Origin of the sequence: Hyphomonas sp. KY3, from assembly GCF_017309975.1 — a bacterium.
GTDB lineage: Bacteria > Pseudomonadota > Alphaproteobacteria > Caulobacterales > Hyphomonadaceae > Hyphomonas.
Genome location: NZ_CP022271.1, coordinates 3,292,477 through 3,405,080, shown reverse-complemented (window position 1 = coordinate 3,405,080; position 112,604 = coordinate 3,292,477). Strand labels below are relative to the sequence as shown.

Sequence of the window (112,604 nt, the reverse complement as noted above, 5' to 3'; positions counted from 1 at the left end):
GCCAGGGCCATACGGGTACCGACGCTGCCGGCAACGTCATCGAAGGCTTCGCCATGTTCATCATGGGCGGAAACCTGTTTGTGGGTCTGGTTGTGTTCGCGGTGCTGGTCATTGTGAACTTCATGGTCATCACCAAAGGCGCCGGCCGAATGGCGGAGGTTGGTGCGCGGTTCGCTTTGGACGCGATGCCGGGCAAACAGATGGCCATTGATGCCGATTTGGCTGTCGGCGCTATCAGTCATGAAGAGGCGCGCAACCGTCGTCAGAAGGAGCAGGAAGAAGCTTCCTTCCTGGGTTCACTGGACGGTGCGTCAAAATTCGTGAAGGGCGATGCGATCGCTGGCTTGCTCATCACCGCCTTGAACCTCGTTGCGGGCGTCGGCTTTGGCCTTGCCGCACACGGGCTCAGCTTCACTCAGGCGCTGAACAATTACTCCATTCTGACGGTAGGGGATGGTCTCGTCTCCCAAATCCCTTCCGTTATCGTATCAGTTTCGGCGGCAATGCTTCTGGCGAAAGGCCGTGAGGACGGTGCAATCGATCTGGCGCTCGGCGCGCAACTGGGCGCGAATGCCACATCCCTGATGATCGTGTCGGGGATTCTCGCAATTTTCGCGCTGTTTCCGGGTCTGCCGTTTCTTCCTTTCATGCTGGCTGCAGCGGCGTTCGCGGCGGCATCTTTCTATATTCGCCGGCGGGAGCGCGACCTAGCCGCGAAACCGGAAGCTGGCGAAATTGAAGAGCCGAAAACCAGCCTCGTCATTGGTGACTCTATCCACTCCGACGAGATCCACCTGGAGGTTGCCCCAGATCTGGTGGGCATGGTGCTGCAGGGGGCAGGTGGCTTTGAAAGTCGAATCGACAAGATTCGAAGGTATATTGCAGAAGAATATGGCTTCGTTCTGCCGTCCATCAGGATGACGGACAACCCAACGCTCGGGAAGAACGAATACCGCATTCGAATTCAAGGTGTGCGGGTAGATACAGGTCTTGTGCGCCCGGGCTCGCTGTTGGCGTTGATGGAAGATGGGCAACTGCCACACCTACAGGGTGAGAAGGTCAAAGAACCCGTTTACAAGGCAGCCGCCCGCTGGTTGCCAAGTACAAAGAAGCAAGAGCTGTCTGCTGCTGGTATCCCAGCGGTCGAGCCGACGGAAGTTCTCGCGACTCACATGCTTGAAGTCATTCAGGCAAACTTCACACTCGTCTTTACACGCATGGTTATGCTGGACACGCTGGATGCCTTGACTCATATCAGCGACAGCGAACGTGCTGCGTCCAACAGGCGGTTCCTTGATGAATACATTCCCGGGAAGGTTAGTCCTGAACTTCTGCTATCAGTGCTGCGCCTGCTGCTCGAGGAGCGCGTGTCGATTCGTAATCTGTTCCTGATTGTTGAAACAATTGCCGAGGTCAAAGCCCAGTCAAGCGCGCCGTCGCGCATTGTGGAACTCGTTCGCCAGCGGCTCGGATTCCAGATTGTCGATCGCCTTCAGGACGGTCAAGGCCGCCTTCCGCTGCTCCAGCTCTCCACCAATTGGGAACAAAAGTTCAACGAGCACGAAATCTCCCGCGAGGATGGCGGATCGGATATTGCCCTGCCTCCAGAAATGTTTGGAGAACTGACGACAGCGGTGCAGGCCAAGTTGAACGAAATGGCTCAGAAAGGTGTCGTTGCCTCCGTGGCAACCTCGTCCCGACGAAGGCGTTTCCTGCAAACTGTTCTGGCGAGCAAGGGCGTGCGCAACTCGGTTCTGGCGTATGAGGAAATCGGTTCCAAGAGCAAGCCGTACATCGTCGGCGTCGTCTGATGCTGGAAGGACTTCCAATCGGGCCACAACTTTCGGCCTGGATTATCCTTTTCATGCTGATCGTCGCCAGGTTGACCTTTGTCGTATTCCTGATGCCGGGGATTGGCGACCAGACCGTGCCGATGCGTGTGCGCATGTCGCTGTTACTGGGCGTGGCCACCCTGTTTGCCATGTCCGGCATCGTCACGGCACCTGTTGATATCTCAATTGCGAACTTTGTCGGTCTCCTGGGGGCGGAAACCATAATCGGGCTGGGCCTGGGTGTATTGCTGCGCACATCCATCTGGATTCTGAACATGGCCGGATCACTGATCGCCCAAACGATCGGGCTTTCGCAAATGCTCGGCATTGCGCTGGATGCTGAGGCGCAGACGGTGGTCTCGAACATGTTGGCCATGGCGGGTGCCGTCCTACTCTTGTCGGCAGACTACCATGTCAGCGTATTTGTTAGACTCGCTGAAATATACATCGAAATTCCGGTTGGGGGGCTCACGCAGTTCGATCAGTCCTTTGTCATTGAGGGCATGTTCAACGCCATAAAGTTTGCCGTGCTGATCGCTTGGCCCTTCGTGGCGATCAACCTGCTCTACAACATCTCGCTCGGCTTTATTAATAAGGCGCTGCCATCGCTGATGGTGGCATTTGTGGGCGCCCCCTTTATGATCGGAGCGGGGTTTGTGCTTCTGGCCATTTCGGTGTCAACTATTCTGATAGTCTGGATGGATCGGGTCTCCGGTTCGATCGGCTGGTGGTGAGGTAGGCAATGGCCGAGGATCAATCAGGTGGTGGCGAGAAGGAGTTCGAGGCCACCGAACAGAAGCGACGTGAGGCGCGTCGCGAAGGGAATGTCGCCCAGTCCAAGGAAGCCAATACGTTTGCCTTGTTCGCTGGCGTTATCATCGCTGCCATCATGTTCAGTGCCGTTGTGGCGGGGGCCATGTTCAGCGAATTTTCCGCATTGATGTATCACGCTGACAGCTATGCGGCGGACGTTTTCAACGACGGTGGCGGAGCAACGAAAGCTTGGCTGGCGCGCACATTGGTCAAGGTGATACCCTTGTTTGCGATCATGGCGGCCCTTGTACTCGCCACGCTGGTTATCCAGCAATCGATTGCCTTCTCGGCGAAGAAGATCAAACCCGAGTTCAACAAGATTTCGCCAACCGAAAACCTGAAGAAGAAGTACGGCACAAAGGGCCTGCTGGACTTCCTGAAGGATATGGCAAAAATGTTCTTTGCTGGCGGGCTAGCGGCTGTGTTCCTGTATGGGTTTGCACAGCATTACTATGCGAGTAGTGCGGTGGAGCTCAGCGATTTCTTCAATTTCACCTTTGGCCAGGTGCTGACTCTGTTCCTTATCTTCGGTGTGTTTCAGTTCGTCCTCGCTGCGATTGACCTGCCGCTGCAGCGGCAGCTGCATTCCAACAAGCTCAAGATGAGCAGAGAGGACATTAAAAAGGAGCAGAAGCAAAGCGAAGGCGATCCTCAGCTCAAGCAGAAGCGGCGCGAGAAGGCGTCCAGCATGAGTCGGAACCAGATGATGCAGAATGTCAAAACAGCGACCGTCGTCATGGTCAACCCGGAACACTATGCCGTGGCCTTGAAATGGGATCCGGAGGGGGGCCGTGCACCCGTCTGTGTCGCCAAGGGTGTCGACCATCTGGCTGCCAAGATTCGCGAAACTGCCACGGCCAATGATATCCCAATCTACCGGGATCCACCGTCAACTCGGTCCATCTACCGGTTGGTAGATATTGATGAGGAAATCCATCCTGACCATTTCGCAGCCGTTGCAGCTGCAATCAGTTTCGTCGATCGCATTCGCAAGCAGACCGGGGGCGCCCAATGACAGGTTCTCGCCCGAAATTGCTCAAGCTCGTCGCGCTGAAGCGACAGAAAGCGGAGCAATCCCTTGCAATTGTACAAACCGAGCTGCGCGATCTTGGGAAGCAACTGGATGCATTGCAGGAGGAGTTCGCCAGTGCTGACCAGGCGGGCGGAGATGTGCACGCGATGATGCTTTCAAGCCGATACGGTCATTCCAGACGGGTTCTGCATGATATGGATCGCAAGCGGTCGGAAATTGCGGACGCGCAACAAAGGTTCAACGCTGCGCGAGAGGAGCTCAAACGGATACTGAATTCCGAAGACCAGCTTATTCAGATGGGTGCGGGATCATGAAGTCGATCATGCTGGCGTGCAAATCAAGCAGCGTTGGAGGCCAGATCGTCTGACTGAACACGATTACGGCCATTGCTCTTGGCCAGGTACAATCGCTGGTCAGCCTGCTCAATCAGGCCGCTAACGGTCAAACCCGGCTGGTGCTGGGCAATGCCGAACGAGGCCGTGATGGCGCCGATGGGTGTCTTGGTTCCCTTCAGGACGAGCTTCCTTTCAGACATCTGTTCACGGATGCGATCAATCAACCGGGTGGCCTGTTGCAGGCCTGTTGCAGGTAAGATAATTGCGAACTCTTCGCCCCCATAGCGCGCTACGAGATCCTTGCCCTTGATGTTGTTGGTGACGATTGAAGCAAAAATCTTCAGAATTTCGTCTCCTACCCGGTGACCGAAATTGTCGTTCACGCGTTTGAAATGATCAAGGTCTGCCATTGCCAGACAGAGGCTCGAACCCTGTTTGTTTGCCGCCTCAACTTCAGCGGCGAGGCGTAGGTCGAAGGCGCGTCGATTGTAGATGGAGGTGAGCGGGTCGCGCATGCTTTCATTGCGAACCGCCTCGAGCTCATGTTGCAGGCGTTCGATCTGCTTCATTGAGGCCATTAGACCATCGCTGAGGCGACGACTCTGATCGGTCATCCGACGACTTTCCGACATCAGGCGCGCAACGGCAGAGGAGAGAGCAGCTGACGAGCTTGAATCAGACAGGCCGCGTTCAATCTGCGTCAACGCAACTTCGAACTGGTCGCTGTTTTCCATACTGGTACCCACAAGGTCCAGGATGCTTGAGAGTTGCTGTTCAACTTCCCGTCCGATGTTCTCGCGTTTGGCGTGATCGTCGGTAGGGCGCAAATGCATGTTGTAGACTTCGTCGATTTCATATTGGCAAAGCGCGCCCCGCTCCAGCATTTCGTCGACCGCAACCACAACCTTGTTGTCGGACTTTGCTGCATACGCATACATCAGCGCGAATGTGTTGGGGAATGGCGGCGTGCCATGTTCTGCAATCAACTGGCTGGCAGTATCAGCATGCTCATACACCTTGGCAAAGGCTTGCTGGTCCTCAGGACACACAAATACTGGCGTCTTGGATTCGCTCATCTGAACCCGTCCCCATCGGCAATTCATTTAACGTCGAAGTTTACCTTGCGTATGCGACCTTCAAATATCGTTAAATGTGAACTTTTATTTCGCGGTTTTGCGCGAACTATGAACCAGATTTATCTCCAGCTTTCGGCTGTTGTGTTGAGATTGCAGTAGAAGTCGGATGCTTGTTCACTTGGACGCATGCTGGCATTGTTGCGACGGACTTCACCATCTTCTGAAGTGGTGCTGTGCGATGTTTCCGCTCACATATGAAACTCCGTCTGGCGATCCCGGCGCGATTCGAACGCGCGACCTACAGATTAGGAAAACCGCTCAGCCCTTGTCACGCGTCGTCATGCGATGTCACTGAGCACACCTAACATCCTGTAATACATAGAAAAATATTGACTTCGTTGACTCTGAGACTTATCTAGAAGTCACTGGAAGTCACGCTTTTTTGCTTCCTATATGCTTCCAAATTTTCGTAGGCAGGTCATGGGTAAGCTGACGAAAAAGACGATTGATGCCGCGCGCGCAGAGAGCAAGGAGCACTTCTTGTGGGATTCAGAGCTGCGCGGCTTCGGCCTCCGCATCTCCCCAAAGGGCAAAAAGACCTTCATCGTTCAATACCGCAAAGGTGGCCGAACTTGCCGGATGAGCCTCGGCCCATACGGAACGCTCACGCCGGATGAAGGCCGCCGTCTCGCCAAACACACGCTTGGGAATGTCGCGATGGGCGATGACCCGGCTCTGGAACGCCGGATCGAGCGCAAGGCGCCAAATATGGCTGCCCTATGCGATCGCTATGTCCAGGATCATGTCATGGTCCGGTGCAGGCCCTCCACGCAGTATGAACACAAGCGCGTCTGCGAATTCTACATCAAACCCCGCCTCGGCACATTCAAAGTCCAGGATGTGTCCCGCGCCGACATCGCGGAGCTCCACCAATCTCTCTACAAGATCCCCTATCAGGCCAACCGCGTCGTGATGATCCTGTCGAAGATGTTCAATCTGGCCGAACTTTGGGGATTGCGGGCCGATGGGTCAAATCCATGTCGGCACGTCAAGAAGTATGCCGAACGCAAACGCGAACGGTTCCTCTCTCCAGAAGAGATCGAAACGCTATGGGCCGTCCTGGATCGTCGCGTCTTAGAAGGTCTTGAAACAGCGCATGTGGCATCGGCTTTTAGGCTACTCCTTTTAACAGGATGCCGCCTCCGCGAAATTCAGCATTTGAGATGGACCTATATTGTCGGAGATGCCGCGTTTCTGCCTGACACGAAAACCGGACCGCGACGCTTATTGCTGAGCAAAGCTGCCTTGGAAGAGCTGCGCCGGATCGAACGAATTGACGGCAACCCCTATGTGATCGTCGGCAAAGTTCCAGGTCAGGCCATCACCGATTTGCAACGCCCATGGCGCCGCATTCGCGAAGAAGCAGGCCTCAGCGATGTGCGCATCCATGACTTGCGACACACTTATGCGTCGATCGCGGCTATGGCCGGTCATTCTCTGACCATGATCGGCAAGCTCCTGGGCCATACACAAGCCCAAACGACGGCACGGTATGCACACCTGGCAGATCAGACCACGCGGCGGGCGCTCGAAGATGTCGACGGAATGATTTGCCGGTTTACGGGATCTTCGCCCGAGCCGGATACGCTATCCGCGAACAGATCCATGCTTAAGGCGGCCAATGATGGCGGATGATGCACGCGCTATTCCTTACGAAGAGTGGGTAAAGCAAACCCCTCCCACCTTCTACAATGATGTAGTTGAGGCGGCTTATCGTCGTGACGTTGTCGCGCGCATCGCACACAAGCATGACATTTTTGATTTTGAACACATAAAAACGTTGTGGGCACAGTTACGGCACGCCGGCCAGAAATTCCTACCGATGTCAGCCGCAGAGACTGAACGTCAGACACTGAAAGCTATCCGGTCCTCTCTCCTCAATATCGAAGCGCTCACAAATGAACTAAGCACTGAGCTTTCGAAAGCCTTAGAACCGTCTGAAGCCGAAATGAGTTTGGCTGGCTTGATCAGACAAGCGGAGATTAAAATTCGTGCGGACATCGAGCGCCAGCGACCGAAAGAGCAAATACCTTCGAGCTCGACCAGTAGGTTAGAGAAGACATTGAGCTAACAAATCCCAGACAGAATTCCCGCAGACGAAATTGAGGAATGGGCGAACCAGATCGCGGCATTGGACCTGGGACGATTCATTAAAGTAAGCGACTCCTTCTGGAAGGACGCTCCGTTTGAATTTCTGAGAGATGAGTATGAGCGCGGGCTAGCTTACTCAGAACCGGCTTACATTCGGACATTCTCCAGCATTCGATATCTGGAAGTGCTCACGTCCAAAGCCCAGGCCATACTGGCGGACCTCAAAGAAAAACAAGACACTCTCAAAAACAAAGACCGTATGCGTGCATTTCGAACCGGCGCCCCCACCAAGGAAGCTGCGATGTTCTGGGCCAGCCTTATGGTTTCCTATTGGACCGACGTATTGGGGCGGGAGTATTTGGCATCAAAGGATCTCTACTCCGCGACACAGATGCAATATTTTCTTTTTGAGACATATAAACCCCTTGCAATGGCGACAGACCCAAATGGGCAAGATCCATACTATTCAAGCGAGTGGGCTTCGATCTGGAACGCGATCGAGAAATGCCGACCGGGGAAGAAGAGTTAGAATTCGTACCGCTTCTCCCCCGACGAGGCTGGTGCAAAGTGCCGCTATAGAGGCTAAGTAGGCTGTCGACTGATAAAACAGGAGGTCGACAGATGACGGAAGAGATATTTTACCCAGCCCGCCGCACCGATTATCTCGAGCAACTGCTCGATGAAAAGCAGGCAGCTAAGCACCTTGGCGTTTCCGCCCGCACATTAAGGAACTGGCGCGTTCGCGGAGGTGGTCCGAAATTCGTCCGCGTGTCTGCCCGGTGTATTCGCTATAAGCGCGGCGACCTCCAGGACTGGATCGATCGCAGAATCGCATCTCACACGTCCCAATATTCTCCGAAACAACTTTGAATTCGGTTTTTGCCCGTGTTTGAGCTGACCGCGCGCCACGGGAATTTTGAGAGCGATGCTCTTTGAAAATGGGGGTCGGTCTTCCTACCGACCCCACCTTTCAATTTTGTCCGCTCTCAAAAACGAATGCGGTCTCTGCGCGAAGCGCAACTCTAGCAACTAAACCTGCAGCAACTAAACGAAAGCAGTAGTTATGACCCAGATTGGAAAATTTCGCTCAACATATAGCACTGATGTTCTCAGCGAACTTGTTGGCACAATCCGTACGATTAATTTCAGCGGTAAGCTGAGCATCATAAAGGACGGGAATTCTACCAACCCGAATGCACCCACGCACCGAGTATATTTTATTCCCGATGACACAGCTAAAGTAGAGGTGGGTGCCGCGTGGACCCAGCGCATTAAGCGCGGCCCACGTGAAGGCGAAGAATTTCTGTCCGTAACGATCGATGATCCGTCATGGCAGAACTCACTTAGCTTTTCATTGTTCCAAGACGACGAAACGACATGGCTCGCAACATGGCGCCGCCGTCAGTCCGCCGCATGACACTCAATCTAACTAGGAGGGGTCTTTGTAACACCCCTCCTAGAAATACATAGGTGATGTTTTGAACTATGAAATCGTACATGCCGGCTTTGACGGCTTAGATCTGTCTTATCGGACGCTCTTACCAAGCGAGGCGTTGGAACGTTTTAAGTCCGCTAAAGCTGAAGCAATCGCCTCGAACAGCTCAGTCGCACTCTGTGTATCAGACCAGGAGTTTACGATATCCGGGTCCGGTGCATCCGGGGGTTATCAGTTTACAGTGGACACTGGACCTCTCGGCGCCATCTGGTTTTTTAAAGACGGCGTTCGATCGGACCCTTGGGGATGTCGCGTCTCGATTAAGTCTCTCCCCCTCGCCTTATTTGGCGCTGCGGAGATGAAGCAACGTTGCGATGAATTCTTACGCAGACTCGGCTGTCAGCTCAACACGACCGCTTGCCGAGTGAGCAGAGTTGATTACGCATTTGATATCATCATTCCAGACTTTGAACTCAATCCAGACCTTATTGTATGCCATTCAAAGAGCACCAAAACCGATTATCGTGAAATGGAGACTAATCGGGCAGGCGAAACCATCACTGGCGTTCGTGTCGGAAGAATGCCGGGCATCCAATTGGGAATCTACGACAAACGCCGCGACGCGATCGCGAAGAAAAAGTCTTATTGGTGGGATATCTGGAGCCAAAATACCGGATACAAAATTGGGACCGATACCGTGATCTGGCGCTTTGAGGTGCGTGCCGGTAGAAAGGCGATCGACAGTTATTTCAACAACACTACCTGGGAAATGATTGGCAACGCATTGGGCAATCTTCTAGCTAATGTTTGCAATCGAATCCGCATGGTGTCACCCGGAAGCGATACGAACCGATCGCGCTGGCCTGATAATCCAATTTGGTCGGATATTAGAAACAGATTGCGGACTATGCCGATGGATGGATCTTGCGCTTTGGACCAAGCAGAAATTCTGAATAAGTTAGCAAAGGAACGGCGAGAGCAGCTTTTTAATCAGCTTCTTGGACTGGAGATGTCGGTCGCTGCATCGATGGGACATACAGAGAAAACCTACGACTCTTTTCTGGCGTACTTAGCAATGTTGCGATCTCAACGGATTAAGAGTTGCAGAGAAGAGTTCTTGGCAAAACTCGAAGCCAAGAGAGCTCTATGGCTGGCTCGATTCTCCTGATACCTGCTGATCGCACGACTCTCACAAGAGCAGATCAGCACCCATTCAATATTGTTCAGAGAGGGATCAAAAGTAGCGCTAAATATCCCGAATGAATTCACGAATAAGGTCGTAATGCCCAGTATCGATGCCTTTCTTACTACTCAGCTCCCGCCTCAATGATTTCAAATATTTTACACCAGCACTCTTGTAGCTGATTGCCTTTAGAAGGGCTAACATGTCTTGCGGAGAGCTTGTAATATCAGCAAGCTGATCAATTTTAACTTGATGTTTGCAGATCAATTCCGCTGTGTTCCGAACGAAGGGTCGCTCTCGAGACCACTCCCACATCGAGGTTCGAGAATTCCTGCCCACAACCCTTCGCCATTGCGAAGTTGTTAGTTCGTCTTGCCGAATGCCTCTAAGTATTAAATCGAATGAAGCTTTGATCAGATCAGGAACGCAGGCGTCAGAAGAAAAATGGGCACGCAAATAAAACCATATCGAGAAGTCTAATTCTTCTCGGCGAGCAAGATCACCTCGTGAAATCGTATAGGCACGCAACAAGGCGTCTTCGCTACGGTTATTTCCGTTACCGATTTTTCTAACATCAGAACAACGCCGAGCCAAAACATGTAGAGCCCTTTTGGAAACTGGACCCACCCACTCCTCAAGGACTGAATTCAGCAGTCGATCGCTCGATCCGATATGCCTTAGCGCCCCTTCTAATGTAGAGAGAACTATTCTTGATGAAACGTCAGAACTTAGCTGAAGCGCGGCCTTCGCCACTATGCCGGGCTCTACCCTGAGCGACAACTGTTCTGCGAGCTCTGGTCGTTGCGCTTTCACCAGTGCATATAAAACGCCTTTCATAGCTTCGGCATCGTGTACGCTTGCCACTGCGTCGATTGCAGCGCTTCCTACTGCGCCATCCCACACTCGCTGGTCTTCCAATATAGTTGGCTTGCTGAGCAACACTTTTGGCAACAAACCAGGTGCTGCGATTAGACCGTCTATTACTGCCTTACCGGGCAGAGTCTCAAGCATTCTATCGAAATATCGCAACAACGGAATTTCTTCGTCAGTATCAAAGTAACTAGGATCGATAGCCCAAACTTTCGTCGCCACCTGTAAGCCAACCAAGTCTAGTTCGGTGATCGCGAGCTCACCCAATCCATCCGCCAGCGCCAGAACTCTTTTTGAGTCCAACTCATCAATATGCTTGGACGCCAACAGCATTGTTTGAGATCTTAGAAATCTACCTTCCTGAGGGGTTAACTCACCAAGAACAAAGTCCAAAGCAGGCACCAACTCGTAAGATACTGTGCGGTCGTACAGGACAGAATACAAACGGCATAACTCTGAAAACCTCTGCCTGCCGTTGCTGATATCACTAGCTGCTCGTTTCAAAAATTGCCGAAACCCCGTGACCTGCCCGACTAAGTCAGAGATAGCCAGATCAAGCCACGACCCCGAGTCTTCATTTAAAATTTCGCTTCCGTGTTGGCCGGAAGAGCGCCACTTTGCGTCCGTCACGATCAAATCGAACTGCATATTTGGCAGAGTGCGATTGCGTTCAGTAAATGTACAAAACCGTAATGATCTTCTTAGTCTTGGCCACTGTTGGCTCCACACCGCCATCAAGGTCGCCTCTAGATGTGGATCGCGCGCATCATCCAAAACTACAGTTTCGGAATACTCGGTATAAAGAATTTCAATTATCTTTCGAGCGAGCGTAGTGGAAATAGCCAGATGCGGATCTAAATTTTGTTCAGAGAAATGAACGGGTTTAGAGTAGTCAAGCCATCCGTCGCCAAGTTGTGCACGCCTGTGATAAGCCAGCAATACCCCAAGCTCTTCCATCTGACCTAAATCTGAAAAATCAACCAACAAACTGTGCGTCCAAACGCTGCCAGGTCGGCTAACTTCAATTGCGGGCCAGGTTCGAGCTAATACATAGGCTCCAGCTTCGACCAAGGGGTATCCCGTAATATACCCCCGCTGCGGTATGGTTCCAGAATCTGCGGCCCGATCGCTCATATATGCCATAAGCCGCATATCCGCGGGCGCTAGCGGAATTGAACTCGCAAGCATTCGATGGCCGTCATTATAGCCATGAAACGCTTGATTCAATGTGAACCGCAGAGCCTCCCTCACGACAACAGCCACTCCAGCGGACTGGAGAGATCCTTCATATCATCCTTTCCGAGAATTAGTCTTACTCGCTCGGATGGCTTCGGAAGCTTCATAAGCTCTTCGAGTTGCGGAGATAGCGGGTCCTCAGAATCATGAGACCTGTATTTTCCACCCTGCGCGCTCAATCCATATACTTGATAATCCCACCCCGATTCGCCTCCTCCGAGATACTCACTCAAAAGTGGCATATTCTGTGTCAAGAACTGTTCTGGCGACACACCTTGGTCTGAAACCAGATCCCACGCTGAAAGAAAAATGGCGACTTTTTGAATCGGAGCGCTGATTGGCGCCGATGAGATACACTGTAAGATATCAGTAATCATGACTTGATGTGGAGAATTGCTGGGTGACCACACCTCCTGATTGTGCGCCACGTTTTGGCCCGACTCTGGAAGGGCCTCAGAATTGCCCTGCAATTCCTCTAGCGATCGAGCTTGCTCAATAAGGCGTGCCAATTTTATGGGCTTTCTAAAATTGTTCACATTGACAAAAGCAATCAACCCCGAACAAGTTTGAAGGGTATCAAGAAGTGTCTGATCACATTCACGGTCCGCCCAAATTGAGGAAAACACCTCACCGGAGTGATCAGGGAAATTCAATGCGATGTTTTCTCCTTCTCGCCCAATGAGATCCAGCTTCACGTTGTTAGGGCTACCTTGAGCCGTTCGAACTTGTTCACGCCCTTCAAGCCAAACATTCCGGAGCGAATTGATGTAACCGTATTCAGAGCGGTAAGCGCCTCGCTTGAACTGAGTGTCAATTTCCCCGGATTCAATTTGATGCCAAAGGGCAGCTAGATAAGTAGTTTTTCCAGAGCCAGGCAGTCCGCATACGGCCACTGTGGAGCCTTCTTCAATCATCCAGCCGCTCCCTAGAAATCCGCCCCATGGATCGGGCAGAATGTGCTTTGTTAGACAGCGTTACCATTGGATTTCCGGTCATACCGGAAATCCAATCCTCTACAAGACCTCGCACTCCCTCGCCGTCTTCAGCGTCCGAAGATTCTGGGATAGCCGCAATTTTGTGAATTCGAATTTCGTTAAATCCATTGCGATATCTCCTCGTCGACGCTTCGACAATTGAATTGAGTGCGCCGTCAATTTCGGCCTCCACTCCAACCGACCGAACTCGGTCCAACTTCGTTAATACAATGTTGAGTCTAGTATTCTCCGAAATGTCTCGCGTCTCACATAATACATCAAGCATCTGACGGACTGAGGCTAACGTGCTAGCTCGAGTAGCAATTTCCGATAGCCGCTTTCCGTCCACAAGCAAATTCAAGATCGCGGCTCGATTCAGCTCAACGTAACTTCCAGCGCTCCCAGGGGTATCAATTAGGTTCTGATACAACTCGCCAGCCCGGTCGGCCAAAAGCAATGTACAAGGTAACGCCCGTGTCCCGTCATTTAGTGCGAGATGATAAAAGAATGGCTCCGCCGCAACCGGCGTGCGGCTTATATATGGCTTCTCCGCGTGGGAGGCTGCTCGTAGTCCAAAGCAGATTTCCTCAAATGCCACCAAAGTGCTAGAGGAGGCAAACCGAGGCCCACCCTCTTTTGCATATTGAAGATCATCATAGACGCGAGCAATAAGACTTGTTTTTCCCGAATCTGGTGGACCAACCAATCCTATTATTGTCGTTTGAGATTGACGCAAAATCGAATTGGCTCGTGCGGGGAGAAGTGGCCGCCCGTCGTTCAGCTTTACAGCGCCATGCACGGCATCATTCTCTGGACGGTGACCCACCAGAGATGATTCGATTTGCGGCACCTCATTTTTTTGTTGGTAATGCGGACATTGATCTAACGGCAGATCATTTACGCACTTTCCTGTTTCGGAAACTTTGCAATCAGAATCTGAGCAACTCCTATCGACCGTTTGGGCTTCCGTCACTCGTCACCCCCATATAGCCCTAAGGCCATGCGCTCAGAATAGAACTGGGATGCAATTTCGACTTCTGTATACTGACGGTCCGAATCTAGCGAGCATATGCCAGCCCAAGACGGCACCCAATCGATTCCTTCACCCACCTCCATACACCTTGCTATCGCAAAATTGATTGGGGTTAGTCGGCTAGCCTCCCCGGACACCAACTTGCCCAACCAAGATCGGTCGCAAGCGGCTAGCGCCTCTGGAATGGTAAGTTTCTTTGACGTCGATTTCTCACAAACTTTTTGAATGATCCCGCGAACCCCAACCGGTCCAGGGTTAAACCTGGTCATTTTCGCCAATTCCGCACCCACAACCATGGCGCGAAAGCCAAGCTTGAGGCGACCAATCTGCTTATCTAAAGAATGGCTTACGCCATCAGTAAGCCACCACAAAATGTCAAGTTCTTCGTCTTTCTGGTCGATATGCTTATTCACTTTGGCGGCATAGTTGGTAATACGTCGATCAACTGACGATATCGACCCATTAACCTTCTTAACTAACCCTTCGAACATTGCCTTTAGCTGATCTAGCCCGGCATCTGTCATGCTTTCTAATTCTTTGGACAAGTCTACAGACGTTATTGCCCTCGGTGGAATCAGGAGCCCACGACTACGTACGCTTTCTCCCAATTGCTCCACATAGCCGCCTATCTGCTCAGGAAGCCCCGTCACAAAGCGTGGCGGCACATTGCGGGGAAAGAGGGCCGCCAGAGTTTTTGGGGCAACTATATTTTTCCCGGCGTAATCTCCACCTGGGTCACACATCAAACACAATGCGACCTCGGCAAGGATCGCCATCTCGCGATCATTGTTTGAAGCATTAAAGAACTTGTCAGCGTCCGTAAACGGGATACGTAGGGCACTATCGGCTGGGGCGGTCTCAAATCCAAGCACGATTTCTAATAGCGTTTCAGCAAGCCCCTCAGGTGGACTTTCCAACAGATCGCAGATGCCCTCCCAACGCGAAACAAGTCGATCACTATCCTTTTCCAACTCAACTTCGCTGTACCATTTCGCGAAATCCGGGTGTATTTTCGTTTTATCCATTAAACCCTATCCTTCTTGGCGATTGCTGCGCCTAATTCAGCCAACAAGTCTTTGGCAATAGCTTCCCGAAAGCACGTATCAACCCAAGCATCTTCGTTCTCTGTGGGTATGTCTTGTCCAAGCCCCAGATTGGACAATATCTCCTTTCGATCAGCGTAGTCTAACCGCCAGATCTGGAAGAGCATCGAACGAATGTCCGGTCGTTGGGTGGGACTATCACTCATAGTTATCTTGGACGCGTCATTGTTGGATGTTCGGCTGCGCACCAAATCAGCTTGTTCCTGTTCCGAATCTGACTCAACTAAATTGGTTCCCGACACAGGGAGTAAGTAGTCTTTGAAGTCGCTTTCAGTGTTCCCATTTCGATACTTCTTTGCAACAAAGCCAGCTGGTGAACGTTGCCAGGCAAATTGCCGAACTCGAATTTTTGCCTTTCTGTCCGGCTCTGTTCCTTCCATAGAAATATGGATCCAACCATATGCGGGTTGCCAGCCATTTTCTCTTCTGTCTGGGTTAGCCGACCCAGCTCGAATCAGGATGCAATCTGATTCACCTTGGGAAACGCTGGGACGATGCTCATGGCCGAACAACGCAATGTTAGGTCCGGCTAGCAACCGGTCCTCCAGTTCGAAGCGATCCGCCATCCATTCCGGCGGATGATGCGCCAGGACGAGATTTATCGTTCCATACGACGGCACTGTTCCGCTTTGTACTGGGCCTAGGTATAGCTGATTTTGTTCTTCGTTCGGCTTCCACCCACACAGCAAGGCAGAGTGAAGGCCCCGTATATTGAGTACTGTTTCACCATCGATACGGACGGGATTCTCCCAACTGAGTCTCGGCGAAGTCACCTGACACTGGTAGGCACGCGCAAACTCGTTGTACGCAGCAATCGGCCTGAGGATTGCTGCACTTGTCTCTGGATCTTCCAGCTGCCGCCGCAAAGCGTTTTCGCGATCTGATCCAGCTTTCGACCAGACGGCCTCAATGGCATTGGAAACCGCCGCGTTTTTCGCAACCACCGAGCGGTCGACATCGTGATTTCCAGGCACGACATAAACGTTGCTTGGGCTACAACCACAAGCTGCCGCGAGTGAATCTAGCCAGTTCGAAGCAGCTTCGTATTCATGTTTTTTGCCGGCAAATGCGATGTCGCCAGTTACCAATATCCCGTCAACTTTCCCCAGAATTCCTGTGCGAAGAGCCACATCGTGAAGTATATGCTCTTGGTACATCTTTTCCGGATCGGTTTCTGTGCCCGCTGCTTTTCCCTTAAAATGAATATCAGACACGTGAAGCAACTGCATCATCACCCTCCCCCTGTTTGATCTTTGCCCATGTCCCCACTCTAGGGCGCAGGCTAACGAAGCGATTTACGCTAACTCGCCAAATTCTTGAATAAATTGAATTCATCTTCCAATCCACCCCTCTTCTAATTGCAGCGGCTGTGCACGCGGAGCGACCACCGACCGCGGGTTTGCGCAGCAATTGAAGACCTTCGCTGTCTCCAAATGCCGTTTGCCTGGTTGTGTTTGTTATCGAGCGCACTGCTTCCAATATGCTTCCAACTGCTACGTCGGACTTGGAAATAGATTTTTACAAATACTCAGCTCGTTGTTATTATTCGATAAAATGGCGATCCCGGCGCGATTCGAACGCGCGACCTACAGATTAGGAATCTGTTGCTCTATCCTGCTGAGCTACGGGACCGCTTGAGTAGGGTCGGCTATACGGGAATAACCGAAAGGATTGAAGTCGCCAATTGGCGGCTCTACGCTGCGACGCTGAGGATGGGCGAGTGGTATGGCGCGATTGAAGGTGGGGTTGGTGGTCTGCATGACCCTTGTTGCGTGCGGTGCGCCGGGTCCGCTGGACAGTCTGGAGCCGGGAGAGCGCGGCCGGGTTGTGCGCGTTGTTGATGGTGACACGATCGTTCTCGATACCGGGCAAAGCGTGCGGCTAGTCGGGATCGAGGCGCCTTCGGGAGGTTACCGGGATCGCGCACCACAACCTTATCATACCGAGTCCAAGCGCATGATGGAAGACATGGTGCTCGGCCGGGAAGTCCAGCTCCACTATGGGGGCCTGACGCGTGACCGCTACGACCGGGCACTGGCTCATGCCCAGACTGTTGACGCGCTTGGGCCGACGCTCTGGCTTAACGCCGAGATGGTGAAGAGGGGCGGGGCCCGCGTGCGTGTTTACCCGGACACTGCGGCGGCAAATGCGCCCTTGCTGAAGTTTGAGCGTGATGCGCGTCGCGAGGAGATCGGCCTGTGGCGTGCTGTGGAATACCGCATTCCCTATGCCAGCGATTTACCGAAGGCTTATGAAGGCTTCCAGCTCGTGCGCGGACAGGTATCCGGCATGCGGGGAGCTGAAGGGTTTGGTGCAGTCTGTGACTTGTCGCTGCAGAACTCGGCACTCCGGCTGCAGATCCAGACGGCCGCGGCATCTTTGTGCCAGGAGACGCTGGGGCTGGGTGTATTGGCGCGCGGTTATGTGCGAGGGGACGAGATGGAAATATCCCACCCGCTCAATTTTGAATTGGTGGAAGCTCCAACCAATTAGGTGCCGGGCAGCAGGCCGGATTCGTCCGGGTCTCCCATAATACGTTCGAGCGCGCGACGCAGTTTGCCAAGTGCCTGATGTTCGATCTGCCGTACACGTTCTTTGGAGATTCCAAGTTCGTGGCCTAGCGTTTCCAGCGTGACGGAGTCTTCGCACAGGCGTCGCTGCATGATGATGTGCGTCTCGCGGGGGTTAAGTGCTTTCAGCGCATTGGCGATCCACTCCTTCCGGCGTGTCGAGTCGCGCGATTCCATCACCTGTTGCTCCGGAATCGGCGCGGCATCAGGCAGCAAGTCTTGCCATTCACCGTCGCCATCAACGGCCATGGGTGCGTTCAGGGATCGGTCAGACGCAGATAGGCGCGACGCCATGTTTTCGACATCCCGTTCCGGCACGCCGAGATGTTCGGCGATCCAGGTTCGGTTTTCCTTGGTCATCACACCGTCGCCAGTATCATCGATTCGGGCGCGCAGGCGACGCAAGTTGAAGAAGAGAGATTTCTGTGAAGAGGTCGTACCTGTTCGTACGATAGACCAGTTGCGAAGCACAAAATCCTGAATGGAAGAACGAATCCACCAGCTCGCATAGGTTGAGAAGCGCACCTTGCGATCGGGCTCAAAGCGGGCCGCGGCCATCATCAGGCCGACATTCCCTTCGGAGACGAGGTCCGGCATGGGAAGGCCGTAATGGCGGAATTTCGAGGCCATTGCGATGACAAGGCGGAGATAGGCGCGAGTTAACTCATGAAGTGCGCGTTCATCTTCTTCCTCGCGCCAGCGCCGGGCCAGTTCCAGTTCATGCTCGGCTTCCAGCATGGGGGTCTTCATGGCCTTCTTGACGTATGATCGATCCGCCGGGCCATTGGAGCTATAGGCGTTTGCCATGACGGGTCATCTCCTTCTGCGAGGTGGCTTGTTGCCAAACTAACACAGTCTCTACGGGCAAGAGCGCGCGCTGGATCAGATTCGTTCCCGATTTCAATCACTTTATGGAGAGCGCGATCACCGACGCAGCGCGGGCTTGACCTGTAGGTGGCATCGACCTTACGGTTTTCGGAACATTGGGCGAACAAAATTGAAGGACTCATGACGGATCTGGCAGATCTTGGTGTTCCGGACACGCGGGCGGGCGAAATCGTCCGAGGAACCCGGCGCTTGCTCGGCGGGCTCGGTTTTTTTGGCGTGACGGAAATGAGCCTAGCCAACAATCGCCGAGCGGACATCGCGGTGATTGGCCTGTCCGGTGAGATATGGATCGTAGAGGTGAAATCCTCAATTGCTGATTTCCGCGCGGATTCTAAATGGCCGGAATATTTGCCCTATTGCGACCAACTCTATTTCGCGGTCGCCAACGATTTTCCGCACGATCTGATCCCGGATGAAACCGGCTTGATCGTGGCCGACGCATTTGGCGGGGCGGTAGTTCGGGCGGCGCCAGAAGACAAATTGTCGGCAGCTCGGCGCAAGGCCGTCACCCTGCGACTGGCACGTCTGGCGGCCATGCGATTGACCCAGTCGGCAGATACTGGCTGGACGGCGGCACCGGGCTTGCTTACCTGACCCTCATGAGTCATGCCTTTCCCATTGCGACACGTGTAGAAGACGCCCTGAAGCCGGGCGTGAAGGTGGCGCGTACACGCGCAGAGGCCGAAGCCTTGGTGCCAGAGCACAAGATCGACTCGCTCGCGACCGATTGGATAGATGTCACCGAAGAAGAGGCCGAGGCCTACTTGTCATCGCATGCAGGTGAAAATGGCCCACACGGGCATCTCCAAAAATACGAAGACAATGAGGGCAACCCTGTCCTGGCTGTGACCTGGTGGAAGCTGGACGATCAGGCGGGGATCATGCCTTTGCCAAAGGCATCCAAGAAAAAACCGGCGGCTGAACAGCCGCCGGTGGAAGATCATACCGATGATCTCTATTTCCGGTCTGGCCGGACCAAACCACGCCGTAAACGCTACATTGATCCTCGCCAGATGGACCTATTCAAGACCAGTTAGATCAGATTCTTTACTGCCTCGGCCACCTTGTCTGCGGTGATGCCGAAGTGTTCATACAGTTTCTGGTAAGGCGCGCTCGCTCCAAAACCGTCCATGCCGACAAAGGCACCTTTAGGTCCAAGCCAGCGGTCCCAGCCAAAGCGCACGCCGGCTTCAACAGCCACTTTTGGCAGGTCACCCCCGAGTGTGTCGCGCTGGTATTTCTCGTCCTGCTCGGCAAACAATTCCATGCATGGCATCGACACAACGCGGACATGGATCTTCTCTTTGGCAAGGTCGGCCTGGGCCTGAAGGGCGATCTCCACTTCCGAACCGGTCGCGATCAGCACGGCAGATTCGCGCGACTTCACACCTGATGGCGAGATCACATAGCCACCGAGCGCGCTGAGGTTTTCGTCCGTATGCTCCTTGCGCGACGGGGCCAAGCCTTGCCGGGTCAGTGCCATTGTGGCGGGGCCTTCGGCATTGCTGAGCGCCACTTCCCAACACTCGGCCGTTTCAACGCCATCTGCAGGGCGAAAGACCCGCATATTCGGCATGGCGCGGAGCGCGGCGACTTGCTCAACCGGCTGGTGGGTCGGGCCGTCTTCGCCAAGACCAATGGAATCATGGGTCATGACATGTACCACGCGTGCGCCCATCAGGGCGCCGAGGCGGATCGCGGCGCGGCTATAGTCTGCAAAAACCAGGAATGTGCCGGAGTAGGGGATGATGCCGCCATGCAACGCCATACCGTTCATCGCCGCAGCCATACCGTGTTCGCGAACACCATAATGGACATAACGACCGGCCCAGTCAGACGGTGTCATTGCCGTGGTTGAAGAGGTCCGAGTATTGTTGGACCCCGTCAGGTCAGCTGAACCACCAACCGTTTCGGGCACGAGATTGGTGATGACTTCCAGTGCCGCGCCGCTCCATTGACGGGTGGCTTTCTTCTCGCCGCCTTCAACCACAGCCTTCTTGTGTTTGATGATCGCCTTTGAGAGATTTTTCGGCAGGCGACCGGCCATGGCCGCATTGAACTCACCCTTGTGCGGGGAGGCCATCTGACGCTCTTTCCAGGCCTTGCGAGCCTCGACGCCACGCTCGCCGACTTTCTTCCAGGCTTTTTCGATGGCGTCTGGAATTTCGAATGGCGCATGGGGCCAGTCAATGTTCTCGCGAATGCCAGCAATCTCTTCTGGCCCATAGGGGCCGCCATGGGCCTTTCCGGTTCCGGCGATCTTTGGCGCGCCATACCCAATGATGGTCTTGATGGCGAGGAAGACAGGCTGCTTCTGTTTCTGAGCCCACTTCAGGGCGGCCTCGACGTCTTTCTCGTCATGACCATCCACTTTGCGGGTGATCCAGCCCGAGGCTTCAAGCCGTGCGCACTGGTCGGTGGAGTCAGCGACATCGATATTGCCGTCAATGGTGACTGAATTGTCGTCCCAGAGCACGATCAGGCGGTCGAGTTTCATGTGGCCAGCCAGCGTGATGGCTTCTTGGCTGACGCCTTCCATGAGGCAGCCATCGCCGACGATCACATAAGTTTTGTGATCCACAAGATCGTCGCCGAAGCGCGCATTCAGGTGGCGCTCTGCCATGGCCATACCGACAGCGGTGGCAATGCCCTGGCCAAGCGGGCCTGTGGTCGTCTCAACGCCTTTGGTGACGAAGTTTTCCGGGTGGCCCGGCGTATTGGCGCCCAGCTGACGGAAATTGCGGATGTCGTCCCGGCTGACAGATTTGTACCCAGTGAGGTGCAACAGCGAATAGATCAACATCGAGCCGTGGCCCGCCGACAGAATGAACCGGTCTCGGTCCGGCCAGTCAGGCTGGGTAGGGTCAAATTTCAGGAATTTCCGGAACAGTACGGTTGCAGCATCTGCCATGCCGAGCGGCAGGCCAACATGACCTGATTTGGCCGCCTCGACGGCGTCCATGGATAGGGCGCGGACGGCATTAGCCATGTCGCGGTTCGTGACAGCCATTCTGCTGGTCTCCTTTGGTTTGCGGAAGTCGTAGGCCAGACTAAGGCCGTTGCGTCAAGTCGCTTGGCGGATTGGGATAATACCGTTACTTCATTGTGTATATGAGTGAAATCGATCCTGCCATCCGCCAGCTCGACGAGGCGTTGTCACGACTGGAAGGCGCGCTCGACAGTCTGATGGCCCGCGCCGGCAATCCGGACGTGATCAAAGCTGAGCTTGCCGCTCTCGTTTCTGACCGTTCTGACCTTGCCCAGCAGCTTGATGCGTCGCTGGCGCGTGAGCAGCAATTGCAGGCGCTTGCCGACGAGGCGAGCGAAGCACTTGGCTCAGCCATTGAAGAAGTCCGCGCGGCGATCGGCCGGGAAGGGCAGCAGGATGGCTAAAGCGGATATCCAGTTGCGCGGCCGGTCCTATTCCATTGCCTGCGCGCCCGGACAGGAAAGCCGTATCGAGGCCCTGTCGAAACAACTCGACGCGCGAGTTACCCAGATCGCAGGCGCGGTGGGTGATATTGGCGATGAGCGCCTTCTGCTGATCACGGCGCTGGCCTTGCTGGACGAACTGGATTCAGCGCGCCGCTCAGCGCCCGGCAGCGCCACCAGCGAAGCCAGGGCCGCCGAAGCCCTGGTCAAGGCAGCAAGCCGGATTACGTCTCTGGCGGAACGCATGGAAAGCGGCAGCTGATCCCCGCGACGCTTTGCGCGTGGCAAACCGTCTGTCGCGCTCTATGCTCTCACCTTCATGCTGATTGAAAGGCTGCCTCATGCAAACCATTCTGATGACAGGCTTCTACATCGCGCTTGCGGCGCTGGTAATCGTGCTGGGGCTCGGCATCGCCAATCTGGCGCGGACCGATGACAATCAGGCAAGCCGTTCCAACAAGCTTATGCGCCTGCGGGTTCTGGTACAGGCTATCGTGATCGCGCTGCTCGTCGGTCTCGGCATGGTGGTTGGTGCCATCAAGATAGGATTCTGAGGGCAGCAACATGGTCAAGCTCGACAAGATATACACGCGCTCCGGAGACAAGGGAAAGACACGCCTTTCGACGGGTGAGCCTGTTGATAAATGGCACCCGCGTGTTGTGGCCTATGGCACGGTGGACGAGACCAATGCCGCCCTCGGTGTGGCCGCGCTCAAGGCCGAGGGTGATATGCTTGCCGCCATCCGCCGTATCCAGAATGACCTCTTTGATCTCGGCGCCGACCTTGCCACGCCAGAGCGGGGCAAGCCGCTGGAATGGACTCCGTTGCGCATCATTGAAAGTCAGGTGCAACGGCTTGAAACCGAAATCGACGCGATGAACGAGCATCTCGCCCCATTGGACAGCTTCATCCTGCCGGGCGGCAGTGATCTCGCCGCGCACTTCCATGTCGCGCGGACGCTGTGCCGCAGGGCCGAGCGGGAAGTGGCGGAAGTATTTGCGATGGAAGACGAAATCGTCAGCCCTGAGGCGCTTGCCTATATCAATCGCTTGTCAGACTGGATTTTCGTCGCAGGCCGTGTCGCAAACAATAATGGCGCAGATGATGTGAAATGGGTGCCGGGCGCCAACCGCTAGGCGCGCTGTGTCTCTTGCACTTCAGCCATCAGGCCGAACAATTCGATCACGGGTGTAACCACGCCGTCCCCGCGATACTCCCGGTAGAGCGTATCGACATTGACGGCGATGCGTTCGGCGTCGCCCCAGCTTGAATAGTCCCCGAGGGCAATATCCAGCGCAGCGTCGCGCGCACTTAGACCAGCTTCAAATCGCTTGCGCGCTTCTGTGTCGACGAATTTCAGATATTCGGCAACGCGTCGCACACCCGCCTTGTCCGTCACCGGACCATGCCCAGGAACGATAACATCGACATCCATCTCGCAAATTCGGTTGCAAGCGCCGATCCAGTTGGAGACCGGGCCAGCCCACATCAGCGGAGTGCCTTCAATGAACAGGATGTCGCCGGTGAAGACCGTCTTGTCATCCGGCACATGCACCAGCACATCGCCAGCTGTATGAGCCGGGCCGACTTCGATCAACTCAATCGCCTTATCACCGACTTTCATGTCCATTTGGCCTGTAAATGTCTGAGTCGGCGCGCGCTCTTCCACACTATCGAAATCGAACGGCGCAAAGATGTCGGCAAAATAGCTGCCGGCAGGCCCGAGCTGTCCGCCGAGCTTTTTGAACTGGGCCAGCATGGCAGGCGGGACTTCGATCATTTCCCTGGCGCTGGCCTCTGACGTAATTATCTCCGCCTGCGGACAGCAGCCATTGCCATGGCAATGATCGCCATTTGCGTGCGTATTGACGATGACACCAATGTCCTCTGCCGCAAGACCGGTCGCATCCTGCATCGCACCCAGCATGGTGCGGGTAAGCGGCATGTCGAACAGCGTGTCCACGAGCAGAGACTGGTCACCGTCCCGGATCAGGCCAGCATTGGACCAACCCCATCCGCCATCCGGCTGCAGCCAGGCATAGAGCCCGTTTCCCAGATCCTTCAGGCCATGTGTGTAGGTCCAGCGTTCAGCCATCATGTTCTCCCGTCCTCGCCCGCATCAAGGCAGGGAATGGACGGGAGGGCAAGGTCAGAACCGGTCGAGCAGGCGGCGAAGGTATTCGCGCTCTTCCTCATCATCGGATTCATTGTAGCGTTGGCGCAATTCTTCCAGGATGTCCTTGGCGCGCTGGCGTTCGGTGGCGTCCGGAATATTGACCTCTTCACCGCTGTTTCCCGGCCCGCCCGATGGGCGCCCAAATGGGTCGCTTTGCTGGGCGTCCTGTCCGTTGCGTTCTCGCTCCAGCGTGTCGAGCCGTTCGGCAAGGTCACGCGAAATTTCAGACAAGGCATTTGTTGCCATTTCCTGATTACGTGCCGCCCTGCGCTCATTGCCACGCTCAAGCGCATCTTCAGCCTGTCTCTGGGCGCGCCGAATATCTTCCAACGCGTCCGGATCGACCCGGCCTTCCAGGGCGTTCTCGCCCTCGATTCCGGCGCCCAGACCCTGTTCGCGGGCGAACTCCTCAACCAGCCGTCCCAGCCGGGCTTGTCGCTCGGCAAGTGACTCCGATTGTCCCGGCCCTGTACCTTCGCCCTCATTGCCTTCGGCAAATTCGCCGCCGCCGCTACCGGGGCGTTCGCCGTTCTCCTCGCCGCCGCCTTGTGGGGCTTCAGTCTGACCGCTACCGGCTTCTCCGCCACCGGGTTGACCGGAATCCTGTCCCTGCTGCGTGCCAGACTGTTGCCCGGACTGCTGGCCTGGCTGTTGGCCGCCCTGTTCCTGTCCAGACTGGCCGGGACGCTCGCCACGTTCCTGGGCCAGCGTGTCATCATTCAGCTGGCGCTGTTCCCGCAGGATTTCCGACAGACGCCGCATGGCATCGGTCAGTTCCTGTTCTTCGGGCGGCAGGTCTTCCTGTTCGCCATCGGCTTGCTGACCGGGCATGCCCGGCATGCCACCCGAGCCGGACTGACCCTGCTGGAATTCGAGATTCTGCAGCATGTTCGTGATGTCGGAAAGCAGCTGCCGGGCCTGATCCGTTGCGCCGGTCTCCGTGAGGTCCTGCAGCGCATTCAGCATGTCTTCGAAATCCTGTCCGCCGAGATCGGGCCCACCGGACATCGCTTCCTGATCCATCTGCATTTGCGGCTGCTCGCCGCCATTCGCGATAGCCTCGGCCATCTTGGCAGCGAGGTATTCATTGGCCGCATCACGGAAGGCTTCCATCCGCTGCTTGATCTCGTCTTCAGAGGCCCCGTCCCGCAAGGCCTGCTCCAGTGCACGCCGCGCCGCTTCCAGCCGTCTCAGGGCATCTGCGGCGCTGCCATACTCCGCGCGCAGAGCTAGTGCCCAGAGCAGGGGATCAACCTGTTCGGCCTCATCCTTCGTGGCCGCTGCATCCAGAATGCCCTTGGCTGTCCGGAAAGTGAGGTACACGCCCTGATCGCGAATGTAACGCTCGCCTTTATAGGTCATGGCATCGAGCATCAGGGCGGCCTTCTGGATATCAGGCGGCGCGGTCCCGAGGCGGTTTGACGCCGTGACATTCAGTGCATCCTGGCGCAATGCGTCTTCATTCTTTGCCAGCTCTGCATAGTCGCGAGGTTCGCGCAGCACAGTCACACGCACTTCCTGAGCAACGCGCGCGATCGGATCGAGAAACAGTTTTTCCGGGAGCTTGAAGTCGACCGGTTCGCTCAGGCCGGTCTGTCCCGCCCCATCTGTGGCGACCAGGCGCAGTGTCACCGGCATACCAGCCCAGCGATGACGGGTCAGGTCCAGTTGGGTTATGTCCTCGGCCGATGTCGGCGCCGCACCAGATAACGGCACGGCGACATGGTCTGCGTCATCTGGCGCGGCTGGATTTGGGGTTTGCAGAGTGATCCGCAATTCCAGGGCCGAGACGCCATAATCATCAGAAATCGACCAGGAAATTTCGGTCCGGTCTTGTCGGCCCATTTCAGGCGCTTTCACGAAGCGGGCCTCAGGGGCCTCATCAGGCGAGGTCAGTAGGCGCCAGCTTGCGCGCTCGCCCCACCAGTTTACCGACAGGCGCGTGTCTTCCATGATCCGGGCGCGGGCTTCAAAGGCGCCATCGGGGGTCGGTTCGAATTTCTGCTTACGTGTCGCTTCGCCCTTCAGAACCAATTTCGGCGCGCTATGCGCTTCGGTGCGCAAGGTGACTTCCGAGCCCTCCGGTACGCGGACATTTTGCAATTCCGGAGTGAGGAAAATGGGTGCGCGGCCCGTGTGTTCGGGGGGCGTGATCCACGCTTCGACCACCATGCCGTCTGCACCAACCAGGGCGCCATAATCTGGAAACAGGGCGCGATGCAGGCGCGCGCTCGCATCCGTACCCGCAAAAACGCCCATCAGGACCAGAAGCGCCGGAAGGACCGCGCGCATCCAGTATGGATCAAGGCGGCTCCACTCGCGCGACAGGGACGGCAGTTTCAGGCGTTGGGCTTCTTTCAAAAGGCGCAGGCGATGCTTCTGCCACAGCTTCTGGGATCCTCGGCTCGCGCTCGCCGGGCGGTCGGTTAGCGACGAGACAGGCCGCAGGTCTGACTGTCGATCGAGCAGGCGAGTTGCATCCTCGTGGCTGACAGGCGTATAGCGCCGTCCGCCTTGCAAGATGAAGAGGATAGACCCGCCGAGAAACAGGATCGTCGCCACAGCGGCCATGGCCGAGCCCATGCGATCAATGACGCCCGCCAAGGCGATGGCGAGAAAGATCGCAACAAAGGTCAGGAAGGGCCAGAACGCCTTGAAAAAGGCGTAGACCGTCAGCTTCCGCCGCGTGGCGGAAACCTTGGCGTTGAGCGCCTTCATGCCGTCTTTGTGAGCCAATCAGGAACCTTTTCGAGGGCGATCATTTCTTCAAAGTCCGGGCGGCGACGGATGATGTCAAATGACGACCCGTTTACCAGCACTTCCGGAACCAGCGGTCTTGCATTGTAAGAGGATGACAGCACAGCGCCATAGGCACCTGCAGACATGAACGCGATCCGCTGACCGGGGCGGACAGCAGTCATTTCGCGGCCCTTGGCAAACTTGTCGGTCGACTCGCAGATCGGGCCAACCACATCGTAGGTCTTGCGCTCTGCGCCTGCACCAGCCTGATTGAGCGGCAGAATGTCGTGGTGCGCATCATAAAGCGCCGGACGCATGAGGTCGTTCATGCCTGCATCAATGATCAGGAAATCCGTCTCCGGCGCGGCTTTTTCATAAAGAACCGTGCTGAGCATGACGCCTGCATTACCCGTGATCACGCGGCCGGGCTCTAGAATGACCTGAACGCCGAGATCCTGTGTTACCTCAGCGATCATCGCCGCGTAATCAGATGGCGGGGCTGGCGCGTCGCTGTCCTTGTAGGGGATGCCCAACCCACCGCCGAGATCGATCCGGCCGATATCATGACCGGCCTCGCGCAGGCGTTTGGTGAGGCCCACGACCTTTTCGAACGCGGCGCGCATCGGGACAAGATCGCCGATTTGGCTGCCGATATGTACATCAACGCCCACAATCCGGATGCCGGGCAGGGTGGCGGCTTCAGCATAGAGGTCTTCCGCATCGCTCCACGGCACGCCGAACTTGTCGCCTTTCTTGCCGGTAGAGATATTCGGATGACCGCCGGCCGCGACATCCGGATTGACCCGGATGGCCACAGGCGCTTCTGCGCCGGTCATGTTGGCAACCTCTGACAAGCGCCGAAGCTCTGCGGCACTTTCGACATTGAACTGGTGAATGCCTGCACGCAGGGCCAGCTGCATTTCCTCGGCGGTCTTGCCGACACCTGAGAACACTATCCGCTCGGCCGGGATGCCTGCCCTGAGGGCGCGCTGCAACTCGCCGCCGCTGACCACGTCTGCGCCGCAGCCTTCGCGGGCAAGTGTCGACAGGACGCCAATATTGCCATTCGACTTTACCGAAAAGGCGATCAGGCAATCCTGCCCCTCAAACGCCGCCGCGATGACGCGGGCATGTCGCACCAGGGTTGCGGACGAATACACATAACAGGGTGTGCCGACCTCATCTGCAATCTTGTTGAGATTCACGCCCTCGCAATGAAGGCTGCCATCCTGATAAGTAAAGTGGTGCATGAACTACTCGATTTCGCCGAGCGCGCCATTGTCTATGGGCGTCGTCGGTTTGGCGTCTGGGATGACGCCGCCCCATTGATTGGTGATCGGGCCGTCTGGTTCGGTTGTGTCGAGTTCCGTTGCCACCGCGACCGGTTCAACCGTTTCGACGGGTGCAACGGCTTCGACGACCAGAGTCGTAGGCTGGCTCTGGCATGCGGCGGCGAGGCACAAGGCCGTAATGCCGGCGATCCATCGCGCGGCGGAGATTGGCTTGGGTAATTTCATGGAATGCTTCCTACGCGCCGCCGAGCAATTCATCATCGGCTCCGGTATCGCTGCCTTCGTCTTCACGGTCCGGTAGGCTTGGCAGATTGTTCTGATTCTGGTCAGGCAATTCAGCGGGTTCCAGACCATCGGTTCGCTCACCCCAAAGTGGGTCTGGGCGTTTCAAATCCCCGGTCAGGCCACACGCGGCCAGATTGGCAGATGCGAGCAGCGCCGCAGCGAGAAGAAGAGGGCGTTTCATCAATGACTACTCCAGTCGAAGTCTCTGTTTCCACTGTGCCACTTGTTCGGCAACGCGAACAGGGCTTGTAGCGCCATAAGATGTCCGAGATGAGGCAGACGCCTCAACTGTCAGCACATCGAATACCGCATCGGTAATTTCGGCGTTCACGCTCTGCATGTCGGCCAATGTCAGATCTGACAGATCGCAGGCTTTCTCCTCAGCCTTCGCGACCAATTGGCCCGTGACATGGTGGGCATCCCGGAACGGAAGACCCAACTCACGGACCAGCCAATCAGCAAGGTCGGTGGCGGTCGAAAATCCCTTCGCGGCTGCCGCGCGCATATTATCGGGTTTGAAACGGATCGTCTCGATCATGCCGGTCATGGCGCGAACACAAAGATTATAGGTGTCGAAGGCTTCAAAGGTCAGGCGCTTGTCGTCCTGAAGGTCCTTGGCATAGGCCAACGGTAGCGCTTTGACCGCGCCCTGCAGGGAGCTGTAGAGGCCGGTAATCAGGCTCGCCTTGGCACGGATCAGTTCGGCAGCATCCGGATTGCGCTTTTGCGGCATGATGGACGAACCGGTCGACCAGGCGTCGGTGAGCTGCGCAAATCCAAACTGTGCACTGGTCCAGAGCACGATCTCTTCGGCAAGGCGGGACAAATGCGTCGCAGCGATGGACAGGGCCGCCAGGGCTTCCAGTGCAAAATCGCGCGCCGACACCGCATCCAGCGAATTGGCCATGGGGCGGGCAAAGCCCAACGCTTCCGCGGTCATGTCTCGGTCGATGGGGAATCCGGTGCCAGCCAGCGCCGCAGAGCCCAGCGGGCACTCGTTCAAACGCTCGGCACAATCGAGCAGGCGCGAGCGGTCGCGTTCCAGCATTTCGGCATAGGCCAGCAAATGATGGCCCAGTGTGACGGGCTGTGCGGTCTGGAGGTGCGTGAAGCCCGGCATCACGGTTTCTGTATTCTCGCCGGCGCGACTGACCAGAGCGCTCTGCAGGCCAGCGACCAATTGCATGGCCTCGTCGAGTGCGCCGCGGGTCCAGAGGCGGAAATCGGTGACGACCTGGTCATTGCGCGATCGCGCCGTGTGCAGTCGGCCTGCGGGTTCGCCAATCAGCTCCTTCAGGCGCGCTTCGACATTCATATGAATGTCTTCGAGCTCCCGGCGGAAAGGGAACGATCCGTTCCTTAATTCCTCGGCAACCGTATCAAGGCCGCCCTGAATGGCTTCATTGTCGGCCTCGGAGATGATGCCCATTTCAGCCAACATGTCGGCATGGGCGCGGCTGCCGGCGATATCTTCAGCGGCCATCCGGCGGTCAATGTCGAGGGATGCGTTGATTTCTTCCATGATGTCGGTCGGGGTCGCGGCAAAGCGTCCGCCCCACATTGTCTGGCCTTTGCCTGTCGTCACTGCCATATCCCTTCAAACTCGTATTGGAGACCGCGCCCCATGACCCGTCTGGCCTATATCGCCCTCTTCTTGATCGGCCTGATCGCAATTGTCTATGCGCTGATGAGCGCAGGGGGTGGAAAACCTTCAGAAAACAGGTTGGAAGCCTATGCGAGAGGCGAAATCGAGAAACTTGATTTCTCTCAGGCTGGAACATCCGCCTCAAACGCGCCCTTCTATCTGGAAGACGGCTCAGCCGTTTCGCTGGATGCGTTCATGGGGAAAGTTGTTCTGGTGAATTTCTGGGCCACATGGTGTGCGCCCTGCGAAAAGGAAATGCCGTCGCTCGGAGCGCTTCAGACCGCGCGGGGCGGGGACCGGTTTGAAGTGGTTGCGATCAGCGTTGATGCCCAAGAAGACCTTTCCTATGCCGCGCAGCGCCTCGGTGAACTGGGTGCGAGCAACATCACGTTCCACAGCGCAACGCCGGAACAGTATGAGATCGTTTACGATAGTGGGGTTCAGGGCTTTCCCACGACGATCCTGTACGATGCGAGCGGCGTGGAGATCGCGCGTCTGGCCGGGGATGCCGACTGGAGTTCTATCGAAGCGGTCGGATTCATCGACGCGCTGCTAAAGAATTGAGGCTGCCAGTCGGGCCCGGGCGATCTGGGTTCCCATGGCCGGTTCAGGCGCAACCGCATCGACCATGACCGGACCGTCGCCGGGCCACATGCGGACCAGCAATTCCAGTTCCAGCACCAGGTCATCCGCGCCTTCCATATTTCGGGCCACGTCGCGCGCGGTCGCCGCATAGCCATATGCCGCTTGATAGGCCGGGGCGCGGTCAATCGCGGCATCAATAACGCCGACCCCATATTCGTCGCCGCAAAGTTCTAGCAGGAAGAGAACAAGATCCAGCTGTTCGAGGCCTGTTGCCTCCAGCGTCTCTGCAAGGTTGGCCTTGGCGGCGATGAGCGCGTCTTCAACGTCCTCTGCGGGTGTTCCGGCTGTTGCGGCGGCGTGGACAGTCTCATAGACGCTGGTGTCGAAGCCAAATGCGCCAAATCCGTCGCGTTCCGACTGGGTTTCAAGCGACACCGCGTGATTGAGTTGCGCCGCTGCGAGGTCTGGCGCGCCCGCGCGGTAGAGTGCCAAGCCCGCCTCGATATGACCGGCGAGTACAGCGACGCGCTTGTCTGCCGTCAGGATGCGTACGCCGACCGACGTGCTGACTTCATTGCCTGTCAGGGCGCGGTCCGTTTCGATTTGCAGTGAATTTTCTGGTGGTGCAGTTTCCGGTGCCGCCGTGCGGGCCGGGGCCGGGTCATTGCAAGCGGACAGGGCCGCGTTACCAAGCAGGACAGATGCGGCAGCGGCCGTCTTCCGGGAAATCATTTTTGGCGTGGCTCCTGTCGTACGTTCTCAGCAGAACCTAGAGACAGGAACGCTACGGGGCAATGCAGCGGCCTGGTTTGCAGAACTACGGGCTGACTTGGCCCGATGTTGTCGATCTACGGTGCGGGCTGCACCAGTCTGGCTTTGGAGCACCGCCATCATAGTCCCAGACTTGGTGGCTGCCTTCGGCCACAAGGCGCGTGGCGAGATCTTCACCATCGATGCTGATATCAACGACGAGCCGCTTGTATCGGTCGAGACCATAATCGCGTGTCACAGCTATTTCCTTGCCACGAGTCAGTTCGATCACCCTTTCCTTGGCGATATAACCTTGTTCGCGTTCGGCTTCGCAGTCGGCCCCGCCAAGCTGTTTCAGACTGCGCGTCTCAGGCGCGTCGACACCATGCAGGCGGAATTTGGTGCCGTCTGGCAGGCGCCCGGAATCGCCGTCGGACCAATAGACGAGGCCGTCCTGTTCGATAGCGGCTTGAGCTGCCAGCGCGGCTGCGCCGCCGAGGCCGGCAAGGATCGCCACGGAATACAGGACAGATCTGACTTGAATGCCGCGCAACATGTTCGTGCCTCCTGAAAGTGTGAGGCGCACGCTGGCGCTGGCGGGTTAAGCGAGGGTTAACCGGTCAGATGTGGGGTCAGTTTTGGAAATAGGGACCAAACGGAAAAACCCCGGCCAAAAGGCCGGGGCTTTCCACTATACGCATCATGCGAAGCGAAGAACGCTTACATGAAGCCTTTGAACTTGTCTTTGAAGCGCGAGACGCGGCCGCCACGGTCGAGCATCTTGCCGTCGCCGCCGGTCCAGGCCGGGTGCGATTTGGAATCGATGTCCAGAACAAGGCGGTCGCCTTCGCTGCCATAGGTGGAGCGCGTCTGATATTCGGTTCCGTCTGTCATCACTACGGTGACGAAGTGATAGTCGGGATGACCTTCTTTTTTCATGGCCTTCGCCTCTCTTGAACTCTAAGGACAACCGCGCTGCCATCGCTTGGGTGCGCGGGCTTGTCTCAGCCTGTTTTCGAAGTGGCGCGTGTAACTGAAAGACGCGACCTCTGCAAGAGGCTGCTGGCAGGGAATCTGAAAGGACTTATAGACGGGCATGACCGATACAGACAGCTCCTTCACAGAAGACCGCCGTGCAACAGAACCAGCAGGCGGCGAAGCGATCAACCGGCCCAAGGCAAAGTCGTTGAAACCACTGGCCTTGCTGATGCCCTATGTCGCCCGTCATTGGGTGACCGTGTCCATCGCACTCGTATTCCTGGTGGCGGCGGCGGCCGTTAGTCTCGCGATACCTTTGCTGCTCGGCAGCGCCGCGGATGCGGGCCAGGCCGCGCAGGGCAGCGCCGAGGAATTGTTGGCGCTGGTCGACCGCGCATTTCTCTGGGTTGCGCTGGCGGCCATTCTGTCAGGCGTGCTTGGCGCGATCCGGTTCTATTTCGTGTCGCGCTTTGGCGAACGGATTGCGGCCGACCTGCGCAAGGATCTTTATGCGCACCTGCTGAAACTGTCGCCCCGCTATCATTCGCAGATGCGGTCTGGCGAGGCGGTGTCGCGCCTGACAGCAGACATCACGCTGATCGAAACCTTTCTTGGCTCGTCGGCGTCATTGGCCGCACGGACGCTGCTGACCACCACGGGCGCGCTGACCATGATGCTGGTCGTGAACTGGAAGCTCGGCCTCACCTTGCTGGCCATGTTGCCGGTGGCCGTTCTGCCCGTCATGGCGATTGGCCGGGTGATCCGGAAGATGTCGAACCGGGCGCAGTCACGACTGGCGGATGCGGGCGCGGAAGCTGCCGAGGCGCTAGACGCAATCGAACTGGTTCAGGCCTATAATCGGGAACAAAGCCGGCTGGGAGCATTTACCGAGGCGGTCGAGGCGACGTTTGATGCGGCGATGCGCCGGATCGGGGCGCGGTCGCTGATGATCGTTTTGGTCTCTGTGCTGCTGTTTGGCGGCTTTGTGGGTGTGCTCTGGATGGGTGCGCGGGCCGTCGCAACTGGGTCCATGAGCTTTGGCGATCTCGCCTCCATGGTGCTCTACGCGCTTTATGCAGGATCGGGCTTTGGCATGCTGGCGGAAGTCTATGGCGAAGTCATGCGCGCGGCCGGCGCGGCCGACCGTGCCGCTGAAGTGCTGAACGCTGAACCCGAAATCACCGCACCAGAAAACCCTGTTGCCCTGCCGGGCAAGGTGACCGGCGCGCTTGCCTTTGAGGATGTTACTTTCCGCTATGGCGATGAAGCTGTCTCGGCGCTTGATCATTTCTCCCTGTCGGTAAAGCCGGGCGAGTTTGTGGCGCTTGTCGGGCCGAGCGGCGCAGGCAAGACTACGGTCTTTCGCCTGGCCTTGCGCCTATTCGATGTGCCATCAGGCACGGTCACGCTTGACGGCGTATCTGCCATGCAGGCTGATCCGCGTGACTGGCGTCAGCAATTTGCCTATGCGCCACAGGAATCGGCGTTGTTCACAGGCACTGCAGCGCAGAATATCGGCTTTGGTACCGACACGCCTGACGAGGCCCTGCTTGAGCAGGCTGCTCGCATGGCTGAAGCGTTCGACTTCCTGGCTGAAAAAGACGGGCTTGCGACGGATCTTGGCCAGAAGGGGAGGAGTCTGTCAGGCGGCCAGCGTCAGCGTATTGCGCTCGCCAGGGCGCTTGTGCGCGATGCGCCGGTGCTCCTGCTGGATGAAGCAACCTCAGCGCTCGATTCCGAAAGCGAAGCGGCTGTGCGCCGGGCCATTTCCAACGCCGCCGAGGGCCGCACCACACTGGTGATCGCACACAGACTCTCCACGGTGCGCCGGGCTGACCGGATCATCGTGATGGAACATGGGCGCATCGTCGAGGAAGGCAGTCACGAGGAACTCGTGGCCAGGGGCGGCCTGTATGCCCGCCTTGCCGAATTGCAGTTTGCAGAGGGTTGACCCACCTATTTCTTGCGGAGTTTCTTGACCTTGCCATCAATCGTGAACGCGAAGGCAAGTGACAGAACCAGCGGCACCCAGATGGGCAGTTCTCCCAGCCCCGGCGCATCCAGCGCCGCCGCGAGATGATCGTCTACGCACCACCATAACAGCCATAGCCACATATCTTTGTTCCCTTCATCAAGACCCTGTATTTTCAATATAGGGAGCTCGACAAAAGAAATATAGCAAAACGCTATTCTGCGGCTTGCAAGACGGGCGGCTTGCTGGCGGCCTCTTCGGCCTTTGTGAAATCCATCACGCCATCGGCGATTGGCCCGCGGCGCAGGTTCTTGACGTCAGCGCTGTAGTTCTGGTGCAGCTTCCACGGTTTTTCCGTGTGCTGGCGGGGGAACTGGTCCATGACGCGTTGGAAATACCCGGATGAGAAGTCCACGAACGGTTCGGTTTGGTTGGGATATTGTTCAAGTTTCGGCATGGCCGACGTGTAGCCATGCTGGTCCATGTAGTTCAGAAGGCGGCAGACATATTCAGATGTCAGGTCGGCCTTCAGGGTCCATGAGGCGTTGGTGTAGCCGAAAGTGACCGCCAGATTTGGCATGTTGGAGAGCATCACGCCCTTATAGTTCAAGAGCCGTCCAGCATCGGTGCGGGTGCCATCAACGGACACGTCCACGCCATTCATGAACTGCAATTGCAGGCCGGTCGCGGTGACGACGATGTCGGCCTCGATCTCCTTGCCGGATTTCAGCTTTATCCCGTTGTGGGTGAACGTCTCGATGTGATCGGTCTCCACGCTCGCCTTGCCAGACTTCAGCGCATTGAAAAGATCGGAATCCGGCACGAGGCATAACCGCTGTTCCCACGGGTTATAGGACGGATTGAAATGGGTCTCGACTGGATAGTCCGGGCCGAGTTCTTCTTTCACCATGCCGATCAGCCGCTCGCGGGCCTTGTCGGGATTTGAACGGGTCTGTTTGAAGAAAAATTGCTGCAGCAGGACATTCCGCCAGCGGATGAAGGAGTAGGCCCAGCTGTCAGGCAGTATCTTGCGCAGGAAATTGGCGAACTTGTCTACCGCCGGGCGCGAAACAACATAGGTTGGCGAGCGCTGGAGCATGGTGACGTGCGCAGCCTTGTCGGTCATGGCAGGCACCATTGTCATGGCGGTCGCGCCAGATCCGATGATGACGACTTTCTTGCCGGAATAGTCGAGGTCTTCCGGCCAATGCTGCGGATGAATGAATTGGCCCTTGAAGGCGTCTTCGCCCGGGAAGTCCGGCCGATAGCCCTCGTCATAGCGGTAGTAGCCGCCGCACATGAACAGGAAACGACACGTCGTGATTGAACGCGCACCAAATTCATCCTCGTGCGTCACATGCCAGGCTTGGTCGGGCGTGGACCAGTTGGCGGCGACGATGGCCGTGTTGAATTTGATGTGGGGTGTGACGCCATATTCGTTGGCGGTGTCCGCGACATATTTCCGGATCGAAGGCCCATCGGCAATGGCCTTCGCTTCGGTCCACGGTTTGAAGTTGTAACCGAGCGTATGCATGTCGCTGTCAGATCGAATGCCCGGATAGCGAAACAGGTCCCAAGTGCCGCCAATTGCGCCACGCTGCTCGAATATCTGATAGCCGAGGCCTGGACACTTCTTTTCGAGATGAACCGCGGCGCCGATGCCGGAAAGGCCCGCTCCGATGATGAGAACGTCGGTATCGGTATGTATCATGACTGCTTCCTGCCCATTTTTCAGCCTATAAGGCCAAAAAATGACGCGGGTGTCACGATCTTTCTGGTGTCAGGAGGCCTTGCCGCTAGGGAAGGGTTTAGTCCGCTTTCCGCGCGAACGCCGCAGCATGGCGCAGCTGCTGTTCGATCAACGGATGGAGCTCTTCATTGGCAGCCAGAACCGAGCCGGTCTTCATGAAGTCGCCGCCATCGATTTCGGCAACGGTTCCGCCCGCTTCGCGCACCAGCACGATGCCCGCAGCAATGTCCCAGGGTTTCAGGTCGCGCTCCCAGAATCCGTCAAACCGTCCCGCGGCGACGTAAGCGAGATCCAGAGCTGCGGAGCCATAGCGGCGAATGCCAGCGCATGCGGGCGTCATCGCAAGCATTTCGCGGGCAAAATTCGCGTGCATTTCTTCGGCTTTGCCGTGCCAGGGCGTTCCGGTGGCCACCACAGCCTCATTGAGGCGGGTGCGAGCGGCAACACGCAACTTGCGGTTCTCCAGCCATGCGCCGCGTCCGGTCTCAGCCCAGAAGATCTCGTTCTTCGCGACGTCATAGACCACTCCGGTCAACAGCTTGCCTTCGCGCTCGAGCGCAATGGAGACAGCATAGTGCGGCTGGCCGTGCAGGAAGTTCAGCGTACCGTCGAGAGGATCCACGATGAATCTGTTCGACTTGTCTGTGCCTTCGACAATGCCCCGTTCTTCCATGACAAAGCCATAGCCGGGCCGCGCCTTCGCGAGCGCTGAGTAGATGATCTCTTCGGCGCGATGATCGGCGTTGGAGACAAAGTCTGCCGGGCCCTTCTTGGACACTTGCAGATTTTCGACTTCGCCGAAATCACGGGCAAGCGAACGGCCAGCTGCACGTGCAGCGGCGATCATGACGGTGCCAACGGGGGAGGGTTTGGACATGGGAGTTCCTAGTCGGAGCGACGGAGATAAGTGGAATCGGCTGTCTGGACGACAATGCGTTCGCCGGTGCCGACAAAGGGCGGAACCATGACCCGGACGCCGCCGTCACAGATTGCGGGTTTGAAGCTGTTGGCAGCCGTCTGGCCTTTCACAACCGGCTCGGTTTCCTGAACTTCGAGGATCACCTGTTCCGGCAGATCAACACCAATCGGCGTCTCGCCATAAAACTCAATGGAGACGGTCATGCCGTCCTGCAAGAAAGCGCCCTGGTCGCCGATAAAGTCTCGCTGGATCGCGATCTGTTCAAAGCTTTCCTGGTCCATGAAGGTGAAAGCGTCATCGTCCGCAAACAGGAATTGATGGTCTTTCTGCTCCAGACGGACCTTCTCAACGGTCTCGGAAGAACGGAAGCGCACGTTCGATTTCGATCCATTCAGCAGGTTGCGCAGTTCGACCTGATTGAACGCGCCGCCCTTGCCGGGCTTGACCGACGCCGTCTTCAGGGCGCGCCAGACCGTGCCGTCATGCTCGATGACGTTGCCGGGCTTGATTTCATTACCATTGATCTTGACCATTGGGGCGTGTCCTTTTGAAGGTTTGGCGGGGGCGTAAGCCTTTGGCCCGAAACGGTCAAGCGGGCGGAGTGTTAATGCGGGACCGGTTCATGCAGGGTTTTACAGCGAGCTTGCAGCGTCAGGCCTTCGATGCATCGAGCCGGTCAAGAAGCGCATTGAAGTGGGCAATCGCTACCGGCGCGCCTTCAGGATGATCCCAGACCCCGGATGAGACCGCGAGGAAATCAGCGCCAGCTACAGCGAGCGGCTCGGCGTTTTCGACTGTGATGCCACCAATCGCGACACAGGGCACTTCCATGCTTTCCTGCCATATTTCCAGAAGGTCCGGATTCGCCTCGACCGTACCGGTCTTGGTGCGGGTCGGGAAGAACGCACCAAAGGCGACATAATCTGAGCCAGCCTCGCATGCCTGCATGGCAGCATGACGTGAGTTCTTGGCGGTTGCGCCGACAATCATGTCCGGGCCGACGATCTCCCGGGCTTTCTTGACCGGCATGTCATCCATCCCGACATGAACGCCATCTGCACCTATCTCGACGGCAAGTTCGGCGCTGTCATTGACCAGCACGGCAACGCCGTAGGCCTGGGCCATTTCTGTAACGGCTGCGCCAACGGCGCGGGTGGCGTCGACGTCGATCTCGCCGGTATCAGCCTTCAGGCGCAGTTGGAGACAGGCGACATCGCCCGCTGACAATGCCGTTTCCAATAGGGCTGCAAAGCCCTCCACATCTTCGATGCGGGGCGGAGTTATCAGGTAAAGCCGCGTGCGCGGGCGGACATAGTCTTCGGTCTTGCTCATGGCGCGCGCTATAGCGCAGGGCGTGCCTAGCCGGAAGTCTTCAAAACCCGCTGCGTGCTGGCGGGGTAGGCGTCGAGTGGCTTGCCGCGCCGCATCGGCCGGGGCTCGAGGTCGCCGCCGCAGTTCGGGCAGCGACCATCGAGAGGACCGTCCATGCAATCAGAGCAGAACGTGCATTCGAACGAACAAATAAACGCTCCGGCGTCATCCGGCGGCAAATCGGTATCGCAGCGTTCACAGTTCGGACGCATCTCCAACATCACTGCTAGTCCTTTTCAGCTTCCACACTGGGTGCGGACGCCGCGGCGTCGATCAAGTGCTGCTCATACGCTTTAGGCGACCAATCGCGCCCAAGGAAATCATGCACGAGTTCGGCGGCCGGTTTTGATGATCCGGCGCTCAGGACCAGTTCCCGATAGCGTTCAGCGGTGACTTCGTCGCGCAAGCCGTTTGCTTCGAACTGCTTGAACATGTCTGTCGCGATCGCGAGTGACCATTGATAAGTGTAGTAGATCGCAGAATAGCCATCGAGGTGCCCAAAGCTGGCATACCGATGGAGGTCCGGCAGGGTCTCGAATGGGCTGAGGCCAGCTTCCTGTTCAAGCCAGATCTTCTCGAAATCCACCTCAGAGGGTGGGTGATTATAGTAATTCATCGAGACGCCGGCATAGGTCAGCTGACGGAGCGTGCCGAGGCCGGTGCCGAAGTCACGCGCGGCGTTCATCTTCTCGACCAGTTCGACGGGAATGATTTCGCCGTCGGAGTTTACGGCGAACTTTGCCAGCGTATCATAATCCCACACCCAGTTTTCCAGCATCTGTGACGGGGCTTCAATGAAATCCCATTCAAGGCTGCTCATGCTGAGATCGGCGTAGTCTGGTTGGCCAGAGAACATCGCATGGATGAGGTGGCCGAATTCATGGAGGAAGGTTTCGACCTGTCTATGCTCCATCAGACCGGTCGTATGATCGCCCGCAGGGAAGTTGCACATCAGTGAGGCAACTGGCACGCCTTCAGATGTTGGGCCGAACCGAATGGGGAAGGCGGCCGCGTGTTTGAACTTGCCCTCGCGGGGATGCATGTCGAGGAAGAAACGGCCGACCAGTTCGCCATCCTTGTAGATTTCGTGAGCGGTTACGGTTTCCTGCCAAATCGGAGCATCGGTCCAGTCACGTATCTCGACTTCGAACAGGTCCTGTACCAACGAAAATATGCCTGACCGAACGTCATTGTAGGCGAAGTACTGGCGCACTTCCTGGGCGTCGAGCGCATAGTCGGTTTGGCGAATCTGTTCCGAAAGATAGCCGCTGTGCCACTGGCTGACCTGCGTCGCGTCGGGATTACTGTTTTGTTGAAAAGCCAGCAGGCGTTCGTATTCGATTTCAGCGGCGTTTCGGGCGGCGGCTTCGACACCGTCGAGGAAGTCGATGGCAACCTCTGGCGAGCCCGTCATCTTGTCTTCGGTGATATAGGCTGCGTAATTTTCATAGCCCAGCAATTGTGCAAGTTCGTAGCGCTTCTCGAGCAGTTTCCGGAGTGGCTCTACATTCTCCGGATACGCACGGTTGGCCGAGGCAATGAAGAGGGATTTCTTCAAGTCTTCGTTCGGGGAGTAGTTGAAGACAGGCATCAGGTCCGGATAGTTGGTCGTGATGACGATCTTGCCATCCTCATTGGGCGTGTGGGCGTCGATATAATCCTGTGGCAGTCCCTCCAGCGCGTCGACTGAATCGACTTCGACCTGTCCGACAATTTCGCGGAGGTTTTTGCTGAACTCAGTGCTGATCTCCGCCAGTTCGGCGTTCAGTTCCTCTACGCGCGTTCGCGTCGCTTCGTCCTTGTCGACACCGCTGCGCCGATAGTCTCTCAGAATGCGGGACAACATGAGGGCGGAGCGATCATCGAGGGCGTCGGCATCAATCGCGACCATGCGTTCGTAGATGGGGCCGGACAGGGAGAGCGTCGAGATGATGCTGGCTGTGTCTTCCTGACATGCGCTGCCGACTTCCCTCAACGCTTCGTCCGGGTTTGCTTCGGCCACGATAGCCGCTTCTCCATAGCCAACCGAAAAGGCGATATTTGTCAGCAGGTCAAAATCCTGAATGTCCTGAACACCGGGCGGCGTGTCGCGGGTTTCAAGATCGGTGATGAACTTTCCGGCGAGCAGCATCGCATTCTCGCAACGGGATTCGAACACTTCCGCAGAGGCCGGATTGACGACGAGCTCGGCCAGCATCGCGCTGGCTTCGTCCTGCAGGCTAGGCGTGTTTGCCTCTGCCTGTTCCAACACTGTCGGCTCGACGGTTGCCATGCAAGAAGCAGCCGCCAGGAGCGTCAGCGCGGATACCGCGCCTGTTACGGTGTGTTTAATCATGCCTTTAAGTCCCCAATCGATTGGCGAACAAAAAATGCCGCCTCATGTTTAACATGGGCGGCACTTTGCTTTCGCGTCAGGCGCGAGTCTAGGACAAACCCGGCCTATCCGGCGCTGGATGCCGCACAAATGCGATCAATCGTGGCGGCAAGCGTGGAATTGAACTCTTCGTCGCTTTGCTGGGCCGAGAGGCCTTCGGTCAGGGCGCGGGAGAAGCTGGCAATCATGCCGGAGTTATTGGCAAGCTTGGCGCAGGCATCTTCGCGAGAATATCCACCGGAAAGCGCGACAACGCGCATCACGCGCGGATGATCGACCAGCGACTTGTACTGGTTTGCTTTGGTCGGCAGGGACAGTTTCAGCATTACCTGCTTGTCCTCGCCCAGTGCGTCGAGCTGCTTGGTGATCTCGGCCAGGAGAATATCCTCGGCCTCGGCCTTGTCGGCAATCGTGATCGTGACCTCAGGCTCGATGATCGGCATCAGGCCGTGGCCCAGGATCTGGCGGCCAACGTCAAACTGCTGTGCAACGATGGCAGCGATGCCTTCCTGATTGGCGGCATTGATAACCGAGCGCATCTTGGTGCCGAAGATACCCTTGCCGACCGCGCGTTCGAGCAGGTGATCGAGGTCCGGCATCGGCTTCATCATCTGGACGCCATTGGCTTCGTCTGCGAGGCCTTTGTCGACTTTCAGGAAGGGAACGACCTGATGGGCGTTCCAGAGGTATTCGGCGGTTGGCGTGCCATCGACTTCGCCATCCATGGTGCGTTCAAACAGGATCGCGCCAATGACCTTTTCGCCATTGAAGGCTGGTGCCTTGATGATGCGGGCACGCATCTCATGGATCAGGCCGAACATTTCTTCGTCATTGGAATAGGCGTCTTCGTTCACGCCGTAGAGGCGCAGAGCCTTGGGGGTGGAGCCACCCGACTGGTCAAGCGCTGCGATGAAGCCATTCTTGTCGGCAATCTGCCGGGCCATTTGAGGATTGGTCATGATTTTAACGGGGCGTCCCTTGCATGCGTGGAATTTGCAAACTTTGCATTCAAGTACCGTGCCTGTCTTCTGGGTCAACAGGCTGACAAGGATTGATGTGAGCGCGCTCGCACCCGCCCGAATCTCAGGCAGTACGGGCAGTTTCGGGGGAAAGGACTGCCAGAGACGTGTGGGATTCAGGGCCTGAAATCGATTTCATCTGGAACATCAATTTTTTCTGACGCCGCGCAGCAAACCGATGAGAACGTTGTCATTTGCAGCCGCCTGCGCGATTTGCCGCAGGCTGTCTCAAAAGGGATCAGGCTTTGAGAGCTTCCACACCGGGCAGGGGCTTGCCTTCCATCCATTCAAGGAAGGCGCCGCCTGCGGTTGAGACGAAGGTGAACTCGTCGGCGGCCTCGGCATGATTGAGCGCGGCAACGGTATCGCCGCCTCCGGCGACGGCGATCAGCTTGCCGTCACTTGCGCGGATACCCGCAGCTTGGGCTGCTGCAACGGTGGCCTTGTCAAAAGGGGTCAGTTCGAACGCGCCGAGCGGCCCATTCCAGACCAGTGTCTTTGAGTTGCCCATCGCGGCAACCAGCTGTGCGATCGTCCTGACGCCAGCGTCGAGGATCATCTCATCGTCTGCGACCTCATCCGTTGCGCAGGTGCGGTTCTCGGCGTGAGCCTTGAAGTCCTTCGCGACAACAACATCGACCGGGAGCAGGATATTGCAATTGTTTTCTTTAGCGACCTGCATGATCTCGCGGGCGGTCTCAGCGAGATCATGCTCGCAGAGGGACTTGCCGACACTGATCCCCTGCGCGGCCAGGAATGTGTTGGCCATGCCGCCGCCGATCGCCAGCGAGTCGACCTGGGTGACAAGGTTTTTCAGAAGGTCGATCTTGGAAGAGACTTTCGCGCCGCCGACCACAGCCAGCACGGGACGTTCCGGCGTGCCGAGCGCCTTGTCGAGCGCGTCGAGTTCAGCTTCCATGTTCACGCCTGCATAGGCGGGCAGGAGGGTCGCGAGGACAGCCGTAGAGACATGCTTGCGGTGCGCGGCCGAGAAGGCATCATTGACGTAGATGTCGCCGAGCGCGGCGATTTCTTTCGCCAGTTCTGGGTCGCCTTTTTCCTCGCCTGCATAGAAGCGGGTGTTCTCCAGAAGGATCACGCCGGCAGGGTCGAGATCAGCAATGGCCTGCTTCACATGCTCGCCCTTGCAGTCGGCGATAAAGCTGACATTCGAGCCGAGCACTTTGGCGAAGGCGCCTGCAATCGGCGCAAGGCTCATCTCCGCGACGCGCTCGCCCTTCGGGCGGCCGAAATGCGCGAGCAGGGCCACTTTCGCACCTTGCGTGCGCAGCGTCTGGACCGTGTCGACGGCAGCGCGCAGGCGCGTGTCATCGGTGACGAGGCCGTTTTCCATGGGCACGTTGAAGTCGACTCGGACAAGCGCGGTCTTGCCGGTCAGATCGCCGGCATCGGCAAGGCGTTTGAAGCTGGACATGGTATTTCCTCCAGAATGCCCGGCCAACCGGGTGCGATGCGGCATGGAAAAAGAGCGCCTCCCGGTTGGGAAGCGCTCTGGAGAAGGGTTTTAGATGAGTTTGGACATGGCGAGGGCAGTATCGCTCATGCGGGTCGCGAAGCCCCACTCATTGTCGTACCAGGACAGGACCCGAACCATGGTGCCTTCGATGACCTGCGTCTGGTCGAGCGCGAAGGTGGACGAGTGCGGATCGTGGTTGAAGTCTGCCGAGACGAGCGGCTTGTCAGTATAGCCGAGCACGCCTTTCATTGAACCGTCAGCGGCGGCCTTGATGGCCGTGTTCACTTCTTCGACCGTGGTTGGCTTGCCGGCATCGAAGACGAGATCAATCATCGAGACGTTTGGCGTTGGGACGCGGATGGCGGAACCGTCGAGCTTGCCCTTCAGTTCCGGCAGGACCAGGCCAACGGCTTTTGCTGCGCCGGTCGATGTCGGGATCATGGACATCGCAGCCGCGCGGCCACGATAGAGATCCTTGTGCATCCGGTCGAGGGTTGGCTGGTCACCCGTATAGGAGTGGACCGTCGTCATGTAGCCGCGCTTGATACCGACCGTGTCGTTCAGCACTTTGGCGACGGGCGACAGGCAGTTGGTGGTGCAGGATGCGTTGGAGACGACGAGATCATCTTTGGTAAGCGTGTCGTGGTTCACACCGAAGACGATGGTCTTGTCAGCATTTGTCGCCGGAGCAGAGACCAGCACGCGTTTGGCGCCCGCCTTGAGGTGAGCAGACGCTTTTTCCTTGTCGGCGAAGATGCCGGTACATTCCATTGCGATGTCGATATCCAGCTCGGCATGCGGCAGGTCAGCGGGGTCGCGTACGGCGGTGCAGAGGAATTTGCGGTCGCCGACGATGATCGTGTCACCGTCCACTTCGACCGTCTGGTTCAACCGGCCATGAACGGAATCATACTGGAGCAGGTGGGCATTGGTGGCCACCGGACCGAGGTCGTTGATCGAGACGACTTCGATGTCCTTGCGGTCATGCTCGATGATCGAACGAAGGACGAGACGGCCAATGCGGCCAAAACCATTGATTGCAACGCGAACGGCCATGAAAAATCTCCTTTGGAGCGGCAGGCTATAAATCTGCTGGCCCTTTACGACGCCCGCGCAATTTCGTCCACCCGCTGCCCATGCGGCCTCGCGCCGCTTACTGCCTGTTTTCGCTAACAGAGATCAGTCGTGGACTTGGCTTCAGCGGCCTCTTATGGCCTGAAGTCACGAGGAGGCGGTTTCATGCGTCAGGTAGGGATCGGAACGAGCGGACTGCGCGCGGGTGCTTTGGGCTTCGGTTGCTGGCGCTTTTTGGGACATGAATTGTCCCATGCGGAGAATCTTGTTGAGACCGCGCTCGATCTGGGCATGACTCTTATCGACACGGCTGACATCTACGGATTTGGCGGGGATGGATTTGGCGCGGCCGAGGTCTTGCTGGGCAAGGTGTTGAAAGCCGATCCTGCGCGGCGCACGAGAATGGTATTGGCGACCAAGGGCGGAATTATTCCCCCCGCGCCCTACAATTCGAGTCGTAAATACCTGATCGAGGCCTGCGAAGCGTCGCTTGCGCGGCTTGGCGTTGAGCAGATCGACCTTTACCAAATTCACCGGCCGGACCTGTTGACCCCTTGGGAGGAAGTTGCCGATGCGCTGGAAACGCTTCTGGCAGACGGCAAGATCGGGGCAGCAGGAGTCTCCAATTTCTCCGTGGCGCAAACCCGCGCATTGCAGGCACATCTGGGGCCGAAGCTTGTCAGCACGCAGCCGGAATTTTCCGCCCTGCATCTGGCGCCCCTGGAAGACGGCACACTGGACTGGTGCCAGGAAGTCGGTGCGGCGGCGCTGGTTTGGTCGCCGCTGGCGGGCGGTCGGCTGGCCGATGGATATAGACCGCAGCCTGATGATCCTGAAAGGTTGGTGGATGTGCATCAGGCGCTCGACAGGATCGCGGCCGGGCATGGCGTGAGCCGCAGCGAAGTGGCGCTGGCTTTCGTTCTGATGCATCCGGCGCAGCCCATTGTTTTGCTGGGCACGCAGACTCCGGCGCGCCTGAAGGCGGCGACGCGCGCGCTGGAAATCCAGCTCAGCCGTGCGGACTGGTACAGTATGATCGAGGCGTCGCGCGGCGCGGCGATGCCATGAATGGGCCCCAGATTCAAAGTCGCTCTGCCGCTGATTGGGGGCTGTTTGCTCTGTTGACCCTGTTCTGGGCCGGGGCCTATGCGCTGACCCGGGTGGCGGTGGACAAGGGCAATCCGGATATGGGCCTGCCGGTGGCCTGGGTGCTGCCGGGGCGGTTGACGATTGGCGCGGCGGTACTGTGGGTGCTGATGTTGGCACGGGGGCAGAAATTGCCGCCATTGAGAGACCGCAAGCGCTGGGTGGCGATCATCGGGATGGGGCTCGCAGGCTCCGTCTTTCCCTTCTTCCTGATCACGACCGCTCAGGAGACGGTCAATTCCAGCCTTGCCGCACTTTATACCGCCGCTGTACCGATCTTCGTGGTGAGTGGGGCAACCTTTCTGTTTGCGGATGAACGGATGAATCGCGGAACCGCGATTGGCGTGCTGACCGGTTTTGCGGGTGTGGCTGTGTTGTTCGGGCCGGATGCGATGAAGGGGCTTGGCGATGCGAGTGTTGTGGCGCAGCTGCTGCTGATCCTCGCGACGATGAATTACGCCCTTGCAAGCCTGATGGCGCGCGGCGCGCCCCGGATCGAGGCCATTCCGTTCGCGACCGGTTTCGTCACGCTGGCGGCGGTGGTTTCGTGGCCGCTGGCCTTCACGGTGCACCCGTCCGAGGTCAATGCCGACTGGACGCATTGGGCCGCCGTGGTGGGGCTTGGCGTGATCCCGACGGCAATTGCACAGGCGCTGTACATGTACCTGATCGCGCGGACGAGCGCGACATTCTTGTCCCTGACGGGCTATGCGATTCCAGTGGTCAGCGCCGTGCTGGGCTGGGTCTTCTTCCGAGAGACACAGAGCTGGCAGGCGCTGATCGCGTTCGCCCTGATCCTGGGTGGTGTCTGGCTCGCCCGGCGCGGTGGGGGCGTGAAGGAAGGTTAGACCGCCTGTTCCTGCGCATGCGACGCCCGTGAAGGCGCTTGGAAGACAGTTGGGTTTTCATTGGGACACTTCGCGTCAGGTGTCGGGACGCGGCAGGCGGGTGCCGATCGCACAGGGCCGACGTGGCATTGTGACGGCAGGGGCTGACTGAAGCCGCTCGCCCCTTGGCACAGCCAAATCCAACTCCCCCATCGCCAGGCGGAAGCCCTTCGATAGCTCAAAGGCCAGCGGATCAGGTTTGATCGTTTCCGGCCCGTCCCCGACAGCGACAATATCGACCTCTCCGCGGGGTGATATGCGCACCATCATGGCGCGCATATCCCGCTGGATATGGCGCACGTGAAAGGTGAGGATCACGACCTGTAGCCAGATCCAGAACCGGTACGGCCGCAGGTGCGGCGGCAGGTTTCGCAAAGTGGCGAAGGCGTCATCCATGCTCTGATTATACCTCCGCCTGCGGAGGGGGAGGAAAAGTCTTTTTGTTAACCCTGTTTTTATTGCATTTTTGTGACGAAAATAGGGGGTAAACTGTCATAAAACTCATACCGAACGCACTTAAGGGCGGGCATCATGACCCGTGCCGATCCTCGCCCTGATTATCGTTCGATCTTCATCTCCGATGTGCATCTCGGCAGTGCCGGATGCCAGGCCGATGCGCTGTGCGCCTTCATGAAGACGCATACATCCGAGCAGCTCTATCTGGTGGGCGACATCATTGATGGCTGGCGGATGCGCAAGAAATGGTACTGGCCGCAATCACACACGAACGTCATCCGCCGTATCCTGACGGCTGCGAAGCGCGGCACGGACGTGACCTATATCATCGGGAACCATGACGAGTTCCTGCGCGCCTTCCTGCAGTTCCGGCTCGCCTTTGGCGACATCAAGGTGAAGAACCGCGCCGTGCATGAGGGCGAAGATGGCAAGCGCTATCTGGTCGTACATGGCGACATGTTCGACGGCATGATGCGCGCCGACCGCAAATGGATCATGCATCTGGGCGATCATGCCTATAATTTCCTGCTCTGGACCAATACGAAGCTGAACGCGATCCGTCGCTGGTTCGGTATGCCGTACTGGTCGCTGTCACAGGCCCTGAAAAAGCGCACCAAGCGGGCGCTGAACCATATCCATAATTTCGAGGGCCATGTGGCGGATTATTGTCGTCGCAAGGAATTCGACGGCGCGATCTGTGGTCACATCCATGTCGCCGAAATGCGCGACATTGACGGCATCACCTACATGAATGATGGCGACTGGGTAGAGAGCTGCACGGCCCTCGTCGAGCATCATGACGGACGCTGGGAACTGCTCCACTTCCAGCCGCATGTGGTGAACGAAAAAGCGCCGGTCGCAGAGCTGGTCCGCGCCGAGGCGATGGCCTGATCCATCCTATCCCAAAAACGGTTTCAAACTGGCGCTGAGGCGGCGGCGGGCCTGGAATTGGCCGAGGAGCCAGAGCAAGCCGATTGAGACCAGTAGGGCGAGGATCACGGTCAGGGTGACGCGCAACTCGGTCGGGATGTCCGTCAGACCGGTACGGCGCAGCAGAACGCCAGTCAGGTGGCGGACGGGCTCGTGCACACAATAGAGCGGAAACGAGATCAGGCCGAGACGCTCGCAGACCCCGGTAAGCCAGAGGCTGCCCGGCTGGACGCGCGCGCCGATCAGGATGAGCAGCGGGCAGAGCAGGCCGATGGCGATAAACTGATAGGCGCCTTTTGCGTAGACGGGAAACATCAGGATGCCGAGTGTTACCGCGAATACGATCAGCGTGGGCATCAGGCCTGTAAAGCGTGGCAAGTATCGGGCCACCGGGCCGGCAGGATTCTGGACCAGCCGGTAGATGATGATCCCGGCGAGGAAGGCCGAGAAAACGCGCGGAAAGCCGAAGAAGAAAGTCTGATGGCTCCAGCCGACATTGGCGGTCAGGTCATTGCCGGACAGGCGGGCCAGCGCGAGACAGCAAAACAGGTAGAGAGAGAAGGCGGCAAGGCAGGTGCCGACCAGTCGCCATTTCGGCAGGCGCGCAATCCAGATGAAGGCGATGCTGGCGACAAATTCGTAGAAGATCGACCAGAGCGGCGGATTGGACGGGAAGAGTTCCAGCGTGCCGTTCGCAGGGATCTCGTAATCGCTGAGCGCCGGGATGAAAGCGAAATGCCCGATATGGGTCAGGGTGAACTGGAGGGGGTTGAAGGCCCGCCCGGTCTCGGCAAACACGATCAGCATCGCGATGGCGCCGAGTACCACGCCGCCCGCGACAGTCGGGGCGAGCCGGGAAATCCGTTTGTTGGCATAGACGCCCGCAGGCATGCCGTCTCGCAGGGCCTTGGCATAGGCATGATAGATGACAAAGCCGCTGAGGATGAAGAACAGGTCCACGGCAATATAGCTGTTCATGAGCAGCCTGGACTGTCCGCTTCCAATATAGTGGTAGAGCATCACGATGATCGCCGCGATCCCGCGCATGCCGTCGAGGACATAGAACCTCTGGCTCGAAGAGCGAGCCTGATTCATGGCGGTCATTGTCACGCGAAGTCCCCATTGTTTCCGAGGGCTCTAGGGGAGTGCGCAGAGGCGGACAACTTCTAATTGGATCGACAGGCGGGTTTTTTCCGGGCGACAGGATCAAGGGCAGTTTCCTGCCAGATTGACCGGTTCGGGGGCAGGGGGTGTGGGCCGATTGCAGGCTCAACTTGACTTTCAATGGCGGCCCCGCCACGCAACGTCGATGAGTTCCACCCTGAAGGCCATTCTCGGCCCCACCAATACCGGCAAGACCCACTATGCCATCGAGCGGATGACGGGGTTTGGCACCGGCATGATCGGCCTGCCGCTGCGCCTGTTGGCGCGCGAGGTTTATGATCGCGTGGTCGAGCGCAAGGGCGCGGCCCATGTCGCGCTGATTACTGGTGAGGAGCGCATTGTTCCGCGTACGGCGCGATACTGGGTGTGCACAGTGGAATCCATGCCGGTGGATCTGAAAGTGGATTTCGTCGCGATTGACGAGATCCAGCTGGCCGAAGACCAGGATCGGGGCCATGTCTTCACCGACCGTATCCTGAATTTGCGCGGCAATCACGAGACATTGCTGCTGGGCAGCGACACGATGCGCAGTGTGTTGCGCAAATTGGACCTTGGCGCCGAGACCGAGCCTCGCGAGCGGTTTTCAGAGCTGCGCTATACCGGGCATTGCAAGATCACCAAACTGCCGAAGCGTACGGCCATTGTCGCATTCAGCGCGGATGAGGTCTATGCGATTGGCGAATTGCTGCGGCGCCAGAAGGGGGGAGCGGCGATAGTGATGGGCGCGCTGAGCCCGCGCACGCGGAATTCGCAAGTTGAGCTCTACCAGTCCGGCGAAGTCGACTACATTGTTGCAACCGATGCGATCGGCATGGGGCTGAACCTTGATGTCGACCGGGTCGTGTTCGCCTCACGCTCGAAGTTCGATGGGCGGCGCCATCGCCTGCTGACACCAGCAGAATGCGCACAGATCGCGGGCCGGGCCGGGCGGTTCCGTACCGATGGTGAATTTGGGGAGACAGCGACCTGTCCGCCATTCGATGAAGCGACATGGCAGGCCATCGAGGCGCATCGGTTCGATCCGGTGGATCATCTGCAATGGCGCAACTCTGCACTCGACTTCTCCAGCCTGCGCCGCCTGATCCTGAGCCTTGAGACCCCATCCGGGCATCCATCCCTGATCCATAATCCGCATGCACTGGATGAATGGGTGCTGCGCCGAATGGCGGAAGATGCGGCCATCGGGCCGAATGTGGCGGGTACGCGCGAAGTGCGGCGGCTATGGGATCTGGCCCGCCTGCCAGACTTCCGCAAAGCCGGGCCGGAAGGCCATGCGCGGCTCGTGCTGGGCCTTGCTGAAACGCTCGCCAATCCGGATGCGCGCCTTGCCGACAAGGGGCTGGAGCGCCGGCTGGATGATCTTTCATCGACCCAGGGAGATATTGCGAAGCTGCAGCAGCGGCTTGCCAATATACGGACCTGGACCTATGCCGCCCATCGGCCTGACTGGCTGGAAAACCCGGAAAAATGGCAGGATCGAACACGAGAGATTGAAGACTCCCTGTCAGACGCGCTACACGAAGCGCTGACTGCCCGGTTCGTGGACCGGCGAACCACCGCTTTGCTTGCCAGCCTGAAGAAGGAAGACGCCCTCGTGACCGAATTGACCCCGGAAGGTGATGTCCGTGTGGAAGGCCATGTCGTTGGACGCCTGAAAGGCCTGACCTTCGAACCTGTTCTTGATGCCCGTACGCTCGAAGGCAAGGCGGTGCGCAGCGCAGCCCAGGCCGCTGTGCGCCCGCTGATCCTGGAACGCCTGTCGCTGATCGTGGCGGCGCCGGATGATGCGTTCAAACTGAATGATGAAGGCCAGATCGAACACATCAATTCGCCCGTGGCCCATCTGGCCAAGGGATCGAGCTGGATGGCGCCGCGCGTCGAGATTGTCGGCGCATCCGAAGTCGACCCGGCCGAGCGTGAAGCTGCGCGCCAGCGGCTGGAGCAATGGGCCGCGGCCGAGACCGCCAAGATCCTGCCAACTCATACAAAGCTGGCCGTTGAAAAAGCGGGCGATGCGCTGGAAGGTCTCGCGCGCGGGATTGCCTTCCGTCTTCTTGAAACCGGGGCTGCGGTTGATCTTCGCCAGGATGACCCAAGTCTGCGTCTGACCGGCGACCAGCGTGAAGCCCTCAAAGGCATTGGGGTGAGAGCAGGCCGTGTCGCGGCACATGTGCCGGATGCGCAAAAGCCTGCAGGCCAGCGCATGATCGCCATTCTGCGCGCTGTGTTTGAAGGTCAACCTTTCCCACTGGCACCCGAGGGGGCCGGGTCATTTGCGCTTGATGGCACATGGCCGGAAGAGGCGCTTGCCGCCAATGGCTATCTCCGTTTCGGCCGCCGGGCCGTGCGCGCAGACCTTGCCGAACGTCTCGGCTGGGAGATCGCCAAGCGCCGCAAGGAAGCCTCGAAGAACGCATTCCCCATCGAGATCGACCTGGCTTCCGTCGTCTCTTGCCCTGCCGATGACTGGCCCGCCGTGTTGAAAGGCTTTGGCCTTGCGCCTGCGGAAAAGGACAAGGAAACGGATGCCGTTACTTTGTGGCGCTATGCGTCCCGCGCCCGTCCCGAGGGGCGGTCTGAAGGCGGGCGGCCCCAGCGCGGCCGAGATCAGAATGCCGGTGGCAAAGGCCCGAAAGGTCCACGCGGACCAAAACAGCAAGGCGGGGGCGGGCGGTCCAATTCCCGCAGTGCCCCGCAGTCGCGCCAGCCGGACCCGGACAGCCCGTTCGCGGCGCTCGCAGCCCTGCTGCCGGAGCCCAAGCAGGCGGCTAACAAACCAAAGAAAAAGAAACGCAAGCCAAAACCCAAGCCGGATGCCGCCGCTGAAAGCGCAGCTGATACGAGCTTCGAGTACAAGCCCTTTCAATGACGGACACGCCGACGCTGCGCCTTGATGTGTGGCTGTGGCGGACACGGTTTTTCAAGACTCGCGCCCTGTCCGGAACGTATATTCGCAAGCGGGGCGTCCGATTGACCCGCAATGGCCAGACCCGGCGCGTCAATAAGCCGGGCGCCGCTATTTGCGTTGGAGATGTTGTCACGCTGGCGCGAGGCGCGCATATCAGGACCGTCGAAGTGCTGGATCTGGGCACTCGGAGAGGGCCGGCAGAAGAGGCGGCGGCAATGTACACGACGCTGGAGACCGACACATGATGAACACGCTGAAAAATCTGTTCCGGCAGAAAACGCCTGCCGAGAGACCGATGGACCCGCAAGTCGCGGCTGCGGCGCTACTTGTCGAGGCTGCCCTGTCTGATGGGGTCTATGTGAACATTGAAAGCGACATGATCGCTGAAATCCTGTTGGAAGCGTTCAAATTCGATGCAGACAAGGCAGATGCCGTGCTGGCCGAAGGCGAAGCCTTGGCTGAAGAGGCGGTCGGTTCCCACCAGTTTACCAAGCATGTGAAGAAGCTGCCGATTGCGGAGCGGATTTCCATCATTGAAGGCTTGTACCGGGTCGCGCTGGCTGATGGCGAAAAAAGCGATATCGAGGATGCCTATATCCGCCATGTCGCCTCGCTGCTGCATATTGACGATATTTCTCGCGCACAGGCTCGCCAGGCGGCGGAAAAGCGGATCGCCGACGCTTCCTGAAGACTCCTGTCAGAACACCTCATTGACATGAGCGCCTGCGCGCGCCATTTCGCCGGTGCACAAACCCCAGAAGGCCCTCCTGCCCATGACCTATATTGTCGTTGATGCCTGTATCCGCTGCAAATACATGGATTGCGTCGAGGTTTGCCCTGTCGACTGCTTCTATGAAGGCGAGAACATGCTGGTCATCCACCCGGATGAGTGCATTGATTGCGGTGTGTGCGAGCCGGAATGCCCTGTGGAGGCCATCAAGCCCGATACCGAGGATGACCCGGACGCCAAATGGCTGAAGCTGAATACCGAGTATGCGCAGACCTGGCCAAATATCACCCGGATGAAGGAACCGCCGGCAGACCGGGAAGAATTTGCGCAAGAAACCGGTAAGCTGGAGAAATATTTCAGCCCCAAACCGGGTGAAGGCGACGCCTGAATCGGGTCGTCCGAACCCTGATTTTGCTGGGTTTCTCAATAAACGTTAACAAAATCAGCGACCTTGGGAACTTTACTCTTGGTTAGCATCTGGGCGTGTCTGTTGAAAAAGCTGCACATTTATGCTATCGTTCAGACTTGAGTAATAACTGAAAAGATCCGGAAACTTCAACTCAGACCGTCAAATGCGTCGGACTGGGGGGGATTTTGTCGGCTCTAAATGCGTAGAAAAGGGCGATATCCAACATGGCTAAAAAAGCATCTGCGGAACTGGCGTTTGAAGTGGGTCAAAGCGTCGTTTACCCCGCACACGGGGTGGGCAAGATCACAAGCGTTGAGAAGCAGACTGTGGCCGGCATGGACCTGGAGGTCTATGTGGTGTCCTTTGATCAGGACAAAATGATCCTTCGCGTCCCAACCAATCGCGCCGAAGCCTCTGGCATGCGCGCACTGGCGGGTTCCAAGCTGGTCGAAGATGCGCTGAAGACCCTGGGTGGTCGTGCGCGCATCAAGCGGACCATGTGGTCGCGCCGGGCTCAGGAATATGAAGCGAAGATCAATTCCGGTGATCTGATCTCTATTGCGGAAGTCGTTCGCGACCTGCACCGCGGCGAAGATCAGCCGGAACAGTCCTATTCCGAGCGCCAGCTTTATGAGAGCGCCCTGGACCGTATGGCTCGTGAACTCGCCGCCGTCGAGAATATCGAGAAGGGCGACGCCATGGAAAAACTCGCAGAATCTCTCGCAAAGAAGAAAGTGGCTGCTTAAGCCTCCAACTCCTTTCGATCATGCAGAACCCCCGTACGGCCGCCTCGCCGTGCGGGGGTTTTTCATGTCCGAAGTCCTCAAATTGCATCAAAAATGAACAACCGGACCCGGAATATTAAAATAGCCGGGGTTTGGGCAGGTTCCTGTTAACCATACGGCAAAGGAGAGAAGGCACTCTTTGCTTGTCGCCGGAATGCTCTGGTGACGGATGGATGTCTTGGCTGACATGCCCGAAACAGGGTGGCGGCGAAGGCAGGGTGACAGGAGAAACAAGATGCCCTTTTCGGATATTGAAATACAGCCAGGTGGCCTGTTGGGCGCCGACGCGAATGCAGATGAGTTCTATCAGGCCGGCCTCGCTTGTGCCGCTGGTGTCGGATCGGAGATGGATCTGATCTCTGCGCACAAATGGTTCAACCTCGCTGTGTCCAAGGGACATGAAGAGGCCCGCGTGCAGCGTCAGGAAATGGCTGATATGCTGAGCTCGGAAGAAGTCAAAGTGGCGCTGTCTTCAGCCCGCGACTGGTTGAGCCTCGCCAACTAGTCCAATATGATTGATAGCGGACGGCATGGGGGACGCCATGCCATCCGCCTTCTGATCAGCTGATGCGACGCGCCTGGTCCTTCCAGTAAGTTTCGCGCAAATCCTTGCGCAAGACTTTGCCGGACGGATTACGGGGCAGCACCTCAATGAACTCTACCGTCTTTGGGCATTTATAGCCGGCAATGCGTTCGCGCGCCCAGGCGATTATGCTGTCCTGAGTCGGCGCTTCGCCCGGTTTGACGACGATGATGGCCTTGACGGCCTCGCCCCATTTTTCGTCGGGCACGCCAATAACTGCCACGTCCGCCACGCCAGGGTGGCCAAAGATCGCATTCTCGACTTCGGCGGGATAAATGTTCTCGCCTCCGGACACGATCATGTCCTTTACGCGGTCGTGGATATAGAGAAATCCGTCTTCGTCGAAATAGCCCGCGTCTCCTGTCCGGAAGAACCCGGACGCGTCGACCGATTCCTTTGTGGCATCCGGGCGGTTCCAGTATCCTTTCATGACGAAGGCGGACTTGATGGCGATCTCGCCAACTTCGCCGGTGGGGACGGGATTCCCTTCTGCGTCGAGGCATCGCACGATTGTGGCCGGATAGGGCACGCCGCATGAGCGCAGCTTTCCCCAGGCCGGGTCATGGGCTTCAGGCGGCAAATAGGTTCCGCAGCCGCCCGTCTCGGTCAGTCCGTAGAGCTGGGTGAAACGCGCACCCATGATGTCCTGCGCATCAAGCAGCAAACTCTCGGCAATCGGAGAGGCGCCATAGAAAACCTGCTTCAGGCTCGACCAGTTGATGTCGCGCACATTCGGTATCTGGGTCAGCATCAGGATGACTGCGGGGACCCAGAACGCATGGGCGATCTTGTGCTCGGGGATTAGTTTCAAGATTGCTGCCGGATCGATTTCACGCAGCACGACAGCTTTGGCACCTTGTGCGGCCGTCAGGATACCGATGTTTACGCCCGCCACATGGAAGAGGGGCATCGCGTTCATGACCGCGTCGCCGACATCATAGCTCGCCCATTCCAGCATGCCGGCCTGCTCGAAGATGGCGCGGTAGTTGCCATTGGTCAGCTGCACGCCCTTGGGCATGCCGGTAGTGCCGGATGTATAGAGCTGGATGACATCATCGTCGTCGCGCGTCGTGAGGCCCGGTGGATCGGTCAGCTGGCTGTCGCGCCATGCCGAGTAGGCTTTCCAATCCTCCCGATCGCCATCAATCGCGATGATATGTTCAAGGTCTGGCAATTCGGCGCGGATCTGGTCAATCAGGCCGTAGAAATCTTTTCCGACGAACAGGACTTTCACCCGCGCATCCGACAGGATGAATTTCACTTCGGGTGCGGCGAGTCGGGTGTTGACGGCGGTCATCGTTGCGCGGGCCTTGGCGGCGCCGAACAGCATCTCGTAATAGACAGCCATGTTCTTGGCGAGATAGCCGACCCGGTCATCCGGTTTCACGCCCAGGCCGATCAGGCCGTTGGCAATCTGGGTGGAACGTGTCTCCAGTTCGGCGAAGCTGGTTGTCTCGCCTTCGAACCAGAAAGCCTCCTCATCCGGGCGGATGCTGGCCTGGACGCGCGGGATATCGGCTAGATGAGGCATTGCCTCTACATCGATCATGGGTTCCTCCGATGAAATTCTTGTTTCTTTCAAGCTATTCTAGGGCAAAATCCCGAAGAGTCAGCCCGTCCCCACCTGCAATCACTATTGGGATAGCTGAAGTAGGCGACGTTTAGCCGTCTTGCGGTCGGCCCGGCTTTCCGGCACATCCCATGACATGACTGATACGATGATAGCCGACACCGTAGACCTCGCTGAAACCATGCTCGACATGGGCCGCCGCGCCCGTGCCGCGTCTCGCAAGCTGGGCCAGATGACGCCCGCTGACCGAACACGCGGTTTGCAGGCGGTCGCGGCCGCGATTCGTGCGTCTGCCTCCAAAGTCCTGGCGGCCAATGCGCAGGATATGGACGCTGCCGAAGCCAAGGGGCTCGACGCGGCCATGCTGGACCGGCTGGCCCTGGATGCCGCGCGCCTTGAAGGGATTGCCTCCAGTGTGGAAGCCGTGGCCGGCTTGCCCGACCCCATTGGCAAGGAACTCGCCCGGTGGGAGCGGCCGAATGGGCTGGACATTGCGCGCATCGCCGTGCCGCTGGGCGTGATCGGCATCATCTATGAGAGCCGCCCGAATGTCACCGCCGATGCCGGCGCGCTCTGTCTGCGCTCGGGCAATGCGGCGATCCTGCGCTGCGGGTCTGAAAGCACGCACTCGTCCCGCGCAATCATTGACGCCATGCGCGGCGCGCTGAAGGCCGAAGGATTACCGGAAGACGCGGTGCAACTGGTCATGACCACCGACCGCGCCGCAGTAGGCCACATGCTGGCCGGCCTCGAAGGCAATGTGGACGTGATCGTCCCGCGCGGTGGGCGCAGCCTGGTCGAGCGCGTGCAAAAGGATGCGCGCGTTCCCGTGATCGGTCATCTCGAAGGGCTTTGCCATGTCATCGTCGACAAGGCTGCTGATCCCGAGAAGGCAGTTTCCATTGTCGTGAATGCCAAGATGCGCCGGACAGGAATCTGTGGCTCGGCGGAAACACTCCTGGTCGATGCGGCTGTGGCGGACGATCTATTGCCAAAGATCGCGGCCGGCCTGTTGGAAGCGGGCTGTGAATTGCGCGGAGATGACCGCGCCCGCGCCATCGTGCCAAAGATGATCGAAGCCACCGAGGCCGACTGGTCCACCGAATATCTTGCGCCGATCCTGGCCGTTGCGGTTGTCGATGATCTGAGCGCAGCGCTGGCACATATTGGCTCCTGGTCATCCGGACACACAGAATGTATCATCACTGAAGACTCTGATGCAGCAGACCGCTTCTTTGCGACGGTCGACAGCGCGATTTTGCTGCACAATGCCTCTACCCAATTTGCGGATGGCGGCGAGTTCGGCATGGGCGCCGAGATTGGTATCGCCACGGGTCGCATCCATGCGCGCGGACCCGTGGGGGCAGAACAGCTGACGACGTACAAATACATTGTGCGAGGAACCGGGCAGGTTCGTCCTTGAGCCGAGCAATTTTACCGGGACCATCGGCTGGCCTCCGCATCGGCCTGTTCGGCGGCAGTTTCAATCCGGCCCATTCCGGCCATTTCCATGTGGCATCCACAGCCATGAAACGGCTACAGCTAGATTGGGTCTGGTGGATCGTGGCGCGCGGGAATCCCCTGAAGACCGGACACGGAGATTTTTCGGGCCGCTTCCGGTCAGCCAAGGCGGTTGCAGACCATCCACGAATGCGGGTGACAGATATCGAGACGCGGCTCGGCCTGACTTATTCCTATCGTACCTTGTCGACGCTGACAGCGGCAGCGCCCGCTGCGAAATTCGTCTGGTTGATGGGCGCTGACAATATGGTCAATTTCCATCTCTGGGGCGCGTGGCAGGGGATTGCGCAGATGATGCCGATCGCCATCGTGGCGCGTCCGGGGATTGGGCCGGGTGCTCGCAACTCACCGTTCGCCCGTCGCTTTGCCAGTAGTCGTGTCCCGGCTTCAACTGCCGCCTCGCTGCCGGATCGTGATCCGCCTGCATGGGTCTACCTGCCTGCGCCGCTGGACCCGATCTCCTCGACCGCTATCCGCCAGAAGAAAGCAGGACAATGAGCCTCAGCCCGGAAGACCTCGCCCGGCACAAGCGCCACATCATGCTGAAGGAAATAGGCGGACCCGGCGTCCAGAAGCTGCGCGCGGCGTCGATATCCATTGTCGGGGCAGGGGCGCTCGGCGGGCCATGCGCAATGTTCCTGGCGGCTGCAGGCATCGGGCAGATCGAAATCTGGGATGATGATGTCATTGAGCGGTCGAATCTGCAGCGACAAATCCAGTTTGGAGAACGCGACCTCGGCAAGGCCAAGGTGGATATCCTGGCTGAGCGCCTGGCGACGGATCATCCCGGGACAAGGATCAGCACGCGTCGAAAGAAATGGTCGCCTTCCGACCCGCTGTCCGGCAGCATTCTGGTCGATGCGACGGACAATTTCCCGACCCGCTACGCCCTCAACGCAGCGGCCCACCTGAGCGAACGCTTGTTGGTGCACGGCGCAGCCGCAGGGTGGACCGGGCAAGCCAGCGTGTTTGCGTCCGGCTGCCGGGACGGCGCGCCATGCTATCGCTGCTGGGTGCCCGAAACGCCGCCGAATGCGGCGGCTTGCGATGAAGTTGGCGTGGTCGGGCCCGTGACCGGAATGGTTTCAACGCTCATGGCGCTTGAAGTCGTGAAGCTGGTCACAGGCGCCGGAGAACCGATGATTGGAAGCCTTATTCTGATCGATGGTTTGATGGCCGACGTCAGGAAAGTCCGGTTGCGGCGCGATGCAACCTGTAGTGTTTGCGGCACTGAGCGTGCGATTTGACTTGGCGCCGTCAGGGGGGCTTAGTGCCGATCACCTGATTTGAAACTGCGGGAGCCGGGAACAAGATGAAACGATTGCTAGTCGTGCTGGTGACGGTTGCGATCATTCTCACGGCGGGCTGGTTGATGCTGCGCCGTCCGGACATTTCCTACAACACATTGGAGTCGGTCTACTCGAAATCGAACAGCCGGTACCTGAAATCCGGTAGTCAGATCGAGCTGCATTTTACCGATACCGGTCCGCGCGACGCGCCAATACTTGTGCTTGTGCATGGCTATTCTGCCTCTCTGAACACCTGGGACGCATGGGTGCGCAATCTGCGTAAGGATTACCGGGTCATCCGGTTGGACCTGCCGGGCCATGGCCTGTCGCGCTGCGTCGACAATGATGAGATCGGCATCGAGCAATTCATTGCCAGTATCGACCGCGTGACGCATTCACTGGACGTCGACCAGTTCACCCTCGTTGGCAGTTCCATGGGCGGGCACACCGCCTGGGCCTATGCACTCACCCATCCGGACAGGCTGGATGGATTGGTCCTGGTGGATGCGGCCGGTTGGCTCAGTGCGCCGGGCGAGGACGACAAGGACCCGGTGATCTTCAAATTGCTGCGCAATGGGTTTGCCCGCAATGTGATGAAGGATCTCGACATGTCAGCCTTGATCCGGTCGGGGCTGGAAAACAGCTTTGCGGATCCTGAACTGGTGACGGATGAAATGGTGGAGCGGTATTCGGCCATGTCTCGTGCGCCGTGCCATCGCGAGGCGCTGCTCAAGATCATGAGCGGCACGACACTGCGGGTGCCTGCGTCCAAGGAGAGGCTGAGCGCAATCACCGTGCCGACGCTGATCCTGCATGGGGATACTGACAATCTGATTCCCGTGGCACATGCGGAAAAGTTTGCCGATGCCATCCCGGGGTCGAAGCTCATCATCTATCCCGAGACCGGACATATCCCGCAGGAGGAGCAGCCTGTTGCCTCGGTAGAAGACTTCCGTGCGTTTCTTGCCACCATTTATTCCGAAGAAACTGCAGAGCCTGAGGCGGTTGAGCCAAACGGCGAATAAGTCTCCGGGAAACCAGTCAGCAGGTTCACGCGTAGGAGGGGCATAGGAGAAACCCATATGCGCCTTGCCCTTTCCGCCATTGCCGCAGCCCTGCTTGCAGCCTGTACGAGCCAACCTGATTATCGCGCCAGTGATTCAACGCCGCCGACGGTGCCGTCTGTCGATCTCGATCGGTATGCTGGCCTCTGGTACGAAATTGCCCGCTATCCGAATGGGTTTGAACGCAATTGCACAGGTGTGACGGCTGAGTATGGCCTGAACTCCGATGGCACCGTGTCGGTGACCAATACGTGTTTCAAGGGATCGCTCGACGGAGAGAAAACGGTGGCTGAAGGCAAGGCCCGCATCGTGGAGGGGTCAGGCAACAGCAAGCTGAAAGTGAAGTTTGCGCCTGCATGGGTTCCGTTCGCAGAAGGGGACTATTGGGTGCTGGCGCTGGAGCCGGATTATTCAGCCGCCCTCGTCGGCAGTCCGGACGGCAAGTATCTGTGGATCCTCTCGCGCACGGCGCAGCTTGATGGGAAAACCCTGGAGCGTCTGAAGACGCGTGCCGAAGAGCTTGGATACGAAACGGCTCCGCTCGAAATGACCCTGCAATCGGAACAGGGGTGACGATTCTCGCGAGCTTTGGTAGGCGAACCCAATGAGCCTTCCCAATCTTGATGCCAACAATTTCGATGCCGAGCGCCAGCACTGGATCACCGTGCGGGTCTATTATGAAGACACCGACTTCACAGGCATGGTCTATCACGCCAATTATCTCCGCTTCTTCGAGCGGGGTCGATCAGACCATCTGCGCGACGCTGGCGTCTCCCATCAATCCTTGCTGGAGCGGGAAGACCCGGCGGCTTTCACGCTGACGCGAGTTGAAGTGGACTATCGCAAGGCGGCGCGGGTAGACGACCTGCTGCATATCCGGACGCGCTATATTGGTACCGACGGACCCCGCATCCTTTTTTCCCAAACCTGTTTCAGGGGAGAGGAAATCATTGCAGAGGGTGAGATCACAGCTGTCATGATTCACGCCGATGGCCGCCCGCGCCGTCCGATCCGCGAATTGGTGAAGCAACTGGAAGCATATCGCTGGGAGGGCGAGTCTTGAAATTGATGCACTTGGCGCTGTGGGGCGCGTGCCTGAGCTATCCCGCGGTTGCGCAGGCAGAAGCAGACTTTGACGCAGAGCGCGGCTTCTATGTTGCTGTGCGCGGATACGGGTCGATCGGGGATCAGAACAATCTGATTTTCGATGACAGCCGCGAGATCGCCGGGGCCCTGGGCTACCGGGTCAACCACTCAGTTCGTCTGGAGGCCGAATACGGATTCCGCTGGGCCAATATCGCGGGACTGAACGGTGCGAGCACGGCAAGTGGCGATTTCACAAGTCGCTCGATCGGGGTTCATGCCTTCTATGATTTCCGGGAAGGCAAGCGGCTGCGCCCATTCCTGGGCGCGGGCGGCGGGGCAGGGGTGCTCGATTTCAACTTCTCTGGCCCCGCGGACATCAATCCGGATTTCATCGTGGTCGGCAAGGACACCAATTCCAGCGCCTACTGGAATCTGTTTGCGGGCGCGACCTATCATCTGTCAGACAATTTCCGTTTGTCGCTGGGCAGTGAATACGTCTCGTATTCGGATCAGGCTGTCGCGTCGAACCTTGGCGGAATTGATGGCATCAACCGCGCCTACAACTTCTATGTCGGCACGCGATGGTTCCTGCCCGACTTGTCCAATTGATCGTAGGCCCGGTGCCAAATATCGGCCGATTGCCCACGTTTCGTTAAGAAAACTCCCTTAGCCGTTAACTGTGCTGCGGAAACTGGCCATCCTGCCGTGTTTCTGCCGAATTTGGTGTGGATGAAGGGGTGTGCCGGTCCCGTTTGGGATGCGGCTGATCACCCATGACGCGTAGATAGGAGCTTTAGCCCCCATGGAATCAGAAGCGATAGGCACCGCCGCGAGTCATGCCGACTTCTCGCTCTTCAGCCTCATTATGGCGGCTGACCCAATTGTTAAGCTGGTGCTCCTGTTCCTGCTGCTGGCATCTATCTGGTCCTGGATGGTGATTGGCGAAAAGCTTTTCTCGCTGGGCGCTGTACGCAAGAAATCACGCCAGTTCGAAGAAGCCTTCTGGAGCGGACGCACCGAGGATTTCGACATGCGACCCGGTCAGGCAACCAATGACGCTGCCAGCCGCGTGTTTGCAGCGGCTGCGCGCGAATGGTCTGACGCCAAGCGTTTGCAATCTGGTTCCGGCGAGGCGGCGGCCCTTGTCAGCCGCGCCGAGCGATCAATGCGCGCTGCGGTGGATCGCGAGATTGGACGCGCCGGAAACGGTCTCGGCATTCTTGCGACCATCGGATCTGCGTCACCCTTTATTGGCCTGTTCGGGACTGTCTGGGGCATCATGAACGCCTTCCTCAACATCGCTGAACAACAAGATACCAGCCTGGGCACCGTGGCTGGCCCGATCGCCGAGGCGCTGTTCGCGACCGGCATGGGACTCGTTGCGGCCATCCCGGCGGTTATCTTCTATAACAAGTTCACCGGTGACCTGACCAAGCTGGGCGACCAGCTGGACACGTTCTCGCAGGATGTTCTGGTGCGTTTGTCGCGCCGTGCCTCTGAATCCGCGAGGGACTAGGCGATGGGATTGATCCTTGGTTCGGGTGGCAAGGGCGGACGGCGCGGCCGTCGCGCGCTGAATGCCGAGATCAATGTGACGCCTTTTGTGGACGTCATGCTGGTCCTGCTGATCGTGTTCATGATCACTGCGCCGCTATTGGTACGCGGCGAGGAAGTGAATTTGCCGAAGACGAGTTCCGGCCCGATCAAGACCGAACCGAATGACGACCCGCTGGCGATTTCCATCCGCGAGAATGGCGAGGTCTTTATTCAGACCACCCTTGTTGAGGATATCGCCACGCTCGGTCCGCAATTGCAGGCAATTATTGGCGAAGGCTACGAACAGCCGATCTATCTTCGCGGTGACGAGAACACGCCCTATGGCCGGATCATGGAAGTGACGGCCGAAATCCGGGCAGCAGGTTATACACGTGTGTCCTTTGTGACCGAACAAAAGAAGTAGGAGCGACCAGCCCCACATGCTTCGCGGCTTTACCATCTCGACCCTTCTTCATGCCTCCGTGCTTGCCGCGGCGGTGATGACGTGGCCGATGAAGAAGAGCGATTGCGACAAGCAGATCGAACGACTGGAACGTGAGGAGCCGGGCCTTTCACCGGTCGATATCCTGCTGCGCCTGCCGCAATGCGCCAGCACGATTGATGTGCCGATTGACATTGTCGATATTGGTCTGGTTACGGACGTTGCGCCGATCCAGAAAGTGCAGGAGCCTGCCGAAGAGGAGCCTGAAGAGACCGAACCGGAAGAGCAGCCTGACCCTGTCGAGGAAGACGCCGAAATCGTCGAGGATCCGCCGGAAGAACCGGAAGAAGTGAACGAGACGCGCGAAACCGAAACAGCCGAAGAAGAGCCTGTTGTCGAAGACACCAAGGCCGAGCCTGAGGAAAAGCTGAAAGAGCCTGAGCCAAAGAAGGAAGAGCCTCCGAAGAAGGAGCCGAAGCTAATCGAGAAACAGAAGCCGAAATCGGAGTCTGACGAACTCGACTTTCTGAATGATTTCGAGGATATCCTGAAGGACAAGGCCCAGACCCAGCGCAAGGCTGCGCAAGAACAGGCCCCGCCTCCGATCAACAAACCGGTGCTTCAAGACGTCCAGCAGCCCCGCAAGGGGGCAGGAGAGCGGCGCGGCAACACGGCCTCCCTGCAAGCCGCGATGCGTCGACAGATTGGCTATTGCTGGAATGGCGTCGATGATCTGCCCAAGGATGACCAGATCAATGTGGTGATCCGGGTGAGGCTGAACCTGGACGGCTCGCTGGATGGCAATGCCAGCCTGGTGACGCCGCGCTCGATGCCGATTGGCCGCCGCGGCGTTGTGGTGCAGCGGGCCCTGACAGCCGTGCGCCAGTGTGCGAACTATCAATTGCCTGAAGACGATTATGACGAGTGGAAAGATATCGAGGTCACAATCGGGCCGCTAAAGGGGAATTGATGAATTACGCTCCATCCTATCGGTTGTTGACGGCCATGATGGCGATCATGCTCATACCATCAGTGCTGCCGATGCATGCGGACGAAGATGCCGCTCGCTTTGATTTCGGGGCTAAGCTGCGTCGCCAGATCGGATCTTGCTGGAAGGGAGCAGAAAACCTTTCCCAGCCCGAGCGCGTGAGTGTTGTGTTGAGATTCCAACTGACGCCGAGTGGCGAACTGGTTGACGACGTCACGCTTGTATCCCCGGAAGCTGACGAGGTTTCCGCAGTGGCGATTTCCAGGGCTACAGATGCGATCTTGAATTGTGCGCCATACAATCTGCCAAAAGAACACTATCATATTTGGGAAGACGTTGAGGTCACCATAGGTCCTCCCAAGAACAATCTGGTTTCCTGAAGGAGAAAGAGATGATCCGCTTAGCAAAACTCTGGTTGATGGCCGGGCTTCTCGCCTTTGGTCTCGCCATGCCTGCCGCTGCGCAGCTGCAGGTCCGCGTCGACGAGGGTAATTTCCAGCCGACCCCGCTGGCCATTCCGGACTTTGAAGTCCGTGGCGCGAATGCCGAAATGGCCGAAGACATCGCCGATGTCGTCCGGGCCGATCTGGAATCGACTGGCCTGTTCGACATCCAGAACCCGGCGTCCTTCATCCAGAAGGATCTGTCGATCGACGTCCAGCCGCGCTTCCCGGACTGGCGGATCATCCAGACCGAGGGCCTTGTCGTCGGCGCGTATGAAGAATTGCCGGATGGCAAGATCGCCGTCTCGTTCCGCCTGTGGGACGTTTATGGTGGGGAAGTCATGCGGATCAACGGCCAGCCCGGCCGTCGCCTGACCACGACGCCAGACAATTGGCGCCGCATCGCGCACAAGATTGCGGATTCCATCTATAACCGCCTGACCGGTGAAGACCCATATTTCGATACGCGGATCGTCTATATTGCCGAGACCGGCCCAAAGACCGAGCGTGTGAAGCGCCTGGCGATCATGGATGCTGATGGTGCCAATCAACAATATCTGACTGCGGGGACGAACACGGTGCTGACGCCGCGCTTCAGCCCGTCAGCGCAGGAAATCACCTACATGTCGTATGAGGGCGGCCGTCCGCGCGTCTACCTCTTCAATATTGAGACGGGCCGTCAGGAATTGCTGGGCAATTTTCCGGGCATGACCTTCGCGCCGCGCTTCTCGCGGGATGGGGAGAGCGTGTTGATGACCCAGGCCCAGGGCGGCAACTCTGAAATCTACCTCATGAATCTGCAGACACGCCAATCGCGTCGCCTGACAGACCACCCGGCGATTGACACCTCGCCCTCCATGTCACCGGACGGACGCGCCATTGTATTCACGTCTGACCGTGGCGGCAGCCCGCAGCTCTACATCATGAACACCGATGGCAGTCCGCGGACCTGCCCCTCCGGTGGTCGGGATGTTGCTTGCCGCATCACCTTCAACAAGGGCCAGTATTCAACACCGGTCTGGAGCCCACGGGGTGATCTGGTCGCGTTCACCAAGCAACTCGGCGGTCGATTTTACATCGGCGTGATCGGGACAGATGGCAAAGGCGAGCGCCTGCTGACCGAATCATACCTCGATGAGGGCCCGGACTGGTCACCAAACGGGCGCGTGATCGTGTATTTCCGCGAAAGTCGCCCCGGCGCTGGGCCACAGCTCTGGTCGGTAGATCTTTCAGGCCGAAATGAGCGCAGAATGATGACCCAGACGGACGCCTCCGATCCGGCCTGGTCGCCATTGTTGCAATAAATTCATGGCTTTCGCCCCCGGTTTTCGTCCGGGGGCGTTGCTTTTTGGAGACAAAACGTCAAAATAGTATCGAATCTGGGCGTTAGCTCTGCTTCCGCCCGATTGTCGCCCGAATTCTGTCAGAATATGGAGACAGATACCCGCTACACCCGGCACAACGTTGACAAACGCCAGCCGTTAAGGCGTCAATTAGCACTCAGGACATCCAGGGGAGTCTGAATAGCAATGAATACCACTTTTAAACTCGCAGCCGCAGCCGCGGTTGTTCTTTCGATCAGCGCGTGTGCATCCCAACCAGAGCCTGTTGAGCAGGTCGAGGAACAGGCACCAGTTGAAGTCGCTGAGCCAGCACCGGCTCCGGCTCCAGTTGAAGCAGCGCCAGCCGCACCGGTTGGTCCGCTCGCAGGCTCGCTCGAAGACTTCCGCGTCAACGTTGGTGAGCGCGTCTACTTTGACCTCAACGGCTACCGCCTCGATGTCGACGATCAGGAAATCCTGAAGCGTCAGGCTGCTTGGCTGTCGTCCTATCCGGGCGTTCGCATCATCGTTGCAGGTAACTGTGATGAGCGCGGCACCCGCGAGTACAACCTTGCCCTTGGTGAGCGTCGTGCTTCTATCGTGAAGGACTATCTGGTCAGCCTCGGCGTCGACCCGTCCCGCGTTGACACGATCTCCTACGGTAAAGAGCGTCCAATCGCTGCTGGTTCCGACGAGCAGGCATGGGCCCTGAACCGTAACGGCTTCACGCAAATCGTTTCCGGCGCAAACAGCTAGGTTTCTGCCGCGAATAGCTTCACAAGATGCAGCCGGGTGCCTTATTTTGGCCCCGGCTGTTTTTGTATGTTCGCCCACAATCCTCCGGAGGCTTCCCCCATGTTCAAAGCGCCCGCTCTTGTCCTCGCCAGCTTTTGCCTGATTGTTGGTCCTGCCGCCGCTCAGCGCGCTGCACCCATAACGCAAGGGGTCACCAGCTCCGACCTGTCGCAACAGGTGGCGCAGGCCCGCCAGCAAAGCGCGCAGGTTCAGGTCGAGGTCAATGGATTGACCGGAGATGTGATGCAACTGACCGGGCGGGTGGAAACGCTTGAATTCCAGCTCCAGCAACTGCGCGAGCAAAACGAGAACCTGTCACGCGACAATGAAGCCCTCATCGACGAGGCCGATGATTTGCGAACGCAGCTGGAAAATCAGTCTGCAGATATTGCCTCCCTGAAATCCTATCTTTCAGCGGCGGGCATCATGCCCGAGGCCGACCCCATGCCGGGCAATGTCGGCGGAGAGTTCGGGACGATGCCGGAAATGGGCGCAGCGACTGACCAGAGCTTCAATTCTGGCCCACGCCGTCTTGATGCACCCGCCTCCATGGGTGAAACGACTTCAAATACCTCCGGCCCGACCCGCCTGACCATGGGCGGCGCAGCCGCTGCCGGCGAGTCTCTGCCGGAAGGTTCACTGGGCACGATTCCTGCCAGCGCCCTGCCGGGGGAAGCCGGACCGCTCTTCGCCCTTGCGAAATCCAAGCTGATCCAGTTCGACTATGCTGGTGCGGAAGAGGCCTTTCGCGCCTTCCTTGAGCGGTTCGGCGATGACCCGCAGGCTGGTGAGGCACACTACTGGCTGGGAGAGTCGCTCTATCAGCAAAAAGCGTATGCCGACAGCGGCGCAGCCTATACGACGATGATCCGGTCTTATCCCGACAATCCCCGCGCGCCGGATGCGCTGGTCAAGTTGGCGCGGGCCATGCGTCTGATCGGTGACAAGGAAAAGGCCTGTCTGGCCCTTGGTACGCTGCCGAGCCGCTATCCGAACGCTTCGGGTGTGACGCGGGATCTGGCTGCGGTTGAGCGAACCAAGTCCGGCTGTGACAACTAGACGACTTCCTGACACATGATGGATGCGTTTGATCGGCTCTGTGGCACCGCTTCAGGGCCGATTGGCATTGCGGTGTCCGGGGGCAGCGACTCGCTTGCCCTGCTCGTGCTTGCCCATGACTGGGCCGCGCGGGCTGGTCGTGACCTGATGGCGTTTACCGTAGATCATCGCCTGAGGCCTGAGGCCGCCGACGAGGCCCGCCACGTGGCAGGTATCTGCGCCCATCTGGGCATCGGGCACCAAACCCTCACATGGGAAACGCCTGTATCAAAACAGGCGCTGGCCCGGCGAGCGCGGCATGGCCTGATGGCCGCGGCACTTCGGGCGCGCGGAGGGGCGCGCCTGCTGCTAGGCCACACGTCTGACGATCAGTGCGAAACATTCCTGATGCGGGCCCGGCAGGGTTCGACCTGGTATGGCCTTGCTGGCATGCAACCGCGCGCCGTGTCGCCGGTTTGGCCCGAAGGGCAGGGGGTGATGATTGCCCGGCCGGTTCTCTCACATAGCCGCAGCGAATTGCGGACCTGCCTGACTTCGCGTGGAATCCTTTGGGTCGATGACCCATCCAATCGCAACCTGGCCTATGAGCGGGTGCGCGTACGGGCGCAGCTGGACGGCCATGCTGACCTGAAAGCGCGCATCCTTGCCTGTCAGGCGCGTCTGCAGGACGTGCGGCGGCTGGAAGAGCGTCTGATTGGGCGCTGGATGGCCGATTATGTTGCGTGGGATGGAGAAGGTCGCGCACGGCTGAATCTGTCCGGGCTACCGAGAGAGCGTCTGGAGCGCGCCCTCGGCCTGATGCTTCAAATCGTCGGCGGCAAGGAAACACCTCCAAGGCGGGATGCCGTGCAGCAACTGGCGGGTCGACTTTCAGGCAACGAGGCGTTTCAAGGTGCCACGCTGGGCGGCGTCCTGATCTACCGCAAGCAGGGTGATGTAGTCCTGTCGGCAGAGCCTGGAATAGCAGGTACGGCCGCCGATCCCGCACTGGCGCGCGACCGTTTTGACGCAATGCGAGCGCTCTATGTCGGCGATACGTGACAAAACAGCCATTTTAAGAGCTTTTGAGTCGTTTTCATGCGATAAGCCCCCTATCTTACGGGGTGAACACCGGAATTTGGAGCGAGACGAAAAATGAACGTCAGAAACTTGGCTATCTGGGGCGCAATTGCCCTCCTGGTCATCGGCATGGCCGTGGCCATGGGTGGAAACCCTCAGGCAGCACGTGCTGAAAAGGCCAAACTGTCTGTCATTTATGAACTGGTCGAGGATGGAAAAGTCGCGGATGCGACCCTCGGTGACCAGCGCATCATCGTCACCACCACCGACGGCCGGACCATGGTCAGCGAATTGCGGTCACTCGACATGACGACCCAGCAGTTTCTCGAAGAGAACCAGGTTCCCTTCACGGTGGATGCTGACAGCGGCCAGAATACGTTCGCGTCTCTGATCTTTTCCATCCTGCCAATCCTGCTGATCGTTGGCTTTGTCTTCTTCATGATGCGCCAGATGCAGTCTGGTGGAGGTCGTGGCGCGATGAGCTTCGGCAAGAGCCGCGCACGCCTCCTGACAGAAAAGCATGGCCGCGTGACGTTTGACGATGTTGCGGGCGTGGATGAAGCCAAGGAAGAACTGCAAGAGATCGTCGAGTTTTTGCAGGATCCGTCCAAATTCCAACGTCTTGGCGGTAAAATTCCGAAAGGCGCACTGCTGGTAGGCCCTCCGGGTACGGGTAAGACTTTGCTGGCACGGGCCGTGGCAGGCGAAGCAGGCGTGCCGTTCTTCACAATTTCCGGTTCGGACTTTGTCGAAATGTTTGTCGGTGTTGGCGCAAGCCGCGTCCGCGACATGTTCGAGCAGGCCAAGCGCTCGGCGCCTTGCATCATCTTCATTGACGAGATCGACGCGGTCGGCCGTTCACGCGGCGCTGGCCTCGGCGGCGGCAATGATGAGCGCGAGCAGACGCTCAACCAGTTGCTGGTTGAGATGGACGGTTTTGAAGCCAATGAGGGCATTATCCTGATTGCTGCGACCAACCGTCCTGACGTGCTGGATCCGGCATTGCTGCGTCCCGGTCGTTTCGACCGTCAGGTCACTGTCGGCAATCCTGACATCATCGGTCGTGAGAAAATCCTGCGCGTTCATATGCGCAATGTACCCTTGGCCAAGGATGTCGAGGCGCGGACGATTGCGCGCGGCACGCCGGGCTTTTCCGGGGCAGACCTTGCCAACCTCGTGAACGAGGCGGCCCTGCTGGCCGCCCGTCGCGGCAAGCGCGTTGTCGCCATGCAGGAATTCGAGGATGCCAAGGACAAGGTCCTGATGGGACCAGAGCGTCGCTCCATGGTGATGTCCGAAAAGGAAAAAGAACTGACAGCCTGGCACGAAGCTGGTCATGCCGTCGTGGCGCTGAAAGTGCCGGCTGCAGATCCCGTCCACAAAGCCACGATCATTCCGCGTGGTCGTGCGCTGGGTATGGTCATGCAGTTGCCGGAAGACGACAAGCTGTCCATGTCCAAGATCGAGATGACTTCGCGTCTCGCGATCATGATGGGCGGGCGCGTGGCCGAAGAGCTGAAATTCGGCGAAGACAATGTCACCGCTGGTGCAGCCTCTGACATTCAGCAGGCGACACGCCTTGCACGCGCCATGGTCACCCGCTGGGGCTTTGCCGACGCGGTCGGCCCAGTTGATTATGGCGATGACCAGGGCGACGTTTTCCTCGGCCAGCAGCTGATGCAATCCTCGCATGTCTCGGAAGAGACCTCGCGGAAGATTGAGGAAGAAGTACGTACGCTGATCCAGACCGGCATGGATGATGCTCGCCGGATCATGACCGAGTGCCGGAAGGATTGGGAGGCGATTGCAACCGGTCTTCTGGAGTATGAAACCCTGACGGGTGACGAGATTTCGGCTTTGCTCAAAGGCAATCCACCATCGCGTCCTGATTTGGGCGATGATGACACGACGCCGGGCTCGGCGGTGCCGGTGATTGGCAAACGCCGCAAGCCCAAGGGCGATGGCGGCCTTGGCGATCCGGAGCCTAATCCGGCCTGATCGCTGGGGTCCCAGCAAAAAGTTTGAAAAGCGCGGTCAGTTCGGCCGCGCTTTTTTGCTTTTATACAATGGCTTGCCTTTCGCCTGCTGAACACTACCGTTATCCAACGAGTCAGGAACGTTCTTCTTGTCGACGGGTTCTGCCATTGCGCGCGCCTGTTCGCGGGCCTTGCGCGACGAGAAACAAAGCGGAGGTTGGCAGGCTTCATGTGCAATGCGCCCCTTCACGTGTCGCTCGACACTGGACACGACATCCTGTTGAGGCCCGTCGGCCTGGATGACGAGCCACGCTTCCAGCAAATATTCCGATCCATGTCGCCGGAGTCGCGCTATTTGCGCTTTTTCAGCGGTGCCAATCCTGTGCCCGATGCGGTTGTCCACAGTCTCGCAAATGCGGATGGCAAGGCTCATATTGCATGGGGCATTCTCGACACCAGCGAAGACGACACACCACTCATGGCAGCGGCCCATGCCATTCGCGCAGAGCCGGACAGCAAGCGTGCCGAACTCGCGCTTGGTGTACTGGACCAGTACCAGGCGCATGGCCTGTCCCGCCTGTTGATTGCGTCGGTGGCGCTATCCTGCCGCGCGCAGGGCATCACCACGCTGGAGGCTGAAACCCTGCCAGAAAATCGAAAGGCCAACAGCCTCTTCAAGGCGCTCGGGGGCAAGGTAATTCGACCGTTGCCGCCGACGACGGTGTGGGAATTCGAAGTGGATGACCTGATCGACCAACTCAAGCATATGGAAAAGCCGGAGGGCTTGCGAGCCGTGTTCAGCACAAACGGGTAAGTGCTTGCCTCACAGATAGTTCATGGCAAGTTCAAGGGCCCGGCAGACGATGTAGATGACGAGGGCGAAAATCCAACGCCAGGCACCGACTGGTTGGGTCAGGTATTGAAGACTGTCGACACGGTCCCAAAATACATGACCATCTTCGCTCAGCGTTCGGGCGCATATGATATGGGTGATCAGGCTGATCAATGGAATACCGAGCCCCATGCCGGCAAGCATCGCCAGGGCTGAACGCTTCAGGCTGGACCGGAAGGACAGCCGGCTTCCAATAATGTTCCGTATTCTGATGCCCATCAGGGCCTTGCCGGGCGTATTTCCCAATTGGGAAACGCAGAATGCCTCAAGCACAGTGAAGGTCAGTGCGTGAAGCACGAGAAAGACGCCCACGAAGATATAGCCGTCGAAGAAAGCCTCATCCATCGGCCATGCCAGCAGGGTCGCCACAAAGCCGTAGATGAAGATAAGCCCCATCATGATCGCGAAAGAGGGGATCAGGCAGAGGTAGAAATCGATCCATTTGGCCAGGAAGCGAGCCCAGATGCGGGGTTTGTGCTCGGCTGCCAGGTCAATGCGGGGGCGCTCACCCTCCGGCGCCTCGCCAAAGACATCAATGTCAGGTGAAGTCGACATATAAAAAAGCCCCCATCCGGATCAACCCGGGATGGAGGCTAATTTGGATTCGCGGATCAGGAAACCCGTTCGACCATCATGTGCTTGATCTTGGCAATCGCCTTGGCCGGATTCAGGCCTTTCGGGCAGACCTGTGCACAGTTCATGATCGTGTGGCAACGATACAGCTTGAACGGGTCCTCAAGGTCGTCGAGGCGCTCGCCGGTTGCTTCATCGCGGCTGTCGATCAGCCAGCGATAGGCCTGCAACAGGGCCGCTGGCCCCAGATACTTGTCGCCATTCCACCAGTAGGACGGGCAGGAGGTCGTGCAGGAGGCACAGAGGATACATTCGTAAAGGCCGTTCAGTTCTTCACGGTCTTCCTCGGATTGCTTCCATTCCTTTTCGGGGTCTGGCGTAACCGTCTTCAGGTATGGCTGCACATAGGCGTGCTGGGCATAGAAGCTGGTCAGGTCCGGGATCAGGTCTTTTACCACCGGCTGCGAGGGCAGGGGCGCAATCGTGATGACGCCGCCCGGCAGTTCGTCGAAGCCCTTGGTGCAGGCAATCGTGTTCTGGCCGGCAATATTCATGGCGCAGGAGCCGCAGACGCCTTCACGGCAGGAGCGGCGGAATGCCAGCGTCGGGTCGACATTGTTCTTGATGTAGAACAACACGTCCAGGATCATTGTGCCGGCGCGATCCATGTCCACCCAATAAGTGTCCCAGCGTGGATTACCGCCCTCTTCCGGGCTGTAGCGATAAATCCGGAACTGGCGGAGATTGGTCGCGCCTTGCGGCTTCGGCCAGGTCTTGCCCTTTTTGGGCGCGGAGCCTTTGGGGAGAGTAAGTTGAACCATGTCGTGCTCGCCTTGATATCCTAGTAAACCCGGGCCTTGGGCTCGATGTAGCTGATTTCGTTCGAAAGCGTGTAATTGTGCACTTCGCGATAGTCGATCGTGACCTTGCCGGCCTCATCGCACCAGGCGAGCGTGTGTTTCATCCACATTTCGTCATTACGCTCCGAGAAGTCTTCGCGGGCGTGCGCGCCGCGGCTTTCCTGACGGTTGGCCGCAGAGTTCACGGTGACAGCAGCCTGCGCGATCAGATTGTCGAACTCGAGGGCTTCAACAAGATCCGTATTCCAGACCATGCCGCGGTCTTTCACGTCGATCCCGGGCGCTTTCTTGTAGACTTCCTCGATGGCATCGACGCCGTCCTTCAGGACATCGCCGGTGCGGAAGACGGCGCAATTGTTCTGCATGCCCTTTTGCATTTCGAGGCGGAGGGCAGCGACAGGTTGGTCGCCCGTTGCGTTGCGCAGGCGGTCAAGGCGCGCGAGGTGGCTGTCGGTGGCGCCCTTCGGCAATTCCGGCTGGGTTGCGCCCGCTTCCGTGGTGGCGCCACAGCGCTGGCCGGCTGCGCGACCGAAGACGACAAGATCGATCAGCGAGTTGGAGCCGAGACGGTTGGCGCCGTGTACGGAGACACAGGCCGCTTCGCCGACGGCCATCAGACCGGGCACGACCGAATCCGGGTCTCCATTCTTCTTGGTCAGTACTTCGCCATGATAATTGGTCGGGATGCCGCCCATATTGTAGTGAACGGTCGGAAGCACCGGGATCGGCTCTTTCGTGACGTCCACGCCAGCAAAGATTTTCGCCGTCTCGGAGATGCCCGGCAGGCGGGCCGCCAGGACTTCTGCGCCGAGATGCTCGAGATGGAGGTGGATATGATCCTTCTCCGCGCCGACACCGCGGCCCTCGCGGATTTCCATGGTCATGGCACGGGAGACCACGTCGCGAGACGCGAGGTCTTTTGCTGACGGAGCATAGCGCTCCATGAAGCGCTCACCTTCGGAATTGGTCAGGTAACCGCCTTCGCCGCGCGAACCTTCAGTGATCAGGCAGCCGGAGCCGTAGATACCGGTCGGGTGGAACTGGACGAATTCCATGTCCTGCAATGGCAGGCCGGCGCGGAGCACCATGGCATTGCCGTCACCCGTACAGGTGTGAGCCGAGGTACAGGAGAAGAAGGCGCGGCCATACCCGCCGGTCGCAAGCACGACTTTCTGCGCGCGGAAGCGGTGCAGCGTGCCGTCATCGAGTTTCCACGCGGTGACACCGCGGCAAGCGCCTTCCTCATCCATGATGAGGTCGAGCGCGAAATATTCGATGAAGAATTCGGTCTCTTCCTTGACGCACTGACCATACAGTGTGTGCAGCATGGCGTGACCGGTACGGTCAGCCGCAGCACATGTCCGCTGAACAGGGCCCTGACCAAAATCACGTGTCATGCCGCCGAATGCGCGCTGGTAGATCTTGCCTTCCTCTGTTCGCGAGAAGGGCATGCCCCAATGCTCAAGTTCGTAAACCGCCGCAGGCGCTTCACGGCAAAGATATTCGATGGCGTCCTGATCGCCGAGCCAGTCTGACCCTTTGACCGTGTCGTACATATGCCAGCGCCAGTCATCCTCGCCCATATTTCCAAGCGAGGCGGCAATGCCACCTTGTGCAGCCACCGTGTGGGAGCGCGTCGGGAAGACTTTGGAGATACAGGCCGTTTTCAGGCCTGCCTGTGCGGCGCCCAAAGCTGCGCGGAGGCCAGAGCCGCCGGCGCCAACAACCACGACATCATATGTATGGTCGGTCCAGGTATAATTGCTCATCTTATGTTTCTCCCGCGAGGCTAGACGCCCGCGCCAATCCAGATTTTGAGAACCGACAGGGCCACCGTCACGAACAGCGCGATGCACGCAAAGCTGTTCAGGATGAGCAGGGCCGACTTGGTTCCTGTCTTCGCGATATAGTCCTCGATCACCACTTGCATACCAATGCGCATGTGAAAGAACGCCGCGCCGGCAGTCAGGATCAGCAGGATGGCGTTCCAGGGCTTGGCGGCCCATGCCTGAGCGTCAACGATATTGCCGCTCATCGCGTTGATGATGGAGTAGACGAACCACGGTACGAGGAAGATCAGCGCAATCGCGGAGACGCGCTGACGAATATGGGTTTCGGTGCCGGACTTGGCCGAGCCGAGGCCACGAGCCATTTTGGCTGGCGTAATGAAATCGTGTGAAGACATGTCCGTCGCCCCCTAAAGCCAAGTCGTTGCGGCGAAGATGGCCGCAGCGCCAATAACGGCGAAAAGATAGATAAACACCGACACGGTGCTGGCTGTTTTGGGGTCAAATCCGATATGCGGCCCATCCCAGAGCAGGTGACGGATGCCATTCGCGAAATGATAGAGTACCGCGACAGCCCACAGGAACAGGATGACCTGACCATACCAGGCTGAGATGACGCTTTCGATCACACTATACCATTCGGCATTGGTTGCGAGCGCGACGATCCAGGCGGTGATAAGGAAGCTTCCGAAATACAGGGCTGTGCCGGTAATTCGATGGGTGATGGACGCGGCCATCGTAATGTGGAAACGCCAGATCTGGAGATGTGGCGACAATGGGCGAGGATCTGCCCGGGAAGTGCTTGCCATGAGGGATGACCTTGCTTGCCTGCAATGAACGCTTTGGCTTGGGTTCTAGGTTTCTCTATGGTCCTGTCAACGCCACAGGGCTAGGGAGCGACAATATGAAACCTTTTCTTTTTGCACTTGCCGCAGGGGCGCTCACAGCTGTGCTGGCACAGGGAGCTGCTGCAGATCCGCTCGACGCGCTGATTCCAGCCTATGAGTCTTATGTGGACGCCGTCAGTCCTGAAGATGCAGCACGGGAAGAGAATCGCGCGCCAGATCGCTGGGCGGATGTTCGGCCGGCCTCTATTGCGGCCCAAACGGACGCCGCGCGGGCCCTTCTGAAAGATGTGCAAAAAGCTGAAACCGAACATGTCATCGATCAGGCGATCCTGATTCGCCTGTTGAAATCGGACATCAACTGGGCGGAGACTGATTCGGCCCGCATCCCGTTCACGGGTGACTGGGGTTTTCAGGCCGAACCTGTCTTTGCCGCGATGCGGACAGATATCGACAGCGTGGAATCCGCCGAGGCCTGGATTGCACGCCTGAACGACGTGCCACGCTATTTCGCCGAGAATATCGAGAATATGAGGCGCGGGATCGAAACCGGGTGGACCGCCAACCGGGATCCCCTTGAAACCGTGATCGACCAGATCCGGGAACAGATCATGGACGATGCGTCTGAAAGCGGCCTGTACGCGCCGTTCAAGGCTCTGCCGGAAGACATCGACCCCGAAATCGCTGCGCGTCTCAGGGCGGAAGGCCTTCGGGCGACCGCTCGTGCCATTTCCGCCTATCTGGATGTCCTGCGCTTCCTTGAAATCGAGTATCGGCCGTATCTGCGTCAGGGTGCAGGAATCGCAGATCTCGAGAATGGACGCGAGGTTTATGCTGCGGCGGTTGAGCACTACACGGCCGGGGCAGGCTACAGTCCGGAAGAGATCCATCTTCTTGGCCAGTCGGAAGTCGCGCGGATCCGGTCCGAGATGGAACAAATCATCGCAGAAATCGGCTTTGAAGGCAGCTTTGAGGACTTCCTGACCTATCTGAGGACTGATCCGCAATTCTATGCCCAGTCTGCCGATGAGTTGATGGAGGCTGCCGAAGAAATCTCCTCACGCTTGCGCGCCAGTTTGCCGGACTATTTCGGGACGCTTCCGGAGCTGGAATTTGAGGTCCAGCCTGTGCCAGATTCGATCGCGCCGGGCTATACGACCGGCCGTTATGTATCGGGCGATCCGGAGGAGGGTCGCCTCGGTATTTACCTTGTGAATACCTATGCCCTCGACCAAAGACCCCTTTATGAATTGCCCGCCTTGTCTGCGCACGAGGCCGTTCCCGGCCATCATCTTCAGATTGCGCTGGCCCAGGAAATGTCGGACCAGCCGGACTTCCGGAAGAACTATTATGCGACAGCCTTCGGTGAAGGCTGGGGGCTATACGCTGAGCGGATTGCGGGTGAAGCGGGCATTTATCGCACACCTTATGAGCGCTTTGGCGCTCTATCCTATGAGATGTGGCGGGCTTGCCGGCTTGTCGCGGATACGGGCCTGCACTGGTATGGCTGGACACGGTCACAAGCCGAAGCGTGTTTCATTGAGAATTCCGCGCTCGCCCCGCTGAACATCCAGACGGAGGTGACACGCTATATCGGCTGGCCGGGGCAGGCAGTTGCCTACAAGGTGGGCGAGCTCAAATTCCGGGAGCTGCGGGCCAAGGCGGAACTTGAACTGGGTGAGGATTTCGATCTACGCGCATTTCATGATGCGGCGCTTGCAGAAGGCGCTGTACCCCTCGATGTGCTGGATGTGCGCATTGATGACTGGATTGATACCCAACAAATCAGTCCCTCGGCTCCCAACGTCTTGCCAAACTGAGCCTTCATGAAACTCACCATTATCGAGACCGGGCTCGTGCCTGAACCCATTCGGGCGGATTTTGCGGATTATCCGGAGATGTTCCGGAACCTGATATCTGCCGCAGACCCGGATATCGAGTATGAAACCGTGTCCGTCATTCAGGGAGAGCCTTTACCTGATATCGCCGGGCTGGAGGCGATCCTCATCACAGGCTCTCCTGCGGGCGTGTATGATGACTATGACTGGATCGCGCCGCTGATGCAGTTCATCCGGGATGCGGCCTCAGCCAGCGTGCCACAGGTCGGTATCTGTTTCGGTCATCAGGTCATGGCAGAAGCATTGGGCGGAAAGGTCATCAAATCTCCCAAGGGTTGGGGGATCGGTCGGCATTCCTATGATGTGAAAGCATGTCCCGACTGGATGGGGGGCGATTGCCCGGCAACGATTTCCGTGCCGGTCAGCCATCAGGATCAGGTCGTTGAATTGCCGCCGGGTGCCAGCGTGCTGGCGCGGTCAGATTTCACGCCTTTTGCGGCGATAGAGTATGGCAAGACGCCCGCGATATCCTTCCAGTGCCACCCGGAGTTTGATGCTGACTATTCGGCCGCGCTCTACACGATCCGAAAGGGTCGTCCGCTGGCCGCAAACGCTGTCGACATGGCGATCGGGTCGCTGGAACAACCGCTCGACAATCAGCGTTTGGGAAGCTGGATCGCCCGGTTCCTGACTCAGTCCTGAGCGGGGGCAGGGGGAATCCGCCCTTGAAACTCGCAGGTTTCCCCTGTGGCGCGAAACCTGCATACTCTTTGTCGAAGTGACACATTCGTGTTGTAGGGACGCACAAAATCTTCGGAGACGTACGCATATGATGCCCAAACCGCTGGCTGACATTAAGCCAAACACGCTGGAATTCGAGATTCTGCCGCTGGTGAAGCCAACAGGCTTTCGCGAATATGATGCGCGTTGGTGGTTCAACGGAATCGGTAAGGAGAAGGCACCGGAACTGAATTTCACCGGTGTTCAGGCGCTGGGCCTCGGCATGGCAACGCTGTTCCATGAATTGGGGGTCGAGCCCAAAGTGGTGACCGGGCATGATTTCCGCTCGATCAGTCAGCCGATCAAGAACGCGCTCATCCTCGGCATGGTGCAAGGCGGCTGTGAAGTACTGGATGTGGGCCTCGCGCTTTCGCCAATGGTCTATTGGGCACAGTTCGAGCTGGATGCAGCCTGCTGTGCCATGGTGACAGCGAGCCACAACGAAAATGGCTGGACCGGGGTCAAGATGGGGGCCGACAAGCCGCTAACATTCGGACCAGTTGAGATGGGCCGCCTGAAAGAGATCGTCATGGGAGGCGAGTTTCAGCCCCGCGCGGGCGGCGGTCATTTCCGGGTCGATGATTTGCGGGACAAGTATATCAAGGCAGTCGTTGGCGATACGAAGCTTAGTCGTCCGATCAAGGTGATTGCGGCGTGTGGCAATGGCACTGCGGGCGCGTTTGCGCCGGATGCGTTGCGTATGATGGGCGCAGAAGTTGTCGAGATGGACTGCAACCTCGACAACACGTTCCCGAAATATAATCCCAACCCGGAAGATGCAGAAATGCTGCATGAAATGTCGAAGGCCGTGAAAGATCTTGGCGCAGATGTCGCGCTCGGTTTTGATGGTGATGGCGACCGCTGTGGTGTTGTGGACAATACAGGCGAGGAAATCTTCGCGGACAAGATCGGCCTGATGTTGGCGCGCGATTTGTCGAAACTCTACAAGGACGCGACTTTCGTCGTCGATGTGAAGTCAACAGGCCTCTACAAGACCGATCCTGTGCTGAAGGAAAATGGTGCGACGGTCGATTACTACAAGACCGGCCATTCCTACATCAAGCGCCGCACCAATGAGTTGGGCGCGCTGGCAGGTTTTGAAAAGTCCGGTCACTTCTTCTTCCAGCCTCCAATTGGGCTTGGTTATGATGATGGGCTGGTTGCGGCGAAGGCCATTCTCGAAATGCTGGATCGCAATCCGAGCAAGACAATGGCCGATATGAAGGGGGAGCTGGGCGTTGCCTATACTTCACTCACCATGTCACCGCATTGCGATGATGAAACCAAATATGGCGTCGTCGACAAGATGGTCGCAGAATATGAAGGCCTGAATGGCACCGAAATTCTTGGTCGGAAAGTCATTGATGTGAATACTGTCAATGGTGCCCGCGTGACACTGGAAGACGGGTCCTGGGTTCTTATACGTGCGTCCTCCAACAAGCCGGAACTGGTTGTGGTGGTTGAATCCATGACGAGCGCCGATGATATGCGCGATCTCTTCCACAAGGAAATCAAGCCGCGCCTCGGCAAGCACCCGGAAGTCGGAGCATATAATCAGGAAATCTGATCCCTTTCTGCCAAGGGAAACTCTTTAGAACATGATCAGGCCTGTATCGCCCGGAGCGGGCCTGATCCATTTTAACCGGGCAGAATGTCTCGCAGCATCCCGCGTGGGCCGGGTGTGAAGTGCCCTCTGGTGAACTGGCCAGAATGGCACACTCAGCCCCTTGACCAACTGGCATAAAAATCGCACCCCCTGCCGCGAAGACACTAGTATCTTGTGAGGATTTTTCATGCGCGTTGCGATGATTGGAACGGGCTATGTCGGCCTTGTCAGCGGAGCCTGTTTTGCCGATTTTGGGCACGTTGTAACATGCGTCGACAAGGATGCATCCAAGATTGAAAAGCTGGAAGCCGGCATCATGCCGATTTTCGAGCCCGGGCTCGACAGCCTGGTTGAGAAGAACGTCAAGGAAGAGCGCCTGTTCTTCACGACCGAAGCCAAGGATGCGATCCGCGATGCCGACGCCGTCTTCATTGCGGTCGGCACGCCCTCACGGCGCGGCGATGGACATGCGGACCTGTCCTATGTCTACGCGGCGGCTGAAGAGATCGCCGAACTCATGGATGGCTTCACCGTGATCGTCACCAAATCGACTGTTCCGGTCGGCACGGGCGACGAAGTTGAGGAAATCATCCGCAAGAAGCGCCCTGATGGCGAATTTGCTGTCGTCTCCAATCCTGAATTCCTGCGTGAAGGCGCGGCGATCAAGGACTTCAAGATTCCCGACCGTGTGGTTGTTGGAACCGATGATGACCGTGCCCGTGAAGTCATGCAGGAACTCTATCGTCCACTCTTCCTGAATGAGACGCCGATTCTGTTTACGGCCCGGCGTACATCTGAACTGATCAAATACGCCGCCAACGCCTTCCTCGCTGTGAAGATCACCTTCATCAATGAGATGGCGGATCTCTGCGAAAAAGTCGGCGCGAACGTTCAGGAGGTCTCTCGCGGCATTGGCCTGGATGGTCGAATTGGCAAGAAATTCCTGAATGCCGGTCCCGGCTATGGGGGGTCCTGTTTCCCGAAAGACACGCTGGCGCTGACCAAGACGGCCAATGACCATAATTCTCCCGTTCGCATCGTCGATACGGTGGTTGAGGTGAACGCGGCGCGCAAGAAGGCAATGGCTGAAAAGGTCATTGCGGCCATGGGCGGCGACGTGAAAGGCAAGACAATTGGTGTGCTGGGCCTCGCGTTCAAACAAAACACGGATGACATGCGCGACGCGCCAAGCCTGGATATCATTCCGGCTCTGCAAGCGGCCGGCGCCAAGATCCGGGCCTATGATCCGGAAGCTATGGATGAAGCAGCGCATCTGCTGAGCGATATCGAATTCGCAAAGAGCGCGTATGACGCCGTTCAGGATGCCGACGCGATGGTGATTATCACCGAATGGGACCAATTCCGCGCATTGGATTTTGAAAGAATCAAGGAAGCCCTCAGCACAAACATTGTGGTAGACCTCCGGAACATCTATTCACCGGACGACATGGCGGCTCGTGGTTTCAAGTATACATCCATCGGTCGCCCGTCTATCTGAGGCGCTTAGGCAAACAGGATCCTGAACATGAAATTCTTCGTAGATACCGCAGACACTGGCGATATTGCTGAACTGGCGGCGACCGGACTGATTGACGGGGTTACCACCAACCCGTCACTCATCGCGAAGTCGGGCCGCCCATTCGCGGATGTCGTCAAGGAAATCTGCGAGATCGTACCCGGCCCGGTCAGCGCGGAAGTTGTTGCGACCGACTATGACGGGATGATCTCTGAAGGCCGTAAACTGGCGAAGATCGCTGACAACGTTGCCGTAAAGCTTCCGCTGACGCTGGAAGGCCTGAAGGCCTGCCGGACGCTGTCGGATGACGGCACGATGGTCAACGTCACGCTTTGCTTCTCGGCCAATCAGGCGCTGTTGGCGGCCAAAGCCGGCGCAACATTCATCTCGCCTTTCATCGGACGTCTCGACGACATCAATGTCGACGGCATGGAGCTGATCACTGATATTCGCCAGATCTATGACAATTACCTGTTCGATACGGAAATTCTTGCTGCGTCGATCCGGACAGCCAATCACGTCAAACTGTCGGCACTGGCTGGCGCAGATGTGGCGACCATGCCGCCATCTGTTATCAAGGGCCTCGTCAAGCATCCGTTGACCGACAAGGGTCTGGAAACCTTCCTGGCTGACGCAGCGAAGGCCGGCATTAAGGTCTGATCGACATGGCAATGCCAGACGGCCCTCAGGGCCGCGTCCTCATCATCGCCGGATCTGATTCCGGCGGTGGTGCGGGTATTCAGGCTGATATCAAGGCAGTCACCATGCTTGGCGGTTTTGCGATGACCGCCATCACCGCCATCACAGCGCAAGATACGCGCGGCGTACATGGCGTGTGGCCAGTGCCCCTTGAGAGCGTGATCGGGCAGATGCGGGTCACGCTTGCTGACATCGGCGCCGACGCAATCAAGACTGGTATGCTGGGGTCCGCCCCTTTGGTCGAGGCGGTCGCGGAACTGTTGTCGGAGCGTGCTCAATTGGTCCCGCGTGTCATCGACCCTGTCATGGTGGCGACATCGGGTGATCGGTTGGTTGACGCAAAGGCGGTGGAGGCGATCCGGTCCGAACTTGTCCCGAACGCGCGCCTTGTAACGCCCAACGCCCCCGAGGCGGAAGTATTGACCGGGAAGGCGGTGGACTCGGTCAGTGGCCAGCGCCGTGCGGCCGAGGCTCTGCTGGAGCTTGGTGCGAATGGCGCGCTGGTCAAAGGCGGGCATATTGGCGGAGATGTCATCACGGATGTGTTGCAGACGACGACGGGCGAATGGGTGTTTGAAAGCCGCAGGATCGAGACGAGTTCGACCCATGGAACGGGTTGCACACTGGCGTCGGCCATTGCCGCGCTTCTGGCACAAGGAAAAAGTGTTCCGGACTCGGTTGAACAGGCCCGGGAATACTTGCTGAAAGCGATTCGCGCGGCCAAGGGGTTCGGGACCGGCCATGGTCCGGTTCATCATGGTTGGGTACTTGACGAGGAATAGACCGCCTCAACGACCGTTCAGAAATCATCGTTTTTCCAAGTACGCGTCCCGTGGCATTCAGTCGTCCTGATTGGAGACTCTGTCATGCCGACTTTGCCGTTCTACCAAATTGACGCCTTTGCTTCAAAGCCATTCGAAGGCAACCAGGCGTGCATCATGCCGCTGGAGACATTCTTGCCGGATGAAACCCTGCAGGCGATTGCGGCAGAAAACAACGTCGCCGAGACGGCCTATATCGTTCCGGCGGGGGAGGGAGTGTGGACGCTTCGCTGGTTTACGCCGTCGGTTGAGGTTCCCCTTTGCGGTCACGCCACTCTTGGAACTGCACATGTGCTGTACCAGGAGCTTGGGTACACCGGTGAGGCAATTGCGTTCGACACGATGAAGTCCGGCCGCCTGCATGTTCGGCGTTTGAAAGATGGACGATTGGAAATGGACTTTCCATCGGCCCCCATTCAAGAAATTCCGGTAACGGATGAGGTAGCGGATGCGCTTGGCACGCGCCCTGTTCAGGCATGGGGCGGCATGTTCTATGCGGCTCGGTTTGAAACACCGGAGGACGTACGTGCGCTCAAACCGAACCTGAAGGCGCTAAAGGATCTTGGCGCGCCGGGTGAAGGCTGGGATCGTGGGAATTTCGGGTGCTTTGCCGCTGGCGGGGATGGTGTCGCCGTCACCAGCCGCTTCTTCGCGCCGGGAAGCGGAATCGATGAAGACCCTGCAACAGGTAGTTGGCATACGATGCTGGCGCGGGTCATGAGCGAGCGATTTGGTCTGGACGAGATGTCTTGCTACCAAGCCTATCCGGGCCGGGGCGCAAAGATCGATACGCGTCTTGAAGGCGATCGCGCCAAGCTTGTCGGTCGTGCAGTAACAGTGATCGAGGGCAGCTTCCGTCTCTGAATCCTTATTCACTGCCCCAAGGCGCAGGAGGTGGCGCAACGGGTTGTGAAGTATCGAACTCGATTCGGAAAAAGCGTTTCGGGCGCTTCATCTCATAAGCGAACAAATTGTCTGACGGACGCACCTCGATCGCCCAGGTGTTGTCTTTGGACTGAGGAATACCTTCAGAATCGAACAGGGCTTTCGTGGCGTCATCCGCCGGAAAGGCCATTCGGCTGGCGCTGGCTTGGTCATTACCTGCGCCGCCATACCATGTGATTGCATCGGGGCTGCCATCCTCATGCGTGTGCGCATGGTGCAAGGCCAGGTGGGGTCCATCATTGTGGAGTACCCAGACACGGGAGCGGTCATCGCCGACATGAAGCGGAATACGGACTTCCTGTGGAGAACAATCCCGAACATGCATAACAATACGCTCTGTGCGCCACTCATCATCTTCCGAATCGTCACTAACAATCTTGCCTTCAAATGCCTGCCCGCACAGGGTCGTCAATCGAGACATGAATTCTGCGTCCGAATCCTGTTTTGCTGGCTGGCCGCAGGCGGCTGCCAGAGCCAGAACGACAAGGCTTGCGAGTAGGGGACGCTTCATCTTGGACCTTTCTCTAGTGGCGGAAGTGGCGCATGCCAGTAAAGACCATGGCGAGGCCAGCCTCGTCGGCGGCGGCGATGACTTCATCGTCGCGGATCGAACCGCCCGGCTGAATGACGGCTGTTGCGCCCGCTGAAGCGGCCTGAAGCAGCCCGTCTGGGAACGGAAAGAATGCGTCGGATGCGGCAACGCACCCTTTGGTCTTTGGCTCAGGCCAGCCTGCGATGTCTGCGGCGTCCTCTGCTTTGCGCGCGGCAATGCGTGCGGAGTCAATCCGGCTCATCTGTCCTGCGCCAATGCCCACAGTTGCACCGTCTTTGGCGTAGATGATGGTGTTGGACTTCACATGCTTGGCGACGCGCCAGGCGAACAGCATGTCATTCAATTCCTGCTCGGTTGGGACTTTCTTGGTCACGACCTTCAGGTCTGCCTTGCCGATGCGGCCAAAGTCACGATCCTGCATCAGAAAGCCACCGGAGACCGTCTTGACGAACCGGCCAGCCGAAGCGGGGTCCGGCAGGCCTTCCGTAATCAGGAGGCGGAGGTTTTTCTTTTTGGCAAACACTGCTTCAGCGGCTGCATCTGCTCCCGGTGCTATGACGACTTCTGTGAAGACCTGGGAAATTTCCTGAGCGGTTGCTTCGTCCAGCGGGCGGTTCAGTGCGACGATCCCGCCAAAGGCAGAAGTCGAGTCACATGCCAGTGCCGAACGATAGGCTTCGATGATGCTCCGGCCTTGCGCAACGCCGCATGGATTGGCGTGCTTGATTATGGCGACCGCAGGGATCTCATCACCCAGTTCGCCAATCAGTTCATAGGCGGCATCTGTGTCATTGATGTTGTTGTAGGACAGTTCCTTGCCTTGCAGCTGTTTTGCAGTTGCCACGCCGGGACGTTTCTCGCCGGTCACGTAGAAGGCGGCATTCTGGTGCGGGTTTTCGCCATAGCGCAGCGATTGCTGAAGCTTGCCCCCAAGGCTGGCCCAGTCTGGAGCGGTCTCGCCAAGTTGGTCTGCATACCAATTGGAAATTGCGGAATCATAGGCCGCTGTGCGGGCATAAGTTTTCGCGGCCAACTTGCGGCAGAGGCTGACGCTGACATGGCCATCATTTGTCTCCATTTCAGCAAGCACTGCGTCGACATCAAAGCCATCGGTGCAGACGGCGACGAAGGCACCATTTTTTGCCGCCGCACGCAGCATAGCCGGACCACCGATATCGATGTTCTCGATGCAAGTGTCGAAGTCTGCGCCAGAGGCAACCGTCGCCTCAAACGGATAGAGATTTACATAAATCAGGTCGATCGCGCCAATGCCGTGTGTTTCGGCATCTTTCACGTGGGAGGGATTGTCGCGCAGATAGAGCAGACCGCCATGCACCGCCGGGTGAAGCGTCTTGACCCGGCCGTCCATCATTTCCGGAAAGCCTGTCAGGTCGGCAACATCTTTCACATCCAAGCCGGCTTCTTTCAGAAGTTTCGATGTGCCGCCGGTGGAGACCAGTTCGACCCCCTTGGCGGCAAGCTTTTGAGCTTGTTCCACCAGTCCGGTCTTGTCGGACACGGAAAGCAGGGCGCGGCGAATGCGAACGGGAGCTCCGCGGGTGGCGGCATCTGTCATGTTGAGAATTCCTTTGGCGCAGGCTGAATGCTTGTGCCGCGGGGCGTATCATGACCGCGGCGTGGGTCAAGCGCTCCAGCGTCGCGCCTTTTCGGCTCGCTCGCTGGCATATTCCGGAACGAGAACGCCCAACAGGCGGAGGGCTTCAGAGCGTTCGCGCCGGGATGCCGCCTCAATCAACTCCCCGAGCCGCTTTTCAAAAAGCTCGGAAGGCGCATGCAGGTTTTCGACCTGCCAGATGCCGTCCACTTTGGTGGAGACCACGGCTTCATGCTCATAGGTCAGCACCTCATGCATCTTTTCGCCATCGCGCAGGCCGGTCGTGGTGATCTTGATGTCGACCCCTGGAACCAGGCCCTTCATACGGATCATGGTTTCGGCCAATTGCAGGATCGGCATGGGTTCGCCCATATCCAGTACGTATAGGCCGGTTTCTGATGTGCGATCCTGAAGTGCGGCCGATTGAAGGACGAGCGAAGAGGCTTCCTCGACGGTCATGAAGTATCGCGTCACGCCGGGATCAGTCAGAGTGACGGGGCCGCCCGCCGCGATCTGGCGCTCGAACAAGGGAACCACTGATCCTGATGAGCCAAGGACATTTCCGAAGCGAACAATAGAGGCGGCCATGCCGGTTTGCGCTGCAACCCGAGATACGGCCATCTCGGCCAGGCGTTTGGTGGCGCCCATGACATTGTCCGGATCGACCGCTTTGTCCGTGGAGATAAAGACAAAGCTCTTCGCGCCGACAGCCGCCGCGGCTTTGGCCGCGTTCACTGCGCCCGACACATTGGTCAGGATGGCTTCGCAAATGTTACGTTCCATCAAGGGAACATGCTTCAGCGCCGCCGCGTGGATGACGACATCCGGCTTTGCGCGCGTGAACACGTCGCGGACACGGTTCATATCGCGAACATCGCCCAGTCGGGCCGTGTGCCGGTTGGGGGGCAGGATGCCCGCCAATTCCATGTCGATTGAGTAGAGATTGAATTCTGAGGCATCGAACACGGTAATCGACGCGGGTTCGAGCCGAGCAACTTGGCGTGTAAGCTCCGAGCCGATCGTTCCGCCACCACCTGACACCAGGACGTTCGCATTGCTCACAAGAGCGCGGACCGGCTCAATGCAGAGATGGCGTTCCGGGCGCGACAGCAAGTCGGACGGGCGAACGGGCTCCAGCACTTGGGCTGTTTCATCCCGATTCAGCGCCATGATTTCGGCGCCATGGTTAGAAGCGGTCTCAAGTACGCGGATCGTCGTCTCGCGTTTACGCGCAGCGCCCGTCACAGCCACCCATGGCGTTTGTTTGTAGCGCACCGTCAACACTTCAATCAGGTCACCCAATTCGTCGAGAGAGCCAAGAATCGGAATGCCGCGAATGGCGCGGCCGGGCTCGGTCGCCTCCACGTCGACCAGACCGAGCAGACGAATCTTGCTGCTCTGGGCCGATGACTGGATGCGGCGAATGACCTGAACACAGCTCTGCGAATCACCAACGAGAAGAACCGGCTGACCGTTCTTGGCGACCGGGCTGAAGATTTGAAACGGCTCGTGTGTCGTGCGGGAGAGGGCGAACATGCGTCCGGCAAACAGGCCAAGCGTCCACAATATGAGCGCAACGCTCAATGTGGCGAAGGGCGTGGCCAGCAACCCGTTCAACATGAGCATGACCGGCAAGTAGATCAGGGCTGCAAGACAAACCCCCTGGAAAATCCGCACCGCATCCGGCCAGCCCATATGACGCCAGACCTGCTTTTGGATGCCAAGCACGAGGAAAGATAGTGCGACGGCTGCAGCGAAGAAGGCGGTGCTGATGGCGATCGAATTGAAGGGCAAGTCAGCGCGGGGCGCCTCGGACGACCAGACAAGCAATCCGGAAAACGCCATGGCAATGATCGCGATGCTGATGTCGAACCCGAGGGTCAGCGTCATAGCGCGTCGAGCGGCCTGTTTTGGCGTCATGCGGATCTTTCCTTCAGAAATGCCCAGCGAATACAATTCGGCGGCTGTTGTCCGTCCCCGTTAGGATCTGCAAAACCAGCCATAACGATTTGCTCGGGTCTTTCAACCACACCGCGCGCAAGATAAACTGTACGTTCAAGGCGCGCACCTTCATGGCTTGTCTTGAACTTCCAGACCGTACCGTCATCGCACACCAAACGAATGGCATCTCGGCCCATGATGGCTGTGACCGTAGGATGTAGGTGAAAGCGAATTTCAAAGCCAATGAACTTCCGGTCATCCGACGGCGGCTGAGAGACTGGTCTCACAAGGGAGTCCTCGCCCGTCAATCGCTGGCCATCGCCCGACATGAAAAGGCGGCGACGATGCAGCAATCCACACGGTGCCTTGTATCCGCCATGCTGCGCATCGAGCCATATCTCGTCGCCTTCTTCCAAGCGTTTGGCTGAAATACCTTCCGGTCCATGGGCGGAAAGAAGACGTGATTCGTCATTCAATGAGAATGTGGATGAGTCCCGACCAGCCAGGATCAGTGTGGAGTGGGCCCCCGTGCGCCGCACGGCGGCTTGCCAGTCCACATTCACCTCGGCGCTATAACCGCAAGAGGTAACAAGACGGCTTGGTCCGTCCGAAAGCTCGAATCCAAGCGCGCCTGCATGGGCAAAATTGCTGAAGGGGCGCTCGGGCGCTTCGCCACAATCGAGGATCAGCCGAAGACTATTTTTTTCAAGCTTCTGAAAGCCGGATTTGGGCGCGAAAGTGAACCGGCGGGGTGGAGCGGACAAATGGGCGAGCGCCGCCTCGACAACTTCCGGTCTCGCCTCGTCGCTATCATTGAACGGGCTGAGCGCGCCGTCGCCGGCTCGAAAAAAGGCGACCATTGCACCCATGCGCGAAACCCATTTCTCCAAGAATTCCGGTTCCGGGTGGCCAGCGCGTCGGAACAGGTCCCGAAGCGTCAGAAGATGCACAAGAGCGCGGAGGTTTCGCGACGGGCTGCGGCTTACATGCCCACCATCGGGAAGGATTTGCGCCGTGCATTCTGCGTCCAGTCTGGCGAGGGCGGTCTCCAGGCTCATTGCGCGGTCTATGCACAATGCTCCTGCAACGATTGTGACCGCACCGTACCAGCGCGCTTTGGGATCGGTTGCCGCGTCGATTTGTTCAGAAAGATAGCGGATTTGCCGAACCAGGCATTCCGAGCGGGTTCGTTGGGCATCTGCGGAGCCTGATTCGAAAAGAGCCGCGCCGCACAACATCCAGTTCCAACACCTCACGCTGGTAGGCGCCAGCCTCCAGGAGAACCCATTGAAGCTTCCATGGGATTCGATCCAGTCGTCGACAAAGCGTCTGGCACGTTCTGCCCCAAGGTCGCCCTGATCAAACAGATCAGGCAGCCATGAAAACCGATGCAGCCGATCCGCGAAGTGTTTGGAGGGAAGGGGAGTCGACCATGGCGGTTGGCCCGGCGCGAGGGTCAGACGCTCCATGCCGATGCGCCATATGTCCTGCATCAGGGCTTCGCCGCGCCGGTCATCCGTCGGCACAATTGGGGTCAGATGATGGGAAAAAGCATCAGGAATTGGCCCAGACAGCTTCAGCCGCTGCAGGACACCGACTTTGGCATCATCGCCACAAGCTCCACGAAACCTGCGCCAGAGAGCGGCGTCATCTGCGCCGGTTCTCGTGCGGTCAGCAAGGATTTCGCTATCTCCGCCTCCCACGTCCACCGTCCATTCCGTCAAGAACTATACTTTTAGATTTGGTCTGAGCGACCTGATGTTGTCAGCATAGGCCGACCCGCCGCCCTTGAAAACGGCTGACCCGGCAACAATTGCACTAACTCCCGCGGCGATGGCTTTTGGAGCAGTCTCCGGATTCAGGCCGCCATCGATTTCCAGGATGATATCTCTGCCGGTTGAGTCGATCATCCGTCGCAACTGTTCGACCTTGCGTAACTGGCTGTCGATAAAGGTCTGACCGCCGAAACCGGGATTGACTGACATCACCAGGATCAGGTCGATATCGTCCAGTATGGGCTCCACGATACTGGCGGGTGTGCCCGGATTTAAGGCAATTCCTGGCTTCATACCGGCAGCGCGAATCGCCTGAATCGTACGATGGATATGTGGTCCGGCTTCCGGATGAACCGTGAGGATGTTTGCGCCAGCCTTCGCAAAGGCAGCTATGAACGGGTCCACGGGGGCGATCATCAGGTGCACATCGAACGGCTTGTCCGTGCATTTGCGGAGCTTTTCGATCACCGGAGGGCCAAAGGTCAGGTTTGGCACGAAATGCCCATCCATGACGTCGATATGGATCATGTCTGCGCCAGCATGGTCTATTGCGGCAATCTCTTCACCGAGGCGAGAGAAATCTGCAGAGAGAATCGAGGGAGAAATCAACACGTCGCGCATGCGCAATCCCTAAGCTGGAACAGCCGGCCACACAAGGTGGCCGGCTGTCCGAAAGTGTAGAGATTGGGCCTAGTAGCCGCCGGCCGGAACCAGTTTCCAACCATCAGCCCCGGCAATGATATCGACCGGTGTACCTGGCGCGATATAGACATCCGCGCCCTGAATGATTTCCTTCACGTCACCCGTCGAGAAACGGACAATGTAGGCATAACCCTGTTGCTTGCCGACAGCCTTGCCAGCTGCGTTACCGGCGATGCCGCCGATGACGGCGCCACCAATGGCTCCCGCAGTCTGGGCCTTGTCGCCGCCACCAAGCTCGGAGCCTGCCAGACCACCCAACACGGCGCCTGTTGCGGTACCAATCAGGGACCGGTCAGATTGGATCGTTACGGCACGCACCGAAGTCACTGTACCGGTATAAACGGTAGAAGCCTGACCGACCGCACCTGGCGTGGCTGTTCCAGCGCCATAATTGCTTGCACATCCGGTGAGTGCCAAAGCGAGGGCAGCAAATGCGCCCACAGCAACTTTCCGGGGAGAAAATTCGGTAATCATGTTGAGTGCTCCCTGCACATTAGATGGGTTATCATTGCACAGTTCGCCCTGAATGGCAGATGAACTCTGCGAGACCTTTTTGTGGCAAGTCTGTTTACCGCTTGAAAACCATGCGCGGATTGAAATCGATCAAATCCGCTGCAGGCGCGCAATGTAGAAGGCATCATGCCCCGCGCCGTCTTGCGGCAGGGTCAGCAGATCGCCCTCTGGCGTCAGGCAATGCTCGAAACCGGGAATTTCTGCTTCGGATACAGGCTGACGTGAATAAAGCTCCGCCGTAATCGCCTGATCGACGATATTGCGCCCTTCGGAGTCAAGCGGGGTGCAGACGCAATAGATGACGATGCCGCCCGAAGTGACCATGTCGGCGGCGGCTGTCAGGAGGCGCGTCTGCGCTGCTGGAAAGCGATCAATTTCTTCCTCTCGCTTGATCCATGCGCCCTCTGGATGACGTCTCAAGATGCCCAATGCGGAGCAAGGGGCATCCAGCAGCAATTTGTTCACCGGAATCTCCGGGCGCCATTCATCGGCATTGGCCGCAACGATGTCCGCAGACAAGCCCGTTCGCGCAAGGTTTTCCCTGAGGCGCTCCAATCTCGGCCTGGACCGATCGACGGCGGTCACTTTCGCACCGGTGGCCGCCAGTTGAAGTGTCTTGCCGCCTGGCGCCGCGCACAAATCCACGACCTGATCGGTCCCGGTCACATTGAGCAGTTTTGCGGGTAGGGCAGCGGCGGCGTCCTGAACCCACCAGCCGCCTGCTTCAAACCCGGGCAGGGCCTCGATATTCGCGCTGTTCAGCCGGATGGAACCGGTTGGCAGCAGGTCGCCGCCGGTGACCTCAGCAACCTGAGCCGGACCGGATTTTGCGGACAGGAAGATAGGCGGTTCGTGCAGTTGGTGCGCGGCGAGTTGCTCTGCGCCATCGGCGCCAAGATCATTCGCGAAACGGCTGGCCAGCCAATCCGGCCAGATCAGGCTCGCGGGCATTGCATCAAGGTCAGGCGGTGTGTCGGCTGCGCGCCGTAACACGGCGTTGAGAAAACTGCCTCCCGAACGCGCATCCGGCCAGCCCTTGGCCGCTTCAACCGTCTCCGACACAGCGGCATGAGGCGGTGTTTCCAGCCGCCACAGCTGTACCACGCCAATGCGCAATAGGGCGCGAATGGCAGGGCTGGTGGCGTTGAGTGGTCGCGACAGCAGGGGTGAGAGACCCGCATCAATGCGGCCAAGTTCACGCAGGGCGGCGCTCGCCATCAGTCGGGCAAAGCCCCGATCGGGCCCTTCCAGCTCGTTGAAGCTGTCAGATTTGAGCATCGCCTCGTCCAGCGTGCGGCGGCTTTCCAGCGCCAGCATGAGCAATTCGGCTGCGGCGCGCCGTGCCAGGGCGCCGCTCATGAGTCTGACTCCATGATCAGCCCCACGGTCCGGCTTGGCGACGCGGTGCATCCGCAGTCTCGGAGCTGACGCCCATCTCGGCTGCCATGCGGCGCAAGGCTTCGATCCGGTTCGCGGTTGCCGGATGGGTTGAGAACAGATTGTCGGCGCCGCGTCCATTGAGGGGATTGGCGATGTACATGTGCGCCATGGCGGGGTTGCGCTCGGCCGCCATGTTGACCGAGGCGCGGGCACCGCGTTCAATCTTCTGAAGCGCGGAGGCCAACCAGAGCGGATTGCCACAAATCTCTGCGCCTCGCTTGTCGGCCTCGTATTCCCGTGATCGGCTGATGGCCATCTGCACAAGGGCGGCCGCCATCGGCGCGAAGATCATGATTGCGAGAGAGCCGATGAGGCCCGCCCGCTCGCGGCCAAAGAACAGCGCGAAATTTGCCAACATGCCGATCGCACCCGCAATTGTTGCGGTAACGGTCATGGTCAGCGTGTCGCGGTTCTGCACATGCGCCAGTTCGTGCGCCATAACGCCTGCGACTTCCTCGCGGGTCAGCGAGCCGAGCAGGCCAGAGGTCGCGGCGACGGCGGCGTTTTCGGGATTGCGCCCGGTCGCAAAGGCATTCGGTTGCGGTGTTTCAATAATGTAGACGCGCGGTGCAGGCAGGCCAGCGCGTTCTGCCATGCGGGCCACATCACCCGCAAATGTGCGCAGCATGGGGGAGGAGGTCTCCGGCGTGACCTCTTTGGCACCCTGCATGCGCAGGACAATCTTGTCGGCATTCCACCATGAAAATACGTTCATGCCAGCGGCAGCGACAAAGGCGATTGCCATGCCGAGAACACCGCCGATCAGATAGCCGACCGCCATGAACAGCGCGGTTAGCGCAGCCAGTAACATGAAGGTTTTTGCGGTACCCATGGGTGACACGTCTCCAGTGGTTTCAGTCGGGGGATGTTTAAATTCCCCAGAAACCTATATGGGGATTGTTAACGAAATGGGGAGTGCAGATGAGCACACCGGACTTTCCTGATGCGGCCGAAATTGCGCGTCGCGAGACCCTGACACCAGAGGCGCGTCGCGCGCTGGAAGAAGCAGATGCGCGTCGAATCGAGATGGCTGAGGACGTCTCTAAGCTGCCGGAGAACGAGCGTGGCGGCCCTCGCAAGATCGAGCCAACCCGGTATGGCGATTGGGAACGCAAGGGTATTGCCTACGATTTCTGATCAGACGGGCGCTAGAGACCCAGCACCTTCTTTGCGATGATGTTGCGCTGAATCTCGTTGGTGCCGCCATAAATCGATTGGGCGCGCCCTCCGAAATACGTCGCCACATCCGGCGCGGCATAGGGGGGCAGGGTGGCTGGAAGGTCGCCGGCCTTGCCGAAGGGCTGTCCGAAATGGCCGACGGCATCCAGCATCAGTTCGGTAATCTGCTGGTGGGTCGTGGTTGCCAGGATTTTTACTGTGGATGCGGCATCGCCCGGTGATCCGCCTGCGGAGAGCGCGGAGAGGATGCGGAAGACAGTCATCTCCAGGCCATCCACCGCCATTTCTGCTTGGGTCAGCTTTTGCGCAAAGCCCGGATCATCGATCAGGCGGTAATTGCCGCTCTCAGGCAAGGAGCGAGCGATCTCGCGCACATGGCGCAACATGGCCCGTTTGCCGCCGATGCGAGCATAGGAGGTGCGCTCAAACCCGAGCAGGTACTGCGAATAGGTCCAGCCCTTACCCTCTTCGCCGATGCGAAACTCTTCCGGCACGGTGACATTGTCGAAGAAAACTTCGTTCAGCACATGCTTGCCATCAATCGTGATGATCGGCTTCACCGTCACGCCGGGCGCATCAATGGGGCAACAGATGAAGGTAATCCCTTCCTGCTTCTTCCCCTCATTGGAGGTGCGCGTTAGCAGGAAGATCCAGTCGGCATGCTGGGCGGCCGAGGTCCAGATCTTGTGGCCATTCAGCGTATAGGTCCCGTTTTCCAGCACGGCGCTGAACTGGAGCGATGCGAGGTCTGATCCTGATCCCGGCTCTGAATAGCCCTGTGCCCAGCCGACCGAGCCGTCGCGGATGCCAGGAAGCCATTTTTCCTTCTGAGCGTCCGACCCGAATGTGTAGAGTACAGGCCCGACATAGACGACGCCCATAGGCGTTACGGTTGGTACGCCAGCGCGCTCCAATTCTTCATCAAAGACGTATTGTTCCTCGACGGACCAGCCGGGGCCTCCATATTCTTCGGGCCATGCCGAGGCGAGCCAGCCTTTCGCGCCGAGCGCCATTTCCGACTTTCGGACCTCTGCTGTTGTCAGCGCGTGACCTGCGCGGTTTTTCTCAAGAATGTCCTTCGGAAAATCCGTTTCAAAGAAGGTGCGGACGGTCTGCCGAAAGGTTTCAGTTTCCGGGCTGAAATCGAGGTTCATAGCATTTTCTCCCTTCCTGAAAAGCGTAGGGCAGGGCCTGCCTCAAGCAAGCCCTGCCCTCGCGTCGCCCGGAAGGGCGCTAAGCTCGCAGACTGGATCAGGCCGCTTTTACTTCCTCGATCCACTGGTCGATGCGGCGTTCGAGGATTTCCAGCGGCAGAGCGCCGCCGCCCAGAACCGTGTCGTGGAAGGCGCGGATGTCGAACTTGTCGCCAAGCTCGTCTTCAGCCTTCTTGCGCAGCTGCTGGATCTTCATCATGCCGATCTTGTAGCTGGTCGCCTGACCCGGCATCACGATGTAACGCTGGATCTCGGAGCGCGCCTGCATCTCGGTGATGGCCGTATTGTTCAGGAAGTACTGAACGGCCTCTTCCTCGGTCCAGCCCTTGGAGTGGATACCGGTGTCGACAACAAGACGGATTGCCCGCCAGATTTCGGAGCCGAGGCGACCGAAATTGGAATACGGATCTTCATAAGTATCCGGGAATTCCGTGGCCAGCCATTCGGAATACAGCGCCCAGCCTTCGATGTAAGCGGTGAAGCCGGCCTGGGTGCGGAACTGCGGTACGCCTTCCAGCTCCTGAGCAATCGAGATCTGCATGTGGTGGCCCGGAATGCCTTCATGATACGCGATCACTTCCAGTTCGCGTTTCGGCATCGCGGTCATGTCGGACAGGTGAGCGTAATAGGTTCCTGACCGCGATCCATCCGGCGTTCCCGGATAGTAGTGCTGGGCAGCTCCGTCCTGTTCGCGGAACGGCTCAACGCGCTTCACGACAAGGTTGGCCTTCGGCAGGATGCCGAAGAATTCCGGCAGGTTCGCCTTGATGTTTTCGATGTCGCGGGTCGCGTCGTCAATATAGGCCTGACGTCCCTCATCCGTATTCGGATAGTAGAAGCGTTCATCATCCTTGGAATCGCGCAGCATGGTGAAGAATTCCTGCAGCGTGCCTTCGAAGCCTACTTCCTGCTTGATGGCCTCCATTTCTTCATGGATGCGCGCCACTTCGGCGAGGCCGATCTCGTGGATTTCGTCGGCTGTCAGGTCGGTCGTGGTCTGCGTGGCCAGCAGGTGGTTGTAATAGTCCTTGCCGTTGGGCTGGGTGTCCGCGCCGACCGGGCTGTCCGGATCCGGCGAATTGGCCATGTCTTCTTCAGCGAAAGCGATAATGGCCTCGTACGCAGGCTGGAAGTTATCGACCAGCGCGATGCGGGCCTGTTCCAGCTTCGCATCAGCCTCTTCCTCGGTCAGTTCACCGGCTTCTGAAAGTTTCGCGATCTCGGATTTGACGTCGGCGTAAAGCGCGCTGTCTTCGCCTTCGGTGAACGGCGCACCTGTGATGACCTTCTTCGACTGGTCGATCACGCCTTCATAGGCAAATTTCGGGGCATGGACGCCGCGTGAAGCAGATTCCCTTGCTATCAGGATCGCCTCATTCATGGCGCGACCAGTTTCGCTGATCCGGTTGACGAGGGCATCGAAGTCTTCGACCGATTCCACATTGTGGAAATTGATCAGGAAGGTGGGCATGAAGCCCTGTGGGCCGTTCATCTGGTCGAAGATATAGCCATTATAGAGATATTCTTCGCCGGCGACTTCCTGCTCGGTCTGGTACTTCCAGATATCATAGGAGATACGGTCTGCTGGTGAGAGCGCATCATAGTCGAACTCGTTTTCCATTTCTTCGGTGGCTGCAACGCGCCATGCCAGTTGCTCTTCGTGGCACTCAAGGGTAAAGCAATCGATCTGGTCATTCTTGTCCTTGCGGCCCAGGAAAGTCAGTCCAATCGGGCTGAATTGCAGTTCTTCTTCGTATTTTGCGTCAAACCACGCATTCAGGCGTTCGCCATTGGCTGCCATTTCTTCTGCCGTCACTGGTGCCTTTTCAGGTTCGGCGGCGGGGGTGGGCTGGCCACAGGCGGTCAGCGCAAGCGCAAGGGCAATCGCGGTGGCGGTTTGCTTGATCATGAGAGACTCCAGAAAATTATTCTCGAAAAACGATAAGACTTGGTATTCCTTTCCGCGGCGCTGTGTCAATTGGCAAGTCCGCTTGAGGGCGTTAGGGGAGGGGGATGACTGATCCACGTATTTCTCCCGACGACACGTCCCACCGCGACCAGCGTGTGCTGCGCATTGGCACGCGCGGCTCGCCGCTCGCGCTCGTACAGGCCCGGCAGGTGGCGGCGGCGCTGGAAATTCACTCCGGCGGTGCATGGCGCGGCGAGATCGTTACCTTCACGACGTCCGGAGACCAGCTGACAACTGAGCGTCTGATTGATGCGGGCGGCAAGGGTCTGTTTACGCGCGAACTCGATGCGGCGCTCGACCGAGGGGAGGTGGACGTGACCGTGCACAGTCTGAAAGACGTGCCGTCTGTCTTGCCTGAGGGGCAGCGTTTTGTGGCGTTCCCGGATCGGGAAGATCCGCGCGAAGGTTTTCTGTCACCACATGCAACCAGTCTGAACGAATTGAAGCAGGGTGCACGTGTGGGCACCGCCTCCCTACGCCGGGAAGCGCAGACTTTGGCGCTGCGCCCCGACGTCGAGATCGTGACGTTCCGCGGCAATGTTGCGACCCGTATGCGCAAGTTGGAAGAGGGGCTCGCAGACGCGACCTATCTCGCCATGGCCGGGCTGACGCGCCTCGGCATGGCGCATTTGGCGCACCCGATCCCGCTGGAAGACATGCTGCCAGCCGCCGGGCAGGGGATCGTCGGCGTTGTAGCGCGGGAAACTCTGGCTGAAGATGCTGCAGAGGCGTTCAAGAAGATGAACCATGAGCCGACCGAGTCCGCTGCCCATATCGAACGGGCTTTCCTTGCAGCACTCGACGGCAGTTGCCGCACGCCGATTGCGGCGCACACGTTTGACAAGGGCGACACCTGGTTTGTGAAGGGCGAAGTTCTGTCGCTGGACGGCAAGCAGACTTGGTCTGCCAGCGGATCGTGTGCCAAGGCGTCCGCATTCCAGCAGATGACGGATCTGGGGGCCAGGCTTGCCGCTGACATCCGCGATGCGGCGGGCGGTGAACTGCCAGCCTTCGGCAGCGCATGGTGAAGCCACCGGTCATCGTGACCCGTGCGGAGCCCGGTGCCTCCGAGACCGTGACACGGCTGATGGATATGGATTTTCATGCCATTCGGTCTCCCATGCTCGAGTTGAAAGCGCTCGAAGCGCCCATTCTGGACTTGTCGGGCATCTACAATTTGGTCTTCACGAGCGCGAATGGCGTTCGGTTCTTCGTGGAAGCTGTCGGAGGTATCACGGAGCACCTCGCTGATCTGACTACGTGGTGTGTAGGGCCCGCGACGGCGGATGCGGCTGAAGCAGCAGGCTTCAAGAGAATTGTACGGGGAGACGGAAATTCTGATGAACTCGCCCGCTTGATCCTGTCTTCGGAATGCACAGAAGACGGCTTTCTTCATATTGCGAATTCGGCGGCAGCCGGAAACCTGGTAGCGCAACTGTCCGCTGCCAAATGCGATGCCCGATTTCTGGCACTTTATGAGACGGTTCCCGCATCAGCGCTACAAGCGGATGCGGTTCAGACACTCCGCTCCGGTTCGGGTGCGGTTGTTCTGGTTCATTCAGCCAAGGCTGCGCATGTTTTTGCGGCCCTATCTGAAAGTATACCAATGGTGACCAATATCTGCGTCGCAATTTCGGAGGCCGCCGCAGCCCCGTTAAAGTCTTTGCAGGCGCGGGCACTTATATCTGCTGCCAGGCCCAATGAGGACGCGCTCATGGAGGCTTTGTTGATGGCTTGCAAAGAGCTTTGATCGCTGCCGAACTATATGCGATTGTGGCTCGAACTCCCGTCTGAAGGGAAATGTGATTGATGACCGAAGATTCGACACCGGAAGACGACCATATCGACTCATCTGAGCCGATTGATGCTGATTTCGAACCTGCCCCTGAAGAAGGCGCACGGGGACGCGGTGGCGTTTCTGCGGGGCCAGGCTGGCTGGGTGCACTCGTTTTGTCCCTGTTTGCGGCCGGTCTTGGCGGTATTCTCGGCATGGTCGGTTCACGATACCTCGCAAACAATCCGACCAATCCCGGCATGGTGGATTCGCGCCTGACGGACATGGAGTCAGGTCAGGAAGAAGTCTCCATCCGGCTGGCCCGGACGATCCGCGAGCAGGACGGATTGAGTGCGAGCATCTCTGCCCTCGCAACCGAGGTCGAAGCGCTGGCCCAGCGCGAAACCGGGTCCGCAGCTACAATAGATACAAGCGCACTTGATGAGCTTCAGCAGCGCGTCGTTGCGCTTGAGTCTATCGACACGACAGGTGAAGTCAGTCCGGAAGATGTCTCCCGCGCTGTTGCCAGCCTTGAGTCTCGGATGGAAAGGCTCGCCCGATCAGTTGAGCAATTGGAAGCGGCACCGAGCGGCGTCCAGATCGAACGGGTGATCGAGGTTGAAACCAAACTGGCCGAACTGCGCGACGATTTGAGTGAAGCCAAGCTCTCGAACAGCCGCGACGCCGAACAGATGGCGGGCCTGATTGCGGGTATGCGTCAGGATGAGGCCGCTGCGCGCGGGGCAGCCGAAGCAGCGTCCCAAACGGCCGACATGGCCCGTGCGGTGTCCGCAATAGAGGCTGCCTCCCGAAAAGGCGGAGGTTTTGCGCCGGAACTGCGCATGCTCAGGTCGCAACTACCGGACGATTCTTCGGTTCGACAGCTGGCGTCCATATCCGCGGAGGGGGCGCCGACGGTTGCAGAGCTCCAGGCTTCTTTCGATGTCGCGCGATTGAAAGCAGAAGCGGCCATTCCGGACACGTCGGAAGAGGGACTGTCCTGGCTCAATCGCGCTTTTGGGGACGCTGTCAGTGTGCGGCGGCTGGACGGCGGGGACAGCGAACCGGATGCCATTCTTGCCAAGGCCAGTGAAGCGCTGGCAATCGGCGACCTCGAAGAGACGGTCGAAATGATAAGCCGACTTGAAGGCGAGCCCGCCAGAGCTATGGCCGACTGGACCGCGCAGGCAAACCGGCGCATCACTTTGGAAGCGGCGCTGGAAGCCTTGCAACAACGCCTCCTTGAAGGGAAACAATAAGCCCCCATGAATCGGATTGTCCTGTTTGTCGTAATCTTGCTGCTGTTTGCAGTGGCGGCTTCTTTTGCCTGGTGGGCATTGTCACTGCCGGGTGCGGTGACTGTTCCGTATGGCGAGCAGGAGATCTCGATCCAGTCGGGTCTGGCCGCGTTTCTCATGCTGTTGCTCGGCGGCGTGATCGCCTTTGCCTGGTGGATCCTGAGCGGCCTGTTCATTCTGCCCGGAAAGATCGGAAAGTCCCGCCAGGTATCGCGCACGCGTAAGGCCAATTCTGCGCTGACAGAAGGCTTGCTTGCTGCCGAAGCCGGCGATGCCAATACCGCGCTGAAACTGGCTCGCAAGGCCGGGAAGCATGCGGACGACGAACGATTGCAATTGCTGCTCGAAGCCCGTGCCGCCGAAGCCAATGACGACTGGGCTGGCGCTGAGCGCGCTTGGGGCCAGTTGACACGCCTGCCGGGCGGGCAGCTGGCGGGCCTGCGCGGATCAGCATCGGCTGCGGCTGAGCGCGGTGACCAGCAGACGGCGGAGTCCCGGGCGCGAGACGCGCTGGGCATAAAATCCTCGGCCGATTGGCCGTTCAACTCGCTGTTCGATTTGCAGGTCGCGCGAGGGGAGTGGACGAGGGCGCTGGAAACGCTCTCGATCGGTGAGAAGCGCGGTCTCATCAAGGGCGATAGTTTACGCCGTCGCCGGGCGGTATTGCACACGGCGCGCGCCGCTGGCTTGCCGCATGACCGCAAACTGGAAGCCCAGAAAGAACTCGCCGAAGCCATGCGATCTGCACCGGCATTCTCTCCTGCGGCTTGGCATGGCGCACGCCAGCTGATGACCGATGGCAAGGCAAAATCAGCGCAAGGCGTGTTGGAAACGGGCTGGAAGGCGCGGCCACATCCGGCGTTGGCACAATTGTCTCGTCGCCTTGTTCCTCAGGACACACCGGAGAATGTTTCAGCACGCCTCAAGGCCCTGATTAATACGAACCCCACTCATCGCGAAAGCCGTATCCTGGAGGCCGAACTGGCTATGGATTCTGCCGACTGGACAGGTGCGATCAAGGCGCTTGCCTTGCTAGTCGAAGAGAATCCGACGGCACGGCTTTGCTTGCTGATGGAGCGCGCCTTGAAAGGCTATGGTGATACGTCTGAAGCCGAACGCTGGGGCCGCATGGCCGTTTCCGCGTCGCGCGAGCCGGACTGGTCGGATCTGGATCCGAAAGGTATGGCGTTCGACTTCTCGCAGCGCAATTGGAGCCGGCTCGTCTACACGTTTGGCGATGTCGGAGACCTTGTCCATCCACGTTATGAATCCTTCGGACGCGAACTCGAGGCCGGCCGAGTCATGGCGCTGCCGTCACCCGAAGAGGAGGATGATCTCGCCACTGCCACTGCGCCGAGCGAACCCCGCATGCCACCGCTGGATTATGTCTCGGATGATGACTAGGCTTGGCGACTGCAGCTGCTGGCTCGCCACGTACAAAAGCATCTTGCGAAAATAGGCCTCTGTCGGTATGACGCGGGGCTCATCAGTGGATTTGCCGCTATAGCTCAGCTGGTAGAGCATCGCATTCGTAATGCGGGGGTCAGGTGTTCAAGTCACCTTAGCGGCACCATTCTCTCTTCCCGAAAATTCAATACCCTCAAGCGCTCGCCTATCTGCGTGCGCATCCCCAGATGCGTTTCATGTACCGGTCTCTGCCAGTGAATGCTCGGGAAGCAGGTGATTTGCGGGAAGGCGCCTGCTGCGAGAGAATGCGATCAGTTTGTCGACTGCCATAGGGCGCCCCGTGAGGTAGCCTTGGATCGCATCGCAGCCGAGCGCCTTGAGTGCATCATAAGTGGCTTCATCCTCGACACCTTCGCACACCACCCGCATGCCCAGCGCATGTGCAAGATCGAATGTGGATTTCAGGATCATGCGGTCACGCTGGCTGTCCCGGACATCCGAAATCATGCTCCGGTCGAGTTTCAGTTCATCGGCCGGCAGACGCTTGAGATATGCAATTGAGGATTGCCCTGCGCCATAATCATCAATCGCCAGCTTGATTCCGGCATCGCGGAAGGCATTCGCTGAGCAGATGGCGAGTTCAGGCTGCTCCATCACAGCCGTTTCGGTGATCTCGATCGCAATCGTCGCGCCGGACTGATTGATCGTTTCAGCGAGCTGCCGACAGAAGTCGATCTCAAGCAGGGACCTGGCAGACATGTTCACGGCAATGGCGGCATCTACCCCCATCCGGCGCATCGTCGATTGATCTCGTATAGCCTGCTTAATCGCCCAGAGCGTAAGCTTGTCGATTGCACCGGTTTTCTCGGCGACGGTGATGAAGCTGTCCGGCGCGATCTGACCGAAGGCCGGATGGTTCCAGCGCATCAACGCTTCGACGCCGACAATTTCGTGGCTTCTGGTACATATCTTGGGCTGGTAGACGAGGTGGAACTCATCACGGTCCAGTCCCGCGTTCACTTCCGTCAGCAGGGCGAGCCTGAGCTGGGGATCTTCAAACTGGGCCTCTCCCCAGCGAACCAGGTCGCGTCTTGTCCGTCGGGCGTGGTCCAATGACAAGGAGGCGCGGGACAACGCTGTCTCCTCATCGTCGGTCTGGCTTGCGATCATGGCGACGCCTGCCGAGAGCTCGATATGGAGCGACTGACCGGCGACGACGATCGTGTGTTGCAGCGCCGATCGAACGTCATCGATGCATTTGTCGACGCTGTCCTGGTCGCCCACTCTGATCAGCGTGCCGAGGACAGATGCTCCCAAATGGTAATGTGTAAGACCTGTGCCGGTTTCGTAGAGACGTTTGGCAGCCGACCGGATCAGGGTTTTTGCGTTGGTGTAACCAATCGCGCCGCGTAGTTCGCCGAACCTCCTGATGCCGAATGTGACAACGAGTATGCTCGCCTCGGGGTCTGTTCTGTGCAGGTCCGTCAGGGCGGCCAGCATCGAGCGACGATTGGGCATGCCTGTCTCGGAATCATGTTCGGCCATATAGGTCAGATAGTTTGATTCCTGCTCGAGAAGTGCGCGCTTGTGCCTGGAGAAGGCATTCCAGATGCCCGCAGCGGAACTCCATCCCAATGCGAAGATCAAACTGGATGTGTTGATGCTGATTGGAAAGAAATTCTGTATGATGAACGGAATGACAAGAACGGAAGACATCACAAGAACATGGATGCCGAACAGCTGTCGCAGCGGCGTATGTCTTGCCACCACACTGGTTATCATGAGCAGCGCCATTCCGAGGATGAGCATTGGAAGTTTGGACGGGCTGGTCAGAGCTCGGTTTTGAACAAGGCTCTCATAGCCCAGCGCATGCACATAGACGCCCGGCATGGCAGGGGAATGCGGAGTAGAAAGCAGGTCTCCCAGTTCGAGTGCCGTGGCACCGATGACGACGCTGCGGCCAGCGATCAATTTGGGATCAAACCGATTGTGTAGGACATCGTCAAAGCTGATCGTATCTATCTGGTCTGCATCAATACCATAGTCGATCATGAATGCGCGTGTATCGCTGGGCTCCGCTCCGGCAAGAAGGCCTCCCAATGTGGGAATGTACTTTCCTTCATGGACAAAACCGCGACGATACTTGCGCAGGCGCCCGTCGCGGGAAAGCTCCACATTCACACTTGCGATGACGGCGTTCTCTGCCAGTTCACCAAACGGAGTATTTGACTGCCTGTAATCCCGCTGGAGGAAAGCCGGCAGGGCGATCCAGCCCGCATTGTCCTGGACAGCCTGAACCAGTGCCGCATCGCCCTCCGGTGACGACCGGGCGCTGAAATCCACGTCGAGGGCGATCATGCCAGCACCGGCGGCGTTCAGATTGTCCAGTGCCTGTGCGAAACGCTCGCGCGGCCATGGCCATTCGCCAGCCTTGCTGATGCTTTCAGCGTCGATCGTGACGATCGTGACCGTGCCGCTTGGCGCGAGCGACAGCGCATTCATCCGTGTAGAGGCGAGATTGTTGTCGAGGGATACTGATGCGCCGGAAAAAGAGAATACCACCAGGCTCAGGCAGCCAATCAGGCACCCGCGCATTCGCCAAAAAAGATCATAGACAGCGGAGAGTTTCGGACTTTTGGACACAGTGATTAGTCGTCGTCCCGATCGTCGTCACCATCATCGCCATCGTCACCGTCGAAATCGTCCGACCCATCTCCGTTTCCGTTACCATTGCCGTTTCCGTTCTCGGCACCGTTTCCGTTACCATTGCCGTTTCCGTTCTCGGCACCGTTTCCGTTACCATTGCCGTTTCCATTCTCGGCACCGTTTCCGTTACCATTGCCGTTTCCGTTCTCGGCACCGTTTCCGTTACCATTGCCGTTTCCGTTCTCGGCACCGTTTCCGTTACCATTGCCGTTTCCGTTCTCGGCACCGTTTCCGTTACCATTGCCGTTTCCGTTCTCGGCACCGTTTCCGTTACCATTGCCGTTTCCATTCTCGGCACCGTTTCCATTGCCATTCCCGTTCCCTTTATCAGCGCCATTTCCATTCAGGCTGGCATTCCGAGCATTGGTTGCGGCGGCGAAGGCTGCGGCTGCCGCGTTGGCATTCGGTCCGCCAGCGTGCTCGTCTGAACTCCCCTCAGAAGCGGTGTTCGCCACAGAGTTTCCGAGCCCCTGATTGCCATTCGACCGGTCTTGCGCGGCTTCGACGCCAGCTTCGACAGGCTCAAGCAGGTTTTCCGAGGCTTCTGCGTAATCGATTGGAGGTACATTCAAGCCTTCAACACCGTTGGATGCGTCCTTCGGACCACGCACGGTGATTTCGTCAGGCGCACTGCGAACGATGGACGCCGTTTCGCCGGGGTGTACGTCTACAGAGTTACCTGCGCCTTGCGAGCGCACTTCTACCAAGCCATTTGACACGTGTACCCTACCGGCTTCCGGGCTGGCTGAGACCGTGAAGACCGTACCCTTCACCACAGCTGCGATGAGCGCAGTGTCAACGCGAAAGTGTTTCGACTTGCGGCGATCGACTTCATATGCAGCTGAACCAGCATCCTGACGGATACGGGTCATTGCGTCGGAGTTTTCCGACAGGACCAGCCGGCTCTCGGAGGCGATATTGATGCGCTGGTCATTTCGTACGAGTGTGGCCGTGCCTGTCTTGCCGGTCGTGACCAATGTTCCGGTGGGAAGCTCCATGCCCGACCGCGCCTTGGCGATAGCCGTTCCAGGCACCATGACGCGAACGACACCATGACTTTCCGCGAGTTGCCAGGAGTCTGAATCCGCGCACGCGAACTGAAAACTTGCCGCTAGGCACGCGCTGAGAATACTGGCAACCAGAAATCGAAACATCTTATATAAACCCCATATATATCAGGGTATTATTAGACATCACGGCTCTAAATACCGAGTTAATATGAAACGCAGGTATTTAAGATGGCATTCACAAATTCCGAATAGGAACGAGTCTCATACTCTAATAAATGGAACACGGTCTTGCGAGCTGCGCGCACGAAAAATCTTCGCTTTCGCCTGCTCGCAGTTGCGTCGATGATAACGGTATCATCTGTAATGGCCAGTCCAGCACACGCGTTGTCGAGCTTGCTGCGGGGGCGTCTCGAAAGTCCTGAAAAAGTTGCGCCATCATGTCAGCTTGGCGACGAAGGATGCTTCACTCTTCTGGGTGTATCGGTCGTCGGTGCAGTAACGATTTCGCCTGAGCAACTGTCATTTTCTTACGACAAGCAGTTGGCCAAGCCGACTCAAATGTCAGATCTGGTGATCATCGCGGATCGTATTACCCAGGCCTACCGGGACGAAGGCTACTTCCTGTCGCAAGCGGTGGTTGACCGGCAGGCGCTCGAGTCGGGCATCGCCACGATCACGGTCATTGAAGGTCACATCTCACAGGTTGAGTTCGATGGCACACGTACTGACCTGGCGTCGCCCATCATGAAGGGCTTCACCGACGCACCGATTGCGCATCTCCCAGACCTTGACCGTCGACTGGCCCGGATCAAGGCGATCCGAGGCATGTCTGTCACCTCGCGTATCCGGCCCGACCCGGAGGATCCTTCCCGCCACGAATTGGTGCTGACGACAGATTTCGATCCGGTGGAAGGCTATGCAGGGCTGAGCAATCGGGGGTCTGAACGCGTTGGCCCATTGCAGGCATATGGAGGAGTGGCGTTCAACTCCGTCCTCGCAGATCGCGACCAGTTCCGGCTGAACGTGTTCACAACGCCCGTTGACCCGGGCGAGTATGCCAGGGTGAGCGCCAATTATCGCTACTCGTTCCAGCCGGGCGACAGCCTGCTTTTTGGGGCCGCAACTGCTTTGTCGCAGGACGGGCACAATCCGAACAGTCCCGAAATTGGCGGAGAGTCCCTGTCACTCTGGATGAAGTATGAGCGTCCCCTCATTCAGCGGCGGACGCACCGTTTGTATGCGAGCGTGCAATTCGACGCGGCACATTTGGAGAATGACTGGACGTCAGGGGGCGGGTATCGAGACGAATTGCGAGTTGCACGTGTGGCGCTTCGCGGTCTCCAGACGGATGATGGATCAAAAACCTACTTTTTCGTCGAACTCTCATCCGGGTTGGACATTCTCGGCGCGTCTGGCGAGTCCGTTGAGTTCCGATCCCGCTACGATGCAGATGCGAGTTTTACCAAGCTCTACGCAAAGACATCCTACTATCACGACATTGGGAAGTATTTTGGCATCTACGCTTTGCTGTCGGGGCAGGTTTCCGATGGGCCATTGTTGTCCGCAGAGGAATTCTCTGTGGGCGGACCGGTAATGGGACGCGGGTACGGCTATGGTGAAATATCCGGTGATGAGGGCATCGCTGGCCTGTTGGAATTGCGCGCAGGCTTTTCGCCTGAGAGCGATCTGATCTCGTTTGCGCAAGGCTATGTTTCATACGACGCTGCGATGGTCTGGAATGACACGCCGACCGGGGTCCGACAGAAGGACATGGAGTCAGCTGCGCTGGGATTGCGGATCAACATTCTTGACCGACTGTCGGCAGGAATCGAACTTGCCAAGCCTCTCACCCGTACGCCGTATGATGAAGACAACCGCGACTGGCAGCAGTTTTTCCAGATGTCGGTGACCTATTAGGCCAGCAGCCGGTCAACCCAGCACATAGTCGGCCTCAGCCACATAGCGGCTGGGTCCATCGCCCAAATGGCTCGAGTACAGATGGAAGCCCTCGGCCCAGAACACAGTGCTGCGATAGGCATGATGGCGTTCGACCCATGCCGCGGCTTCGTCGAGCAGAGTGCCGTGCAGGTAGGCGAGGGTAACGTGCGGCGTGAACGGGCGCCGGTCCGGCGCAAGGCCCAGGCGACGGGCGGCGCGTTCGCATTGCGCGGACAGCGCACGCAAGGCATCGCTCTCGCGCACTCGTGCCCAGACGGCGGAAGGTTCCCGCCGGCCGAACCATCCCATGCCTTCCAATGACACCTCGAACGGCGCACAGGATATCTCGGCAAGCAATTCGTCGAGGTCGCGAGCGTCGGCGTGTGAGACGCCTCCAAAGAAACGTAATGTAATATGAAAATTCCGGGGCGGTCGCCAACGGGCACCGGACAGGCCGGTTTGCGTCTGGATTAGGCCCGGATGAATTTCTTCCGGAACAGGGAGGGCGGCAAACAAGCGATACATGGACCGGTTGAACAGGTTTCCGAAGCAAAAGAAAACCCGGTACAGCGACCGGGTTTTCAGAAACTTTTGCTTTTCGCCCAGTTCAGCTGGCGAGTGCGTCCAGCTTACCGAAGTGTTCTGCCAACAAATAGTAGAACGTCACGCGTGACTTTGAGCCACCTTCGGCGCTCATCTGGTCGCAAACTGCCTTGATGGCTGCGTCCAGCTCGCCTTGAGTGTGCGGCAGACCCAGCTTGCCGCGGCACCACTTCTCGCGAATGCGATCAAGTTCAACAGAATCGCTGCAGGCGACAATGGAACTGTCCCGATTGCGCAAGGCAATCCCCAGTCGTCCCACGATCTTTTCTGCTGCGGCCTGATTGTAGCCTTTCGCATATTTCTTGATGTTTTCGGCATATTCAGATGCGTCTGCCATTTTTGTCCCCTTCATTCTTGGCGTCCCCACTGTTGGAATTACGCCAGAACACGAAAATTAACCTTGGGTAATTTCAAGTCAATCCATAAGACCTGTCTGATTGCAGCAGGAAAGGGCCTGATCCTTCTCCCAAATGAGCTTTCAGGACAACACATCGCGCCGGAGGTCAGGATTCATGGCAGGTTCTGCTAATTCGACATAGGCTCAGATGCCTGATCGCCTGCGGGCATTGCGAACGGAGGCGGTCGCATTTACCGCTGGTTTAACTTGCTAAACTTAACTGTCAGCACCATATTCGAGATCAGTTTGGCGGGTGATAAATCCCCGCCTTTCAACCAGAAAGGGTATTGCACCTATGAATGACTTCAATCGTGCCTATTCGCCGGGGCCATCGGGCCAGACGATGGACATGTCGGTCAATGAAGGTCTGCGCAGCTTCATGCTGGGCGTCTACAACAAGATGGCGCTTGGCCTGCTGCTGACCGCAGCATTGGCTTATGCCTTTGGCGCGCTTGTGCCGGAAAGCGTCACACTGACCCTCCTGACCGGACCAATCGGTCTTGTCATCATGTTTGCTCCATTGGCGATCCTGCTTCTGTCAGGCTTCGTCATGAAGAACCCGTCGCCCACAGCGGCGAACCTTGTTTATTGGTCGGTCGTCTCCCTGATCGGTGTCGGCATGGGCGCCATCGTGTATGTCTATGCCCGCCAGCCGGACGGCATGCTGATCGTGTCGAAGGCCTTCCTGACAACGGCCATCGCGTTCGGTGGCCTGTCGCTCTACGGGTATACCACAAAGCGCGACATGTCCGGTTGGGGCGTTTTCCTGATCATGGGCGTCGTTGGCATCATCGTCGCGTCAATCCTGAACATGTTGATCTTCCAGTCGAGCATGATGCACATGGTGATCTCGGTGGTCGGCCTTCTGGTGTTTGCTGGCCTGACCGCATATGACACCCAGCGCCTGAAGAACATGTATTTCCAGATTGCCGGCAATGCCCGCGCAATGGCGGTTGCCACAACCTTTGGTGCGCTCAGTCTTTACCTGGACTTCGTGAACATGTTCCAGTTCCTGCTGGCCATCATGTCGGGTCGCGACTAGCGTCGCTGGTTTGATAAGAGTAGACAAAGCCCCGCTCGCAAGGCGGGGCTTTTTTATGTGCGGTAGGCGGGGGATGTCATCATGGCCATAGGTCCGACAATCGAGACCGAACGATTGCTCCTGCGTCCGCCTCGCGCAGAAGACATCCCCGCGTGGAACGCTTTTCATGCCGATGAAGACGTGATGCGCCATCTCGGCGGCGTTCAGGGGCCGGAGCTGACTTGGCGATCAATATGCACAATGACCGGTGCGTGGACGATTGAGGGCTTCTCCATGTTTTCTGTGATCGAGAAATCTACTGGAGAATGGGTGGGCCGGCTCGGCCCTTGGAGACCAAACGGCTGGCCGGGTACGGAGATCGGCTGGGGACTCGTGCGGTCGTCCTGGGGCAGGGGATACGCGACCGAAGGCGCGACGGCGGCAATGGACTATGCGGTGGATATTCTGGGCTGGAGTGAGGTGATCCATACGATCCTGCCAGAGAACGCAGCCTCTGTTCGCGTAGCCGAGCGTCTGGGTAGCCGCTTCATGAGAAAACAGGAAACGCCGCCGCCGTTTGAGGGCATGATGTGGGATGTCTACGGCCAGACGGCCGATGAATGGCGGGCCCGCCGCAACTGATAACGACCGATCAAGCCTGTGTGAGGTGTGCCGTTTACGCCTCGCCACTGATCCTGCATGCGGGTAAGGCTGGTGCACAGACTTCAGAGGAGACGCCCCATGATCCGTACGCTTACTCTTGCCTCCGTGCTTGCCATGCTGCCAGCGGCGGCGAACGCTCAGGATGCGGCCGATACAATCACAGCCTCCCCGGATACGGCCACCGAGATGCAAACACCTCAGATTGGTCTGGCGCTTGGTCAATCTGCGCCTTCGGTAAATCTGGTGAGACACACTGGAGAGGCGACGAGCCTGTCTGAACTCATGGGAGAGAAGGGGATTGCGGTCGCCTTCGTGCGTTCAGCGGACTGGTGCCCTTACTGCCAAAAACAGCTTAAGCAGATTGATGATATCTCGGCCAACCTCAACGACTTGGGCTGGCCTCTTGTCGCAATTTCGTATGACGATCCCGAGATTCTGTCCAAGTTTGCCCGCAAGAACAGTCTTGGATTTGAACTCCTGTCCGATCCCGGTTCGGAAGCTATTTCGGCGTTTAATTTGCTGAATGAAGAGATGAAGCCTGGCTCGCGCTATTTCGGCATTCCCCACCCGGCGATCATGTTTATCGGCACAGATGAGACGGTCCGGGCAGTATTGCGCGAGGAAGGTTACAAGGACCGCCCATCGCTCGACGTTATCCTGCAGATTGCTGAACAACTTTAGGCAACGGGGCTATTCACTCTGCTCGAAGGACATGTAGTCTTGCGCTGCATAGATCATTGAGAGGCACAGCGGATGAGACAGATCAGGCATATTGCGGGAATATTGGCTGGCATGGCCATATTGGTCGGTGCGCCGTCCTTCGCGCAGGATGCCGACCTGTCGCCGGAAATCGCGGCAACGACGGATCAACTGATCGCGGATGCTCTGCTGGATGAGGTTGGCCTGCAATTTGTCGAAGACCTGACGACAGAAGTCGGGGCCCGCCTTGGCGGCTCGCCGGATGAGGCGCGGGCGCGTGTTTGGGCGATGAACGCGCTCAAGGAGCTGAATTTTGACCGCACGCGCGTTGAGGATTTCACGATCCCGTATTGGGCGCGGACCCGTGAATCGGCCCGCGTGATTGGCGCGAATGCGCAAGATCTCGTGATCACGGCGCTCGGCGGCAGTCGTGCGACGCCTGAAGGTGGACTGGAGGCTGATATCGTCCGGTTTGAAACCCTTTCCGATCTGAAGGCGGCTGATGCTGACAGCCTTGCGGGAAAAATCGCGTTTATTGATGAGCGCATGTACAAGACCCAAGATGGCTCGGGCTACGGGCTTGCCGTGCGCAAGCGGGGCGGGTGTGCCAATACAGCCGCCGAGAAGGGGGCGGTTGCCTGCCTGATCCGTTCTGTCGGTACACAGCCACACCGCATGCCGCACACAGGTGGCATGTTCCGGGAAGGGGCGCTCGGCGCGCTCCCCGCAGCGGCCTTGTCTGGCCCTGACGCTGATCAGCTGACACGATTGTTGGACAGGGGCCCGGTCCGCGTGAATCTCGATATTGGCGTTGAGTATGCCGATGCTGCGCCGTCCGGAAATGTGATCGCTGAAGTCGAAGGATCTGATCTGGAAGACGAAATCATCCTGATCGGATGCCATCTCGACAGTTGGGATCTTGGTACCGGCGCACTGGATGATGGCGCGGGCTGCGGAATCGTCGTCGGGGCCGCCAAGCTGATTGCGGACTTGCCGGGAAAACCTCGCAGAACGATCCGTGTCGTTCTCTACGGCTCTGAGGAAGTCGGCCTGTTTGGAGCGAATGCTTACGCTCGGCAACATGGGGATGATCTCGACAAGCATATGCTTGCGGCTGAGAGCGATTTTGGCGCCGGCCGCATCTGGCGTTTCCAGACCAATTTTGGTGAGGCTGCAATATCCTATGCGGATGTCATGAAGCAGGTATTGACCCCACTGGGTGTGTCAGAAGGCGACAATGCAGCCGGCGGAGGGCCTGATATCGGCGTCCTCCGCAGGGCAGGGGTGCCTGTCGTAACGCCCGCGCAGGATGGCCGGGACTATTTTGACTACCATCACACCCCAGACGATACATTCGACAAGATTGATCCGGAGGCATTCCGTCAGAATGTTGCGGTGTACGCGGCGTTCACATACATTGCGGCCCAGACAGGATGGGATTTCCGGAAGTCGGAGCCGACATTGATGGGTTCGGACTGACGTCCTCGTATGTCGGCGTCTGAAAAAGTGGGGCCAGCCCTCGCGGCCGCGCTCGAGGGGCTGAAACTGGCCCACCGGGAACTGGATCATGTGGATCAGGATCCCGAACGTTGGCGCTGGGTTGCAGTTGGTCTCGTCACGGCGATTAATTGCGCGATCATTGCTGCCCTCTCCGGATATGAGACCGCTTTGGAGGAAGATACAGCTGATCTGAAAATGCCTGGAAGAGTTGCACCTCTGAAATTGTTGCTGCGACGCGCGCGGTCAGATCGATATCTCTTGCCTCCAGAGAAGCTTCCCGCAACGTCGGGCCAGGTCGACGCCGTCCTTCGGCTCGCTGAATACCGGAACGAGGTCGTGCACGGCGTTCTTGCCGGACGGCCGAGCACGATTATTCGAGACGGGCAGATCGTCGTCGGGATGGTCACGCATCTGGTTTGCCTTGCTCCGGCCTTTGATCGGTCGAATCATGCCGTCTATTGCGCACTGATTTCCGATCAGGTTTCTGCGATCAGAGAGCGACTTGCCGTGCTTGGTTAATATTGAAGTCATGACCGACTGCAATAAGGGAGAGATGAGCGCATTCTGGCGACCCCTGACAGTATCGATTGCGGCGTTTGTCTTGACGGCGGCAGCGCCGGATACGTTTTCCCGGGAAGAGTTGCAGGCACTCGAAGCTGAGCGGCAGGCCGCCGAGCAAAAGCTTGAAGCGCTGCAGGCCGCCGGCGAAAATACGCTGAGCGATTTAAAGAACATCGACAGCCAGTTGATTTCGGCGGCTATGGAGTCCCAGCGGCGTGAAGAACAGGCTTCGAACGCCGAGAAATCCCTGATTGATCTTGGTGCGCGTCGAGTATCGGCGCAGATGAGCCTGCTCGAGAACCGCCAGGCTCTGGAAGACCTGCTTGCAGCGCTTGCCGCATCCAATCGCCGGAAGCCGCCTGCCTTGATCGTGTCCCCGAGCAAAGCGAACACGGCTGTGCGCCGGGCCATCCTGATGAGCGAGACAACTCCGCGCCTTGCGACG

General features: G+C 58.2%; 113 protein-coding genes and 2 tRNA genes (2 of these 115 only partly in view). 65 read left to right on the top strand and 50 right to left on the bottom strand.

The window, feature by feature from the left end:
* The 4 genes in view from CFA77_RS16370 to CFA77_RS16355 are tightly spaced (at most 8 nt apart) and all read left to right on the top strand, a layout consistent with a single transcriptional unit that may run on beyond the window.
* Nucleotides 1–1,811, top strand: the 3' portion of a protein-coding gene (locus CFA77_RS16370; protein ID WP_206991594.1) for a flagellar biosynthesis protein FlhA. Its footprint begins 268 nt before the window's first position; only the last 1,811 of its 2,079 coding nucleotides appear in the window; its start codon lies off the left edge, out of view; it ends in the stop codon at nucleotides 1,809–1,811.
* Nucleotides 1,811–2,566, top strand: a complete 756-nt coding sequence (locus tag CFA77_RS16365) for a flagellar biosynthetic protein FliR (protein ID WP_051607787.1) — start codon at nucleotides 1,811–1,813, stop codon at nucleotides 2,564–2,566. The genes CFA77_RS16370 and CFA77_RS16365 overlap by 1 nt, the downstream gene beginning before the upstream one ends.
* Before the next feature lie 8 nt (nucleotides 2,567–2,574).
* Nucleotides 2,575–3,660 carry a flagellar biosynthesis protein FlhB gene (locus CFA77_RS16360; protein ID WP_206991593.1) on the top strand — a complete coding sequence of 362 codons (1,086 nt, stop codon included), beginning with the start codon at nucleotides 2,575–2,577 and terminating at the stop codon, nucleotides 3,658–3,660.
* On the top strand, nucleotides 3,657–3,992 hold the full coding sequence (locus tag CFA77_RS16355; protein WP_206991592.1) for a hypothetical protein: 336 nt from the start codon (nucleotides 3,657–3,659) through the stop codon (nucleotides 3,990–3,992). The genes CFA77_RS16360 and CFA77_RS16355 overlap by 4 nt, the downstream gene beginning before the upstream one ends.
* A gap of 23 nt (nucleotides 3,993–4,015) precedes the next feature.
* Here the strand turns inward: CFA77_RS16355 and CFA77_RS16350 are convergent, their stop codons facing one another.
* A complete protein-coding gene (locus CFA77_RS16350; protein WP_206991591.1) occupies nucleotides 4,016–5,089 on the bottom strand; it encodes a GGDEF domain-containing protein in 1,074 nt (357 codons plus the stop codon).
* A 480-nt stretch (nucleotides 5,090–5,569) separates the two neighbouring features.
* Here CFA77_RS16350 and CFA77_RS16345 point away from each other — a divergent pair, with 480 nt between their 5' ends.
* From CFA77_RS16345 to CFA77_RS16320, 6 genes are all read left to right on the top strand, one after another.
* The gene (locus tag CFA77_RS16345; protein ID WP_206991590.1) at nucleotides 5,570–6,784 is read left to right on the top strand and encodes a site-specific integrase; all 1,215 of its coding nucleotides are present in this window, start codon (nucleotides 5,570–5,572) and stop codon (nucleotides 6,782–6,784) included.
* Nucleotides 6,771–7,220: a hypothetical protein gene (locus CFA77_RS16340; protein WP_206991589.1), complete on the top strand. Its 450-nt coding sequence runs from the start codon at nucleotides 6,771–6,773 to the stop codon at nucleotides 7,218–7,220. The genes CFA77_RS16345 and CFA77_RS16340 overlap by 14 nt, the downstream gene beginning before the upstream one ends.
* A 60-nt stretch (nucleotides 7,221–7,280) precedes the next feature.
* Nucleotides 7,281–7,769 (top strand): hypothetical protein, encoded by a 489-nt coding sequence (locus CFA77_RS16335; protein ID WP_206991588.1) that lies wholly within the window; start codon nucleotides 7,281–7,283, stop codon nucleotides 7,767–7,769.
* Nucleotides 7,770–7,861: 92 nt separating this feature from the next.
* Nucleotides 7,862–8,110 (top strand): AlpA family transcriptional regulator, encoded by a 249-nt coding sequence (locus tag CFA77_RS16330; RefSeq protein ID WP_206991587.1) that lies wholly within the window; start codon nucleotides 7,862–7,864, stop codon nucleotides 8,108–8,110.
* A gap of 193 nt (nucleotides 8,111–8,303) precedes the next feature.
* Entirely contained in the window at nucleotides 8,304–8,657 is a 354-nt protein-coding gene (locus CFA77_RS16325; protein WP_206991586.1) for a DUF736 family protein, read from the top strand.
* A 61-nt stretch (nucleotides 8,658–8,718) separates the two neighbouring features.
* Nucleotides 8,719–9,843, top strand: coding sequence for a hypothetical protein (locus tag CFA77_RS16320; protein ID WP_206991585.1), 1,125 nt, complete (start codon nucleotides 8,719–8,721; stop codon nucleotides 9,841–9,843).
* A 78-nt stretch (nucleotides 9,844–9,921) separates the two neighbouring features.
* Here the strand turns inward: CFA77_RS16320 and CFA77_RS16315 are convergent, their stop codons facing one another.
* From CFA77_RS16315 to CFA77_RS16290, 6 genes are all read right to left on the bottom strand, one after another.
* Nucleotides 9,922–11,979 (bottom strand): hypothetical protein, encoded by a 2,058-nt coding sequence (locus CFA77_RS16315; protein ID WP_256434994.1) that lies wholly within the window; start codon nucleotides 11,977–11,979, stop codon nucleotides 9,922–9,924.
* On the bottom strand, nucleotides 11,976–12,878 hold the full coding sequence (locus CFA77_RS16310; RefSeq protein ID WP_206991583.1) for an ABC transporter ATP-binding protein: 903 nt from the start codon (nucleotides 12,876–12,878) through the stop codon (nucleotides 11,976–11,978). Before CFA77_RS16310 ends, CFA77_RS16315 begins: the two co-directional genes overlap by 4 nt.
* Nucleotides 12,871–13,911: a hypothetical protein gene (locus tag CFA77_RS16305; protein ID WP_206991582.1), complete on the bottom strand. Its 1,041-nt coding sequence runs from the start codon at nucleotides 13,909–13,911 to the stop codon at nucleotides 12,871–12,873. The genes CFA77_RS16310 and CFA77_RS16305 overlap by 8 nt, the downstream gene beginning before the upstream one ends.
* Nucleotides 13,908–14,996, bottom strand: coding sequence for a GTPase-associated system all-helical protein GASH (locus CFA77_RS16300; protein ID WP_206991581.1), 1,089 nt, complete (start codon nucleotides 14,994–14,996; stop codon nucleotides 13,908–13,910). The genes CFA77_RS16305 and CFA77_RS16300 overlap by 4 nt, the downstream gene beginning before the upstream one ends.
* A complete protein-coding gene (locus CFA77_RS16295; RefSeq protein ID WP_206991580.1) occupies nucleotides 14,996–16,306 on the bottom strand; it encodes a metallophosphoesterase in 1,311 nt (436 codons plus the stop codon). The genes CFA77_RS16300 and CFA77_RS16295 overlap by 1 nt, the downstream gene beginning before the upstream one ends.
* 323 nt (nucleotides 16,307–16,629) lie before the next feature.
* Nucleotides 16,630–16,706: transfer RNA gene (locus CFA77_RS16290), tRNA-Arg, on the bottom strand.
* A 93-nt stretch (nucleotides 16,707–16,799) separates the two neighbouring features.
* Between CFA77_RS16290 and CFA77_RS16285 the strand changes: the two genes are divergently transcribed.
* On the top strand, nucleotides 16,800–17,567 hold the full coding sequence (locus CFA77_RS16285) for a thermonuclease family protein (RefSeq protein WP_206991579.1): 768 nt from the start codon (nucleotides 16,800–16,802) through the stop codon (nucleotides 17,565–17,567).
* Here the strand turns inward: CFA77_RS16285 and CFA77_RS16280 are convergent.
* Nucleotides 17,564–18,451, bottom strand: a complete 888-nt coding sequence (locus CFA77_RS16280; RefSeq protein ID WP_206991578.1) for an RNA polymerase factor sigma-32 — start codon at nucleotides 18,449–18,451, stop codon at nucleotides 17,564–17,566. The two genes, CFA77_RS16285 and CFA77_RS16280, sit on opposite strands and share 4 nt — an antisense overlap.
* A 201-nt stretch (nucleotides 18,452–18,652) precedes the next feature.
* On the opposite strand from CFA77_RS16280, the gene CFA77_RS16275 reads away from it, so the two are divergent.
* Together CFA77_RS16275 and CFA77_RS16270 are read left to right on the top strand one after the other, a co-directional pair.
* Nucleotides 18,653–19,126 (top strand): MmcB family DNA repair protein, encoded by a 474-nt coding sequence (locus CFA77_RS16275; protein WP_206991577.1) that lies wholly within the window; start codon nucleotides 18,653–18,655, stop codon nucleotides 19,124–19,126.
* 5 nt (nucleotides 19,127–19,131) lie between these two features.
* Nucleotides 19,132–19,569 (top strand): hypothetical protein, encoded by a 438-nt coding sequence (locus tag CFA77_RS16270; RefSeq protein ID WP_206991576.1) that lies wholly within the window; start codon nucleotides 19,132–19,134, stop codon nucleotides 19,567–19,569.
* Here the strand turns inward: CFA77_RS16270 and tkt are convergent.
* Nucleotides 19,566–21,542, bottom strand: coding sequence for a transketolase (gene tkt / locus CFA77_RS16265; protein WP_206991575.1), 1,977 nt, complete (start codon nucleotides 21,540–21,542; stop codon nucleotides 19,566–19,568). The two genes, CFA77_RS16270 and tkt, sit on opposite strands and share 4 nt — an antisense overlap.
* Before the next feature lie 101 nt (nucleotides 21,543–21,643).
* Between tkt and CFA77_RS16260 the strand changes: the two genes are divergently transcribed.
* The 4 genes from CFA77_RS16260 (at nucleotide 21,644) to CFA77_RS16245 (ending at nucleotide 23,101) form a co-directional block, all read left to right on the top strand.
* Complete coding sequence (locus CFA77_RS16260) at nucleotides 21,644–21,925, top strand: DUF4164 family protein (protein WP_034814705.1); 282 nt, start codon at nucleotides 21,644–21,646, stop codon at nucleotides 21,923–21,925.
* Entirely contained in the window at nucleotides 21,918–22,226 is a 309-nt protein-coding gene (locus CFA77_RS16255) for a cell division protein ZapA (protein ID WP_034814708.1), read from the top strand. The genes CFA77_RS16260 and CFA77_RS16255 overlap by 8 nt, the downstream gene beginning before the upstream one ends.
* A gap of 79 nt (nucleotides 22,227–22,305) precedes the next feature.
* Complete coding sequence (locus CFA77_RS16250; protein WP_034814710.1) at nucleotides 22,306–22,518, top strand: twin transmembrane helix small protein; 213 nt, start codon at nucleotides 22,306–22,308, stop codon at nucleotides 22,516–22,518.
* Between the two features lie 10 nt (nucleotides 22,519–22,528).
* Entirely contained in the window at nucleotides 22,529–23,101 is a 573-nt protein-coding gene (locus CFA77_RS16245; protein ID WP_206991574.1) for a cob(I)yrinic acid a,c-diamide adenosyltransferase, read from the top strand.
* On the opposite strand, the gene CFA77_RS16240 is transcribed toward CFA77_RS16245, so the two are convergent.
* Genes CFA77_RS16240 through argH form a run of 6 tightly spaced genes read right to left on the bottom strand, consistent with a single transcriptional unit; the run spans nucleotide 23,098 to nucleotide 30,048 of the window.
* On the bottom strand, nucleotides 23,098–24,060 hold the full coding sequence (locus CFA77_RS16240; RefSeq protein ID WP_206993289.1) for an MBL fold metallo-hydrolase: 963 nt from the start codon (nucleotides 24,058–24,060) through the stop codon (nucleotides 23,098–23,100). The two genes, CFA77_RS16245 and CFA77_RS16240, sit on opposite strands and share 4 nt — an antisense overlap.
* Before the next feature lie 54 nt (nucleotides 24,061–24,114).
* Nucleotides 24,115–26,877 (bottom strand): DUF4175 domain-containing protein, encoded by a 2,763-nt coding sequence (locus tag CFA77_RS16235; RefSeq protein ID WP_206991573.1) that lies wholly within the window; start codon nucleotides 26,875–26,877, stop codon nucleotides 24,115–24,117.
* Complete coding sequence (lysA, locus tag CFA77_RS16230) at nucleotides 26,856–28,130, bottom strand: diaminopimelate decarboxylase (RefSeq protein ID WP_206991572.1); 1,275 nt, start codon at nucleotides 28,128–28,130, stop codon at nucleotides 26,856–26,858. Before lysA ends, CFA77_RS16235 begins: the two co-directional genes overlap by 22 nt.
* A gap of 3 nt (nucleotides 28,131–28,133) precedes the next feature.
* Nucleotides 28,134–28,397 (bottom strand): hypothetical protein, encoded by a 264-nt coding sequence (locus CFA77_RS16225; protein WP_034814719.1) that lies wholly within the window; start codon nucleotides 28,395–28,397, stop codon nucleotides 28,134–28,136.
* Between the two features lie 10 nt (nucleotides 28,398–28,407).
* Nucleotides 28,408–28,638 (bottom strand): lipoprotein, encoded by a 231-nt coding sequence (locus CFA77_RS16220; protein ID WP_206991571.1) that lies wholly within the window; start codon nucleotides 28,636–28,638, stop codon nucleotides 28,408–28,410.
* Between the two features lie 6 nt (nucleotides 28,639–28,644).
* Entirely contained in the window at nucleotides 28,645–30,048 is a 1,404-nt protein-coding gene (gene argH / locus CFA77_RS16215; protein WP_242517418.1) for an argininosuccinate lyase, read from the bottom strand.
* Nucleotides 30,049–30,081: 33 nt separating this feature from the next.
* Here argH and CFA77_RS16210 point away from each other — a divergent pair, with 33 nt between their 5' ends.
* On the top strand, nucleotides 30,082–30,666 hold the full coding sequence (locus tag CFA77_RS16210; RefSeq protein ID WP_206991570.1) for a TlpA disulfide reductase family protein: 585 nt from the start codon (nucleotides 30,082–30,084) through the stop codon (nucleotides 30,664–30,666).
* On the opposite strand, the gene CFA77_RS16205 is transcribed toward CFA77_RS16210, so the two are convergent.
* From CFA77_RS16205 to rpmE, 3 genes are all read right to left on the bottom strand, one after another.
* Nucleotides 30,655–31,419, bottom strand: a complete 765-nt coding sequence (locus CFA77_RS16205) for a hypothetical protein (RefSeq protein ID WP_206991569.1) — start codon at nucleotides 31,417–31,419, stop codon at nucleotides 30,655–30,657. The two genes, CFA77_RS16210 and CFA77_RS16205, sit on opposite strands and share 12 nt — an antisense overlap.
* 85 nt (nucleotides 31,420–31,504) lie before the next feature.
* Nucleotides 31,505–31,993, bottom strand: a complete 489-nt coding sequence (locus CFA77_RS16200; protein WP_206991568.1) for a thermonuclease family protein — start codon at nucleotides 31,991–31,993, stop codon at nucleotides 31,505–31,507.
* A gap of 164 nt (nucleotides 31,994–32,157) precedes the next feature.
* Nucleotides 32,158–32,376 carry a 50S ribosomal protein L31 gene (rpmE, locus tag CFA77_RS16195; RefSeq protein ID WP_034814727.1) on the bottom strand — a complete coding sequence of 73 codons (219 nt, stop codon included), beginning with the start codon at nucleotides 32,374–32,376 and terminating at the stop codon, nucleotides 32,158–32,160.
* A 157-nt stretch (nucleotides 32,377–32,533) separates the two neighbouring features.
* On the opposite strand from rpmE, the gene CFA77_RS16190 reads away from it, so the two are divergent.
* Nucleotides 32,534–34,366 (top strand): ABC transporter transmembrane domain-containing protein, encoded by a 1,833-nt coding sequence (locus tag CFA77_RS16190; RefSeq protein ID WP_206991567.1) that lies wholly within the window; start codon nucleotides 32,534–32,536, stop codon nucleotides 34,364–34,366.
* A 5-nt stretch (nucleotides 34,367–34,371) separates the two neighbouring features.
* On the opposite strand, the gene CFA77_RS16185 is transcribed toward CFA77_RS16190, so the two are convergent.
* From CFA77_RS16185 to gap, 10 genes are all read right to left on the bottom strand, one after another.
* Nucleotides 34,372–34,530, bottom strand: coding sequence for a hypothetical protein (locus CFA77_RS16185; RefSeq protein ID WP_198019785.1), 159 nt, complete (start codon nucleotides 34,528–34,530; stop codon nucleotides 34,372–34,374).
* 71 nt (nucleotides 34,531–34,601) lie between these two features.
* Nucleotides 34,602–36,098 (bottom strand): NAD(P)/FAD-dependent oxidoreductase, encoded by a 1,497-nt coding sequence (locus CFA77_RS16180; RefSeq protein ID WP_206991566.1) that lies wholly within the window; start codon nucleotides 36,096–36,098, stop codon nucleotides 34,602–34,604.
* Nucleotides 36,099–36,195: 97 nt separating this feature from the next.
* Nucleotides 36,196–37,014, bottom strand: coding sequence for an inositol monophosphatase family protein (locus CFA77_RS16175; RefSeq protein ID WP_034814734.1), 819 nt, complete (start codon nucleotides 37,012–37,014; stop codon nucleotides 36,196–36,198).
* A gap of 8 nt (nucleotides 37,015–37,022) precedes the next feature.
* Complete coding sequence (gene efp / locus CFA77_RS16170; RefSeq protein ID WP_034814737.1) at nucleotides 37,023–37,589, bottom strand: elongation factor P; 567 nt, start codon at nucleotides 37,587–37,589, stop codon at nucleotides 37,023–37,025.
* A gap of 118 nt (nucleotides 37,590–37,707) precedes the next feature.
* Nucleotides 37,708–38,388 (bottom strand): thiamine phosphate synthase, encoded by a 681-nt coding sequence (thiE, locus tag CFA77_RS16165; protein ID WP_206991565.1) that lies wholly within the window; start codon nucleotides 38,386–38,388, stop codon nucleotides 37,708–37,710.
* Nucleotides 38,389–38,414: 26 nt separating this feature from the next.
* Nucleotides 38,415–38,648 carry a DUF1272 domain-containing protein gene (locus CFA77_RS16160; RefSeq protein ID WP_206991564.1) on the bottom strand — a complete coding sequence of 78 codons (234 nt, stop codon included), beginning with the start codon at nucleotides 38,646–38,648 and terminating at the stop codon, nucleotides 38,415–38,417.
* Between the two features lie 5 nt (nucleotides 38,649–38,653).
* Nucleotides 38,654–40,762: a M3 family metallopeptidase gene (locus tag CFA77_RS16155; protein ID WP_206991563.1), complete on the bottom strand. Its 2,109-nt coding sequence runs from the start codon at nucleotides 40,760–40,762 to the stop codon at nucleotides 38,654–38,656.
* 104 nt (nucleotides 40,763–40,866) lie between these two features.
* Nucleotides 40,867–41,760, bottom strand: coding sequence for a fructose bisphosphate aldolase (locus CFA77_RS16150; protein ID WP_034814745.1), 894 nt, complete (start codon nucleotides 41,758–41,760; stop codon nucleotides 40,867–40,869).
* Between the two features lie 298 nt (nucleotides 41,761–42,058).
* Nucleotides 42,059–43,255 (bottom strand): phosphoglycerate kinase, encoded by a 1,197-nt coding sequence (pgk, locus tag CFA77_RS16145; RefSeq protein ID WP_206991562.1) that lies wholly within the window; start codon nucleotides 43,253–43,255, stop codon nucleotides 42,059–42,061.
* A gap of 90 nt (nucleotides 43,256–43,345) precedes the next feature.
* Entirely contained in the window at nucleotides 43,346–44,353 is a 1,008-nt protein-coding gene (gene gap, locus CFA77_RS16140; protein ID WP_206991561.1) for a type I glyceraldehyde-3-phosphate dehydrogenase, read from the bottom strand.
* A gap of 183 nt (nucleotides 44,354–44,536) precedes the next feature.
* On the opposite strand from gap, the gene CFA77_RS16135 reads away from it, so the two are divergent.
* Together CFA77_RS16135 and CFA77_RS16130 are read left to right on the top strand one after the other, a co-directional pair.
* Complete coding sequence (locus tag CFA77_RS16135) at nucleotides 44,537–45,439, top strand: aldo/keto reductase family oxidoreductase (protein ID WP_206991560.1); 903 nt, start codon at nucleotides 44,537–44,539, stop codon at nucleotides 45,437–45,439.
* Nucleotides 45,436–46,365 (top strand): DMT family transporter, encoded by a 930-nt coding sequence (locus CFA77_RS16130; protein ID WP_206991559.1) that lies wholly within the window; start codon nucleotides 45,436–45,438, stop codon nucleotides 46,363–46,365. The genes CFA77_RS16135 and CFA77_RS16130 overlap by 4 nt, the downstream gene beginning before the upstream one ends.
* Before the next feature lie 75 nt (nucleotides 46,366–46,440).
* Here the strand turns inward: CFA77_RS16130 and CFA77_RS16125 are convergent, their stop codons facing one another.
* A complete protein-coding gene (locus CFA77_RS16125) occupies nucleotides 46,441–46,800 on the bottom strand; it encodes a hypothetical protein (protein ID WP_206991558.1) in 360 nt (119 codons plus the stop codon).
* A 135-nt stretch (nucleotides 46,801–46,935) separates the two neighbouring features.
* Here CFA77_RS16125 and CFA77_RS16120 point away from each other — a divergent pair, with 135 nt between their 5' ends.
* Entirely contained in the window at nucleotides 46,936–47,751 is an 816-nt protein-coding gene (locus tag CFA77_RS16120; protein ID WP_206991557.1) for a UDP-2,3-diacylglucosamine diphosphatase, read from the top strand.
* 6 nt (nucleotides 47,752–47,757) lie between these two features.
* Here CFA77_RS16120 and CFA77_RS16115 read toward each other — a convergent pair whose 3' ends face one another.
* The gene (locus tag CFA77_RS16115) at nucleotides 47,758–48,894 is read right to left on the bottom strand and encodes an acyltransferase (RefSeq protein ID WP_206991556.1); all 1,137 of its coding nucleotides are present in this window, start codon (nucleotides 48,892–48,894) and stop codon (nucleotides 47,758–47,760) included.
* A 205-nt stretch (nucleotides 48,895–49,099) separates the two neighbouring features.
* Between CFA77_RS16115 and CFA77_RS16110 the strand changes: the two genes are divergently transcribed.
* The 6 genes from CFA77_RS16110 (at nucleotide 49,100) to CFA77_RS16085 (ending at nucleotide 54,291) form a co-directional block, all read left to right on the top strand.
* Nucleotides 49,100–51,823 carry a helicase-related protein gene (locus CFA77_RS16110; protein WP_206991555.1) on the top strand — a complete coding sequence of 908 codons (2,724 nt, stop codon included), beginning with the start codon at nucleotides 49,100–49,102 and terminating at the stop codon, nucleotides 51,821–51,823.
* Nucleotides 51,820–52,107, top strand: a complete 288-nt coding sequence (locus CFA77_RS16105) for an RNA-binding S4 domain-containing protein (RefSeq protein WP_206991554.1) — start codon at nucleotides 51,820–51,822, stop codon at nucleotides 52,105–52,107. The genes CFA77_RS16110 and CFA77_RS16105 overlap by 4 nt, the downstream gene beginning before the upstream one ends.
* The gene (locus CFA77_RS16100) at nucleotides 52,104–52,550 is read left to right on the top strand and encodes a TerB family tellurite resistance protein (protein ID WP_051607791.1); all 447 of its coding nucleotides are present in this window, start codon (nucleotides 52,104–52,106) and stop codon (nucleotides 52,548–52,550) included. Before CFA77_RS16105 ends, CFA77_RS16100 begins: the two co-directional genes overlap by 4 nt.
* Before the next feature lie 85 nt (nucleotides 52,551–52,635).
* A complete protein-coding gene (fdxA, locus tag CFA77_RS16095) occupies nucleotides 52,636–52,980 on the top strand; it encodes a ferredoxin FdxA (RefSeq protein ID WP_034814766.1) in 345 nt (114 codons plus the stop codon).
* Between the two features lie 245 nt (nucleotides 52,981–53,225).
* Complete coding sequence (locus tag CFA77_RS16090) at nucleotides 53,226–53,747, top strand: CarD family transcriptional regulator (protein ID WP_034814768.1); 522 nt, start codon at nucleotides 53,226–53,228, stop codon at nucleotides 53,745–53,747.
* A 274-nt stretch (nucleotides 53,748–54,021) separates the two neighbouring features.
* Nucleotides 54,022–54,291 carry a hypothetical protein gene (locus tag CFA77_RS16085; RefSeq protein ID WP_034814770.1) on the top strand — a complete coding sequence of 90 codons (270 nt, stop codon included), beginning with the start codon at nucleotides 54,022–54,024 and terminating at the stop codon, nucleotides 54,289–54,291.
* Nucleotides 54,292–54,346: 55 nt separating this feature from the next.
* Here CFA77_RS16085 and CFA77_RS16080 read toward each other — a convergent pair whose 3' ends face one another.
* Complete coding sequence (locus CFA77_RS16080) at nucleotides 54,347–55,918, bottom strand: long-chain-fatty-acid--CoA ligase (RefSeq protein WP_206991553.1); 1,572 nt, start codon at nucleotides 55,916–55,918, stop codon at nucleotides 54,347–54,349.
* Between the two features lie 157 nt (nucleotides 55,919–56,075).
* On the opposite strand from CFA77_RS16080, the gene CFA77_RS16075 reads away from it, so the two are divergent.
* From CFA77_RS16075 to CFA77_RS15995, 17 genes are all read left to right on the top strand, one after another.
* Complete coding sequence (locus tag CFA77_RS16075) at nucleotides 56,076–57,362, top strand: glutamate-5-semialdehyde dehydrogenase (RefSeq protein ID WP_206991552.1); 1,287 nt, start codon at nucleotides 56,076–56,078, stop codon at nucleotides 57,360–57,362.
* Complete coding sequence (locus CFA77_RS16070) at nucleotides 57,359–57,958, top strand: nicotinate-nucleotide adenylyltransferase (protein ID WP_206991551.1); 600 nt, start codon at nucleotides 57,359–57,361, stop codon at nucleotides 57,956–57,958. Before CFA77_RS16075 ends, CFA77_RS16070 begins: the two co-directional genes overlap by 4 nt.
* Nucleotides 57,955–58,707, top strand: a complete 753-nt coding sequence (locus tag CFA77_RS16065; protein ID WP_206991550.1) for a ThiF family adenylyltransferase — start codon at nucleotides 57,955–57,957, stop codon at nucleotides 58,705–58,707. Before CFA77_RS16070 ends, CFA77_RS16065 begins: the two co-directional genes overlap by 4 nt.
* 65 nt (nucleotides 58,708–58,772) lie before the next feature.
* Nucleotides 58,773–59,774, top strand: a complete 1,002-nt coding sequence (locus tag CFA77_RS16060; RefSeq protein ID WP_206991549.1) for an alpha/beta fold hydrolase — start codon at nucleotides 58,773–58,775, stop codon at nucleotides 59,772–59,774.
* Between the two features lie 57 nt (nucleotides 59,775–59,831).
* On the top strand, nucleotides 59,832–60,386 hold the full coding sequence (locus CFA77_RS16055) for a lipocalin family protein (protein WP_206991548.1): 555 nt from the start codon (nucleotides 59,832–59,834) through the stop codon (nucleotides 60,384–60,386).
* Between the two features lie 31 nt (nucleotides 60,387–60,417).
* Nucleotides 60,418–60,876 carry a YbgC/FadM family acyl-CoA thioesterase gene (locus CFA77_RS16050; protein WP_206991547.1) on the top strand — a complete coding sequence of 153 codons (459 nt, stop codon included), beginning with the start codon at nucleotides 60,418–60,420 and terminating at the stop codon, nucleotides 60,874–60,876.
* 5 nt (nucleotides 60,877–60,881) lie between these two features.
* Nucleotides 60,882–61,508, top strand: a complete 627-nt coding sequence (locus CFA77_RS16045) for an outer membrane beta-barrel protein (RefSeq protein ID WP_242517550.1) — start codon at nucleotides 60,882–60,884, stop codon at nucleotides 61,506–61,508.
* 193 nt (nucleotides 61,509–61,701) lie between these two features.
* A complete protein-coding gene (gene tolQ, locus CFA77_RS16040) occupies nucleotides 61,702–62,415 on the top strand; it encodes a protein TolQ (RefSeq protein ID WP_034814783.1) in 714 nt (237 codons plus the stop codon).
* A gap of 3 nt (nucleotides 62,416–62,418) precedes the next feature.
* Nucleotides 62,419–62,859, top strand: coding sequence for an ExbD/TolR family protein (locus tag CFA77_RS16035; RefSeq protein ID WP_034814786.1), 441 nt, complete (start codon nucleotides 62,419–62,421; stop codon nucleotides 62,857–62,859).
* Nucleotides 62,860–62,875: 16 nt separating this feature from the next.
* Nucleotides 62,876–63,847 carry a hypothetical protein gene (locus CFA77_RS16030; protein WP_206991545.1) on the top strand — a complete coding sequence of 324 codons (972 nt, stop codon included), beginning with the start codon at nucleotides 62,876–62,878 and terminating at the stop codon, nucleotides 63,845–63,847.
* Nucleotides 63,847–64,245 carry a hypothetical protein gene (locus tag CFA77_RS16025; protein ID WP_206991544.1) on the top strand — a complete coding sequence of 133 codons (399 nt, stop codon included), beginning with the start codon at nucleotides 63,847–63,849 and terminating at the stop codon, nucleotides 64,243–64,245. Before CFA77_RS16030 ends, CFA77_RS16025 begins: the two co-directional genes overlap by 1 nt.
* Before the next feature lie 11 nt (nucleotides 64,246–64,256).
* Entirely contained in the window at nucleotides 64,257–65,612 is a 1,356-nt protein-coding gene (gene tolB / locus CFA77_RS16020) for a Tol-Pal system beta propeller repeat protein TolB (protein ID WP_206991543.1), read from the top strand.
* 225 nt (nucleotides 65,613–65,837) lie between these two features.
* The gene (gene pal / locus CFA77_RS16015; protein WP_034814792.1) at nucleotides 65,838–66,386 is read left to right on the top strand and encodes a peptidoglycan-associated lipoprotein Pal; all 549 of its coding nucleotides are present in this window, start codon (nucleotides 65,838–65,840) and stop codon (nucleotides 66,384–66,386) included.
* Nucleotides 66,387–66,485: 99 nt separating this feature from the next.
* Nucleotides 66,486–67,484: a tol-pal system protein YbgF gene (gene ybgF, locus CFA77_RS16010; protein ID WP_206991542.1), complete on the top strand. Its 999-nt coding sequence runs from the start codon at nucleotides 66,486–66,488 to the stop codon at nucleotides 67,482–67,484.
* Nucleotides 67,485–67,499: 15 nt separating this feature from the next.
* Entirely contained in the window at nucleotides 67,500–68,525 is a 1,026-nt protein-coding gene (gene tilS, locus CFA77_RS16005; RefSeq protein WP_206991541.1) for a tRNA lysidine(34) synthetase TilS, read from the top strand.
* Nucleotides 68,526–68,618: 93 nt separating this feature from the next.
* On the top strand, nucleotides 68,619–70,541 hold the full coding sequence (gene ftsH / locus CFA77_RS16000; RefSeq protein ID WP_034814802.1) for an ATP-dependent zinc metalloprotease FtsH: 1,923 nt from the start codon (nucleotides 68,619–68,621) through the stop codon (nucleotides 70,539–70,541).
* 207 nt (nucleotides 70,542–70,748) lie between these two features.
* Nucleotides 70,749–71,333 carry a GNAT family N-acetyltransferase gene (locus tag CFA77_RS15995; protein WP_206991540.1) on the top strand — a complete coding sequence of 195 codons (585 nt, stop codon included), beginning with the start codon at nucleotides 70,749–70,751 and terminating at the stop codon, nucleotides 71,331–71,333.
* 9 nt (nucleotides 71,334–71,342) lie between these two features.
* Here the strand turns inward: CFA77_RS15995 and CFA77_RS15990 are convergent, their stop codons facing one another.
* Genes CFA77_RS15990 through sdhC form a run of 5 tightly spaced genes read right to left on the bottom strand, consistent with a single transcriptional unit; the run spans nucleotide 71,343 to nucleotide 75,440 of the window.
* Nucleotides 71,343–71,966 carry an RDD family protein gene (locus CFA77_RS15990; RefSeq protein WP_206991539.1) on the bottom strand — a complete coding sequence of 208 codons (624 nt, stop codon included), beginning with the start codon at nucleotides 71,964–71,966 and terminating at the stop codon, nucleotides 71,343–71,345.
* A 56-nt stretch (nucleotides 71,967–72,022) separates the two neighbouring features.
* Entirely contained in the window at nucleotides 72,023–72,805 is a 783-nt protein-coding gene (locus tag CFA77_RS15985) for a succinate dehydrogenase iron-sulfur subunit (protein ID WP_034814804.1), read from the bottom strand.
* Nucleotides 72,806–72,825: 20 nt separating this feature from the next.
* Nucleotides 72,826–74,613 (bottom strand): succinate dehydrogenase flavoprotein subunit, encoded by a 1,788-nt coding sequence (sdhA, locus tag CFA77_RS15980; RefSeq protein WP_206991538.1) that lies wholly within the window; start codon nucleotides 74,611–74,613, stop codon nucleotides 72,826–72,828.
* A 20-nt stretch (nucleotides 74,614–74,633) separates the two neighbouring features.
* Entirely contained in the window at nucleotides 74,634–75,029 is a 396-nt protein-coding gene (gene sdhD, locus CFA77_RS15975) for a succinate dehydrogenase, hydrophobic membrane anchor protein (protein ID WP_206991537.1), read from the bottom strand.
* 12 nt (nucleotides 75,030–75,041) lie between these two features.
* On the bottom strand, nucleotides 75,042–75,440 hold the full coding sequence (sdhC, locus tag CFA77_RS15970; protein ID WP_206991536.1) for a succinate dehydrogenase, cytochrome b556 subunit: 399 nt from the start codon (nucleotides 75,438–75,440) through the stop codon (nucleotides 75,042–75,044).
* Nucleotides 75,441–75,535: 95 nt separating this feature from the next.
* Here sdhC and CFA77_RS15965 point away from each other — a divergent pair, with 95 nt between their 5' ends.
* From CFA77_RS15965 to CFA77_RS15935, 7 genes are all read left to right on the top strand, one after another.
* The gene (locus tag CFA77_RS15965; protein WP_206991535.1) at nucleotides 75,536–77,296 is read left to right on the top strand and encodes a DUF885 family protein; all 1,761 of its coding nucleotides are present in this window, start codon (nucleotides 75,536–75,538) and stop codon (nucleotides 77,294–77,296) included.
* A gap of 6 nt (nucleotides 77,297–77,302) precedes the next feature.
* Nucleotides 77,303–78,016 carry a type 1 glutamine amidotransferase gene (locus tag CFA77_RS15960; protein ID WP_206991534.1) on the top strand — a complete coding sequence of 238 codons (714 nt, stop codon included), beginning with the start codon at nucleotides 77,303–77,305 and terminating at the stop codon, nucleotides 78,014–78,016.
* 130 nt (nucleotides 78,017–78,146) lie between these two features.
* Nucleotides 78,147–79,661 (top strand): phosphomannomutase/phosphoglucomutase, encoded by a 1,515-nt coding sequence (locus CFA77_RS15955; protein ID WP_371822994.1) that lies wholly within the window; start codon nucleotides 78,147–78,149, stop codon nucleotides 79,659–79,661.
* Nucleotides 79,662–79,887: 226 nt separating this feature from the next.
* Nucleotides 79,888–81,198 (top strand): UDP-glucose/GDP-mannose dehydrogenase family protein, encoded by a 1,311-nt coding sequence (locus CFA77_RS15950; protein ID WP_206991532.1) that lies wholly within the window; start codon nucleotides 79,888–79,890, stop codon nucleotides 81,196–81,198.
* Nucleotides 81,199–81,225: 27 nt separating this feature from the next.
* Entirely contained in the window at nucleotides 81,226–81,876 is a 651-nt protein-coding gene (fsa, locus tag CFA77_RS15945) for a fructose-6-phosphate aldolase (protein ID WP_206991531.1), read from the top strand.
* Nucleotides 81,877–81,881: 5 nt separating this feature from the next.
* Entirely contained in the window at nucleotides 81,882–82,697 is an 816-nt protein-coding gene (thiD, locus tag CFA77_RS15940; RefSeq protein WP_206991530.1) for a bifunctional hydroxymethylpyrimidine kinase/phosphomethylpyrimidine kinase, read from the top strand.
* An 84-nt stretch (nucleotides 82,698–82,781) separates the two neighbouring features.
* On the top strand, nucleotides 82,782–83,600 hold the full coding sequence (locus tag CFA77_RS15935) for a PhzF family phenazine biosynthesis protein (RefSeq protein WP_206991529.1): 819 nt from the start codon (nucleotides 82,782–82,784) through the stop codon (nucleotides 83,598–83,600).
* A 4-nt stretch (nucleotides 83,601–83,604) separates the two neighbouring features.
* Here CFA77_RS15935 and CFA77_RS15930 read toward each other — a convergent pair whose 3' ends face one another.
* The 8 genes from CFA77_RS15930 to htpX form a co-directional block, all read right to left on the bottom strand.
* Complete coding sequence (locus CFA77_RS15930; protein ID WP_206991528.1) at nucleotides 83,605–84,192, bottom strand: hypothetical protein; 588 nt, start codon at nucleotides 84,190–84,192, stop codon at nucleotides 83,605–83,607.
* Nucleotides 84,193–84,205: 13 nt separating this feature from the next.
* The gene (gene purH, locus CFA77_RS15925; RefSeq protein WP_242517417.1) at nucleotides 84,206–85,810 is read right to left on the bottom strand and encodes a bifunctional phosphoribosylaminoimidazolecarboxamide formyltransferase/IMP cyclohydrolase; all 1,605 of its coding nucleotides are present in this window, start codon (nucleotides 85,808–85,810) and stop codon (nucleotides 84,206–84,208) included.
* Between the two features lie 66 nt (nucleotides 85,811–85,876).
* A complete protein-coding gene (locus CFA77_RS15920) occupies nucleotides 85,877–87,769 on the bottom strand; it encodes a polysaccharide biosynthesis protein (protein ID WP_206991527.1) in 1,893 nt (630 codons plus the stop codon).
* Entirely contained in the window at nucleotides 87,766–89,514 is a 1,749-nt protein-coding gene (locus CFA77_RS15915) for a heparinase II/III family protein (RefSeq protein WP_242517416.1), read from the bottom strand. Before CFA77_RS15915 ends, CFA77_RS15920 begins: the two co-directional genes overlap by 4 nt.
* A gap of 3 nt (nucleotides 89,515–89,517) precedes the next feature.
* Nucleotides 89,518–90,186, bottom strand: coding sequence for a ribulose-phosphate 3-epimerase (gene rpe / locus CFA77_RS15910; RefSeq protein ID WP_034814829.1), 669 nt, complete (start codon nucleotides 90,184–90,186; stop codon nucleotides 89,518–89,520).
* Nucleotides 90,187–90,255: 69 nt separating this feature from the next.
* Nucleotides 90,256–90,741 carry a glycine zipper 2TM domain-containing protein gene (locus tag CFA77_RS15905; protein WP_051607800.1) on the bottom strand — a complete coding sequence of 162 codons (486 nt, stop codon included), beginning with the start codon at nucleotides 90,739–90,741 and terminating at the stop codon, nucleotides 90,256–90,258.
* Between the two features lie 129 nt (nucleotides 90,742–90,870).
* Nucleotides 90,871–92,139, bottom strand: coding sequence for an RsmB/NOP family class I SAM-dependent RNA methyltransferase (locus tag CFA77_RS15900; protein ID WP_206991526.1), 1,269 nt, complete (start codon nucleotides 92,137–92,139; stop codon nucleotides 90,871–90,873).
* A gap of 16 nt (nucleotides 92,140–92,155) precedes the next feature.
* On the bottom strand, nucleotides 92,156–93,052 hold the full coding sequence (gene htpX / locus CFA77_RS15895; protein ID WP_206991525.1) for a zinc metalloprotease HtpX: 897 nt from the start codon (nucleotides 93,050–93,052) through the stop codon (nucleotides 92,156–92,158).
* An 89-nt stretch (nucleotides 93,053–93,141) separates the two neighbouring features.
* On the opposite strand from htpX, the gene CFA77_RS15890 reads away from it, so the two are divergent.
* Complete coding sequence (locus CFA77_RS15890; RefSeq protein ID WP_206991524.1) at nucleotides 93,142–93,357, top strand: DUF1674 domain-containing protein; 216 nt, start codon at nucleotides 93,142–93,144, stop codon at nucleotides 93,355–93,357.
* Between the two features lie 11 nt (nucleotides 93,358–93,368).
* Here CFA77_RS15890 and CFA77_RS15885 read toward each other — a convergent pair whose 3' ends face one another.
* Entirely contained in the window at nucleotides 93,369–94,553 is a 1,185-nt protein-coding gene (locus CFA77_RS15885) for an acyl-CoA dehydrogenase family protein (RefSeq protein ID WP_034814835.1), read from the bottom strand.
* 97 nt (nucleotides 94,554–94,650) lie between these two features.
* Nucleotides 94,651–96,522, bottom strand: a complete 1,872-nt coding sequence (locus CFA77_RS15880; protein WP_206991523.1) for a DUF885 family protein — start codon at nucleotides 96,520–96,522, stop codon at nucleotides 94,651–94,653.
* A gap of 104 nt (nucleotides 96,523–96,626) precedes the next feature.
* On the opposite strand from CFA77_RS15880, the gene hemC reads away from it, so the two are divergent.
* The 5 genes from hemC to CFA77_RS15855 all read left to right on the top strand — a co-directional run bounded on the left by hemC (nucleotide 96,627) and on the right by CFA77_RS15855 (nucleotide 101,227).
* A complete protein-coding gene (gene hemC / locus CFA77_RS15875) occupies nucleotides 96,627–97,610 on the top strand; it encodes a hydroxymethylbilane synthase (protein ID WP_206991522.1) in 984 nt (327 codons plus the stop codon).
* A complete protein-coding gene (locus CFA77_RS15870) occupies nucleotides 97,604–98,332 on the top strand; it encodes a uroporphyrinogen-III synthase (protein WP_206991521.1) in 729 nt (242 codons plus the stop codon). The genes hemC and CFA77_RS15870 overlap by 7 nt, the downstream gene beginning before the upstream one ends.
* A 59-nt stretch (nucleotides 98,333–98,391) precedes the next feature.
* Nucleotides 98,392–99,615 carry a COG4223 family protein gene (locus tag CFA77_RS15865; protein ID WP_206991520.1) on the top strand — a complete coding sequence of 408 codons (1,224 nt, stop codon included), beginning with the start codon at nucleotides 98,392–98,394 and terminating at the stop codon, nucleotides 99,613–99,615.
* Between the two features lie 6 nt (nucleotides 99,616–99,621).
* Complete coding sequence (locus tag CFA77_RS15860; RefSeq protein WP_206991519.1) at nucleotides 99,622–101,058, top strand: heme biosynthesis protein HemY; 1,437 nt, start codon at nucleotides 99,622–99,624, stop codon at nucleotides 101,056–101,058.
* Nucleotides 101,059–101,151: 93 nt separating this feature from the next.
* Nucleotides 101,152–101,227, top strand: a tRNA-Thr gene (locus tag CFA77_RS15855).
* 68 nt (nucleotides 101,228–101,295) lie between these two features.
* On the opposite strand, the gene CFA77_RS15850 is transcribed toward CFA77_RS15855, so the two are convergent.
* Both CFA77_RS15850 and CFA77_RS15845 read right to left on the bottom strand, forming a co-directional pair.
* On the bottom strand, nucleotides 101,296–103,623 hold the full coding sequence (locus CFA77_RS15850) for an EAL domain-containing protein (RefSeq protein WP_206991518.1): 2,328 nt from the start codon (nucleotides 103,621–103,623) through the stop codon (nucleotides 101,296–101,298).
* A gap of 86 nt (nucleotides 103,624–103,709) precedes the next feature.
* Nucleotides 103,710–104,921: a FecR family protein gene (locus CFA77_RS15845; RefSeq protein ID WP_206991517.1), complete on the bottom strand. Its 1,212-nt coding sequence runs from the start codon at nucleotides 104,919–104,921 to the stop codon at nucleotides 103,710–103,712.
* A 219-nt stretch (nucleotides 104,922–105,140) separates the two neighbouring features.
* Here CFA77_RS15845 and CFA77_RS15840 point away from each other — a divergent pair, with 219 nt between their 5' ends.
* On the top strand, nucleotides 105,141–106,694 hold the full coding sequence (locus CFA77_RS15840) for a ShlB/FhaC/HecB family hemolysin secretion/activation protein (protein ID WP_206991516.1): 1,554 nt from the start codon (nucleotides 105,141–105,143) through the stop codon (nucleotides 106,692–106,694).
* A gap of 12 nt (nucleotides 106,695–106,706) precedes the next feature.
* Here CFA77_RS15840 and thpR read toward each other — a convergent pair whose 3' ends face one another.
* Together thpR and CFA77_RS15830 are read right to left on the bottom strand one after the other, a co-directional pair.
* Nucleotides 106,707–107,231 (bottom strand): RNA 2',3'-cyclic phosphodiesterase, encoded by a 525-nt coding sequence (gene thpR, locus CFA77_RS15835; RefSeq protein WP_206991515.1) that lies wholly within the window; start codon nucleotides 107,229–107,231, stop codon nucleotides 106,707–106,709.
* Nucleotides 107,232–107,322: 91 nt separating this feature from the next.
* Nucleotides 107,323–107,655: a DUF2853 family protein gene (locus CFA77_RS15830; protein WP_206991514.1), complete on the bottom strand. Its 333-nt coding sequence runs from the start codon at nucleotides 107,653–107,655 to the stop codon at nucleotides 107,323–107,325.
* 355 nt (nucleotides 107,656–108,010) lie between these two features.
* Between CFA77_RS15830 and CFA77_RS15825 the strand changes: the two genes are divergently transcribed.
* The 6 genes from CFA77_RS15825 to CFA77_RS15800 form a co-directional block, all read left to right on the top strand.
* The gene (locus CFA77_RS15825) at nucleotides 108,011–108,757 is read left to right on the top strand and encodes a Bax inhibitor-1/YccA family protein (RefSeq protein WP_206991513.1); all 747 of its coding nucleotides are present in this window, start codon (nucleotides 108,011–108,013) and stop codon (nucleotides 108,755–108,757) included.
* Between the two features lie 81 nt (nucleotides 108,758–108,838).
* On the top strand, nucleotides 108,839–109,378 hold the full coding sequence (locus tag CFA77_RS15820; RefSeq protein WP_206991512.1) for a GNAT family N-acetyltransferase: 540 nt from the start codon (nucleotides 108,839–108,841) through the stop codon (nucleotides 109,376–109,378).
* A gap of 99 nt (nucleotides 109,379–109,477) precedes the next feature.
* A complete protein-coding gene (locus tag CFA77_RS15815; protein ID WP_206991511.1) occupies nucleotides 109,478–110,080 on the top strand; it encodes a peroxiredoxin in 603 nt (200 codons plus the stop codon).
* Nucleotides 110,081–110,191: 111 nt separating this feature from the next.
* Complete coding sequence (locus CFA77_RS15810; protein ID WP_206991510.1) at nucleotides 110,192–111,577, top strand: M28 family peptidase; 1,386 nt, start codon at nucleotides 110,192–110,194, stop codon at nucleotides 111,575–111,577.
* Nucleotides 111,578–111,586: 9 nt separating this feature from the next.
* Entirely contained in the window at nucleotides 111,587–112,117 is a 531-nt protein-coding gene (locus CFA77_RS15805; protein WP_206991509.1) for a hypothetical protein, read from the top strand.
* A 10-nt stretch (nucleotides 112,118–112,127) separates the two neighbouring features.
* Nucleotides 112,128–112,604 carry the 5' portion of a murein hydrolase activator EnvC gene (locus CFA77_RS15800; RefSeq protein WP_206991508.1) on the top strand. 765 nt of this gene lie beyond the right edge of the window, so the window shows 477 of its 1,242 coding nt (coding positions 1–477); it begins with the start codon at nucleotides 112,128–112,130; the stop codon falls past the right edge of the window.

Coding starts and splice junctions, on each gene's coding strand:
- CFA77_RS16365 (WP_051607787.1), top strand. CDS start 1,811: ATGCTGGAAGGACTTCCAATCGGGCCACAACTTTCGGCCTGGATTATC.
- CFA77_RS16360 (WP_206991593.1), top strand. CDS start 2,575: ATGGCCGAGGATCAATCAGGTGGTGGCGAGAAGGAGTTCGAGGCCACC.
- CFA77_RS16355 (WP_206991592.1), top strand. CDS start 3,657: ATGACAGGTTCTCGCCCGAAATTGCTCAAGCTCGTCGCGCTGAAGCGA.
- CFA77_RS16350 (WP_206991591.1), bottom strand. CDS start 5,089: ATGAGCGAATCCAAGACGCCAGTATTTGTGTGTCCTGAGGACCAGCAA.
- CFA77_RS16345 (WP_206991590.1), top strand. CDS start 5,570: ATGGGTAAGCTGACGAAAAAGACGATTGATGCCGCGCGCGCAGAGAGC.
- CFA77_RS16340 (WP_206991589.1), top strand. CDS start 6,771: ATGATGGCGGATGATGCACGCGCTATTCCTTACGAAGAGTGGGTAAAG.
- CFA77_RS16330 (WP_206991587.1), top strand. CDS start 7,862: ATGACGGAAGAGATATTTTACCCAGCCCGCCGCACCGATTATCTCGAG.
- CFA77_RS16325 (WP_206991586.1), top strand. CDS start 8,304: ATGACCCAGATTGGAAAATTTCGCTCAACATATAGCACTGATGTTCTC.
- CFA77_RS16310 (WP_206991583.1), bottom strand. CDS start 12,878: ATGATTGAAGAAGGCTCCACAGTGGCCGTATGCGGACTGCCTGGCTCT.
- CFA77_RS16300 (WP_206991581.1), bottom strand. CDS start 14,996: ATGGATAAAACGAAAATACACCCGGATTTCGCGAAATGGTACAGCGAA.
- CFA77_RS16295 (WP_206991580.1), bottom strand. CDS start 16,306: ATGATGCAGTTGCTTCACGTGTCTGATATTCATTTTAAGGGAAAAGCA.
- CFA77_RS16285 (WP_206991579.1), top strand. CDS start 16,800: ATGGCGCGATTGAAGGTGGGGTTGGTGGTCTGCATGACCCTTGTTGCG.
- CFA77_RS16280 (WP_206991578.1), bottom strand. CDS start 18,451: ATGGCAAACGCCTATAGCTCCAATGGCCCGGCGGATCGATCATACGTC.
- CFA77_RS16275 (WP_206991577.1), top strand. CDS start 18,653: ATGACGGATCTGGCAGATCTTGGTGTTCCGGACACGCGGGCGGGCGAA.
- CFA77_RS16270 (WP_206991576.1), top strand. CDS start 19,132: ATGAGTCATGCCTTTCCCATTGCGACACGTGTAGAAGACGCCCTGAAG.
- tkt (WP_206991575.1), bottom strand. CDS start 21,542: ATGGCTGTCACGAACCGCGACATGGCTAATGCCGTCCGCGCCCTATCC.
- CFA77_RS16260 (WP_034814705.1), top strand. CDS start 21,644: ATGAGTGAAATCGATCCTGCCATCCGCCAGCTCGACGAGGCGTTGTCA.
- CFA77_RS16255 (WP_034814708.1), top strand. CDS start 21,918: ATGGCTAAAGCGGATATCCAGTTGCGCGGCCGGTCCTATTCCATTGCC.
- CFA77_RS16250 (WP_034814710.1), top strand. CDS start 22,306: ATGCAAACCATTCTGATGACAGGCTTCTACATCGCGCTTGCGGCGCTG.
- CFA77_RS16245 (WP_206991574.1), top strand. CDS start 22,529: ATGGTCAAGCTCGACAAGATATACACGCGCTCCGGAGACAAGGGAAAG.
- CFA77_RS16240 (WP_206993289.1), bottom strand. CDS start 24,060: ATGGCTGAACGCTGGACCTACACACATGGCCTGAAGGATCTGGGAAAC.
- lysA (WP_206991572.1), bottom strand. CDS start 28,130: ATGCACCACTTTACTTATCAGGATGGCAGCCTTCATTGCGAGGGCGTG.
- CFA77_RS16225 (WP_034814719.1), bottom strand. CDS start 28,397: ATGAAATTACCCAAGCCAATCTCCGCCGCGCGATGGATCGCCGGCATT.
- CFA77_RS16220 (WP_206991571.1), bottom strand. CDS start 28,638: ATGAAACGCCCTCTTCTTCTCGCTGCGGCGCTGCTCGCATCTGCCAAT.
- argH (WP_242517418.1), bottom strand. CDS start 30,048: ATGGCAGTGACGACAGGCAAAGGCCAGACAATGTGGGGCGGACGCTTT.
- CFA77_RS16210 (WP_206991570.1), top strand. CDS start 30,082: ATGACCCGTCTGGCCTATATCGCCCTCTTCTTGATCGGCCTGATCGCA.
- CFA77_RS16205 (WP_206991569.1), bottom strand. CDS start 31,419: ATGATTTCCCGGAAGACGGCCGCTGCCGCATCTGTCCTGCTTGGTAAC.
- CFA77_RS16200 (WP_206991568.1), bottom strand. CDS start 31,993: ATGTTGCGCGGCATTCAAGTCAGATCTGTCCTGTATTCCGTGGCGATC.
- rpmE (WP_034814727.1), bottom strand. CDS start 32,376: ATGAAAAAAGAAGGTCATCCCGACTATCACTTCGTCACCGTAGTGATG.
- CFA77_RS16190 (WP_206991567.1), top strand. CDS start 32,534: ATGACCGATACAGACAGCTCCTTCACAGAAGACCGCCGTGCAACAGAA.
- CFA77_RS16185 (WP_198019785.1), bottom strand. CDS start 34,530: ATGTGGCTATGGCTGTTATGGTGGTGCGTAGACGATCATCTCGCGGCG.
- CFA77_RS16180 (WP_206991566.1), bottom strand. CDS start 36,098: ATGATACATACCGATACCGACGTTCTCATCATCGGAGCGGGCCTTTCC.
- CFA77_RS16175 (WP_034814734.1), bottom strand. CDS start 37,014: ATGTCCAAACCCTCCCCCGTTGGCACCGTCATGATCGCCGCTGCACGT.
- efp (WP_034814737.1), bottom strand. CDS start 37,589: ATGGTCAAGATCAATGGTAATGAAATCAAGCCCGGCAACGTCATCGAG.
- thiE (WP_206991565.1), bottom strand. CDS start 38,388: ATGAGCAAGACCGAAGACTATGTCCGCCCGCGCACGCGGCTTTACCTG.
- CFA77_RS16160 (WP_206991564.1), bottom strand. CDS start 38,648: ATGTTGGAGATGCGTCCGAACTGTGAACGCTGCGATACCGATTTGCCG.
- CFA77_RS16155 (WP_206991563.1), bottom strand. CDS start 40,762: ATGATTAAACACACCGTAACAGGCGCGGTATCCGCGCTGACGCTCCTG.
- CFA77_RS16150 (WP_034814745.1), bottom strand. CDS start 41,760: ATGACCAATCCTCAAATGGCCCGGCAGATTGCCGACAAGAATGGCTTC.
- pgk (WP_206991562.1), bottom strand. CDS start 43,255: ATGTCCAGCTTCAAACGCCTTGCCGATGCCGGCGATCTGACCGGCAAG.
- gap (WP_206991561.1), bottom strand. CDS start 44,353: ATGGCCGTTCGCGTTGCAATCAATGGTTTTGGCCGCATTGGCCGTCTC.
- CFA77_RS16135 (WP_206991560.1), top strand. CDS start 44,537: ATGCGTCAGGTAGGGATCGGAACGAGCGGACTGCGCGCGGGTGCTTTG.
- CFA77_RS16130 (WP_206991559.1), top strand. CDS start 45,436: ATGAATGGGCCCCAGATTCAAAGTCGCTCTGCCGCTGATTGGGGGCTG.
- CFA77_RS16125 (WP_206991558.1), bottom strand. CDS start 46,800: ATGGATGACGCCTTCGCCACTTTGCGAAACCTGCCGCCGCACCTGCGG.
- CFA77_RS16120 (WP_206991557.1), top strand. CDS start 46,936: ATGACCCGTGCCGATCCTCGCCCTGATTATCGTTCGATCTTCATCTCC.
- CFA77_RS16115 (WP_206991556.1), bottom strand. CDS start 48,894: ATGACCGCCATGAATCAGGCTCGCTCTTCGAGCCAGAGGTTCTATGTC.
- CFA77_RS16110 (WP_206991555.1), top strand. CDS start 49,100: ATGAGTTCCACCCTGAAGGCCATTCTCGGCCCCACCAATACCGGCAAG.
- CFA77_RS16105 (WP_206991554.1), top strand. CDS start 51,820: ATGACGGACACGCCGACGCTGCGCCTTGATGTGTGGCTGTGGCGGACA.
- CFA77_RS16100 (WP_051607791.1), top strand. CDS start 52,104: ATGATGAACACGCTGAAAAATCTGTTCCGGCAGAAAACGCCTGCCGAG.
- fdxA (WP_034814766.1), top strand. CDS start 52,636: ATGACCTATATTGTCGTTGATGCCTGTATCCGCTGCAAATACATGGAT.
- CFA77_RS16090 (WP_034814768.1), top strand. CDS start 53,226: ATGGCTAAAAAAGCATCTGCGGAACTGGCGTTTGAAGTGGGTCAAAGC.
- CFA77_RS16085 (WP_034814770.1), top strand. CDS start 54,022: ATGCCCTTTTCGGATATTGAAATACAGCCAGGTGGCCTGTTGGGCGCC.
- CFA77_RS16080 (WP_206991553.1), bottom strand. CDS start 55,918: ATGATCGATGTAGAGGCAATGCCTCATCTAGCCGATATCCCGCGCGTC.
- CFA77_RS16075 (WP_206991552.1), top strand. CDS start 56,076: ATGACTGATACGATGATAGCCGACACCGTAGACCTCGCTGAAACCATG.
- CFA77_RS16065 (WP_206991550.1), top strand. CDS start 57,955: ATGAGCCTCAGCCCGGAAGACCTCGCCCGGCACAAGCGCCACATCATG.
- CFA77_RS16060 (WP_206991549.1), top strand. CDS start 58,773: ATGAAACGATTGCTAGTCGTGCTGGTGACGGTTGCGATCATTCTCACG.
- CFA77_RS16055 (WP_206991548.1), top strand. CDS start 59,832: ATGCGCCTTGCCCTTTCCGCCATTGCCGCAGCCCTGCTTGCAGCCTGT.
- CFA77_RS16050 (WP_206991547.1), top strand. CDS start 60,418: ATGAGCCTTCCCAATCTTGATGCCAACAATTTCGATGCCGAGCGCCAG.
- CFA77_RS16045 (WP_242517550.1), top strand. CDS start 60,882: ATGCACTTGGCGCTGTGGGGCGCGTGCCTGAGCTATCCCGCGGTTGCG.
- tolQ (WP_034814783.1), top strand. CDS start 61,702: ATGGAATCAGAAGCGATAGGCACCGCCGCGAGTCATGCCGACTTCTCG.
- CFA77_RS16035 (WP_034814786.1), top strand. CDS start 62,419: ATGGGATTGATCCTTGGTTCGGGTGGCAAGGGCGGACGGCGCGGCCGT.
- CFA77_RS16030 (WP_206991545.1), top strand. CDS start 62,876: ATGCTTCGCGGCTTTACCATCTCGACCCTTCTTCATGCCTCCGTGCTT.
- CFA77_RS16025 (WP_206991544.1), top strand. CDS start 63,847: ATGAATTACGCTCCATCCTATCGGTTGTTGACGGCCATGATGGCGATC.
- tolB (WP_206991543.1), top strand. CDS start 64,257: ATGATCCGCTTAGCAAAACTCTGGTTGATGGCCGGGCTTCTCGCCTTT.
- pal (WP_034814792.1), top strand. CDS start 65,838: ATGAATACCACTTTTAAACTCGCAGCCGCAGCCGCGGTTGTTCTTTCG.
- ybgF (WP_206991542.1), top strand. CDS start 66,486: ATGTTCAAAGCGCCCGCTCTTGTCCTCGCCAGCTTTTGCCTGATTGTT.
- tilS (WP_206991541.1), top strand. CDS start 67,500: ATGATGGATGCGTTTGATCGGCTCTGTGGCACCGCTTCAGGGCCGATT.
- ftsH (WP_034814802.1), top strand. CDS start 68,619: ATGAACGTCAGAAACTTGGCTATCTGGGGCGCAATTGCCCTCCTGGTC.
- CFA77_RS15995 (WP_206991540.1), top strand. CDS start 70,749: ATGTGCAATGCGCCCCTTCACGTGTCGCTCGACACTGGACACGACATC.
- CFA77_RS15990 (WP_206991539.1), bottom strand. CDS start 71,966: ATGTCGACTTCACCTGACATTGATGTCTTTGGCGAGGCGCCGGAGGGT.
- CFA77_RS15985 (WP_034814804.1), bottom strand. CDS start 72,805: ATGGTTCAACTTACTCTCCCCAAAGGCTCCGCGCCCAAAAAGGGCAAG.
- sdhA (WP_206991538.1), bottom strand. CDS start 74,613: ATGAGCAATTATACCTGGACCGACCATACATATGATGTCGTGGTTGTT.
- sdhD (WP_206991537.1), bottom strand. CDS start 75,029: ATGTCTTCACACGATTTCATTACGCCAGCCAAAATGGCTCGTGGCCTC.
- sdhC (WP_206991536.1), bottom strand. CDS start 75,440: ATGGCAAGCACTTCCCGGGCAGATCCTCGCCCATTGTCGCCACATCTC.
- CFA77_RS15965 (WP_206991535.1), top strand. CDS start 75,536: ATGAAACCTTTTCTTTTTGCACTTGCCGCAGGGGCGCTCACAGCTGTG.
- CFA77_RS15960 (WP_206991534.1), top strand. CDS start 77,303: ATGAAACTCACCATTATCGAGACCGGGCTCGTGCCTGAACCCATTCGG.
- CFA77_RS15955 (WP_371822994.1), top strand. CDS start 78,147: ATGCCCAAACCGCTGGCTGACATTAAGCCAAACACGCTGGAATTCGAG.
- CFA77_RS15950 (WP_206991532.1), top strand. CDS start 79,888: ATGCGCGTTGCGATGATTGGAACGGGCTATGTCGGCCTTGTCAGCGGA.
- fsa (WP_206991531.1), top strand. CDS start 81,226: ATGAAATTCTTCGTAGATACCGCAGACACTGGCGATATTGCTGAACTG.
- thiD (WP_206991530.1), top strand. CDS start 81,882: ATGGCAATGCCAGACGGCCCTCAGGGCCGCGTCCTCATCATCGCCGGA.
- CFA77_RS15935 (WP_206991529.1), top strand. CDS start 82,782: ATGCCGACTTTGCCGTTCTACCAAATTGACGCCTTTGCTTCAAAGCCA.
- CFA77_RS15930 (WP_206991528.1), bottom strand. CDS start 84,192: ATGAAGCGTCCCCTACTCGCAAGCCTTGTCGTTCTGGCTCTGGCAGCC.
- purH (WP_242517417.1), bottom strand. CDS start 85,810: ATGACAGATGCCGCCACCCGCGGAGCTCCCGTTCGCATTCGCCGCGCC.
- CFA77_RS15920 (WP_206991527.1), bottom strand. CDS start 87,769: ATGACGCCAAAACAGGCCGCTCGACGCGCTATGACGCTGACCCTCGGG.
- rpe (WP_034814829.1), bottom strand. CDS start 90,186: ATGCGCGACGTGTTGATTTCTCCCTCGATTCTCTCTGCAGATTTCTCT.
- CFA77_RS15905 (WP_051607800.1), bottom strand. CDS start 90,741: ATGATTACCGAATTTTCTCCCCGGAAAGTTGCTGTGGGCGCATTTGCT.
- CFA77_RS15900 (WP_206991526.1), bottom strand. CDS start 92,139: ATGAGCGGCGCCCTGGCACGGCGCGCCGCAGCCGAATTGCTCATGCTG.
- htpX (WP_206991525.1), bottom strand. CDS start 93,052: ATGGGTACCGCAAAAACCTTCATGTTACTGGCTGCGCTAACCGCGCTG.
- CFA77_RS15890 (WP_206991524.1), top strand. CDS start 93,142: ATGAGCACACCGGACTTTCCTGATGCGGCCGAAATTGCGCGTCGCGAG.
- CFA77_RS15885 (WP_034814835.1), bottom strand. CDS start 94,553: ATGAACCTCGATTTCAGCCCGGAAACTGAAACCTTTCGGCAGACCGTC.
- CFA77_RS15880 (WP_206991523.1), bottom strand. CDS start 96,522: ATGATCAAGCAAACCGCCACCGCGATTGCCCTTGCGCTTGCGCTGACC.
- hemC (WP_206991522.1), top strand. CDS start 96,627: ATGACTGATCCACGTATTTCTCCCGACGACACGTCCCACCGCGACCAG.
- CFA77_RS15870 (WP_206991521.1), top strand. CDS start 97,604: ATGGTGAAGCCACCGGTCATCGTGACCCGTGCGGAGCCCGGTGCCTCC.
- CFA77_RS15865 (WP_206991520.1), top strand. CDS start 98,392: ATGACCGAAGATTCGACACCGGAAGACGACCATATCGACTCATCTGAG.
- CFA77_RS15860 (WP_206991519.1), top strand. CDS start 99,622: ATGAATCGGATTGTCCTGTTTGTCGTAATCTTGCTGCTGTTTGCAGTG.
- CFA77_RS15845 (WP_206991517.1), bottom strand. CDS start 104,921: ATGTTTCGATTTCTGGTTGCCAGTATTCTCAGCGCGTGCCTAGCGGCA.
- CFA77_RS15840 (WP_206991516.1), top strand. CDS start 105,141: ATGGCCAGTCCAGCACACGCGTTGTCGAGCTTGCTGCGGGGGCGTCTC.
- CFA77_RS15830 (WP_206991514.1), bottom strand. CDS start 107,655: ATGGCAGACGCATCTGAATATGCCGAAAACATCAAGAAATATGCGAAA.
- CFA77_RS15825 (WP_206991513.1), top strand. CDS start 108,011: ATGAATGACTTCAATCGTGCCTATTCGCCGGGGCCATCGGGCCAGACG.
- CFA77_RS15820 (WP_206991512.1), top strand. CDS start 108,839: ATGGCCATAGGTCCGACAATCGAGACCGAACGATTGCTCCTGCGTCCG.
- CFA77_RS15815 (WP_206991511.1), top strand. CDS start 109,478: ATGATCCGTACGCTTACTCTTGCCTCCGTGCTTGCCATGCTGCCAGCG.
- CFA77_RS15810 (WP_206991510.1), top strand. CDS start 110,192: ATGGCCATATTGGTCGGTGCGCCGTCCTTCGCGCAGGATGCCGACCTG.
- CFA77_RS15805 (WP_206991509.1), top strand. CDS start 111,587: ATGTCGGCGTCTGAAAAAGTGGGGCCAGCCCTCGCGGCCGCGCTCGAG.